This is a genomic window from Pseudomonas sp. AK106 (assembly GCF_053903055.1).
In genome coordinates this window covers 5568399-5683741 of the sequence record NZ_CP096426.1, presented here as the reverse complement: position 1 = coordinate 5683741, position 115343 = coordinate 5568399, and the positions used below count along the sequence as shown (strand labels likewise).

76 protein-coding genes and 8 pseudogenes (1 of these 84 only partly in view) are annotated in these 115343 nt (G+C 56.7%); 64 read left to right on the top strand and 20 right to left on the bottom strand.

Annotated elements, in window-relative coordinates; translation table 11 throughout:
• Positions 1-171: 171 nt before the first annotated feature.
• The 20 genes from mnmG to M1E04_RS24800 all read left to right on the top strand — a co-directional run bounded on the left by mnmG (position 172) and on the right by M1E04_RS24800 (position 22418).
• Positions 172-2070 (top strand): tRNA uridine-5-carboxymethylaminomethyl(34) synthesis enzyme MnmG, encoded by a 1899-nt coding sequence (gene mnmG / locus M1E04_RS24895; RefSeq protein ID WP_456292184.1) that lies wholly within the window; start codon positions 172-174, stop codon positions 2068-2070.
• Positions 2071-2075: 5 nt separating this feature from the next.
• Positions 2076-2711, top strand: coding sequence for a 16S rRNA (guanine(527)-N(7))-methyltransferase RsmG (rsmG, locus tag M1E04_RS24890; RefSeq protein WP_456293238.1), 636 nt, complete (start codon positions 2076-2078; stop codon positions 2709-2711).
• An 18-nt stretch (positions 2712-2729) separates the two neighbouring features.
• Positions 2730-3524, top strand: a complete 795-nt coding sequence (locus tag M1E04_RS24885; RefSeq protein ID WP_065988051.1) for a ParA family protein — start codon at positions 2730-2732, stop codon at positions 3522-3524.
• A gap of 9 nt (positions 3525-3533) precedes the next feature.
• A complete protein-coding gene (locus M1E04_RS24880; RefSeq protein ID WP_065988052.1) occupies positions 3534-4406 on the top strand; it encodes a ParB/RepB/Spo0J family partition protein in 873 nt (290 codons plus the stop codon).
• 146 nt (positions 4407-4552) lie between these two features.
• Positions 4553-4960 carry a F0F1 ATP synthase subunit I gene (locus tag M1E04_RS24875; protein ID WP_456292183.1) on the top strand — a complete coding sequence of 136 codons (408 nt, stop codon included), beginning with the start codon at positions 4553-4555 and terminating at the stop codon, positions 4958-4960.
• A gap of 16 nt (positions 4961-4976) precedes the next feature.
• Positions 4977-5846 carry a F0F1 ATP synthase subunit A gene (gene atpB, locus M1E04_RS24870; protein ID WP_065988055.1) on the top strand — a complete coding sequence of 290 codons (870 nt, stop codon included), beginning with the start codon at positions 4977-4979 and terminating at the stop codon, positions 5844-5846.
• Positions 5847-5983: 137 nt separating this feature from the next.
• Positions 5984-6241: a F0F1 ATP synthase subunit C gene (gene atpE / locus M1E04_RS24865; RefSeq protein ID WP_002555987.1), complete on the top strand. Its 258-nt coding sequence runs from the start codon at positions 5984-5986 to the stop codon at positions 6239-6241.
• A gap of 57 nt (positions 6242-6298) precedes the next feature.
• Positions 6299-6769, top strand: coding sequence for a F0F1 ATP synthase subunit B (locus M1E04_RS24860; RefSeq protein WP_065988056.1), 471 nt, complete (start codon positions 6299-6301; stop codon positions 6767-6769).
• 12 nt (positions 6770-6781) lie between these two features.
• Positions 6782-7318 carry a F0F1 ATP synthase subunit delta gene (locus tag M1E04_RS24855; RefSeq protein ID WP_037016920.1) on the top strand — a complete coding sequence of 179 codons (537 nt, stop codon included), beginning with the start codon at positions 6782-6784 and terminating at the stop codon, positions 7316-7318.
• 21 nt (positions 7319-7339) lie between these two features.
• Entirely contained in the window at positions 7340-8884 is a 1545-nt protein-coding gene (gene atpA, locus M1E04_RS24850; RefSeq protein ID WP_065988057.1) for a F0F1 ATP synthase subunit alpha, read from the top strand.
• A gap of 50 nt (positions 8885-8934) precedes the next feature.
• Positions 8935-9795 (top strand): F0F1 ATP synthase subunit gamma, encoded by an 861-nt coding sequence (gene atpG / locus M1E04_RS24845; RefSeq protein WP_037016916.1) that lies wholly within the window; start codon positions 8935-8937, stop codon positions 9793-9795.
• A gap of 28 nt (positions 9796-9823) precedes the next feature.
• A complete protein-coding gene (gene atpD, locus M1E04_RS24840) occupies positions 9824-11200 on the top strand; it encodes a F0F1 ATP synthase subunit beta (RefSeq protein WP_065988059.1) in 1377 nt (458 codons plus the stop codon).
• Positions 11201-11244: 44 nt separating this feature from the next.
• The gene (locus M1E04_RS24835; protein ID WP_037016911.1) at positions 11245-11670 is read left to right on the top strand and encodes a F0F1 ATP synthase subunit epsilon; all 426 of its coding nucleotides are present in this window, start codon (positions 11245-11247) and stop codon (positions 11668-11670) included.
• Positions 11671-11791: 121 nt separating this feature from the next.
• Positions 11792-13159, top strand: coding sequence for a bifunctional UDP-N-acetylglucosamine diphosphorylase/glucosamine-1-phosphate N-acetyltransferase GlmU (gene glmU / locus M1E04_RS24830; RefSeq protein WP_456292182.1), 1368 nt, complete (start codon positions 11792-11794; stop codon positions 13157-13159).
• 175 nt (positions 13160-13334) lie between these two features.
• Entirely contained in the window at positions 13335-14105 is a 771-nt protein-coding gene (locus tag M1E04_RS24825) for a DeoR/GlpR family DNA-binding transcription regulator (RefSeq protein ID WP_456293237.1), read from the top strand.
• Between the two features lie 9 nt (positions 14106-14114).
• Complete coding sequence (gene glmS / locus M1E04_RS24820) at positions 14115-15950, top strand: glutamine--fructose-6-phosphate transaminase (isomerizing) (RefSeq protein WP_456292181.1); 1836 nt, start codon at positions 14115-14117, stop codon at positions 15948-15950.
• Positions 15951-16229: 279 nt separating this feature from the next.
• The gene (locus M1E04_RS24815) at positions 16230-17078 is read left to right on the top strand and encodes a TnsA endonuclease N-terminal domain-containing protein (RefSeq protein ID WP_236469156.1); all 849 of its coding nucleotides are present in this window, start codon (positions 16230-16232) and stop codon (positions 17076-17078) included.
• Positions 17075-19246 (top strand): transposase, encoded by a 2172-nt coding sequence (locus tag M1E04_RS24810; protein ID WP_103359882.1) that lies wholly within the window; start codon positions 17075-17077, stop codon positions 19244-19246. The genes M1E04_RS24815 and M1E04_RS24810 overlap by 4 nt, the downstream gene beginning before the upstream one ends.
• The gene (locus M1E04_RS24805) at positions 19243-20709 is read left to right on the top strand and encodes an ATP-binding protein (RefSeq protein WP_103359881.1); all 1467 of its coding nucleotides are present in this window, start codon (positions 19243-19245) and stop codon (positions 20707-20709) included. The genes M1E04_RS24810 and M1E04_RS24805 overlap by 4 nt, the downstream gene beginning before the upstream one ends.
• A 17-nt stretch (positions 20710-20726) precedes the next feature.
• Positions 20727-22418, top strand: a complete 1692-nt coding sequence (locus M1E04_RS24800) for a TnsD family Tn7-like transposition protein (protein ID WP_103359880.1) — start codon at positions 20727-20729, stop codon at positions 22416-22418.
• A gap of 46 nt (positions 22419-22464) precedes the next feature.
• Here the strand turns inward: M1E04_RS24800 and M1E04_RS24795 are convergent, their stop codons facing one another.
• Positions 22465-24150: a TniQ family protein gene (locus tag M1E04_RS24795; RefSeq protein ID WP_103359879.1), complete on the bottom strand. Its 1686-nt coding sequence runs from the start codon at positions 24148-24150 to the stop codon at positions 22465-22467.
• A 371-nt stretch (positions 24151-24521) separates the two neighbouring features.
• On the opposite strand from M1E04_RS24795, the gene M1E04_RS24790 reads away from it, so the two are divergent.
• The 7 genes and pseudogenes from M1E04_RS24790 to M1E04_RS24760 all read left to right on the top strand — a co-directional run.
• Positions 24522-25019 (top strand): HAD domain-containing protein, encoded by a 498-nt coding sequence (locus tag M1E04_RS24790; protein WP_103359878.1) that lies wholly within the window; start codon positions 24522-24524, stop codon positions 25017-25019.
• A gap of 747 nt (positions 25020-25766) precedes the next feature.
• Positions 25767-26783 (top strand): TRAP transporter substrate-binding protein, encoded by a 1017-nt coding sequence (locus tag M1E04_RS24785; protein ID WP_103359877.1) that lies wholly within the window; start codon positions 25767-25769, stop codon positions 26781-26783.
• Positions 26784-26832: 49 nt separating this feature from the next.
• The gene (locus M1E04_RS24780) at positions 26833-28776 is read left to right on the top strand and encodes a TRAP transporter large permease (RefSeq protein ID WP_103359876.1); all 1944 of its coding nucleotides are present in this window, start codon (positions 26833-26835) and stop codon (positions 28774-28776) included.
• A gap of 6 nt (positions 28777-28782) precedes the next feature.
• Positions 28783-29835, top strand: coding sequence for a LacI family DNA-binding transcriptional regulator (locus tag M1E04_RS24775; protein ID WP_103359875.1), 1053 nt, complete (start codon positions 28783-28785; stop codon positions 29833-29835).
• Between the two features lie 2 nt (positions 29836-29837).
• On the top strand, positions 29838-30842 hold the full coding sequence (locus tag M1E04_RS24770) for an NAD(P)-dependent oxidoreductase (RefSeq protein WP_103359874.1): 1005 nt from the start codon (positions 29838-29840) through the stop codon (positions 30840-30842).
• An 18-nt stretch (positions 30843-30860) separates the two neighbouring features.
• A complete protein-coding gene (locus tag M1E04_RS24765) occupies positions 30861-31670 on the top strand; it encodes an amidohydrolase family protein (RefSeq protein ID WP_103359873.1) in 810 nt (269 codons plus the stop codon).
• Between the two features lie 90 nt (positions 31671-31760).
• Positions 31761-32243: pseudogene (locus M1E04_RS24760) on the top strand (pyruvate kinase); the annotation flags it as partial.
• Positions 32244-32450: 207 nt separating this feature from the next.
• On the opposite strand, the pseudogene M1E04_RS24755 reads toward M1E04_RS24760, so the two are convergent.
• Positions 32451-33885 (bottom strand): annotated as a pseudogene (locus M1E04_RS24755) (IS1182 family transposase).
• 559 nt (positions 33886-34444) lie between these two features.
• Between M1E04_RS24755 and M1E04_RS24750 the strand changes: the two are divergent.
• Positions 34445-34756, top strand: a complete 312-nt coding sequence (locus M1E04_RS24750; protein ID WP_103359872.1) for a hypothetical protein — start codon at positions 34445-34447, stop codon at positions 34754-34756.
• Positions 34757-35257: 501 nt separating this feature from the next.
• On the opposite strand, the gene M1E04_RS24745 is transcribed toward M1E04_RS24750, so the two are convergent.
• Together M1E04_RS24745 and M1E04_RS24740 are read right to left on the bottom strand one after the other, a co-directional pair.
• A complete protein-coding gene (locus M1E04_RS24745) occupies positions 35258-38089 on the bottom strand; it encodes a TrlF family AAA-like ATPase (RefSeq protein WP_103359871.1) in 2832 nt (943 codons plus the stop codon).
• Positions 38090-38712: 623 nt separating this feature from the next.
• Positions 38713-39093 (bottom strand): annotated as a pseudogene (locus tag M1E04_RS24740) (methyl-accepting chemotaxis protein); the annotation flags it as partial.
• 335 nt (positions 39094-39428) lie between these two features.
• Here M1E04_RS24740 and M1E04_RS24735 point away from each other — a divergent pair.
• Positions 39429-39926, top strand: a pseudogene (locus tag M1E04_RS24735) (mercury(II) reductase); the annotation flags it as partial.
• Between the two features lie 299 nt (positions 39927-40225).
• Here the strand turns inward: M1E04_RS24735 and M1E04_RS24730 are convergent.
• From M1E04_RS24730 to M1E04_RS24715, 4 genes and pseudogenes are all read right to left on the bottom strand, one after another.
• Positions 40226-42721, bottom strand: coding sequence for a heavy metal translocating P-type ATPase (locus M1E04_RS24730; protein ID WP_103359869.1), 2496 nt, complete (start codon positions 42719-42721; stop codon positions 40226-40228).
• A gap of 276 nt (positions 42722-42997) precedes the next feature.
• A pseudogene (locus tag M1E04_RS24725) lies at positions 42998-43166 on the bottom strand (cation transporter); the annotation flags it as partial.
• 82 nt (positions 43167-43248) lie between these two features.
• Positions 43249-44004 (bottom strand): TraX family protein, encoded by a 756-nt coding sequence (locus tag M1E04_RS24720; RefSeq protein ID WP_103359868.1) that lies wholly within the window; start codon positions 44002-44004, stop codon positions 43249-43251.
• Between the two features lie 243 nt (positions 44005-44247).
• Positions 44248-44643 carry a DUF305 domain-containing protein gene (locus M1E04_RS24715; protein WP_065990746.1) on the bottom strand — a complete coding sequence of 132 codons (396 nt, stop codon included), beginning with the start codon at positions 44641-44643 and terminating at the stop codon, positions 44248-44250.
• A gap of 445 nt (positions 44644-45088) precedes the next feature.
• Between M1E04_RS24715 and M1E04_RS24710 the strand changes: the two genes are divergently transcribed.
• From M1E04_RS24710 to M1E04_RS24680, 7 genes are all read left to right on the top strand, one after another.
• Positions 45089-46414 carry an OprD family porin gene (locus M1E04_RS24710; RefSeq protein ID WP_065990744.1) on the top strand — a complete coding sequence of 442 codons (1326 nt, stop codon included), beginning with the start codon at positions 45089-45091 and terminating at the stop codon, positions 46412-46414.
• Between the two features lie 739 nt (positions 46415-47153).
• Complete coding sequence (locus tag M1E04_RS24705) at positions 47154-47357, top strand: co-regulatory protein PtrA N-terminal domain-containing protein (protein WP_065990741.1); 204 nt, start codon at positions 47154-47156, stop codon at positions 47355-47357.
• A 143-nt stretch (positions 47358-47500) separates the two neighbouring features.
• The gene (locus tag M1E04_RS24700) at positions 47501-49414 is read left to right on the top strand and encodes a copper resistance system multicopper oxidase (RefSeq protein ID WP_103359867.1); all 1914 of its coding nucleotides are present in this window, start codon (positions 47501-47503) and stop codon (positions 49412-49414) included.
• 3 nt (positions 49415-49417) lie between these two features.
• Positions 49418-50512, top strand: coding sequence for a copper resistance protein B (locus M1E04_RS24695; protein ID WP_236469351.1), 1095 nt, complete (start codon positions 49418-49420; stop codon positions 50510-50512).
• 68 nt (positions 50513-50580) lie between these two features.
• Positions 50581-50964 carry a copper homeostasis periplasmic binding protein CopC gene (gene copC / locus M1E04_RS24690; RefSeq protein ID WP_074294860.1) on the top strand — a complete coding sequence of 128 codons (384 nt, stop codon included), beginning with the start codon at positions 50581-50583 and terminating at the stop codon, positions 50962-50964.
• Positions 50965-50967: 3 nt separating this feature from the next.
• Entirely contained in the window at positions 50968-51900 is a 933-nt protein-coding gene (gene copD, locus M1E04_RS24685) for a copper homeostasis membrane protein CopD (RefSeq protein WP_103359866.1), read from the top strand.
• A 175-nt stretch (positions 51901-52075) separates the two neighbouring features.
• Entirely contained in the window at positions 52076-52429 is a 354-nt protein-coding gene (locus M1E04_RS24680; protein ID WP_074294864.1) for a DUF2790 domain-containing protein, read from the top strand.
• A gap of 862 nt (positions 52430-53291) precedes the next feature.
• On the opposite strand, the gene M1E04_RS24675 is transcribed toward M1E04_RS24680, so the two are convergent.
• From M1E04_RS24675 to M1E04_RS24665, 3 genes are all read right to left on the bottom strand, one after another.
• A complete protein-coding gene (locus M1E04_RS24675) occupies positions 53292-55160 on the bottom strand; it encodes a sensor domain-containing diguanylate cyclase (RefSeq protein ID WP_236469352.1) in 1869 nt (622 codons plus the stop codon).
• 478 nt (positions 55161-55638) lie between these two features.
• The gene (locus tag M1E04_RS24670; protein ID WP_074294871.1) at positions 55639-56085 is read right to left on the bottom strand and encodes a DUF411 domain-containing protein; all 447 of its coding nucleotides are present in this window, start codon (positions 56083-56085) and stop codon (positions 55639-55641) included.
• A 48-nt stretch (positions 56086-56133) separates the two neighbouring features.
• Entirely contained in the window at positions 56134-56364 is a 231-nt protein-coding gene (locus M1E04_RS24665) for a heavy-metal-associated domain-containing protein (protein ID WP_236469355.1), read from the bottom strand.
• Between the two features lie 740 nt (positions 56365-57104).
• On the opposite strand from M1E04_RS24665, the gene M1E04_RS24660 reads away from it, so the two are divergent.
• The 4 genes from M1E04_RS24660 (at position 57105) to flgB (ending at position 63888) form a co-directional block, all read left to right on the top strand.
• The gene (locus tag M1E04_RS24660) at positions 57105-58328 is read left to right on the top strand and encodes a TolC family protein (protein WP_236469353.1); all 1224 of its coding nucleotides are present in this window, start codon (positions 57105-57107) and stop codon (positions 58326-58328) included.
• On the top strand, positions 58325-59803 hold the full coding sequence (locus M1E04_RS24655) for an efflux RND transporter periplasmic adaptor subunit (RefSeq protein WP_236469354.1): 1479 nt from the start codon (positions 58325-58327) through the stop codon (positions 59801-59803). The genes M1E04_RS24660 and M1E04_RS24655 overlap by 4 nt, the downstream gene beginning before the upstream one ends.
• On the top strand, positions 59796-62924 hold the full coding sequence (locus tag M1E04_RS24650) for an efflux RND transporter permease subunit (protein WP_103359860.1): 3129 nt from the start codon (positions 59796-59798) through the stop codon (positions 62922-62924). Before M1E04_RS24655 ends, M1E04_RS24650 begins: the two co-directional genes overlap by 8 nt.
• Before the next feature lie 550 nt (positions 62925-63474).
• Positions 63475-63888, top strand: coding sequence for a flagellar basal body rod protein FlgB (flgB, locus tag M1E04_RS24645; RefSeq protein WP_065990716.1), 414 nt, complete (start codon positions 63475-63477; stop codon positions 63886-63888).
• A gap of 208 nt (positions 63889-64096) precedes the next feature.
• Here flgB and M1E04_RS24640 read toward each other — a convergent pair whose 3' ends face one another.
• Positions 64097-66454, bottom strand: a complete 2358-nt coding sequence (locus M1E04_RS24640) for a heavy metal translocating P-type ATPase (protein ID WP_103359859.1) — start codon at positions 66452-66454, stop codon at positions 64097-64099.
• 602 nt (positions 66455-67056) lie between these two features.
• Between M1E04_RS24640 and M1E04_RS24635 the strand changes: the two genes are divergently transcribed.
• Positions 67057-67740, top strand: a complete 684-nt coding sequence (locus M1E04_RS24635; protein ID WP_065990713.1) for a heavy metal response regulator transcription factor — start codon at positions 67057-67059, stop codon at positions 67738-67740.
• Positions 67737-69113 carry a heavy metal sensor histidine kinase gene (locus tag M1E04_RS24630; RefSeq protein WP_103359858.1) on the top strand — a complete coding sequence of 459 codons (1377 nt, stop codon included), beginning with the start codon at positions 67737-67739 and terminating at the stop codon, positions 69111-69113. The genes M1E04_RS24635 and M1E04_RS24630 overlap by 4 nt, the downstream gene beginning before the upstream one ends.
• Before the next feature lie 228 nt (positions 69114-69341).
• On the opposite strand, the gene M1E04_RS24625 is transcribed toward M1E04_RS24630, so the two are convergent.
• Positions 69342-69668, bottom strand: coding sequence for a four-helix bundle copper-binding protein (locus tag M1E04_RS24625; RefSeq protein ID WP_374935943.1), 327 nt, complete (start codon positions 69666-69668; stop codon positions 69342-69344).
• Positions 69669-70424: 756 nt separating this feature from the next.
• Here M1E04_RS24625 and M1E04_RS24620 point away from each other — a divergent pair.
• The 11 genes and pseudogenes from M1E04_RS24620 (at position 70425) to M1E04_RS24570 (ending at position 91764) form a co-directional block, all read left to right on the top strand.
• The gene (locus M1E04_RS24620) at positions 70425-71060 is read left to right on the top strand and encodes an HAD family hydrolase (RefSeq protein WP_236469186.1); all 636 of its coding nucleotides are present in this window, start codon (positions 70425-70427) and stop codon (positions 71058-71060) included.
• A gap of 845 nt (positions 71061-71905) precedes the next feature.
• The gene (locus M1E04_RS24615; protein ID WP_456292180.1) at positions 71906-73627 is read left to right on the top strand and encodes a ShlB/FhaC/HecB family hemolysin secretion/activation protein; all 1722 of its coding nucleotides are present in this window, start codon (positions 71906-71908) and stop codon (positions 73625-73627) included.
• A 31-nt stretch (positions 73628-73658) separates the two neighbouring features.
• The gene (locus tag M1E04_RS24610; RefSeq protein ID WP_456292179.1) at positions 73659-82046 is read left to right on the top strand and encodes a two-partner secretion domain-containing protein; all 8388 of its coding nucleotides are present in this window, start codon (positions 73659-73661) and stop codon (positions 82044-82046) included.
• Position 82047: 1 nt separating this feature from the next.
• The gene (locus tag M1E04_RS24605; protein WP_192130598.1) at positions 82048-82644 is read left to right on the top strand and encodes an imm11 family protein; all 597 of its coding nucleotides are present in this window, start codon (positions 82048-82050) and stop codon (positions 82642-82644) included.
• 993 nt (positions 82645-83637) lie between these two features.
• A complete protein-coding gene (locus M1E04_RS24600) occupies positions 83638-84192 on the top strand; it encodes a hypothetical protein (RefSeq protein WP_244656892.1) in 555 nt (184 codons plus the stop codon).
• 137 nt (positions 84193-84329) lie between these two features.
• A pseudogene (locus M1E04_RS24595) lies at positions 84330-88496 on the top strand (hemagglutinin repeat-containing protein); the annotation flags it as partial.
• Positions 88497-88529: 33 nt separating this feature from the next.
• Positions 88530-89453 carry an HNH/ENDO VII family nuclease gene (locus tag M1E04_RS24590; RefSeq protein ID WP_456293236.1) on the top strand — a complete coding sequence of 308 codons (924 nt, stop codon included), beginning with the start codon at positions 88530-88532 and terminating at the stop codon, positions 89451-89453.
• Positions 89454-89481: 28 nt separating this feature from the next.
• Positions 89482-89901 carry an SMI1/KNR4 family protein gene (locus M1E04_RS24585; RefSeq protein ID WP_456292178.1) on the top strand — a complete coding sequence of 140 codons (420 nt, stop codon included), beginning with the start codon at positions 89482-89484 and terminating at the stop codon, positions 89899-89901.
• A 194-nt stretch (positions 89902-90095) separates the two neighbouring features.
• A pseudogene (locus M1E04_RS24580) lies at positions 90096-90821 on the top strand (PAS domain-containing protein); the annotation flags it as partial.
• Between the two features lie 96 nt (positions 90822-90917).
• Complete coding sequence (locus M1E04_RS24575; protein ID WP_410928363.1) at positions 90918-91427, top strand: methyl-accepting chemotaxis protein; 510 nt, start codon at positions 90918-90920, stop codon at positions 91425-91427.
• A 70-nt stretch (positions 91428-91497) separates the two neighbouring features.
• A complete protein-coding gene (locus M1E04_RS24570) occupies positions 91498-91764 on the top strand; it encodes a hypothetical protein (RefSeq protein WP_456292177.1) in 267 nt (88 codons plus the stop codon).
• 31 nt (positions 91765-91795) lie between these two features.
• On the opposite strand, the gene M1E04_RS24565 is transcribed toward M1E04_RS24570, so the two are convergent.
• Both M1E04_RS24565 and M1E04_RS24560 read right to left on the bottom strand, forming a co-directional pair.
• The gene (locus tag M1E04_RS24565; protein WP_167355782.1) at positions 91796-92665 is read right to left on the bottom strand and encodes a LysR substrate-binding domain-containing protein; all 870 of its coding nucleotides are present in this window, start codon (positions 92663-92665) and stop codon (positions 91796-91798) included.
• Between the two features lie 241 nt (positions 92666-92906).
• Positions 92907-93830 carry a DMT family transporter gene (locus M1E04_RS24560; RefSeq protein ID WP_065988073.1) on the bottom strand — a complete coding sequence of 308 codons (924 nt, stop codon included), beginning with the start codon at positions 93828-93830 and terminating at the stop codon, positions 92907-92909.
• Positions 93831-93986: 156 nt separating this feature from the next.
• On the opposite strand from M1E04_RS24560, the gene gcvA reads away from it, so the two are divergent.
• The 8 genes and pseudogenes from gcvA (at position 93987) to M1E04_RS24520 (ending at position 104445) form a co-directional block, all read left to right on the top strand.
• Positions 93987-94895: a transcriptional regulator GcvA gene (gene gcvA / locus M1E04_RS24555; protein WP_065988075.1), complete on the top strand. Its 909-nt coding sequence runs from the start codon at positions 93987-93989 to the stop codon at positions 94893-94895.
• 287 nt (positions 94896-95182) lie between these two features.
• Entirely contained in the window at positions 95183-95626 is a 444-nt protein-coding gene (locus tag M1E04_RS24550; protein WP_065988077.1) for a cupin domain-containing protein, read from the top strand.
• Positions 95626-97134, top strand: coding sequence for a methionine--tRNA ligase (locus M1E04_RS24545; RefSeq protein ID WP_456292176.1), 1509 nt, complete (start codon positions 95626-95628; stop codon positions 97132-97134). Before M1E04_RS24550 ends, M1E04_RS24545 begins: the two co-directional genes overlap by 1 nt.
• A gap of 20 nt (positions 97135-97154) precedes the next feature.
• Positions 97155-98279 (top strand): NAD(P)/FAD-dependent oxidoreductase, encoded by a 1125-nt coding sequence (locus M1E04_RS24540; protein WP_456292175.1) that lies wholly within the window; start codon positions 97155-97157, stop codon positions 98277-98279.
• On the top strand, positions 98276-99223 hold the full coding sequence (locus M1E04_RS24535; RefSeq protein WP_456292174.1) for an ABC transporter substrate-binding protein: 948 nt from the start codon (positions 98276-98278) through the stop codon (positions 99221-99223). The genes M1E04_RS24540 and M1E04_RS24535 overlap by 4 nt, the downstream gene beginning before the upstream one ends.
• A gap of 54 nt (positions 99224-99277) precedes the next feature.
• Positions 99278-100636, top strand: coding sequence for a SidA/IucD/PvdA family monooxygenase (locus tag M1E04_RS24530; protein ID WP_456292173.1), 1359 nt, complete (start codon positions 99278-99280; stop codon positions 100634-100636).
• A pseudogene (sbnA, locus tag M1E04_RS24525) lies at positions 100633-102652 on the top strand (2,3-diaminopropionate biosynthesis protein SbnA). Before M1E04_RS24530 ends, sbnA begins: the two are co-directional and overlap by 4 nt.
• A complete protein-coding gene (locus M1E04_RS24520) occupies positions 102643-104445 on the top strand; it encodes an FAD/NAD(P)-binding protein (RefSeq protein ID WP_456292172.1) in 1803 nt (600 codons plus the stop codon). The pseudogene sbnA and the gene M1E04_RS24520 overlap by 10 nt, the downstream one beginning before the upstream one ends.
• A 254-nt stretch (positions 104446-104699) precedes the next feature.
• On the opposite strand, the gene M1E04_RS24515 is transcribed toward M1E04_RS24520, so the two are convergent.
• The 5 genes from M1E04_RS24515 to lpdA all read right to left on the bottom strand — a co-directional run bounded on the left by M1E04_RS24515 (position 104700) and on the right by lpdA (position 111879).
• Positions 104700-105461: a substrate-binding periplasmic protein gene (locus M1E04_RS24515; protein ID WP_296305920.1), complete on the bottom strand. Its 762-nt coding sequence runs from the start codon at positions 105459-105461 to the stop codon at positions 104700-104702.
• Positions 105462-105604: 143 nt separating this feature from the next.
• Positions 105605-106888: a hypothetical protein gene (locus M1E04_RS24510; protein WP_296305918.1), complete on the bottom strand. Its 1284-nt coding sequence runs from the start codon at positions 106886-106888 to the stop codon at positions 105605-105607.
• A gap of 13 nt (positions 106889-106901) precedes the next feature.
• Complete coding sequence (locus tag M1E04_RS24505; RefSeq protein WP_296305915.1) at positions 106902-108206, bottom strand: O-antigen ligase family protein; 1305 nt, start codon at positions 108204-108206, stop codon at positions 106902-106904.
• Positions 108207-108663: 457 nt separating this feature from the next.
• Positions 108664-110283 (bottom strand): glucan biosynthesis protein D, encoded by a 1620-nt coding sequence (locus M1E04_RS24500; protein WP_065988095.1) that lies wholly within the window; start codon positions 110281-110283, stop codon positions 108664-108666.
• A 195-nt stretch (positions 110284-110478) separates the two neighbouring features.
• Positions 110479-111879: a dihydrolipoyl dehydrogenase gene (gene lpdA / locus M1E04_RS24495; RefSeq protein WP_065988096.1), complete on the bottom strand. Its 1401-nt coding sequence runs from the start codon at positions 111877-111879 to the stop codon at positions 110479-110481.
• Between the two features lie 417 nt (positions 111880-112296).
• Between lpdA and hflK the strand changes: the two genes are divergently transcribed.
• The 3 genes in view from hflK to M1E04_RS24480 are tightly spaced (at most 11 nt apart) and all read left to right on the top strand, a layout consistent with a single transcriptional unit that may run on beyond the window.
• Positions 112297-114264, top strand: coding sequence for a protease modulator HflK (gene hflK, locus M1E04_RS24490; RefSeq protein WP_456292171.1), 1968 nt, complete (start codon positions 112297-112299; stop codon positions 114262-114264).
• 11 nt (positions 114265-114275) lie between these two features.
• Positions 114276-115316: a protease modulator HflC gene (gene hflC / locus M1E04_RS24485; RefSeq protein WP_192130610.1), complete on the top strand. Its 1041-nt coding sequence runs from the start codon at positions 114276-114278 to the stop codon at positions 115314-115316.
• Positions 115313-115343, top strand: partial view of an SPFH domain-containing protein gene (locus M1E04_RS24480; RefSeq protein WP_192130611.1) — the beginning only. The gene runs 1037 nt beyond the window's last position; the window shows 31 of its 1068 coding nt (coding positions 1-31); the start codon lies at positions 115313-115315; its stop codon lies off the right edge, out of view. The genes hflC and M1E04_RS24480 overlap by 4 nt, the downstream gene beginning before the upstream one ends.

Below are 115343 nucleotides of genomic sequence, written 5' to 3'. Positions count from 1 at the left end.
TAGAAATAAACATAAAAACAAAGATCTTATAAATTTCTTTCTTTTTAATTTCTATAGCCGCTATTCATCCACAGCTGGTTAGATTTTGCGCAACGGGTTTCTTAAGGGGGGGTAAGTCCCTATACTTGCCGCCATTCCTATTCCCCCCAATCAACAGGCACGAGGTGCGTGGTGGATTTCCCTTCCCGTTTTCAAGTGATCGTCATCGGCGGCGGTCATGCCGGTACCGAGGCAGCACTGGCGTCCGCACGTATGGGTGCTACCACCCTGCTGCTTACGCACAACGTGGAAACCCTCGGCCAAATGAGTTGCAACCCGGCCATTGGTGGCATCGGTAAGAGTCATCTGGTCAAAGAGATCGATGCGCTTGGCGGAGCAATGGCAACGGCCACTGACAAAAGTGGTATCCAGTTCCGCGTGCTCAATAGCCGCAAAGGCCCAGCTGTCCGGGCAACGCGTGCCCAGGCTGACCGGGTGTTGTACAAGGCGGCAGTCAGAGAAATTATTGAAAACCAGCCCAACCTCTGGGTATTCCAGCAGGCATGCGACGACCTGATCGTTGAGCAAGACCAGGTGCGCGGCGTAGTGACTCAGATGGGCCTACGATTTATGGCCGACTCCGTGGTTCTCACCACGGGTACCTTTCTGGGCGGACTTATCCACATTGGTCTACAGAACTATTCAGGCGGTCGCGCCGGTGATCCGCCATCCATTGCGCTTGCACGCAGGCTCCGTGAGCTCCCGCTGAGAGTGGGCCGTCTGAAAACGGGCACACCTCCGCGCATCGATGGCCGATCTGTGGATTTCTCGGTGATGACAGAACAGCCGGGCGATGCGCCGATCCCCGTGATGTCGTTCATGGGCTCCAAGGCCCAGCACCCGAGCCAAGTCAGTTGCTGGATTACCCACACCAACGCCCGGACCCACGAAATCATCGCTGCGAATCTGGATCGGTCGCCGATGTATTCTGCTGCCGGGGAGGTCGAAGGGGTCGGCCCGCGCTATTGCCCGTCGATTGAGGACAAGATCCATCGTTTTGCCGACAAGGAAAGCCATCAGGTGTTTATCGAACCGGAAGGTTTGACGACCCATGAGCTTTATCCAAACGGTATATCGACCTCGCTGCCGTTCGATGTACAGCTCCAGATCGTCCGGTCTATTCGCGGGATGGAAAACGCCCACATTGTCCGGCCTGGCTATGCCATCGAGTACGACTACTTCGACCCGCGCGACCTGAAGTACAGCCTGGAAACCAAGGTTATCGGTGGTTTGTTCTTTGCAGGCCAGATCAACGGCACGACCGGTTACGAAGAAGCCGGTGCGCAAGGTTTGCTCGCCGGTGCCAACGCGGCCCTCAGGGCTCAAGGCAAGGACAGCTGGTGTCCGCGTCGCGATGAAGCTTACATCGGCGTGCTGGTGGATGACCTGATTACGCTGGGCACACAAGAGCCGTACCGGATGTTCACCTCGCGCGCCGAATACCGGCTGATTTTGCGCGAAGACAACGCGGACTTGCGTCTGACTGAACAGGGTCGAGCGCTGGGGTTGGTCGACGATGCCCGCTGGGCGGCGTTCTGTGCCAAGCGTGAAGGCATCGAGCTGGAAGAACAGCGCCTGAAATCCACCTGGATTCGTCCGGGTACCGAGCAGGGCGATGCGGTCTCGGCGCACTTCGGCACGCCATTGACCCACGAATACAATCTGCTGAATCTGCTGAGCCGCCCCGAAGTGGACTACGCCAGCCTGGTTGCGCTGACCGGCCACGGCTCGCCTGACCCGCAGGTCGCTGAACAGGTCGAAATCAAGACCAAGTACGCCGGTTACATCGACCGTCAGCAAGATGAAATCACTCGTCTGCGTGCCAGCGAAAATACACGACTCCCTGCTGACATCGACTACACCGGGATTTCCGGTCTGTCCAAAGAAATCCAGAGCAAGCTGGGGATAACTCGTCCGGAAACCCTAGGCCAAGCCTCGCGGATTCCCGGCGTTACCCCGGCGGCGATTTCTCTGTTGATGATTCATTTGAAAAAACGCGGCGCGGGCCGTCAGTTGGAGCAAAGCGCTTGAGTTCGATGGTTTCCCCGCAGCACGCAGAAGAGCTGACGCTCGGCGCTCGAGAGCTCGGCGTCGATTTGAGCGAGAGCCAACACAGCCAGTTGCTGGCGTATCTGGCCTTGCTGATCAAGTGGAACAAGGCCTACAACCTGACCGCAGTTCGTGATCCGGATGAGATGGTCTCTCGCCATCTGCTGGACAGCTTGAGCGTGGTGCGTTTCATCGAAGGTGAGCGTCAGCTGGATGTCGGCAGTGGCGGCGGGATGCCGGGTATCCCGATGGCCATCCTGTTTCCAGAGACGAAAGTCACCGTGCTGGACAGCAACGGCAAAAAGACTCGGTTTCTGACGCAGGTCAAACTCGAGCTGGCGCTGGCCAATCTTGAAGTTATCCACAGCCGTGCCGAAGCATTCCAGCCTGAGCTGCCGTTCAACGGCATCATCTCCCGCGCTTTCAGCAGCCTGGAAGACTTTACTCAGTGGACTCGGCACATGGGCGACGGTGAAACGCGCTGGTTGGCAATGAAGGGTCTGCATCCGGTGGATGAACTGGTAGCATTGCCCGCAGATTTTCATCTGGAAAGCGCGCAAGCCTTGGCCGTACCCGGTTGCCAAGGTCAACGGCATCTGCTGATACTGCGCCGCACGGCATGACAGGGAACACACGCAAGAATGGCTAAGGTATTCGCGATAGCGAACCAAAAAGGGGGGGTGGGTAAGACCACAACCTGCATCAACCTCGCGGCTTCGCTGGTGGCTACCAAGCGTCGGGTGCTGTTGATCGATCTCGATCCGCAAGGCAATGCCACCATGGGCAGCGGTGTGGATAAGCATGCGCTCGAGCATTCGGTCTACGATTTGCTGATTGGCGAATGCGACCTGAATCAGGCCATGCACTTTTCCGAACACGGGGGCTATCAGCTGCTGCCGGCAAACCGAGATTTGACGGCTGCCGAGGTGGTCCTGCTCGAAATGCAGATGAAGGAATCGCGTCTGCGTTCGGCACTGGCGCCCATCCGCGAGAATTACGATTACATCCTCATCGACTGCCCTCCATCGCTTTCGATGCTGACGCTGAATGCACTGGTTGCGGCCGATGGCGTCATTATCCCCATGCAGTGCGAGTATTTCGCGCTCGAAGGTTTGAGCGACCTTGTGGATAACATCAAGCGCATCGGTGAGTTACTCAACCCTCAACTCAAGATCGAAGGCTTGCTACGGACCATGTACGACCCGCGGCTCAGCCTGATCAACGATGTTTCGGCGCAGCTAAAAGAGCACTTTGGCGACCAGCTGTACGACACCGTTATCCCGCGCAATATTCGACTGGCTGAGGCGCCCAGCTTCGGCATGCCGGCATTGGCGTACGACAAGACATCTCGCGGCGCGCTGGCTTACCTGGCGCTTGCGGGCGAGATGGTCCGTCGCCAACGTCGCGGCAGTCGTGCCGCGGCCCAGCCCACTTAAGGAAATTCCATGGCCGTCAAGAAACGTGGACTCGGACGTGGGCTGGACGCACTGCTGAGCAGCCCCACCGTCACCGCCCTGGAAGAACAGGCGGTGAAGGCCAGTGAGCGCGAGCTTCAGCACATTCCGCTGGACCTTATTCAACGAGGCAAATATCAGCCACGTCGTGATATGGATCCCCAGGCATTGGAAGAACTGGCGAACTCGATCAAGGCGCAAGGGGTGATGCAGCCGATCGTGGTCCGTCCGATTGCTGACAACCGCTTCGAAATCATCGCAGGAGAGCGCCGCTGGCGCGCGAGCCAGCAGGCAGGGATCGAAACCATCCCTGCCATGGTGCGCGACGTGCCTGATGAAGCGGCCATCGCGATGGCGCTGATCGAGAACATTCAGCGCGAGGACTTGAATCCGATCGAGGAAGCGATTGCACTGCAGCGTCTGCAGCAGGAATTTCAGCTGACCCAACAGCAAGTGGCCGAGGCGGTGGGTAAATCGCGAGTCAGCGTCGCGAATCTGCTGCGACTGATCGCATTGCCGGAAGCGATCAAGACAATGCTTTCCCATGGTGATCTGGAGATGGGCCACGCCCGTGCGCTGCTGGGTCTACCCGAAGATCAGCAGGTTGATGGGGCGCGACACGTTGTCGCACGCGGTCTGACTGTGCGTCAGACCGAGGCACTGGTTCGCCAGTGGCTCAGCGGGAAGCAGGACGCTGCGGAGCCAGTGAAGGCCGATCCTGACATCACACGTCTGGAGCAGCGCCTCGCCGAGCGGCTGGGCTCCGCGGTGCAAATCCGCCATGGACAGAAGGGCAAAGGTCAGTTGGTTATCCGTTATAACTCTCTGGATGAGCTGCAGGGTGTGCTCGCCCACATTCGCTGAAACAAATCATGCGTAGCGCGTAGTCGGAAATCACTACCTGGCAGTTGAATAGGGGCTGAACCGCCCCTATACTCTGCGCGCATTTTGTCGGCACAATTTATGCCAAGTTATTGATTTTGGCGGCCGGCTCACGAGGAGCCCATGTGATGGAGACACGCACGCCAAACCGCTTGCCATTCCATCGCCTGGCTGTTTTCCCGATTTTGCTGGCTCAGTTGATTGTCCTTCTCGGGGCTGCGCTGGCGCTTTGGCAGTGGCACTGTGTCGTGGCCGGGTATTCAGGGCTTTGCGGAGGCCTGATAGCCTGGCTGCCGAATTTGTACTTTGCTCATAAGGCATTCCGGTACTCCGGGGCCAGGGCAGCGCAGGCCATCGTTCGGTCGTTCTACGCCGGCGAGGCAGGCAAGCTGATTTTTACGGCAGTGCTTTTTGCACTGACGTTTGCAGGAGTAAAGCCGCTGGCTCCGCTGGCGGTTTTCGGCGTATTCATACTGACCCAGCTGGTCAGCTGGTTTGCGCCCCTGCTACTGAAAACAAGACTTTCGAGACCTTAGGGCGTTTGAGGCAACCATGGCAGAGCAGACAGCTTCGGGCTATATCCAGCACCACTTGCAGAATTTGACCTTCGGTCATTTGCCTGACGGCAGTTGGGGCTTCGCGCATTCTGCGGCGGAAGCAAAAGAAATGGGCTTTTGGGCTTTCCACGTCGATACCCTCGGCTGGTCTGTCGCACTGGGTCTGATTTTCGTCCTTATCTTCCGTATGGCCGCAAAAAAGGCGACTTCCGGCCAGCCGGGCGCATTGCAAAACTTCGTTGAAGTCCTCGTCGAGTTTGTCGATGGCAGCGTTCGAGACAGCTTCCATGGCCGTAGTGCCGTGATCGCACCTCTGGCATTGACCATCTTTGCCTGGGTGTTCCTGATGAACGCCGTCGACTTGATTCCTGTCGACTGGATCCCGCAATTGGCAATCATGGTCACCGGTGATCACCACATTCCTTTCCGCGCCGTCTCGACAACCGATCCGAACGCGACGCTGGGTATGGCACTCTCCGTATTCGCGCTGATCATTTTTTACAGCATCAAGATCAAGGGTATCGGCGGCTTCATCGGCGAATTGACCCTGCACCCGTTCGGCAGCAAGAACATTTTCGTTCAGGCTCTGTTGATTCCGGTGAACTTCCTGCTTGAATTCGTGACTCTGGTGGCCAAGCCGATCTCCCTGGCACTGCGACTGTTCGGCAACATGTACGCGGGTGAGCTGGTGTTCATTCTGATCGCGGTCATGTTCGGCAGCGGCCTGCTGTGGCTCAGCGGTCTGGGCGTGGTCCTGCAATGGGCGTGGGCTGTGTTCCACATCCTGATCATCACCCTGCAAGCGTTCATCTTCATGATGCTGACCATCGTGTACCTGTCGATGGCTCACGAAGATAACCATTGAGACCCGCCTGGCGAGTCTGATGATCCCCTTGCTTCGGTAAGGGGGTGCCCGCGAGGGCTTGATGTAAGAAACGATTTTGCTTTACCGCTTTAATCTAAGAAAACCTAACCAATACGACGTAAAAGTCGGGAGGAAAGATGGAAACTGTAGTTGGTCTAACTGCTATCGCTGTTGCACTGCTGATCGGCCTGGGCGCACTGGGTACTGCAATCGGTTTCGGCCTGCTGGGCGGTAAATTCCTGGAAGGCGCTGCGCGTCAACCGGAAATGGTTCCAATGCTGCAAGTTAAAATGTTCATCGTGGCTGGTCTGCTCGACGCCGTGACCATGATCGGTGTTGGTATCGCTCTGTTCTTCACTTTTGCGAACCCCTTCGTTGGTCAACTCGCTGGCTGATCACTCGAATTTTCGAGTTGATTGGTGTGATGGACAACGAACGAGCGAGGTGTTGGCGTGAACATTAATGCAACCCTGATTGGCCAGTCCGTTGCGTTCTTCATTTTTGTGCTGTTCTGCATGAAGTTCGTGTGGCCTCCGGTCATCGCGGCTTTGCACGAACGTCAGAAGAAGATTGCGGATGGACTGGACGCTGCTACACGAGCAGCTCGCGACCTGGAGCTGGCCCAAGATAAAGTGGGTCAGCAACTGCGCGAAGCTAAGGCTCAGGCAGCTGAGATCATTGAGCAAGCCAAGAAACGCGGTACCCAGATTGTCGACGAAGCCCGTGAACAGGCTCGCGTCGAAGCTGACCGCATCAAGGCTCAGGCTCAGGCCGAGATCGAACAGGAACTGAACGGCGTCAAAGACGCGCTGCGCGCCCAACTGGGTAGCCTGGCAGTCAACGGCGCAGAGAAGATCCTGGGTGCCACAATCGATCAAAACGCGCACGCGGAGCTGGTAAACAAACTGGCTGCTGAAATTTAAGCGAGGGCGATCATGGCAGAACTGACCACGTTGGCCCGACCTTACGCTAAGGCAGCCTTCGAGCATGCACAGGCGCACCAGCAACTGGCCAATTGGTCAGCCATGCTCGGCCTGGCTGCTGCAGTGTCGCAAGACGACACGATGCAGCGCATGCTCAAGGCCCCGCGACTGACGAGCGCAGACAAGGCCGCCACTTTTATTGAAGTGTGCGGCGACAAGTTCGATGCCAAGGCACAGAATTTCATTCACGTCGTTGCTGAAAACGACCGTCTTCAGCTTCTGCCGGAGATCTCCGAACTGTTCGAGCTTTACAAGGCCGAACAGGAAAAATCGGTAGATGTGGATGTAACTAGTGCCTTCGCATTGAACCAAGAACAGCAAGACAAACTCGCCAAGGTTCTCAGTGCACGGCTCGGCCGGGAAGTGCGCCTGCACGCTGCGGAGGATGCTGCCCTGATAGGTGGTGTCATCATCCGCGCCGGCGACCTGGTTATCGATGGCTCAGTTCGCGGCAAACTCGCGCAACTAGCCGAAGCATTGAAATCTTGAGTTTGAAGGGGCAGCAGAGCAATGCAGCAACTCAATCCTTCCGAAATAAGTGAAATCATCAAGGGCCGCATCGAGAACCTCGATGTAGCCTCCCAAGCCCGAAACGAAGGCACTGTCGTCAGCGTGTCTGACGGTATCGTGCGGATTCACGGTCTCGCCGACGCTATGTACGGCGAAATGATCGAGTTCCCGGGCGGCGTTTACGGTATGGCACTGAACCTGGAGCAAGACTCCGTGGGTGCTGTCGTACTGGGCGCTTACACCTCTCTGGCTGAAGGCATGAGTGCCAAGTGCACCGGCCGCATCCTGGAAGTTCCGGTTGGTAAGGAACTCCTGGGTCGCGTGGTCGACGCACTGGGCAACCCTGTCGACGGCAAAGGTCCGCTGAACAACACCGAGACCGATGCGGTCGAGAAAGTTGCTCCAGGCGTGATCTGGCGTAAGTCGGTAGACCAGCCTGTACAGACTGGCTACAAGGCTGTCGATGCGATGATCCCCGTCGGCCGTGGCCAGCGTGAGCTGATCATCGGCGACCGTCAGATCGGTAAAACCGCTCTGGCGATCGACGCGATCATCAACCAGAAGAACAGCGGCATTTTCTGCGTCTACGTAGCAATCGGTCAGAAGCAATCGACCATCGCCAACGTTGTTCGCAAGCTGGAAGAAAACGGCGCTCTGGCCAACACGATCATCGTGGCGGCCAGTGCTTCGGAATCTCCTGCGCTGCAATTCCTGGCTCCGTATGCCGGTTGCACCATGGGCGAGTACTTCCGCGACCGCGGTGAAGACGCACTGATCGTTTATGACGATCTGTCCAAGCAGGCCGTGGCTTATCGCCAGATATCCCTGCTCCTGCGCCGTCCACCAGGCCGTGAAGCTTACCCAGGCGACGTGTTCTATCTCCACTCCCGTCTGCTGGAGCGTGCATCCCGCGTTTCGGAAGAGTACGTAGAGAAGTTCACCAATGGCGCAGTGACCGGCAAAACCGGTTCCCTGACCGCATTGCCGATCATCGAAACCCAGGCTGGCGACGTTTCCGCGTTCGTTCCGACCAACGTGATTTCCATCACTGACGGTCAGATCTTCCTGGAATCGGCCATGTTCAACTCCGGCATCCGCCCGGCAGTGAACGCCGGTGTTTCGGTATCCCGTGTGGGTGGTGCCGCTCAGACCAAGATCATCAAGAAGCTCTCCGGTGGTATCCGTACCGCTCTGGCTCAGTACCGTGAACTGGCAGCATTTGCCCAGTTCGCCTCTGATCTGGACGAAGCGACCCGTAAGCAACTTGAGCATGGTCAGCGCGTGACCGAGCTGATGAAGCAGAAGCAATATGCGCCAATGTCGATCGCTGACATGTCGCTGTCGCTGTATGCCGCTGAGCGTGGGTTCCTGACTGACGTCGAAATCGCCAAGGTTGGCAGCTTTGAACAAGCGCTGATTGCTTACTTCAACCGAGATCACGCCGATTTGATGGCGAAGATCAACGTGAAGGGTGACTTCAATGACGAAATCGATTCTGGCCTGAAAGCCGGTATCGAGAAGTTCAAGGCCACCCAAACCTGGTAAGCCGCAGCGGGAGCCGCGAGGTTCCCGCTTGCTAACCTGATAGGTGTTACATGGCAGGCGCAAAAGAGATTCGCAGCAAGATTGCGAGCATCAAAAGCACGCAAAAGATCACCAGCGCCATGGAAAAAGTGGCGGTCAGTAAAATGCGCAAGGCTCAAATGCGCATGGCTGCTAGCCGTCCTTACGCGGAGCGCATCCGCCAGGTGATTGGTCATCTCGCCAACGCTAACCCGGAATACCGTCATCCCTTCATGATCGAGCGCGAAGTAAAGCGCGTCGGTTACGTCGTGGTGAGCAGTGACCGTGGTCTGTGTGGTGGCTTGAATACCAACCTGTTCAAGGCTTTGGTCAAGGACATGGCGAAGAACCGTGAAAACGGCGTAGAGATCGATCTGTGCGTGGTCGGCAGCAAAGGTGCGGCGTTTTTCCGCAACTTCGGCGGTAACGTCGTCGCTGCGATCAGCCACTTGGGCGAAGAGCCGTCGATCAACGATTTGATCGGCAGCGTCAAGGTGATGCTGGATGCCTACCTGGAGGGCCGTATTGATCGCCTGTCCGTGGTGTCCAACAAGTTCATCAACACCATGACTCAGCAGCCAACGGTCGAGCAGTTGATTCCGTTGGTCGCGACCCAGGATCAAGAACTCAAGCACCACTGGGATTACCTGTACGAACCCGACGCCAAAGAGCTGCTGGACGGCTTGATGGTCCGTTACGTGGAGTCACAGGTCTATCAGGCGGTGGTCGAGAACAACGCGGCTGAACAGGCTGCGCGGATGATCGCGATGAAGAACGCCACTGACAACGCCGGTGATCTGATCAGCGATTTGCAGCTGATCTACAACAAGGCGCGTCAGGCAGCGATCACCCAAGAGATCTCGGAAATCGTCGGCGGCGCTGCCGCGGTTTAACGGTTCAAATATTCAGAGGATCCAGCTAATGAGTAGCGGACGTATCGTTCAAATCATCGGCGCCGTGATCGACGTGGAATTTCCACGCGACAGCGTACCGAGCATCTACAACGCGCTGAAAGTACAAGGCGCGGAAACTACTCTGGAAGTTCAGCAGCAGCTGGGCGACGGCGTAGTTCGTACCATTGCGATGGGTTCCACCGAAGGCTTGAAGCGCGGTCTGGACGTTATCGACAGCGGCGCAGCTATCTCCGTACCGGTCGGTAAAGCGACGCTGGGCCGGATCATGGACGTACTGGGCAACCCGATCGATGAAGCGGGCCCGATCGAGACCGAAGAGCGCTGGGGCATTCACCGTCCTGCGCCTTCGTTCGCTGATCAGGCTGGCGGCAACGACCTCCTGGAAACCGGCATCAAGGTCATCGACCTGGTTTGCCCGTTTGCCAAAGGCGGTAAAGTCGGTCTGTTCGGTGGTGCCGGTGTCGGCAAGACCGTAAACATGATGGAACTGATCCGTAACATCGCCATCGAGCACAGCGGTTATTCCGTGTTCGCCGGTGTGGGCGAGCGTACCCGTGAGGGTAACGACTTCTACCACGAGATGAAGGACTCCAACGTTCTGGACAAAGTAGCGCTGGTCTACGGTCAGATGAACGAGCCGCCGGGTAACCGTCTGCGCGTCGCCCTGACTGGCCTGACCATGGCTGAGAAGTTCCGTGACGAAGGTAACGACGTTCTGTTGTTCGTCGACAACATCTACCGTTACACACTGGCCGGTACTGAAGTATCCGCACTGCTGGGCCGTATGCCGTCTGCAGTAGGTTACCAGCCGACGCTGGCTGAAGAGATGGGCGTGCTTCAAGAGCGCATCACTTCGACCAAGGAAGGCTCGATCACTTCGATCCAGGCGGTATACGTACCGGCGGATGACTTGACTGACCCATCGCCAGCTACAACGTTTGCTCACTTGGACGCCACTGTCGTTCTGTCCCGTGACATCGCATCCCTGGGTATCTACCCAGCGGTCGATCCACTGGACTCGACTTCGCGCCAGCTGGACCCGAACGTCATCGGTCAGGAGCATTACGACACCGCTCGCGGCGTTCAGTATGTTCTGCAGCGTTACAAAGAGCTGAAAGACATCATCGCGATCCTGGGTATGGACGAGCTGTCGGAAACCGACAAGCAGTTGGTATCCCGCGCTCGTAAGATTCAGCGCTTCCTGTCGCAGCCGTTCTTCGTGGCTGAAGTCTTCACCGGTGCCTCGGGTAAATACGTTTCCCTGAAAGACACCATTGCTGGCTTCAAAGGCATCCTCGCCGGTGACTACGACCATCTGCCTGAACAGGCGTTTTACATGGTCGGCGGCATCGAAGAAGCGATCGAGAAAGCCAAGAAACTGTAATCCAGGCGCCCGGCAACGGGCGCTAATCAGGTTGAGGCAGGCAAATGGCTATGACAGTCCATTGCGATATCGTCAGCGCGGAAGGAGAGATTTTCTCCGGTCTGGTCGAGATGGTGATTGCACACGGTAACCTGGGTGATATCGGTATTGCTCCAGGTCACGCACCGTTGATCACCGATCTGAAGCCAGGTCCGATCCGCCTGATCAAGCAGGGTGGCGAAGCCGAGGTGTTTTACATCTCCGGTGGTTTCCTTGAGGTTCAACCGAACATGGTCAAAGTGCTTGCCGATACCGTGCAACGCGCTGCTGATCTGGACGAAGCCTCAGCTCAGGAAGCCGTCAAGGCTGCCGAGCGTGCTCTGAATGAAAAAGGCGCAGATTTCGATTATGGATCTGCTGCTGCACGTCTGGCGGAGGCCGCAGCTCAGCTGCGCACCGTTCAGCAAATTCGCAAGAAGTTCGGCGGCTAACCCCGACGTCTCGTTGCGCGATTGAGTAAAAGGGTAGCCTCGGCTACCCTTTTTCTTTTTTCGGCTTTCTCGCCCGAATCATCAGCCTGGCTAATGTGGCCTGCTCGTCTGGAATCCCTTCATGTCTCTCGATATCGTCATTCTTGCTGCGGGTCAGGGCACTCGCATGCGTTCTGCTCTGCCCAAGGTGTTGCATCCTGTGGCCGGTAAATCGATGCTCGGTCATGTTATCCACAGCGCACGGCAGCTTTCACCCCAAGGCATTCATGTTGTTATCGGGCATGGCGCCGAGCGGGTCCGCGAGCAACTGGCCAGCGATGATCTGAGTTTTGTTCTGCAGGACAAACAATTGGGAACAGGCCATGCAGTCGCGCAAGCGCTGCCGGTATTGACCGCCGAAACCGTCCTGATTCTTTACGGCGACGTCCCGCTCATAAACGTGGAGACCTTGCACCGCTTGCTTGCCCTGGTAAACGATCAGCAACTGGGCCTGCTGACAGTAACCCTGGATGACCCAACCGGCTACGGTCGGATTGTTCGTGACACGGAGCACCGCGTCACTGCCATCGTCGAGCATAAGGATGCAACGGAAGCGCAGAAGGCTATCAAGGAAGGGAACACCGGAATACTCGCAGTACCGGGCAAGCATCTGGCCGACTGGCTGGGCCGCCTTTCCAATCACAATGCTCAAGGTGAGTATTACCTGACCGATGTTATCGCGATGGCCGTCAGCGATGGCTTGGTAGTCGCCACCGCACAGCCTGAAGATGCGATGGAAGTGCAGGGCGCCAATGATCGTAAACAGCTTGCCGAGCTCGAGCGTCATTACCAGCAGCGCGAAGCCCGCCGACTCATGGCGTTGGGCGTCACCCTTCGGGACCCGGCGCGTTTCGACGTTCGTGGCGACGTCACCACGGGCCGCGACGTGATGATCGACGTGAACGTCATCCTTGAAGGCCGAGTGGTGATCGAAGACGACGTTTCGATTGGGCCAAACTGCGTGATCAAGGACAGCACCTTGCGCAAAGGCGCAATCATCAAGGCAAACAGTCACCTGGAAGGCGCAATCGTGGGCGAAGGCGCGGATGCGGGGCCTTTCGCTCGTCTGCGCCCAGGCAGTGTGCTCGACGCCCGCGCCCACGTGGGTAACTTCGTAGAATTGAAGAATGCTCATCTGGGCGAGGGTGCCAAGGCGGGTCATCTGACCTACCTGGGTGACGCGGTCATCGGCGCGCGTACCAACATCGGGGCAGGCACCATTACGTGCAACTACGATGGCGCGAACAAGCACAAGACGGTGATGGGCGAAGACGTATTCATTGGCTCGAACAATTCGCTGGTGGCCCCTGTGCATATCGCGTCGGGCGCGAGCACTGCCGCCGGCTCTGCCATCAATCAGGATGTACCCGCCGAACAGCTTGCGGTCGCCCGTGCGCGTCAACGCAACATAGAAGGCTGGAAGCGCCCGGTGAAAATCAAGAAAGACTAAGTTATCCACAGGTATGTTCGGCTGCTTGCCAGACAAGCAGCCGATACCGGGTGTTGAACGGATCCGTTCAAGCAAATCCCTGATTCCTTCTCTAGAAACGCCTCTCTCCCCTTGACGTATATCTTTCGATGAGCTTTCATTGCGATCGTTAACTTTCGAATCGAAACTTAAGATCATCATGTCGAAACGTAATACGCCCCAGCGCCGCCATAACATCCTTGCTTTGCTCAATGAGCGGGGCGAGGTAAGTGTGGATGAGTTGGCCAAGCGCTTTGAGACCTCCGAGGTGACGGTCCGGAAGGATCTGGCTGCGCTCGAAAGCAACGGGTTGCTGCTTCGTCGTTACGGCGGCGCCATCCCGATGCCCCAGGAATTGATCGGCGAACCCGGCCAGCCCGTTTCCAGGTTCAAACAAGCCATCGCACGCGCGGCGGTTGCCCGCATTCGGGAACACGCACGGATCATCATCGACAGCGGCAGTACAACGGCTGCGATGATCCCGGAGCTGGGGTTGCAGCCGGGCCTCGTGGTGATGACCAATTCACTGCATGTCGCCAACGCGCTGGGTGAACTGGAGCACGAACCGGTCCTGCTGATGACCGGCGGCACGTGGGACCCGCCTTCAGAGTCGTTTCAGGGCCAGGTGGCAGAGCAGGTGCTGCGTTCCTACGATTTTGATCAGCTGTTTATCGGTGCCGATGGCATTGATCTGACCCGCGGTACAACCACATTCAACGAACTGCTCGGCCTCAGCCGGGTGATGGCCGAAGTCGCCCGGGAAGTGATCGTGATGGCCGAGGCCGACAAGGTCGGGCGCAAGATTCCAAATCTGGAGCTGCCCTGGAGCAGCGTCCATACCCTCATTACCGATGATCGCCTGCCTCAAGAGGCCCGCGAACAAATTCAGGCTCGCGGCGTAACCTTGATTTGCGCTGCTGTTTCCTAGGAGAAGACCATGTGTGGAATTGTCGGCGCTGTTGCTGAACGGAATGTGACTGCGATCCTGCTGGAGGGCCTAAAGCGCCTGGAATACCGGGGCTACGACAGCGCTGGCGTAGCGTTATTCAACAACGCCGGCGTGCTCGAGCGTCGTCGTCGAGTCGGCAAGGTGAACGAACTGGAGCGGGCTCTTGCCGGCGAACCGGTGACAGGACGCCTCGGCATTGCCCACACCCGTTGGGCGACCCATGGCGCGCCGCTGGAGCACAATGCGCACCCGCATTTCTCCAACGAGCAACTGGCGGTGGTGCACAACGGCATCATCGAAAACCATGAGCCGCTTCGCGAGCGCTTGAAGGGTCTGGGTTACGTGTTCACGTCTGACACGGACACCGAGGTCATTGTCCACCTGCTGCACCACAAACTGCGGGACACCCCTGACCTGGCCGCTGCCTTGAAGGCTACGGTCAAAGAACTGCACGGCGCGTATGGTCTTGCGGTCATCAGCGCACAGCAACCGGATCGCCTGATTGCTGCTCGCAGTGGCAGTCCGCTGGTGGTGGGTCTGGGCCTTGGGGAAAACTTCCTCGCCTCTGATCAGCTGGCGTTGCGTCAGGTGACCGATCGCTTCATGTATTTGGAAGAGGGCGACATCGCTGAAATCCGTCGCGACAGCGTGCAGATCTGGGACGCCTCCGGCCAGCCTGTTGAGCGTGAGATCGTTCAGTACCATGAAGGCGCAGAAGCGGCGGACAAAGGCGAGTACCGCCACTTTATGCTCAAGGAAATCCACGAGCAGCCAAAAGTCGTGCAGCGCACCCTGGAAGGCCGCCTCGGTCAACAGCAGGTGCTGGTGCAGGCCTTCGGGCCGCAGGCGGCGGAGCTGTTCGCGAAAGTGCGCAACGTGCAGATCGTTGCCTGCGGCACCAGCTATCACGCTGGCATGGTCGCGCGTTACTGGCTCGAAGGCTTGGCTGGTATTCCCTGCCAGGTCGAGGTGGCCAGCGAATTCCGCTACCGCAAAGTCGTGGTCCAGCCGGACACACTGTTCGTTTCGATCTCGCAGTCTGGTGAGACCGCCGATACTCTGGCCGCTCTGCGCAACGCCAAGGAACTGGGTTTCCTTGCCAGCCTGGCAATCTGCAACGTGGGCATCAGTTCACTGGTGCGTGAGTCCGATCTGACCCTGCTCACTCAGGCCGGCCCGGAAATCGGCGTCGCGTCGACCAAGGCGTTCACCACCCAGTTGGTCGCGCTGATGTTGCTGACGTTGTCACTGGGTCAGGTCAAAGGCACGCTGGAAGCTGGCGTGGAAGCAGAACTGGTTGAAGAACTGCGCCGCCTGCCGACCCGCCTGGGTGAAGCGCTGGCGATGGACACAACGGTGGAGAAAATTGCCGAACTGTTCGCCGAGAAGAATCACACCCTGTTCCTGGGGCGTGGCGCGCAATTCCCGGTGGCGATGGAAGGGGCGTTAAAGCTCAAGGAAATCTCCTACATCCACGCCGAGGCCTATCCGGCCGGCGAACTGAAACACGGCCCGTTGGCCTTGGTGGACAGCGACATGCCTGTTGTCACCGTGGCACCAAACAACGAGCTGCTGGAGAAGCTGAAATCCAACCTGCAGGAAGTGCGGGCACGGGGCGGCGAGCTGATCGTCTTCGCGGACGAACAGGCCGGGCTGGTCAACGGAGAGGGCACCCATGTGGTTTCCATGCCCCACATCCTCGATGCACTGACGCCGATTCTCTACACCATCCCGCTGCAACTGCTTTCGTATTACGTGGCAGTGCTGAAGGGGACGGACGTGGATCAGCCGCGTAACTTGGCGAAGTCTGTAACGGTGGAATAAGTTATCCACAGGGCATTGGCCGAGTGGTTTGCGACAACATAGTTTGTCAGGGAACAACATAGTTTGTCTCGCGACAGTATAGTTTGTCACAGCGGCCAAGCCCCTGATTTTACAAAGATTCTTTTACAAGATCCGCCGTTTGTCCGGATTTGCAGTTACGTTACGTTGAGGGAGTAGGCTTGGGGATTGGGGCAACTCCTCGGGATGAGCTCAAAAGTTTCCTAAGCATATTTTTTTGGGGTGAAGGTATGCGATGCGGCGGGGGCTCAGGAGGTTCAGTTGCGCGGTCGCAGATTTGCCACAGAAGCTGACATCACTCGGCACTTTTCCAATGGCTTTGGAAGTGGTGCGGGGAACAGCTACAAGCCTTGGTTGCGTGTGCAGGACGTGCCTTCTCTTGGCCACTCTCGGAAGGTCCATGGGGCGAAAGTCGATCGCATTCATCACCTTCTCTCAAACCTGGAGCACGCTGCATTTTTGGTCTCCGAATTTTCGGAAGAGGTCGTGGACATTCGGGAGCAGTTTCCTCTTCTCCCGCGTGGAAACGCCCAGGCAATCGCCAGCACTATGGGTATACGCTACCCGCTGTATCCCAAAACCTCATTGCCGGTAGTGATGACGACAGACTTGCTGTTGACTGTGCGGGTGTCTAATGGAAGCCATAAACAAATAGCGTGGTCGGTTAAATACAAAAAAGACTTAGAAAATCTCAGGACTATTGAAAAGTTACAGATCGAAAAAGAGTTCTGGAATTCACAAGGCGTAGAATGGTCAATCATAACTCAGGAGCAGTTCACAACCGACCTGATCAATAATTTAGTAGTTCTCAGAAAATTTTCGGATATTCCTAATGCGTTACTTCAGTCTGATTTGATTGATGAGTTTTTATATTACTTAGAACAGTGTAGTGGTCACGGCTGGAGAACTGATGCAGCGCTCAGAAAAATTGCATCTAAACTCTATCTTCCTTATGGTGATGCAAAAACGCTCTACCATCATTTGATTTGGTCAAAACGAATTAAAGTTGATTTGGCCATTGCACCTATACAAACAGGGCTACCACTACCCCCATTCGAAATAGTCGATACGGTTAAGGTGCAAACCCTCAACACTGGAGAGGCAATATGAACATTCAGGTTAATGAGGTTTTCGAGCCTGTAACTGAAGATGCCATCGTCAGTGCTTCCTCTCGAGTATTGTGGATAAGCCAGAGGGAGGGCTTGATTGCCTTAATTGATATCTCATCAAATGTGGTTAAGCTTCCATCTGTCCTTGATTTGGCCGAATTTATGCGCTCCGCCCGATCCGGAGACATAAAACTGGCAAAAGTCAAAACCCCTCAATATATTCTTGTTCTAGAGGAAGCGCTCAGCTCAGAGCAGAAAGTAGGTCGAGATAAAAAATGGGAAATTATTGCACCTATAGTCTGTCATGAGATACCCGGCTACGTATTTTTCGCGGAAGAACTTGATGCTTTGGTATCTTCACGAGCTTTAGAGTTAGGCGTATACAAAAGAAAAATCTACCGACTGCTTCACAGATACTGGGTCAATGGCCAGATTAGAAATGCTCTTTTAAATGATTACACAAGGGTAGGGAAATCCTCTAGAATTTTTGTAGAGGGGAAGAGGCCGGGTCGAAAAGCAACCTACCAAGGTGAGCTGGTTACGCAATATAAGTTATTAGAGCCTGTTGATTTTAAATGCATAGAGGCGGGCTATGCACTATTCGTAGACGACGAAACTGCCTCTCGGCGTGCCGCCTACGACAAAATGCTGTCTATGTTTTATAAAGTCAAAGATCTTTCTAAACAGCCAGAGTCGGTAGGACAGCTCCTACCTACGTCTGAAATGCCATCGTATCGACAGTTTGCTCATCATGGAAGACGTTTCTTTGATGAGACCACCACAGCTAGAGGGCGGATGGGAGATCGAAAATGGCAGAAGGATGGTCGTGGCTTAGAAGGAACTGTTAGGGATAACTTGCGAGGCCCATGTCATCAGTTTGAAATCGACTCAACGGTTGCTGATATTTACTTGGTCAACAGCTACTCGCGGCATATGCTCATTGGGCGTCCGATAATTTACATTGTGATAGACAGCTACTCTGGCATGATTGTAGGTTTATACGTGGGGTTAGAAGGGCCGAGTTGGAACGGCGCTCGCCAAGCGCTTTTCAATGCCTTTACTCCGAAGCGGAAATTTTGCGCGCTGAATGGTGTCAACATCAGCGATGATGACTGGCCATGCCACCATATGCCTTATGAGATGTTTGCCGACCGCGCTGAAATGCTCGGTGAGGGCGCGGAAGGGCTCGCATCTGGTCTGGGAATTGATATAGGTATTGCCCCTCCGTTCAGACCAGACTGGAAGTCCATGGTGGAAAGTAGGTTCAACATTTTGAATAGCCTTTCCGGTATACGATGGATGCCAGGCGGGGTAGCGTCGCGTAACAAAGAACGCGGAGAACGTGATTATCGTTTGGATGCCACGCTGAACATGCGAGAATTCACCAAGATAATTATAAAGTGCGTGCTTCACTACAATAAATTTCATCGACAGCCCGCTCGGCTTTCCAAACCGATGGTCGACGATCAGGTTGAGCCAACTCCATTCGCTATTTGGAAGTGGGCCATTGAGAATGACTTCATGCGGGACAACAACCAAAGCGAAGAGCTTGTTTATTTAAATTTGCTACCAAGAGAAACCGGATCAGTCAGAAAGAACGGTATTTTGTTCCGGGGTATGCACTATGTGAGCGAGTATCTGACGCAAAATAATTGGACTGCTATCGCCAGAAACCAAGGTAGCTGGCCAATCGAGTGTTGGCATCTTCATGAGTCTGCAAACCATATCTGGATACGGGATGCCAATAAGCAATTTGTGAGATGCGATTTGCGAAAGTCGGATCAAAAATATGCTGACTATCGATCCGATGAGGTCTACGACATGCTTGAGGCATACCGCCAGGTGCCGCCTTCGCATACGAGAGCAGAGATTGAAAGCAGGGTTGCGCTGCTGGATGACTTTGAAGGGACTTTCGATACTGCTGCTTTGGAGAAAAAGCAGACCCCTTCACCTAAATCCAAGTCACGGGCCACGGGAAATATTCGCGAGCAACGATCAGAAGAACTGGCTCGTGAACGCGCCTCGGCTCAGATCCCCGACGGCGTTCTCCCAACAAAAGCTGCGATGCAAGAGCCCGCGAAAACCGATCATTCCCAGCATTTTGCCGGAGCGCGTGGTGCTGTGATCATCGATATGCTGAAGCGAATTCGGCCAGGTAACAAACCATGACGAGCACTCCTACCTTTGCCAGCTACACGAAGCAGGTCATCTCTGACTACGCAGGCAATCCTCTCATTGAGGCGCTGCCTCCTATTTTGTCATGGGAAGCGGCCGCGGGCCTGATTGCTAACCTGCCTGGAGATGCTACGCCTGAGGAGCTTGTACTTGAGCCGTGGGTTCGGATTCATTGTGTAGATCGACTACGTTCGATCGTGCAGCCTATGTCGATACACCTGGAGCTGGAGTCCGTTTTTTCGATGCTTATTCGGAGGGGCTACGTCGGCCGCAACCCTCATTCCCCCGAGACGGTCAGACACCTCCATTCGCTCTCCGGAGCTTCGCGGTTCTATGAGGGGTTCAGGTCTACCGCAGAGACGTTTAGCTTGGTTGGATTAAGCGGCATCGGTAAATCTACGGCGCTTTGGGCCATTCTCAGCCTGTACCCTCAAACCATTCGACATGAGCGCTTCGAAGGTCGCGCGTTCGTCCAGACGCAGATTACGTGGCTCAAGCTCGACTGCCCCAGAGATGGATCCCTGGCAGGCTTCTGTCAGGAGTTTTTCATTGCAGTGGGCAAAGCGTTGGGTGATGAGGGATACCACAGACGATTTCGTGCCAGAAATATCACCGACTCGCTGCAACAGATGGCGCAGGTGGCGAGTACCTTCTTCATCGGTGCCTTGCTAATCGACGAAATTCAAAACCTTCATGCAGCCAAAACAGGCGGCAAGGACAGCGTTCTCAATTTCTTCCTTCACCTGGTCAACAATATTGGTATCCCCGTTGTATTCATCGGTACCAATTCGATGGTGAGCCTGTTCTCCGGAGTTATGCGCAACGCTCGCCGCTGTTGTGGCAACGGGATTATCGAGTTTAAGAGGTTCGAGAAGGATGGCGATGAATGGCGGATGCTTGTCGAAAACCTCTGGAGCTACCAGTGGTGTCAGCAGCAAGGTGAGCTAACGGATGATATCTTTGATGCGATTTACGAGCACACCCAAGGTGTTACTGACATTCTGGTTAAGCTGTTGATCCTTACACAGCGTTATGTCATCCAAAGTGGGCTGGAGCGCGTCACGGCGGCAGCAATACGAATCGTGAGCGATTCCAAAATGCAGATTCTCAAGCCCGCACTTGATGCACTGCGCAGCGGCTCCCCTAATAGGATGGCTCAGTTTGATGACCTGCTTCCGGTAGATGAGCAGATCGCGGGTATGATGGACTTCGACTTCAGTCCAAACCCTGGCCGCCTGAAGGTTCTGCGCTCGGCCGGACGGCACGTCGCTGATGTACCCTCCGCGGGTGGGGCTGAACGGGCAAAGGTTGCGCCTTCAGTTGTGGCCGTGCCCTCGCAGCAGTCTATGGCCAAGCGGTTGGTTAATACCGAGAACCGGGTGGAGGCACTACGTGAAGCAGGATGGATAAACAACGATATTTTCGACTTTTCACCCCTTTACCGTTGTAGGGATTAGCTGACAAAGAGGTCGAGATGGAACATCGGTTTCATTTCTTTCCTGACCCTTTTCCTGACGAGACGCTGCATAGCGTTCTGTCTAGATATGTTCGTCTCTCAGGTTTTTGTGGGGCAGCCAAGGTGGTCGCATTGCCGCCATGGAAGGGGACCTTTTCGGATAATGTGCCTTTCCCTTGCCGACTCAATGAGCTCGAACAAGCACTGCCGCATGGGACTGGGCTAACAGTGGCGCGCATGGTCGAGGAGCATACGCTGCTGCCGTATTACCAGCCGTTCCTCTCTGAAATCCAGCTTCACCAAGCACGTTATCAAATGGAGTTTGGCACCGGCGCTGGTCTGAAGTTGAGCATGGGGTTGATTGCCAGCAGGCTGGAACATGCGTCATGTGCCCGGTTCTGTACCCATTGCATCGCTCATGACCGAGCCCATTTGGGAGCGGCTTATTGGCATCGAGTTCATCAGTTACCGGGCGTCTATATGTGTCCCTTTCACGAGGTGCCGCTCAGGGTTGTCGAGCATCGGGTTTTCAGCCAATTCAGAAGACGGCTGATGCTTCCCGACGATGACCCTGTCGGTTCGTGTGCCTATTCGCTCGAAATACCCTCGTTGAAACGTTCAACGTTGCTCCACCTCGCCAGATGCTCAAATAGGTTGCTTCAGGCTTTGGCCCCGCCTCTTGACCCGATCAATATTCGCAGTTCAATGCTGAGGGCTGCGGCTAACTCTGGTATTACCAGTCCGGGTCATCGGCTGCGGTTAAGTCAGTTGGCCAGGGTCATTGAGACCTATTTTGGCATGCTGCCCGACTCCGGGGAGTTCCAAATCCTTGCAGAGCATTCTCAGGGTTCTGCTCCTACTTGGGTGACTAAGCTCCTCAGAAAGCCCAGACATTCCCATCACCCGCTGAAGTACATCGTTCTCACGAACGCTCTCGGTCTTGATATCCGCGATTTACTAATCGATGGCCTAAGACCATCAGCTGGCTCAAGTCAGGCGGAGTTGATTGGCAGCCGATCACCGACGCCGGTGACCGGCGTTTGCGGTGATCTACCCTTCCATGTGCACCCTGCCGTGGGAAGACTCTCCGGATTGCGGCGGCTGGTTTGGAAGGATGCCCAGAAAGGTATGAGTGCGGGCGAAATTGCTGGTAAGCGCGGTGTTTCGCTTGCCACCATCTATCGAACGATCCGTGGGACTCCCTGTGGGCGAGAATGCTGGAAAGAGACCAAGTTTAACAGAGCGCTAGAGCTTCGTCGGAAGCGCTTTAGCCACCAATATAAGGACCGTTTCGCTCATGAGTGCGCTGACTATGCGTGGCTGTACAGAAATGACCACGACTGGCTGTCAGGACACTGCGATTCGAGCGGCTCGCGAAGATTGGGCCGCAAGCCAAGCTCTGTATTCGTTGACCTCGATCCATCCTTGGCTGCTGAGATCCACAGCTGTGCGAACAGACTCTTCTCTTCCCCCAGTAAGCCGGTGTGGGTGAACCGATCAAGGCTAGGTCGGGAGTTGGGCTCTCTGGCGAGGTTTGAAAAGCAATTGGGTAAGTTACCGATGTGCGCTGTGGCGCTGAATCAGGTTTGTGAGAGTCTTCAGCAATTTCACTGTCGTCGCCTCGCTTGGGCGAGGCAACAACTGCTGCTGGATGGTCTCCGGGTCACTAAATCTAGGCTTTACAGGCTGGCAAGCATCCGAATGGGATAGCTTTAATGCACTGACCGGCCGCTCTGAAACAGAACTGACCTGACAATCAGTTTTCGAGTACGTCCTGCAGTTTCCTCGATTTTAAGGGAACATAGGAACGCCCTCCGACTACCTTACGTGGACCTGGTGGTCCCTCCCACTGACGAGTTACCCCCGTCCTCTTGAGTAACTCGTCCGGATTGATCTGCGTTTTAATCACCTTCTCCACATCCCACTCGAAGTGACTGATTACTGCAGCCCATACAGTACTTGAGATAGACGATACTAGTACGCGACCCGTGTGGTTGGGAGGAAGCTTATATTTCGACATTTCTGATAACGCAAGTAATACTCGGCGTAACTGGAAGTGCCAATACGACTCCAGATTAACTTCTAGCTGATTCGATGCAAGAGGAAACTGCTGCTTGCGCGTTGTAGGACAAACAGGCAGCCACCCCGGTGACAATCGTCGCATGTTGGTAATGTTCACCCGTAGTTGGCCAGGGCGAATGAGAAATAAATCGACCACACCGTTAGAAATCGAGTTCGCATACTCCTCATCACGACGATGTGGTTTAAGGGAAATGACTGCCTTCGGTACCATTCCGTTGATGAGGGCGTCGTTCAACCAAACCTTATCATTTGCGACCAACCATAACGTCGCTTGATAAGCATTTGCCCACAAGTAGTCCAGAGTGACGGACGAGCGAGTCTTAAGGATTATGGTAACTTTCTGGCGATGCAGCTTGCGCTTACCAACTGATGATATATTCTTTTCCTGCTCGGACCGAGGCTTTCTCTTGGCGCTTTGAAAGATCAACGCCTCATGTGCGAGGCGCTCTTCAAAGTTATCCACCGTTTTGAACAGATGAAATGCCAAGATCAGGTGCCGAGTGATAGGCATATCCAGCATGCCGCCAATGGCGGTCATTCTGATCCATTGGTGATATTTTCCTTGACCATATGCATGATCAATTCTGGCCAACAGCTCTTCACCAAAATGACTTTTTACTCCAATCAGCAACTTCTTTTTAGATTGCAGCTTTCCAGCGGTGTATCCGAGCTCTTTGTTTTTGCGGGAATAACTGCTGGCTAATATTTCAGTTTTAATCGCTGGCAGATTCCGTTCTAGAAGGGTTTTCGAGAAAAATGCAAAGTCTTGTTCGATTTTTGAGCCTTGCAAAGATAGATTCGATAGCAGTGGATTCCATCCACATACGCACTCTGCTGCCAAGTTGGGAAGCAGTTTATTTCTCCTGTAAAAAGGATGCGAGCATTTTGGGCAAGCCTGAAGCAGTGTCTCTCCGTGACGCCAGCATACGGTGATACCAGGGATATGGTGTGCTCGGTGCCAGTAAGAGTGGCCTTGTTCTATTAAATCTGCGCGTACGCAAGCAAGGCAAAATTTTGCCATGCGATGATTGCTGACTTCTCGGCGGGGGATCCGGCAGGTCGCCGAAGCCATAACCCCGTCCCTGCTTTCGGCTAAACCCAAAAAAGGTTTGTAAACGGGCAGTATGGTGTTTGACGCCAACAGCTCTTCCATGTTGGCGTCCTTATCGCCGGGTAGTCTAGATGCGATGTCATCGATTCTCTTGGGGATGATGTTTAGGGAGAATGGCGCGGTGCCGAAAATGTCTCTGAAGGTTTCGTTCTCGGTTCTGTTTCCAGAAAGTATATGATACCTAGCTATTCGAGAAGGCAATGTCTCGTCAGGGAGAGAAGATGGAAAAAAAAGGATAGTAGAAGACATTTTTTCGCTCTAACTCGTATTTTTTTTCGTGCAGGGCCGCATACTTATCTGGCGAACGCACTCTTATGTTAATGTAACGATAACGTCGAATCGAGATGATTAAAGTCGGCATCCTAGTCCTATTTATTATAAAAAAAAAGATTTAAGACCAAAAAAAGTTAGTTTGCATCTTAAAGTGATATTATACCAAACAACTTTCGCGTTCCGCCGCAGGCTCAGATGGCTGCGATACACTGCCGCTGTACGTGATATATTACGGATCGTTCTCAGCTGCTATTCGTACCATCTAAGCTAACCTACCTCGTCGGCCAAGATTTCACCGTATAAGTGCCGAGGTGTGACGCTGGTGTCGGACTCTACAGGAGCGGAAGATGATCCTTTTTTTGGATTTTGATGGGGTTCTTCACCCTGACGCGGTTTTCTTAACTCGTAAAGGCCCGAAATTGCGCGACGAGGGTGAACTGTTCATGTGGGCAAGCCTTCTTGAGACGGTGCTCCAAGAATTTCCCAACGTTCAGATCGTGCTGAGTACCAGTTGGGTTCGGAATATCGGGTTTTCTCGCGCGATAAAGCGGTTGCCCCTTTTTATTCAGCAACGTGTCGTAGGGGCTACTTGGCACAGCTCGATGGCAACTGGATGGGCGGACGCGGATTGGTGGGACCAATCCTCTCGGTACGGCCAGATCATCCGCTACGTAGCCCGTTCAGCGGTCAGTGATTGGATTGCGATTGACGATGATTTAGAAGGATGGGCTGATGCTGATCGTCATCGATTGGTTGCCGTTGATCCCACCCTTGGGCTATCTGAGAACCGCGCTATTAATGAGCTTCGGAGCAAGCTTGGCCCCCGAGGGCGAGTGACACATTGATCTGCCCATGAGACCCATCGGTATTACCGTGACCATTTTTTGCCGCTTGGCCCATAACCCGATAGACCGCCTTACTCTGAATGAGCCCTAAGCTTAGCTGGGGCATTCTTTGCTTCCTCGAGCGGTTTGAATTGAAGTGCTTCTGTAGACGCCTTCAGGCTCTAAGCACGGCCTGCAAACTCGTGCAACTGTCCGCTTTTGGCAGAAAGCTGCCACTCCCCGGCGCGGACAAGTGGCTGCAGTTTGTAATCGTGGGGCTATGAACCACTTCTCCTAAGCCGGGATGAGGTATTGAGCGCAGCGTCTGGCGGGGAAATGCCCGTCGCGGAAACCTTCGCGTTCTCTCTGAGCCATACGGTACGGACGTCTTCACTAGCTTCAGAATCTCTGAACCGAGGCGGTGATTGGCGAGATCGGCGCAAAGCAATTGCGGCCTCCGGAGCCGCTGTATCCGATTCTCCTATTCGATGCTCCTCGCGCCTTGGGAAATCCAGCCGCCAACGATGACTGCATAGAGGGCCATGCCGCTTGAATCGGGCGTGTGTGAGGCCTCCGCTGTTCAACGCACGCCTGGTCAGGCGCTTGTGCATTCAGCAGGCTCACGCGGCTGAAGTTGCATCGTAGTGCGCGTCCAAGATCCTGCTTGCCAAATCTCCGTCGCTGGCTATATTTGTAAAACGTTTTAGTAAAACGTTTTACAAACTGTAGAATTGTTTCGACAAAAACAACAACAAGAGAAAAATCGCCATGTCACTGACCCGACGCCGTTTCGTACAGTCCGCTGCCCTCAGTGCCGCCGCGCTGACCCTGCCTTCATTTGCTCGTGCCGCTACCCCAGTATTGCGCCTGTCGTCGACCATGACTTCAGACGATAACTCAGCTCACTATTTGTTCTATCAACGCCTCGTGGAAAATCTCAAAGAGTCGGTGGGCGATCGCATTCGCATCGATTTTTTCCCCAACGGCCAGCTCGGCAAGGAGGCTGACGTTGTGCAGCAAGTGCGCCTGGGGTCGATCGACATGATGGTCACCGGCAGTTCGATTTGGGCCACGGCCTTGCCTGAATTGGCGCTGCTGGACCTGGGTTTCCTGTTCGACAGTTACGAGCATGTCGCTCGCTCTGTGGACAGCGGCGTCGGCGAGACCTACAACAAGTTGCTGCAAGAGCGCACCGGTTGCACGGTGGTAGGCTGGGGTTCGCATTTCAGTGCCCGCAGCGTGTACACCAAGCCACCGATCAAGGACCTGGAGAGCATCAAAAACGTCAAATTGCGGGTGCTGCCAACCCAGGCCTTCATCGAAACCTTCAAGCTGATGGGCGCCATTCCGACGCCGATCGCCTTCAACGAGGTCTACACCGCGGTGCAGACCGGGGTGGTCGAAGGCTTCGAGCATGACGCCGCCAGTGTGCTGGCCAACAAACTCGATGAAGTGGTGCGCAACAGCTGGCAGACCAACCATCTGTTCAGCCCATGCATTGCGGTGATAGGCAAGCGCGGGCTGGCGAAAATCCCGGCAGACCTCCAGCCGGCTTTCGTCCAGGCCGCACAGGAAGCTAGCGTCTACCAGCGCAAAGCGGCGGCGGTCAAGGGCGCAGAAGCCATCACAGCGCTAGGCAAGGGTGGCATGACTTTTTTCCCCATGGCCGATGGCGAACGCGACAACATTCGCAAAGTCATGCGTGAGAAGTTGTGGGTGCCGTTCACCCAGACCAATCCGTCGATGGCGCCGGTACTGGCGGCCATTGATGCCGCCCGCGGGTAACCCGCCGCCGTGCATTGTCCTTGACCTATAACAACAAGAGACACTCATCATGAACTCATCCACCAGCGCCCTCGCTGTCGCGGATAAGACACTGCAGAATCATCCCGAACAGGCCGCAGGCCAGCTGATCCCGGTCAAGGACTGGGGTTTTAATGCTCAGCTGGGCAGCGGTCGCTTGCTGGCAATGCTCTGCACGTTCATCGAAAGATTGTGCGCGGTGGTGCTGGCGGTGGACGTGCTGGTGGTGTTCGTTTCTGTAATTCTGCGCTACTTCGCGCATCACCCGGTGGACTGGGCCGAGGAGGTCGCACGGGGCCTGATGGTGATGCTGGTATTCCTCGGCGGCGCCACCGTGCTGGCGCGCAAACAACATGTACACGTGGACTTCTTTCGCGCGTTGTTGCCTGCAGCCTGGCAACAGGCGGCACATCAGATCGGTGGTTGGCTGGTGGCGGGCACCGCAGCGGGACTGGCGTTTTCTTCCTGGTTGCTCCTCGAAGATTCGGTCAACGTCGCCACGCCCATGGGCTTGCCGCAATGGCTCAACGTGCTGCCGGTGTTCCTCGGCGCGTTGCTGATGACGGTAGTGGGCATCGCCAATGCGCTGAATGGCGCGACGCGCATGACCTGGCTGACGCTGATCGGCTGCCTGGTCGCCGGCGGGGGAATTTATGCCTGGAATAGCCAGTTCGAAGCCTATGCGCTGCAACCCTGGAGTCTGCTGCTGGGCGGGTTCATCTGCGGGTTGTTGGTGGGCGTGCCCATCGCCTTCGTCCTGGCGCTGTGCGCGCTGTTGTACTTCATGGGCGATTCGACGTTGCCGATGGTCATCTACTCGCAACAGGTCATGGCCGGGATGGACCATTTCGTGTTGCTGGCGATTCCGTTCTTTGTTTTGGCGGGCCTGGTGATGGAGGTCAACGGGATGTCCACGCGCCTGATCGAATTGCTGGTGCGGGTGTTCGGTCGGGTCAGAGGCTCGATGAATCTGATCGCGATCCTGGCCACGGCGTTTTTCTCCGGTGTCTCGGGCTCCAAACTGGCAGACATCGCCGCCGTCGGCGGGATTGTCGTGCCGGCGGTCAGGCGCACCAAACAAGACCCGGCCGAGACAGCAGCGGTGCTGGCGGCCTCAGGCGTGATGGCCGAAACCATTCCTCCCTGCATCAATATGATCATCATGGGTTTCGTCGCCAATATCTCGATTGGCGGGCTGTTCCTCGCCGGGATTGTACCGGCGGTGGTACTGGCCATGGGGCTGGCGACAATGGCGGTGATCTTCGGGCGCAAGGTCGACCCAGATCTGGCCTTCCCCAAACGCACGCCGTTGCTGCGCCTGTTGGGCGGGGCGCTGGTGGCGTTGACCATGGTGGCGATGATCGGCAAGGGCGTGACCTCAGGGGTGGCCACCTCCACCGAAGTGTCGGCGTTTGCCGTGGTCTACGCCTTGCTGGTCGGCGGCATCACCTTTCGCGAACTGACGCCCAGGGGCGTCGCCAAGCTCTTCGTGCGCTCGGCCTCCATGGCCGCAGGGATTCTGTTCATCATCGCTGCGGCGTCCAGTGTGGCGTTTACCCTGACAATCCTGCAGATTCCGTCGATCATTTCCGATTTCATGCTGGCTTTGGCGCACAACTATGGCCCAGTGGCGTTTTTGATCACCTCGGTGCTGATCATGATTGTGTTCGGCGCGGTCCTGGAAGGCGCTCCGGCACTGATTATCTTCGGGCCACTGCTTGTGCCCATTGCCGTGCAGGTGGGGGTTAATCCTCTGCACTTTGGCACGGTGGCCGTCATCGCCATGGGTTTGGGGTTGTTTTCGCCGCCGTTCGGTCTGGGGCTGTTCGCCACCTGCGCGATGACTGGCACGCGGGTCGAAGACGTCTCGCGCCGGATGCTCAAGTACCTCTGTTTGCTGGTGGTCATGCTGATTCTGATTGTTTTGGTGCCATCGATTTCTCTGTGGCTGCCACGTACTTTTAATATGGGTTAACGCAACATGGCAACGATTCATGATGTAGCTGCTTTGGCGGGTGTTTCGGTCAGCTCGGTGTCCAACGTGCTCAATCAACGCGCAGACAAGCTCGGCGCCGACACGTTCGCCCGTGTCGAGGCGGCGATTCTCAAGCTCAATTACCGGCCCAATCGCGTGGCCCGCCAGCTCAAGACCGGCCACACGCCGATGCTCGGGCTGCTGGTGCCCTCTACCGCCAACCCGATGTACGGGCAGATCGCGCTGAAGATCGAGGCGGCCGCCCAAGCACAGTTTTCTTATAGGTTGCTGCTCGGCAACACCCATCGGGACAAACAGCAGGAAGCCGGCATGTTCGACGATCTGCTGTCGTTCGGCGTGCGCTCGGTGATTGTGGTTTCTTCGCGCGATGACGAGCGCCACCTGGAGGCGGCGGTCCAAAGCGGCCTCACCGTGGTTAGCTACGACCGTCAGACCACCGTGGGGGCTGATTCGCAAGTCGATCACATTTCACCGGACAACTTTCAGGCGGGTTACGTCGCTGCCGCTCATTTGATCGAACACGGCCATCGACGCCTGGCGTTTCTGGTGCCCAGCGGCAAGACGGTCAGCCGTAGCGCCAAGATCCAAGGCTTTTTCGAGCGAGCCCAGCAGGCCGGCCCGCAGGTCAGTGCCGAGGTGATCGAGGGCATTGTCGCCTACACCTTCGGTGACTCCGAACTGGCAGATCTGGGGTTTGCAATGGCTGGCAAGCTGGCCGACATGAAGCCCCGGCCGACCGGGGTCGTGACAGTTAACGACATGCTCGCCATGGGCCTGATGTCCGGTCTGCATCAGGCCGGACTGCGGGTCCCCGAGGATATTTCGCTGGTCGGCATGGACGGTTTGTCCATCGCCGCCTTCACCAACCCCGGCCTGACATCGGTTGCCATGCCGCTGACCGAGATGGCCGAGGTGATGGTCCGCCGCGCGGTGGAGCGCTCCCGGGACCGGCAACAGCCGGCCCTCAATCTGGTGTTTCAACCAACGCTGATTTCCCGCCATTCCGTGGCCCCACCTGGCGCTGACAAGAGAGCGTGAGCATGACCGATATTTTCCTGACTCACGCGCCTGAGGTGCGTGATAACTATTACCCCGAGCGCCCGCTCAAGCAGTTGCAGGCGCTGGGCAATGTGCGTCTGAACGATGCCCCTGGTCTGCTCTCGCTTGATCAATTGGTGGCGCGCGCCGAAGGCTGCCAGATTATCGTTGCCAGCCGTGAGGCCGCCGCCCCGGCGGAGCTGTTCGAGCGCCTGCCGCAGTTGGCAGCGATCTGTCGGGTGGCGGTGGACATACGCAACATCGATGTCGAGGCGGCTAACCGTCACGGCGTGCTGGTGACCCGCGCCACGCCGGGTTTCGACACCTCGGTCAGCGAGTGGGTGATCGGCGTGATGATCGATCTGGCTCGCGGTATCAGCCGTGCTGCCGCCGACTATTGGCAGGGCAAGACGCCACGCATCCTCATGGGCCGCGAGCTGCGCGGTGCGACGCTGGGGATTATCGGCTATGGGTTCATTGGCCAGCGTCTGGCCGACATCGCCCGGCTGCTGCAGATGCGCGTGCTGGTCAACGATCCGCTAGTGGAAATCAACGAGCCAGCCATCGAACAGGTGTCGTTCGAGGAGGTGGTCAGTGCCTCCGATTACGTGGTGTGTCTGGCGCCGGCCTTGGAGCAAACCCACAACCTGTTCGGCCACAGGGCTTTTGCTGGGATGCGCCGGGACACGTTTTTCATCAATGCCTCCCGTGGCGAACTGGTGGATGAGCAGGCGTTGCTGCAGGCCCTGGACCAGGGACTGATCGCCGGTTGCGCGCTAGACGTCGGCCGGGCCGCGGACCAGATGCCCAGCCCGGCGCTGGCGGCGCACCCGAAGGTCATCGCCAGCCCGCACATCGGCGGGCTGACGCCCCAGGCCAGTGAGCATCAGGCGCTGGACACCGTATGCCAGGTTCAGGCACTGCTCGAAGGACGGGTGCCCCAAGGCGCTGTGAACCTGAGCCAGGCCGCGCGCGCCCGAGACGTCTTCGGCCTTCAACAACAATAAACCGGAGTATCCCCGACGATGACCCAGCCTACAAATGCCACCGACTGCCATGTGCATGTCTATGAGCCTTTGCGTTTTCCTCTGGCGCAGCAGATAGCACCTGCCAGCTGGAGCGACTATCAGCAGGTCCAGCAAGACCTTGGTTTACAGCGAGCAGTGCTGGTGCAGGCCAATGGTTACGGCTTCGATAACGCGTGTCTCCTAGAAGCCCTGGCGCAAGCCGGCAAGGCGGCTCGGGGCATCGCCGTGGTCCACCCGGACGCGCCCTGGAGTGAAATACTGCGTTTGCATGAGCAGGGCGTGCGCGGCGTGCGTTTCATGCTGGTCCCCGGTGGTGGCGGAGCGTTGGGCTGGGATTCACTGGAGACAGTTTCCTCGCGCATTGCCGACTTGGGGTGGGTCATCAATCTGCAGCTCGATGGTCGAGAAATGGCGGAGTACGAAGCGCGTTTAAAGGCAATGCCAAGCAAGTTGAGCATCGACCACACCGGCAAGTTTCTCGAGCCGGTGCCAGTCAATCACGCTGGGTTCAAGACACTGCTGCGGTTGCTCGATGGCGGCAATACCTGGGTCAAGGTTTCGGCGCCTTATGAAACCTCGAAGGTCGGCGCGCCGCACTATGACGACGTCAGCGTGCTGGCCAGGACGCTTGTCGAGGCGAACCCGCAGCGCTGCCTGTGGGCAAGTAACTGGCCGCATCCGGGGCGCAACCCGCAACCGGAGAATGGCGCGATGCTAGAGCTGCTTTCCTACTGGGCCCCGGAGACTGAGGTACGCCGACAGATTCTGGTGGACAACCCGGCCGAACTCTATGGCTTTGGGGACTGACAGCGAGGATGCGATGGCCGATCTTTCGCTCTGCTGGCTATCGGGGCTGTGACGTGTGGGGGCATAAGCTGCCGCCCCTGTCTATGTCCACCAACCCGTGCTGAAGTGTCGGATATGGCCAGCGCTGTGCTCGACAACTCCGACGCGGTGATGCTCTCCGCTGGAAGTGCCGCAGGCGCATACCCTATCGAAGCCGTTTGAGCCATGGTGCGAGCCTGCCTGGGTGCGGAAAAGTACCCGACCAATCAAAATTCTAAGCCGCCGCCTGTACACCCGCTTCGAGCGTTGCGACGAAGCATTGCCTTGGCGGCTAGGTATACGGCAAACCATTTCTAAAGCGTCAGGGCGATCATCGCGCTCACCGAAAGTGGCTACACCCCGCTAATCACGTCGCGTCTGCGTTCGCATGTACCGATCTCCGCGCTGACTCTGCACCGCGCTACCCAGGTCCGTACCTCAATGTTCCGCAACGTCTACCCGATCGCTTTCGACCCGGACTCACTGCCCGCCGACAAGATCAGCCAAGCGGCATTCAAGGAGCTACTGCAGCGCGGTCTAGTGCAACAGGCCGATTGCTACATGTCATTAAGGGCTGCAAACGACCCAGGCTGTGCGAAAACGCGCTAAATAACTCGAAAAGTGAGAGTGGCGAGGGTTGACTATGGAGTCAGCAGTCGGAAGCGCGAATTACCTAAGTCAGCTCCGTAGACGTTCGTAATGCCGTTTAGGCCGCGTCAGCGGCCCAAAAAGGCTTCTAACTGGTGGGCCAGGCGGCTGGGTTCAAGCCCTGATCGCCTCAAGCAGTCCTGCGATGCCGAAGATGCTCATCATTCGTTTGAGGTTGTAGGCGAGCACATGAAGGCTCATCTCAGTGCTCACCCTCGGCAGGGTTTTGGTCAGGAAATGGGTACTTCCCATCCAGAACTTGAGCGTTCCAAAAGGATGTTCAATGGTCTGTCGACGAACCCTCATCATTTCTGGATTGGTTTCTAGCCTAACTTGCATCGCATCGACTACAGCCTCATGTTCCAGCGTTTCACACGGCGCTTCTTACCCGTCGTACATTGCTTTTGCATTGAGCAAGACTGGCAACCCGAGTACCAGTAACAGTGCAGTAGCATTCCGTCTTCCACCGTTGAGTGGCGCCTTGTCAGTAACTGTCCCGCAGGGCACCTATACTCGTCTGACGCAGCGATGTAGATGAAGTCCTGCTTGCCAAATCGGCCTTCCGCTTTGCTGCCAGATGTCAGGGGTTTCGGTACGAAGGTAGTGATGCTTGCTCGCTCGCAAGCAAGGATTTCCAGACCTTTGTAATAGCCTCGGTCGACCACCACCGTAAGCGATTCAGCCTCGATTTCTCCACGCGCTTGGTTCGCCATATTGCTCAGTTGCGCCCGGTCATTGCCAACGTTGGTCACCTCATGGGCAATGATCAGATGGTGCTTTTCGTCGACGGCTGTTTGTACGTTATAGCCAACCGTTCCGGTGCCTCGGCCGCTCGGGCCATCGAGCGGGCGTCAGGATCGGTGAGGGAGATTTGTTTGTCTGGGCTTGCGTGAAGCTGCGCCTCGATTTCCTTGAGTTTTTGCATCTGTTTTTTCAGCATTTCTATCTTTTCTTTCAGCCGCTCTGCTTTGGCCTCGGCCACTTCGGGCGTTGCCCGATCCGCCGAATCCATCGCCGCTAGATATCGATCAATACTCTGTTCGATCTGCTGCATGTGTGCCTTCACTTTGCCCTGGGTGAAGTTGCGGTCGCGACTATTGACGGCTTTGAATTTGCTGCCGTCGATGGCGATGATCGATTGGGAAAAGAGATTGAGGTTGCGACAAAGAACTACGAATTGTCGGCAGACGCTGCGAATGGCTTTGCCGTTGTCTTTGCGAAAGTCGGCAATGGTTTTGAAGTCCGGAGCCAAACGCCCGGTTAGCCACATTAACTCGACGTTGCGCTCGGACTCACGCTCAAGCCGGCGGCTGGACTGAATCCGATTGAGGTAGCCAGAGATATAGATCTTCAGCAACACCGCTGGATGGTAGGCCGGACGACCAGTTGCGGCAGGCTCCGCACCCTCAAAACCAAGTGCGACCAGGTCGAGTTCATCGACGAAAACGTCGACCACTTGGACTGAATTTTCTTCGGTTACGTAGTCGTCCAGGCTCTCCGGCAGCAGCGTCACCTGCGTCCGAGTCTCGCCCTCAATGAATCGCTTCATGATCGCCCCGATACGATCTAGACGATCAGAAGGTTAGACAATCATTGGCGTTTTCACACAGCCTGGACCCGAAGCTGCCGTTCATCGCGAGCTGCAACCGGGTGGAAGGTACTTGTTGCGCAGGGCTGCAATCTACTGAGCATTGCAGCCATCCACGGTCGAAACAAGGTATGGGCGTTAGCCCTTCTTAAACACGTATCATTGCGGTCGCCGGTCTAGGTGCAGCTCTAGAGAGCCCTGCCAAACTTGCTATCCGTCACTATCTGTCGCTATACATCGCTATACATCGCTATACATCGCTATACATCGCTAGCGGGTCGTTATCTCTCTGGCCATTTCGGCCGCAAGCCTAAAGCCCCCCGACCGTTGATGGCCGACTGCCGACTGCCCCTGACGCGAAGGACTGCTATGCGGCGAGAGCCACCGGTCGTGATAGACGACACGAGCAACGCAGAGGCCGCTATTAAAGCTGGCTGGCAAGGCCACACACAGCGATTCGGGCGTGTTACGGATAGACTGTGCATTCTAGACGTTCGGTGAGCGCCATTAGGAGGTCGTGATGAAGATTACCGGTAGAGTCGAGATTGAAGCCGTGACAGATGTTGTATGCGACGTCTGCCAACTCACCACAAGGGTGCAGAAAGGCGGTCTTCAGTTCGCCACTCTCCAAGCGCTCTGGGGGTACGGAACGAAGCACGATGGCGAGCGCTACGAGGTACACCTTTGTGAGGGCTGCTTCTTTCAGGCGATTGCCAACCTAAAGCAAGAGCGGCGGACCCAGAGCCTATTTGACGACAATGGTGGGCTTGTGGAAAAAGATTTTGGTTTAGTGGCAAAGGATGATTTCTTCGGCGACGCCGTCCGAAGCTAAGAGTTTTGCAGGGCATGACTGGATAATCAGCGCACGGCCTGAAGGTTCGGAGCCCGTGCTCGCTCCCGCGTCTTGTGGCCGACTATTGCCAGACGCGTAGGGCCGCAAAGGATCGACAGGCGCCTACGGCGACCGACGCCAGTCGACCTAGAACAGTAGTAACGGGCAGATACTGCTGCACAGGCGTATTGCGTGACTACCACGCCTCCAAGGTGATCAGTCTTCGCGCGGTCCGAGATAGCCGCCTGTTAACTGCACACGATCACAGCTGAACATGTGCGCGTAAGGGCTTTCACTGCAACGACCCACCAAAGGCACCTTTTGCTCGGGTTTGCCTGGCAATAGCAGAACTCTACCGCTACATAATGGGCAGTCTCCACTAAAGTGTACAAAGCGCGATAGCCGGCTATGATTGCTGATGATGTATTTTTTAAGCTGGTAAGAGGCGACCGATGCCTGATCCGGCGTAGCTATTGCGCGACTCTATGTTTATCCCTGATCTTAGACCTCACCCCCCAAGCGTTGATAGCGTCGCTCAAAGGCTTCGGCACCCCCTTCCATTACCTGGCAAACCTCCTGTCGCATATCTTGCTCCTGTAGCGAACCGGTTTGCTTCACATGGCACTGGTTGTTGAAGTCCAGCACATGGATCAGCTCAGCGTCGCCATTGACTACGATGTTAGGGTTGTGAGTTACGATTATTAGCTGCCGGCGCTGTTTGTTAGATCGGATCTGCTGAACAACCAGTCCATAGATCAGGTGGTTGTCTAGGTCATCCTCTGGCTGGTCGAGCACCAAGGGCTCACCCCCATGTGCTAGCAAAAATGCCAGCATGGCGGCTGCGCGCTGCCCCGCAGAGGCCTGACTGATGGATTGGAAATCACGGCCATTACCTTTGCGACTGTATTCCACCTTTAGACCGTCCTCAGGGAACCAGCACAGCAGGTGGTCCATGTATTCGGGTCGTTTCTCGGCTTCAGCTTTCAGAAACTTGTTGAACCAGCCGCCAAACTCAGGCTTGCCACGGCACGCTTGGGTTAGTCGGGACTTCAAAGCTTTCATCGATTCTTCGAAACTGGACGTATCCCCGAGTAGCTCGACTGCAACCACTAGGTCCGCAATGAGTCCTTTTGCAGAAGAGCCCGGCTGTTCCTGATACAGGTCATCCGCATATTTGCCGTCTGGCACGCCCAAGGCTTCACGCAACGATCGTTCAATCGCATGTGTATCTTGGCTGTAGGGAATGAGCTCGATCCTCACGTACGGATTGTCGTGGAGAATGGCCTGCAGGAATTCCCTGCGTCGGTCGCTGACTGTCCGGCGTACTACCTGTACTTGCTCTAGCTGTGACATCGCGGTGCTGCGCAATTCAGCATGTTGCGATTTCACTGCGGTCAAGTTTCTCAGCTCAGTATCCAGCCGCTGTGCCTCTTGAACCAAGCGGCCGTACTCGCTTGGGTCATTGACTCCCTGCTGCAGAAGGCTCTCTTTCAGCTGATGGTAGGCTTCTGTAGCAGTAGTGATTCGAGTAAACCAGGCCGATGAATCGAGTTCATCCTTAAGCGTTTTTCCAAGCGTTGCCAATTTGGCAGCGGATGCTTCGACCTCCTGCCTTGCCTGATCGATACCGGCATTCAACGCATCAAAGAAAGCCAGCGCCGGAGCGTCATCATTGGCCTCAAATAGCCCTAACTGCAGGTCCTCCGGCTGTAAAGTGGCAGCAACGTTTTCCATATTAATGGCGAGCTCGGCCGCCGTGTTAAGTTGACGTTCAAGCTCACGATGTTGCTGGCTCGTGCGCTGGTAGTTTTTTAATACGACCGTATGGTCCGCACCTTCGAAGCGCTCAAGTTTTCTCTTAATGTCCTGCAGTGCGAGCGTCAAGGAATCGAGCCCTGATAATCTTCCTTCCATCTCGCGCATGCGAGCTCGGGACGCCAGAAAAGCGCTTACTGCTTCCTCATGTGCAGACCGCTGTAAACGCGTGTCAGCGGCATCATCGATTACCTTGAGTAACGCCTGCTGACTGTCGCCGGCCAAGGCGGCAATCTGGCCCTGACTAAAAAGCCTTACCGGAAAGCGCTGATCATTGATGACCTGACTGTCCGAGAGCATGAAGTCGGTAGAGAAGATGTCCCATTCTTCCACAGCGTTTTCAGTGTCATCCTTTCGCCAGTTAAGTCGATATGGCCAACCATCTCGAAGAACTTTTACACGAACTGCTGTGTCGTCGAGTAGGCCGCCATTGTCATTCTTGGTCTTCGCGACAGCGTTAAACTTGCTAAAAGTTTGTCCAGCCTCGGATAATTGCGACAGTTCCTTCTCTCTCCGATATGCCAAACGAAGGGCGTGCACGATGGTGGATTTTCCTGTTCCTCGACCACCTATCACTGCATTGAAGTATGGGTTGAGAGGTAGAGAGACCCCTGCTTTACCTCGGCCCATGTAACGTGCATTTCGGATTTCAATGGACTCAATGAAGTGCTCGGGGGTCTTGAATGGTGCAAACCCACTGCACTGATCACTTCGGCGGACGGAAACGTCCTGTCCATCCAGCAGCGCCAATCTGAGTCCTTCCATGGTGGGTTTAGCCATTTTCACCCAGGTGAAGCGCGAGCCCGGGACCGCTGAACCTTTGAAACTGTGGCAATCGCTTCCGACTACGCTGGCAAAGCGTAGTTTCAGCTCATCGAGCATTTTGGGAGGCGTGCTGCTTCCTGAAGTCCACTCAATCGCTAAGATGCCTGGCTCTTGAAGAACTTGCTTGACGGTGTTCGTATCCAGTAAACATTTGCGGGTACCCGTTTCAACCTGCAGCAGGCCCTTTTCGCCTTCCGCATGAGCAGGAATCGCTAGACCACCTTCGGCGATGACATGCTCAATCACCCTCGCAGCGCCCTCACGTGTCACACCGTCACTGTCGCCACGCGTACCTGCATAATGCACTTTAGCTAGCAAATCACTGATGGTTTGGCTGGAAGCGGATGGGTCAAAAATGGCCAGTAGATGGAAGCCGCCCTGAACAGATATCTCCACACCAGGGAATAAATGTAATTCGCGGAAGCCCTCGGGCGGGCTACCGGCATCTGCCAGACTCTTCATGTCTGTGTAAGAGATTTTGAGGCTGTCTACCCACTCACCGCTGTTGTGATCAGTGACCGCCACACAGTCAATTTCGGCGGCCATGTATTTAAGCAGCCATTTTTCTGGGGTCAGCTCATTAGGGGTGCCAATCGCAGCTTGCCAGGCAGTCGTATCCTTGGATGCCGGGGTATGCGTATGAAAATCGAATTTCCACCAGCGGGCGCCGGCGTATGGCCAAAGCTGACTCATGTTCTCTCCTTGTTGGCCATCCTTAACGGCTTACTACCGGTAGTGCTCGTGTCCAGTTACAGATAGCACTTTGCCGCAATCGTATCGCTCAATCGTCCGATCCGGCTACATGATTCAGCTCGTTGTCGAGAATACGATCTGACAATTGAGCAGCTAAGGGACATTGCGTGGTTGCTGGGAAAGAACTGGATGTGTAGGCAGGGTATTCCCCTTCACCGCCCGGTCTACCGATAGGCCAAGGAGAACACGAAGAAGCTCTTTGGATCGGTACGCCTGAGCTACCCGCAAACAAGGGTATGCTTTCGAGCGTTTCAATTCGGTTCTCCCAGCAGTAACTTCAGCTCTGCGAGATGCGCGCTGAGGAATCTAATTTTGGACGTCGAACGAAGTGTTGAGGAATGGAACGGTCGATGGTTGATCGTTACTGGACGTGTTGTATGCACTGGCTGCATGGAAAGCCAAGCACTGGAAGACTGCCAAGCCCCCTTCCTACACGCCGATACCTGTCCAGCCAGCGACGTGGAAGGCCATCATCCTTGGGTAGCGTTGCACCACATTTCTCGACAATGCGCGGGGGTAAGCTGCCGCTTACCCCTCGATCCCTTCTGTTAGTATTTCACCATTTAGGTGGGTGAGTCCGCTGGGCTGTTCTCTCGCCGATCATGGATTTTGGTGGTGCTGATGTTGGCATGACCCAGCCAAGCCTCGACCTTGGCGATATCGGCCCCATGCTCCCAAGCATTGGAGGCTGCGGTTGCTCTGGGTCCGAGGACGCCTGTGCCGTCGACCTCAATCCCGGCCTTCTTCGCATAGGTTTGGGCTGTGCCCTGCTGGATTCTGCTAATCATGCTTTCGATTTCGCGGGTGCTCTTACCAGAGCGCTGAGCTAGAGCCCGAACTTCTTCGGCAACCGCTGCAAAGTCTCGACCTGTGTCGCCTGCGCGCGCAGACGCGATGGCAGCGTTGAGAGCCAGCAGGTTGGTCTGCTCGGCGCCCGAGCGGATATCCATGGGACTCTCACGCACGTATCGTCAGCTCTTCATCTAGGCAGCAGGAAGAGCACGGAATATGGAGAACGAAGTCGCGATTGAGAACTGGAACGTTCGATGCATGATCGTTGCTGGAAGGGTCCTGTGTACTGACTGCATGGAAAGCCAAGCACTGGAGCACTGCGAAAGGCCGTTTCCGCATGCCGACACCTGGTGCCGGAGAACATGGAGTTCGAGATCCCGCAGATCATCGGCCCAGAAGTCTGGCAGACCCTGGATCGCTCCAGCCGGGTGACCTTTGGTAAGCAGGTCAAATAACTGCGAATGGCGGAGCCATCCGGCTCACATAACTGCGGGCGAGCTTGCATAACATTTACGCTGCTGGCGACTCCACCGACTAGCCACAATTTGGATACGTTGCGGCGCAGCTGGGATCCGGGCGGCAATCATATGACGGGCGGTAAAGCGGCGCTCGACCTTAACGCTATGCCAGCAGTGGTCTTTACTGACCGGCAGGTCGCGGCATTCGGCTAGAGCGAGGGGCAAGCGCACCAAGCTGGTATCGAGACGGACAGTCACATCCTCAGCCTGGGGATGTGCCGCGCGCGCTCGTGAACTTCGACACACACGGCTTTATTAAACTCGTGGTTGACGCCACCACCGGGCAACTGATCGCCGTACAAGCTGCGGCTCCGGAAGCTGACAAGTTAATTCAAACGGCCGGGCTGGCAATTCGCCGCCGTATGACTGTGCGAGAATTAACTAACCAGTTGTTCCCTAGCCTGACGATGGTAGAGGGCTTCTGCGCATCAAGCGATCAGCTGTTGCAACGTCTTCGCCATCTGGCGCGGATTTCTGATCCGCTATTTCAGGTCAGCAATCTGCGCTTGCGCAAGGCGTTTGACATAGGAACTTGCCGCTACCGGTCATTCCACAGGCTGAGCAGTTCACCGATTTCCATTATCGAGAAGCCGAGGTCCCGTGCACGCCGGATGAAGCGCAGACGGATGTACGTCGCTCAAGGCGTATGCCCGATAGCCAGACTCTCTGCGCGCCGCACACGAAATCAACTCGTAGTAGCGAATCATTTTGCCGAGACACCAGACTCTTGCAATGCTTCACCAATATTCATGTCAACTCCTCCATCTCATTCGTCTTTCAATGCTGGTTGAAAGCCGCGCAGTCGCAACGCGTTGGCAAGCACGAAAACGCTGGACAATGCCATCGCGCCGGCGGCGAATACCGGCGACAGCAACACGCCATACGCGGGATACAGCATGCCTGCCGCCACCGGGATCAGGGCCGTGTTATAGGCAAAGGCCCAGAACAGATTTTGGCGGATGTTGCCGATGGTCGCTTTCGACAGGGCGATAGCATTGGGGACGCCCTGAAGACTGCCCGACATGAGCACCACGTCCGCTGCTTCCACCGCGACATCGGTACCCGTGCCGATCGCTAGGCCGACGTCAGCCTCGGCCAGCGCAGGTGCGTCGTTGATGCCGTCGCCTACAAACGCGACGCAACCGTGTTCGGCCCTGAGCCGCTGGATCGCCTCCACTTTACCCGCGGGTAGGACTTCAGCAACAACCTCGTCAATTCCGAGACGTGACGCGATCGCCTTGGCGGTACGTTCGTTATCGCCGGTAATCATCGCGACTTTCAAACCCAGGCGGTGCAAGGCAGCGATGGCAGCGGGCGTGTGCACCTTGATAGGGTCGGCCACGGCAATAACGGCGGCTAGGCGCCCATCGATTGCAGCATACAGCGGAGATTTTCCTTCCTCGCCAAGCTTCTGCGCCGTCTGCGCGAAGCCTGCTACATTCAGGCCAAGCGAGCGCATGTACCGATCAGCCCCCACTTCCACGCGCACGTCGTTCACCAAGGCGCGCACGCCCATTCCGGTAACGGATTCGAACTCAGTAAACGCCGGGAGGATTAGGCCCTCTTTCTCAGCAGCCTCGACGATTGCACGCGCGATCGGATGTTCGGAGCGCGACTCTACCGCTGCAATGCTTGCCAGTACCTGAGCACGCTCGAAAGTGGGGTCAACTTCCAAGTCAGTCAGGGCCGGCCGTCCTTCAGTCAGCGTGCCGGTTTTATCCAGCGCCACCACTTTCGCGTCCTTCAGGAGTTGCAATGCTTCGCCCTTACGAAAAAGCACGCCTAGCTCCGCCCCGCGTCCAGTACCGACCATGATCGAGGTTGGCGTCGCCAGCCCCATCGCGCACGGGCAGGCGATAATGAGTACCGCCACGGCGTTCACCAGGGCGAAGCTCAGCGCCGGTGACGGACCGAAAGCGAGCCAGATCAGGAAGGTGGCCAGGGCCGCCCCCATGACTGCCGGCACGAACCACATCGTTACCTTGTCGACCACCGCCTGGATCGGCAACTTGGAGCCCTGTGCCTGTTCCACCAGGCGAATGATTTGTGCGAGCACCGTTTGCCCACCCACGGCTGTGGCCCGCAGGGTAAAGGCGCCCTTCTGGTTGACGGTGCCACCTACCACGGCACTTCCATTTGATTTTTTTACCGGGACAGGTTCGCCGGTAATCATGGATTCGTCGACGTAACTGTCGCCCTCCATCACCTCGCCGTCGACCGGAATAAGCTCGCCCGGACGTACCTCAACCACATCGCCGGCGACGACGTCGCCAATCGGAATGTCGGTTGCACGGCCGCCGCGTTCCACGTGGGCCATTTTTGCCTGCAGGCCGACCAGTCGTTGGATTGCCTGCGATGTGCGCCCCTTTGCCTGGGCCTCCAGAAACCGTCCCAGCAGGATCAGTGCCACGATCACGGCCGCCGCTTCGTAATAGACGTTCACGGTGCCGGCCGGCAGCAGGCCGGGCATGAAGGTGGCGACCACCGAATACGCATACGCGGCCAACGTACCGACAGCCACGAGCGAATTCATGTCCGGCGCAAGCCGCAGCAGTGCGGGAAACCCTTTAGTATAGAAACGGCGTCCTGGGACGAGCAACACCAAGGTTGTCAGCACGAACTGCAGATACCAGCTCGGCCCTTGACCGATGTTCTCCATGACCCAATGGTGCATGGGAGGAATCAGGTGCGAGCCCATCTCGAGAATGAAGACCGGCAGCGCGAGCGCTGTGGCGAGCAGCAGGTCGCGCTTGAGCGCCGATCGTTCCGCATCCTTCCTTGCTTCGGCCTCGTCATCGCCGGAGCGAACATTAGCGTCAAGGCTGCGGGCTTCATAGCCGGCCTTCTCGATTGCTGCCAGCAGCGCATCAAGCGCCGCCACGCCGCGTACCGTCGCACGCTCGGTCGCCAGGTTCACCGTAGCCTGGCTCACGCCCGGCACGGCCTGAAGCGCACGCTCGACTCGCCCGACGCACGATGCGCATGTCATGCCTTCGACAGACAGTTCGATTGTCTGCGCAGGAACAACGTATCCTGCTTTCTCGATTGCCTGGACCAAGGCAGCACGGTCGACCGGGCCGCTTCCGCTCGCCCGTACTTCCGCCCGTTCCGTCGCGAGGTTAACCACGACGCTGCCGACACCTTGGACTTTTCCAAGCGCCGCCTCTACGCGTCCGACACAGGAAACACAGGTCATTCCTTCGATCGGCAGACTGATGGGTGCTGCGCTGGTACCAGACATTGCTTTGTTTGAAATGCTCATGTTTGGTCCTTTACATTGCCTTCAACATACTGGCACCGTAAACCTTTTCATCGTGGGAAAGTCAAGGACTTAGGTCAAACTCGCGACGCAGTCTTACGGACGCACGCAGAGGTGGAGGCTGAGCCGTATGGGTGCAAACTGACAATGTGTCCGAGGTTGTCAAGGACAGTGCAAAAACCGGGTTTTAAATTACGTACGGGTGAGGCTGATCTGACTTTCCTGGCAAGCGCGTCTTGCGCTTCACAATCCCTTCGATAGCGGGGCCGCTATTTTTTAACGAGCGCGGGTGGCATGACGCTTTGCAAAGGCGTAGGCAGTCGCTGCAATCCCCAATGCACCAGCGTACGTTGCCATATGGAACCCATCAGCCAATAGGGCCATCGATCCGGTAACGTAGCCAGCGCCTATCAGCGACCATCATCAAGACAGTAGGAGTGACAACCCATGGGCGCCCTTGGCCTGCAAGTACTCAACTGGTTTTCTGAATTAATGTATGGCCGGCGGCTGCCATAATCGCTGCAAAAGCCTCAGGCGTTTGGATAGAGGTGGCCTAGCCCTTGAAGCGCTACAATGTGCAGCGGATAAAACCAATAACTCCAAGCCGTAACCGGCCATAATTTGGTGGTTGTTTTCCGACGGAGAAGCCAAAGCCCGATCAGCGGCGCAGCTAAAGCTACGAGTAAAGCCATGATTGAAGAAACTTCCATATTCATGGCGCGAGTCCAAGCAGTCCCCCGCGTATTGACGACCACGCATAAAACGGCCGGTAAGAGCCAAAACAAGCCGGCCTTCTTCTGAATCGCGATTAGTGTAGCTGCAGGGATAAGGCATCCCCAGAATCCATACATCAAGGGCGTATGTAGCAGAATGGCTGCAGCCAAGCCTACGATAGCCAAGAAACCGCTGGATAGGCATCGGTGATGAACCCCCCAAGCTATTACCAATCCCAACGTGAGGGTAGGCATTACGTTGAAAGTCTGAGCGATTTCGAAATAGCGGTAGGGCACCTCCGAGATAGCGGAAAAGGCCAGCATGAGTCCTAAATAACGCCCATTAGCCTTTGTCGCGAATTCGCCCTTCGTAGAGCGGGCGACGTTTGCACCAATAACGAGACAGAAGAGCGGAAACGAAAGGCGCCCAGGGATGAAAAGGTCGGTGAGATTTGGCAGGACCATACGTAAGTGATCGATCACCATGGTAACCAATGCAAGCCATTTGACCAAATCAAGGCCGCCTTCGCGCTGGCTTGTGGGAAGCTTTTTGCTAAAGTGCTGCTCCGCCATATAGTTCCTTCCACGGACCAATGAGCGCCTCTCGTGCCATGTCCAGCGGCATGCGCTATATCCGGAACGGGCCGCGTACTCTCATCCCCTTGAGGTCTGTAGCCGCACTTCGCTTATCGTGACTGCCGGACAATGAATTAGGAAGTTTCTAAGTCGAGACCCACAGCTAAGCAACGTATTTTGAGGAGCGGCGCCGTCTGGCGCCGCTATAGCGTACCAGTATGTTGACCTTGCCGGCCAAGACTAGTGTTTGCTGAGCCAGGCTTTCAGTTTCGCGACGTCTGCGGTTTGGTCTTTGATGGTTTTCTCTGCCATCTGTTTGATCGTTGGATCGTCTGTATTCTTTAACACGATTTGGGACATATCGATAGCGCCTTGATGATGCTCGACCATCATCCTGGCCCAGCTTTCCGATGGGTCAGAAGTCATGCCTTTCATCATCCCTTGGTTCATCTTTTGCATTGCCTTTTCATATTCGTCCGATGCTGCTCCGCTCATGGCGGACGAAGCGGCCTTGTTCTGGCTATTTTTCTCAGTGTAAGCCGAGTGAGCGTCGTTGTTAGCTGCGAACGACAACGGCACAAGGCCCGCAAAAAGAACGGTTCCAAGCGAAGTGCAAGCGAGAAATTTCTTGATCATTGGTCTACCTCAGAGCTTTTTGGCTGTCAGTACAGGACCGTGACTAAAGACCTGTTCACTTACCTTAGTCAAAGAAAATCAGAGCAGGTGCCATTCGAGGCGGGTTTTTTTAACGTGGCCGCCCAATGCTTGCGCACCAAGCACTGCGTAAGTCGGCTCACATCACGAGTAACTACCCATTGTGCAGCTTCGGTATCACAGGTCGGAAGCGATGGCTTTATAATCTCGAAAGACTTGGTCGCCGGCACCAGCGGTCAAATGTCTCCAACGCTGTGGCGTTAATGCGTTCCAAGGAGCCTGTTGAAGCTTTCATAAATGTAATTTTGGCGTCATCTGTTCGTAAGCTTCCAGTCATCAACATCTGCGCTTGCCGGTGGCTCTTAAACAATAATAAAACAGGTCGATATGTCTTTTAAAGCAATCTGCCGATTCGTACGGAGCGCATATGACTCACCTCAAAAAAATATCTCTCGCCATCCTTTCGACCCTCGCTGGTGTTGCGCCTATTGTTGGCTCCGCGGAGGAGCAGAAGGAGGGGTTCGTCGAGGGCAGCACTCTAAATGTGTTGAGCCGAACTTTCTATATGAATCGAGACAGCCGCAAAGGGCAGTCTAGCCCTACTGGGAACGGTTACTCCGAGGCTTCTGCGCAGGGGTTCATTGGCAAATTTGAATCAGGCTTCACCCAGGGTACATTCGGTGTCGGGGTCGACGCGTTTGCCCTTATGGGTTTGAAGCTCGACACCGGGAGAGGAAGAAACGGTTTGCAGAGTTCCTTCAACGTTCTGCCTGTGTACAACGACGGTAAGGCAGACGACGAGTACACCAAGGTGGGTGGCTCACTTAAAGCACGAGCATTTGATACCGTTGTTAACGTTGGTGACGTATTCCCTGTTACGCCTGTGGTTTCGTATGGTGACTCCCGCGTGCTGCCCGAGAGCTTCCGCGGCGTGACTGCCATCAACAAAAGCATTTCCGGCTTGACCCTTCAGGGCGGTAGGCTCCACTCCATGAGCCAGCCCCAGTCCACGTCCATGCGCGATAATTTCGAGACCTTCTATGCTGGTCCAGTCAATTCGCCCTGGGTTGCATATTTTGGCGGCGACTACGATGCAACTGACCGTTTAACGCTCAGCCTTTACGGAAGCAAGTTGAAAGATGCCTGGGACCAGAAATACGCCTCTGCTTTATACGTGTACCCACTTTCTGACCAGATGGCCTTAACGGGCAGTGTGAACTATTACAACGCAACGGATGATGGGAAGAAACTTCTTGGCAAGTTCGATAATGATATCTGGAGCATTAAGGTGGGCCTGAAATACGGTTCTCATACCTTGTCAATTTCGCATCAGAGAAACCAAGGGGATGACGATTTTGACTACCTCAGACAATCCGACTCGATTTACGTTGCCAACTCCATTCAATACAGCGATTTCAATTCGCCTAAAGAGCGTTCATGGATGGCGACATACAGCTTGGACATGAGCAACTTCGGCGTGCCAGGCCTTTCGTTCATGACTCGCTATGGCAAGGGAACGGACGCTGATTACTCTAGTGCCAACAGCACCTACATGCGTCGAGATTCCGATGGAAATCCGCTAAAAGATCAGAAACGCTGGGAGCGAGACATCGAAGCCAAATACGTCGTTCAAGCCGGTAGCTTGAAGGACATGTCATTCCGGGTTCGGCAGGCTACAACTAGAGCCACAGCATTTGAGTCCGACCTGGACGAAATCAGACTGATTGTAGAGTACCCTCTCAGTGTGCTTTGACAAACAGAGGCTACCTCTACGTTTAGCAGCTGAAATGGCAAAATCGCGCCAGTTGTTAGGCTCACACGGTTAGGATTGTGCATTATTTAATGATGCAGATAAATAGCCTTGGATAGGCCTGCATGGTTTAACAGGTTGTGCATATCATGTACTTAGGCCGAAAGGTATATCCTGTCGGTACGACATTCACCTTTAGAAGCTCCCATGCTCCTTTGGTCAAGGTGAATCTTTAAGCGCCTGTTAAGGCGCTTTTTTTTGTCTGCCAGATTCGGCGTAAACGACAAAAACCTAGGTTTGCAGTTTTCCGCCCGCCGCACCGCTTGCAGGCCTCAACTAACTTAAAAAATAGTTCAGGCTAACCGTAGGCAATTCCACTCGCGTCAATGGTGAGCACTTCTCATGGGGCTGATGAATGCGCTGAGATTAGAAGCGCCACCAGTGGCCAGGAACCGTTGCTGTCCCGACCGGATGTTTGCCGACTAGTCGCCGTTTCCGTCTTGCTTAGCGTAGGTCTTACAGCAAATCGTTGACAGAGCGAAGACGGACGTTTGCCTGGGGTAATTTCCAGATCCCTTTATCCCCCCGCATATCACCAAAATGCAGGATGAGCCAGACGGCTTAGCTTTCAGATTTGTAATTTTCGGCTAAGGCTGCTGAAAGCCTGACTCACTTAATATTCTCATCAAGCACAACGCTTCACCTCCTGCCAATCAGGCAGAGGTATCACAAGGAAAAAAGCATGAAGATCTCCAAAATTCTCGTTCTGACCTGCAGCTTGGCAATCTCTTCTTTCGCGCTTGCAGAAAGCGGCGGCGACCGCACGTTTGACCGGATGATGAAAGCGCGTGAGGTCGCGGTCCAGGCTTATAACGAGTCGGCGGCAGCGGCTCCAAACCGCGATGTGGCGCAGCAAGAGTCTAAGGCCTCGAAGCCGCACGGCTGATATCCCAACCTTACCGAATTGTAATCATGCTGTTGGCTGGCTTGTGGCATCTTTCATCCAACACGCTCGTGGCTGCTAATCTGAATCTTGATATGCGCATCTCACGTGCTAGCTATACATCCGACTGATGGGAACAAATCGGTATGCAATCCAAGACTTCTCGGCGCACCTTCGTAAAAGGTCTCGCAGCTGGCGGTATCCTCGGCGGCCTCGGGCTATGGCGCACCCCTGTATGGGCGGTTACCAGCCCAGGCCAGCCCAGCGCTCTGTCGGGTACTGAGTTCGATCTATTTATAGGCGAAACCCCGGTGAACATCACAGGTAAAGCCCGTACGGCTATGGCTATCAATGGTGGGATTCCTGGGCCGCTGTTGCGCTGGCGGGAAGGCGACACAGTCACGTTGCGTGTTAAGAACCGGTTAAAGGAAACGACGTCCATTCACTGGCACGGAATAATTCTTCCAGCAAACATGGATGGCGTGCCGGGGCTCAGCTTCCACGGCATCGAAGCTGACGGGATGTACGTCTACAAGTTCAAGGTCAAGCAGAACGGCACCTACTGGTATCACAGCCACTCCGGGTTTCAAGAGCAGGTCGGCGTATATGGGCCGTTGGTTATCGATGCCAAGGAGCCGGAGCCTTTCAAGTACGACCGCGACTATGTGGTGATGCTGACCGACTGGACCGACGAAGACCCTGGCGCTTTGATGAGCAAGCTCAAGAAGCAGTCCGATTACTACAATTATCACAAACGGACGGTTGCAGATTTCATTCACGACGTCAGCGAAAAAGGGTGGTCGTCGACCGTCGCTGATCGAAAGATGTGGGCCGAAATGAAGATGAACCCCACTGACATCGCAGATGTGAGTGGAGCGACCTACACGTACTTGATGAATGGCCAAGCGCCAAACATGAACTGGACGGGCATCTTCCGGCCAGGCGAGAAGATCCGCCTTCGCTTCATCAACGGTTCGGCGATGACGTACTTTGACGTCCGCATCCCAGGGTTGAAGATGACGGTAGTGGCGTCTGATGGACAATACGTCAAGCCTGTCAGCGTGGATGAATTCAGGATCGCAACAGCCGAAACCTATGATGTGATTGTCGAGCCCACCCAAGAGGCGTACACGCTTTTCGCCCAGTCAATGGACCGAACAGGGTATGCATGTGGAACGCTGGCTGCCCGTGCCGGTTTGACCGCCCCAGTACCGCCGTTAGATCCGCGTCCCCTAGTGACCATGGCCGACATGGGCATGGCGGGGATGGATCATGGTGGGATGGCAGGTATGGGAGACATGGGCGGCATGGACCAGGGCGGTATGAAAGGCATGTCTGGTATGGATGGTGGTGACATGAAGGGCATGGACAGCATGGCTGGCATGGACCACAGCAAGATGCAGGGCATGGACCAAGGCGGCATGCAAGGCATGTCTGGTATGGACGGTGGGGACATGAAAGGCATGGACATGGCTGGCATGGACCATAGTCAGATGTCCATGGGCGGCATGTCTGGGATGGCGGGGATGGGCGCTATGCAGTCCCATCCAGAAACCGAAAAAGACAATCCGCTGGTCGATATGCAGGCGATGTCGACCTCGCCGAAGCTTGACGACCCCGGCATGGGCCTTCGCGACAACGGGCGCAAGGTTTTAACTTACTCGGATCTAAGAAGTACCTTTGAAGATCCCGACGGCCGCGATCCCGGTCGCACGATTGAGCTCCATCTGACAGGTCATATGGATAAGTTCGCTTGGTCGTTCAATGGCGTGAAGTTTTCCGACGCAGAGCCGATACGTTTGAAATACGGCGAAAGGGTCCGTGTTGTATTGGTCAACGATACGATGATGACTCACCCGATTCACCTGCATGGTATGTGGAGCGACCTTGAGGACGAGAACGGCAATTTCATGGTCCGTAAGCACACGATCGACATGCCCCCAGGCTCCAAGCGTAGCTATCGAGTGACCGCCGATGCGCTTGGGCGTTGGGCTTACCACTGCCATCTACTTTTCCACATGGAAATGGGGATGTTCCGTGAAGTACGTGTGGAGGAGTAAGAAATGACCATGAGAACCAATTTGCGCATCACCTACGTACACGTAGCGGTCGTAGCTGCCGGGTTAACCTTGGGCCCAAGTCAATGGGTAGCGGCAGCCGACAGCGCCAAAGCCTCGGACCACGGGCAGATGCAGGGTATGGATCAGAGCCAAATGCAGAGCATGGACCATAACCAGATGCAAGGCATGGACCACAGCCAGATGCAAGGCATGGACCACAGCCAGATGCAAGGCATGGACCACAACCAGATGCAAGGCATGGATCACAGCCAGATGCAGGGCATGGACCATAACCAGATGCAAGGCATGGACCACAGCCAGATGCAGGGCATGGACCACAGCCAAATGACCGGGATGGCCCCCAATACCCAGCAGGCGCCGACTCAGAGCCGCACGCCAATTCCTGTTCTGACGGATGCTGATAGAGCCGCTGTCTACAACGCTCCCGGCGGCCATGAAGTACATGACAGTGGCTACAACTCGTTCATGCTCATTGACCAGCTGGAATGGCAGAACGCAGATGAAGGCAGCGTCCTTAACTGGGACGCCAAAGGTTGGATCGGCGGCGATGTGGACCGTCTGTGGTTGCGCACAGAGGGTGAACGGACCAATGGCAAAACCGAACAGGCAGAGGCGCAAGCATTATGGGGTCACGCTATCAGCCCCTGGTGGGACCTGGTAGGTGGGGTGCGTCAGGATTTCAAACCTGGTGATCCGCAAACGTGGGCTGCGTTTGGCCTTCAGGGCTTGGCGCTCTATAACTTCGAAACAGAAGCCACGGTTTTCCTTGGCGAGGGCGGCCAAACCGCAGCGAGATTAGAAGGTGATTACGACATTCTGCTGACGAATAAGCTCATTCTTCAGCCCACCGCCGAGATCAATTTTTACGGAAAAAATGATCCTCAGCGCGGTATTGGATCTGGCCTATCCGAAACCGAATTAGGCCTTAGATTACGTTATGAAATACGGCGAGAATTCGCACCCTACATCGGGGTGACATGGAACCGATCATATGGCAACTCTGCCGATTACGCCCGAGAGGAAGGCGAGGACCGCAGCGAAGCACGCCTAGTTCTTGGTGTCCGTATGTGGTTCTAAACGCATCTTAAAAGTGACACAACAAACCAAACCTCAAACCTACAGCTTTGCGCTGTGAGGAGCCTTGCATGTCTATTTTCAAAACTACTGCTGTTGCTGTTGCGCTGTCTGGCGGCCTGCTGATGAGCGCCTTGGCCCAAGCTCACCCTAAGCTCGTGTCGTCCACGCCCGCCGAAGGTGAAGCGGGTGCGGCTCCAGGTAAGATCGAACTGCATTTCTCCGAGAACCTCGTGACTCAGTTCTCTGGCGCCAAGCTGATCATGACTGACATGCCTGGCATGCCAAACTCCCCCATGGCTGTAAAGGCCAATGTCGCTGGCGGTAGCGACCCTAAAACCATGGTCGTCACACCAGCTTCACCTTTGACCGCAGGCTCATACAAGGTGGAGTGGCGCGCTGTGTCATCTGACACGCATCCAATAACCGGAAATGTTACGTTCAAAGTGAAGTAAGCCATGAGCGACTCTGTCAACGTTGTACTGCGTTTTGCCCTTTATACGGACCTGATGTTGCTGTTTGGCTTGGCGGTATTTGGGCTCTACAGCCTACGCGGACGAGAGCGGATATCGGGGGCAGTGTTGAATTTTGAGTCGCTGCTGGTTGCGACCGCTGCAATGGGAATGGTGCTTTCCGTCGTCGGGATGATTGTTCTTGCGCAAAACATGAGCGGCGCTGCTGACTGGGCGGAGCTCCAACCTCACATTGGGATGATGCTGACTGAAACCGAAGTTGGTTTTACCTGGATCATCCGAATGTTCGCTCTAGCTCTGGCGCTGCTTGCGGCGACCCTGAACAAGCGCTGGCCGTCGTCAAGCCTCTGGATTGCTGCAACAGGTGCGGGGCTTGCGCTTGCTTCGCTTGCCTGGAATGGCCATGGGGCAATGGACGAGGGAACCCGCAGGTTCTGGCACTTTGCCGCTGACATCCTGCACCTGCTAGCGGCGGGAGGCTGGATCGGGGCCCTGGCTGCGTTCGGACTGTTGTTGAGGCTTAAAAAACTTGAGGCGAAGCACCTGGTCGAGGTCCTTTCACGTGCGTTAACGGGTTTTGAGTCGGTAGGCGCTCTTATCGTTGGGGTCATTGTCGCAACGGGCGTGGTTAATTACCTGTTCATTGTAGGGCCCAGCCTGGATGGCGTTACCGACAGTACCTACGGTATTTTGCTTTTCGCAAAACTCGCGCTGTTCGGTGGAATGGTGGTACTCGCAGCACTCAACCGGTTCCACCTAAGCCCATTGCTGGAGCAATCATTACAGGCGGGCGACTACACATCAGCGGTAAATGCTCTGAGGCGCAGCATGGTCCTGGAGTTCTCCGCTTCGGTGGCAATTCTGTTGCTGGTAGCTTGGTTAGGTACATTAAGTCCAGCAATGGACATGGCTGCCTGATAGCTACCGGCCCTGGTCATCCTCAAGGCCCTTTTCTTCCCGAAAAGGGCCTTCCGCATTTTAGGCATAGTTCGCTGTCATCAGACTTACTGAAATGTAACTTTGAGCTCACATTAACGACAGCTTTCTGTCGTTATAGTCTCCATACAAACATATGCACATGGAGATTTGTAAAATGAACAACCTTGCCTCCCTTTCACTTGCGTTGTGCTTTGCCTTCGTGACTTCTTTTGCATCCGCTGATGGTCGAAACGACCCAGTCTATGGCGAAATGATCAGAGCCAACGAAAAGTCTATGGAAAAATACGCCCAATCTAAAGGAAAGGGTCAACCTGAGGTGATTCATTATCAATATGGCTTCAAGGCAGATATTGCTAAAGTATTAGGTACGACTTCAGCCAAGGGAAGCCGTCTCGCTTTTGGCAACTGCGGCGTGATGCCGGCACAAATGAATTACGAGGATAGTAATGGCAATATCAAAATTCTTGAATACGTTATGCTGCCCAACAACTGCACTAATGCACACTGATGTTTAGCCGTCGGGTTCGGTAGTTGAGCTTAACGTTCTATTAATTGCGCTGCTAACGATGTTGGAAACCAAACTCGCACTGATACGGTTACATCCCTTAGAACTCTTTCAGAATTTTAAAGGTAACGGCATAACAAGCGGTGCGTGAACTTGACAAGCGCTCAGTGAATCGCCCCGGTAAGCGTCACGTCGGCTAGAACGTTATAGATCAGATCCGCCATCTACTCCGGCCCGTTGGGCAACCGGGGCAGCTGAATCAGGAGTTGATCCAAGGATGCTGGGCAAAATTGCCATGATTCTTGCCGCCCTTATGTGCGCGAACGGCTCCGGCCGTCGCTTGTACACTGGGCGTTGCCGCAGAGCACGCAACCCACGCGATCGTCTTGGGGAATCGCCCAGCGCGCTGGCCCAGCCTTTCCTGGACAAGGTGGCCTTCGCCACGGAAGGGATGATGACCTCGTCATCTTCGCGCGGCCGGTTCTCGTATGCAAAAAAATTACCTTACGCTTAACCGGCTGCCACTATAGTGATAGTTGGTTGCCAACTCCGCTAAGAAACCCCGCGCCCTTATCAAGTCCGATATAGCATCAGTTACCTGAAGCCTGCTCAGCTGCCTTTGAATGACGTCCGACCGCTCAACGCCAGCTTGGCCTCGACCGTGAGTCTTCAAGCTGCGCACGATTGATCAGGCTGCAGTTGTACAGCGAGACGATAAAGCTTGAGCGGGAGCGTGTTTGGTTCGGCCGCAGCCTCGGTGCCGCTCGTTCTGATCAGCGCGAACATCAGACGGGCACGGCCGATGGCATTGTCACTGGACATGGTCACCAGCCGGGGTCCTCACAGTGCACTTCTGTTGACGCTTTTAAGCATGACCCCTCCTGCTCCATACCGCTGGGGCGAAGCGATAACAGTTGCGTCCCGCGCGCTTGGCCACGTACATGGCCGCGTCAGCACTTGCTAACAATTGCTCCGGTGTGGTCAACGCGTAGGCCGGGCAGACCGTGACCCCCACGCTCGTGCCGATCTTTACCGTATGCCCACGCAGGTGAAAAGGCTGCGCGAGGGTTGCGCACATAGCAGCAGCGATTCGTTCGCAAGTGTCCTGAGCCTTGGCGCCTGACGCAATCACGACAAACTCATCGCCCGCCAAGCGGCACACAGTATCGTGCTGACGCACTTTTTGACGAAGCCGTTCGGATACCTGGCATAAGAGTTCATCGCCAAGGTCGTGACCATACTCATCGTTGACCCTTTTGAAGCCATCGAGATCGAGGAAAAAAACCGAAAAATCAGCCAGGCCTCGCTCTGCTGAGTCGACGGCCTCGCTGAGTTTTTCCCTCAGGGCCGCGCGGTTAGGCAAACCGGTCAAGTGATCGAGCAAGGCCCTGTCTGGGAGCGATTTCTCTTTCCGCTTTTGTTCAGTGACGTCCAGAGACATGACGAAGAATCCAACGATGGCTCCGTCACGCACGTCGGGTATGTAGGTGGCGCGCCAAATCCGGCCGTCAAGATCGTCGTAGCGAATGTCGTCCCGAGTGCTGCGATCGCCCGCTAGGGCACGGTCGAAATACGGCAAAAGTTCCTCGTAAACCGCAGGCTTCAGGACAGTCTGGACAGACTTTCCTCGCAGCGACAACGGATCGACATTGAAAATCTCCTTGTATCTGGCGTTATTAAAAACATAGCGCAACTCCGAATCCACCTGCGCGATCAACATAGGCACGTTGTCAGCGATGGATCGAAGGGTTTCCTGACTTCTCACAAGGTCAACGGTTCGCTCAACTACGCGCTGCTCTAGTTCGTGCTGATGATTCAGTATCAACTCCTCGCTGTGCTTACGCGTGGTGATATCCAGGATCACCGCGATAAGATGCAGGGGCGCACCCGCGGCCTCTCGCAGGATCGCGACGCTCAAGTCGACCCAAACAAGTGATCCATCCTTGCGCACATAACGCTTTTCCAACGAGTAGTTCTTGCGACAGCCGTTGATGAGATCCGCAACCAAGGCCAGATCCTGCTGGATATCGTCCGCGTGAGTGATTTCCTGAAACGTCTTGCTCAGAAGCTCGTCTGACGAATAACCCGTTATCTCGCAAAATTTAGGATTAACGACTGAAAATCGCCCGTCCAGATCGACGATGGCCTTCCCTGTCGGAGTTTCTTGAAAAACTGTAGCGAACCTTGTTTCACTCAATGACCGAGCGCGACGCTCATCATCATAGATTGTCCGGGCCTGGCCGGACATGCTGCGATGAAACAATTCTCGCTCGACCGCCCGGGCCAGATCTTTCATAGCTGTGAGGGTGCTTTGAGTAATCAACCTTGGGCGATGGTCAATCGCGCACAGGGTGCCTACTACATAGCCTTCGCTGGAGCGAAGAGGGATGCCGGCGTAAAATCGAATAAAGGGCGCTCCGACAACAAGAGGGTTGTCGTGAAACCTGACATCTGTGGCCGCGTCCTCGACGACCAGAGAGCCCTCTGCATGCAGGGCATGGGCACAGAACGCAATATCCCGCGAGGTTTCGCAAGTATCCAGTCCCACCTTGGACTTGAACCATTGCTTGTCGGCCTCAACCAGCGATATCAACGCGGTGGGCACCTGCAACAACTCGGCCAGGACTCGGGTGAACCGGTCGAATGTCTCCTCGGTAGCTGTATCCAGAACATCCAGGCTGCGGAGAAACTCCAGCCGCGCCTCCTCGTTAACCGGGTAAGGGGCAATCAGCATTGCGATATGATCCTTTTGGTGACCCCGTCCGGACGCGCGTTCCAAGACTTTCGGTCGCTTGCCTGAGAATTTGTAGTCCCGACTCTCCGGCGAGCGCTGCACCGTTGACCGACCCAAGCTTCGGTTTTTAGTTTGCAAGTGAACGCTGAATGACTCGAGCATGGGAGATGCTGCACCAGCCGTATAGGTCTGCTGCACCACTTTGCAACAGGCTGCTTTCGGCCCGTCAAGGGTACGATGCGTCTGGTCAAGTCAGCGCAAATGCCATACCAAGCCGAATTGAAGAAGTGGTCAAGTCCGCCCGAGCACAGTGCCATATCATCTCAGGGCCCATGCACCCCCAAAATGTGCGGGCATTCTCGCCTTCATTGCTCGAAGCGAACAATGTCTGGTCGTGGTCTACTGGCTCATTGATTGGCGGTCCGAATACAGCCCGACTGGCCCCATGCAGTTGGAGATACATCAATTCGACTGCTGCTCACTTGTTCGCTGGATAGCTCGCCACGACCACCTGTGCTCCTGCCTTGCTCAGACCGACAACGTCGTAAGCCTGTGACGTTTGGCCATTTTCCATTCCTGGCGAGCCCATAGGCATTCCGGGGACTGCAATGCCCACCAGGTCCTGACGACCGCGCAGGTCCTTGATCTGTGCGGCAGGCACATGGCCTTCGATGAACTTTCCATCAATCACCGCGGTGTGGCAGGAGGCCAGTCCTTGCGGCACACCGAGGCTCTGCTTAACGGCACTCATGTTGCTTTCAACATGATCGTTGATCTTGAAGCCATTGGCTTCAAGATGTTTGATCCAAGCCTTGCAGCAGCTGCAATTGGCGTCGCGGTGCACGTCGAGTGTCAACGTATCCGCGGCATTTGCCGCGCCTGCAAAAAAAAGTGCTGCAACAAGCGTTAGCCGTAGGTTGGCCATGACATTCCTTATATGGAGCCGGCGTTTGCCGCTCAGTTTTCGATAATTTTAACGACAGCAGCAGCCGCGGCCTGTCTGAGCGCTGGGAGTGGAATCACGGACCGCGACAGCCAACTCAGCGGGGTATCCAGCTTCATTCAGGGCATTTACCAGGCTTTGTTCGTCAGGAGATCCGCTGACCGATACCTGCCCGGTTTTCAGCTCGACTGTTACATCTACGACTCCTGCCACAGTCACCAGCGCAGCTTTGACATGCTTAACGCATGCGCCGCAGCTCATGCCTTGTACCGTTAATTCGGTTGTACCCATGACGAAACCCTCAGTCGTGGTCAGAACTCTCCTGACCAGTAACCCATCTTTGACCTTGACAGCGTGTCAAGGTCAAGCCCCGTCAGCAAGCAGTAGCTTAAGCGTTATGCCTGGTCGCTCTCGATTACAATTTTGTAAGCTTGTGCGATCGAAACTGGGATATTGCGTCACGTTGTGTTTCGATAGTGCTCGTTGACACCGATGCTGTAACTCACCGAGATCCGATTGACCTACATGTCCCGCTTCGCACTGGCTGTGTTCATGATTTTTACCCTCATTCTTCCGGCATTCGCAAGCGTGGGCGCAGTCATGCCTGCCGAACCGTGCCCGATGCAGACAATGATGGATGGTGCACAGCACGCCCTGGCGGACGAGCCCTGCGCAGACATGGGTGACTCGGCGTCCATTGATCATAAGTCCGTTTGCAAACCCGGACAGGACTGTAAAAGCAGCGCTATGGTGCAGATCAATCCTGCCCAAAATCTTGCACCGATACGCCCCCTTCCGCAGTTGACCTACTTCGCTCTCACGGTACAGCGGGTCCTCGCTGATTTCTGGCGCCCGCCCCGTTTAGCCTGATGCCTATGTCCGAATCGTATCCTCTGGAGGGTACGTAATCGTTGCCGCTATCTTTTCAGCGGCGGCGCTGACCTTTGCATTGGAGGCTGTTCATGCCTGCTCTTCTACCTGCACATCGACGGCACGCAAGCATGTTGGCGATGCTTCTGCTTTGCCTATATTCGCTGCGGACCCCTGCCGCGGACCTGACGTTTGAACGCGCGCAACAGCTGGCTGAGTTGACCGCTCCAGAAAACCTCGCGGGGCTGGCTCAGGTGCAGTCAGCACAAGAATCAGTCGTGCCCGCTGGAGCGTTACCTGACCCCAAGCTAATTCTGGGCGTCGATAATCTGCCTATCGAGGGCCAGGACCGATACTCACTTGACCGTGACTCCATGACGATGCGCCGTGTTGGGCTGATGCAGGAATTTCCCAACAGCGACAAGCGCGATGCCCGACGCCGCTTCGCCCAGGCAGCCGTAGGCCGTACACAAGCGGAGCAGCGTGCGACGGTGCTTGAGACCAAGCGCCAGGCGGCCTTGGGCTGGCTTGATGTTTTCTATGCCCAACAGACGGTTGATCTGTTTGATGAGATGCAGAAGCAGATTGGCGTTCAGCTTTCAACCCTGCCCGCTCAGGTGGCGGGGGGTAGCTCAAGGGCAGCGGACCTCATACAAGTTCGCCAAGAAATGCTTGCGCTGGAGGACCGCCGGGACGAACTGGCCCGTGATGTTGCCATAGCTCGCGCCAAGCTACGGCGGTATATAGGTCCCGACGCTGATCTTCAACTCTCAGGAACTGCGCCGGCTTTTGATCTGAATACTCATCCCGCTCACCGCAGCCTGTCGGCTCATCCAGATCTGCAAGCTGCTAGCGCTCGGGTCACTGAAGCGAACGCTGAGCTCGACGAGGCCATTGCTGCAAAGAAGCCAGACTGGGGAGTCGAGTTTGTCTATGGCAATCGCGATAACCGCTTCGGCGACATGGTAAGCCTGCAGTTCACCTTCGACCTTCCAATCTTCGTTGGGTCTCGACAAGGGCCTCGTATCCACGCCAAGCAGCAAAATGTTGCTCAGATGGAGGCACAACAGGAAGTAATCCTGCGCAACCATGAGGCCGAGCTTGAAAGCGGATTAGCCGAGGTCAGCCAGGTCCGTAAAGCGCTGGAGCGAAACGAAGCAACCTACATACCTCTGGCCAGTAAGCGGGTTGCGCTGGAGACGGCCAGCTATAAAGCCGGCACCGGTCAGCTGAGTGCGGTTATCGAAGCTCGCAGGGCATTGATTGAGGCACGGCTGCGGCGGGTCGAGCAGCAAAGGAAGCTGCATGAGCTGAGTTCCAACCTCTACTTTGCGTACGTGGAGGCTTTGAAATGAGGCCTTCCAGCATCGTGTTACCCATGGTCGGAGCTGGGCTGCTGATGGCGGGAGTCACCGCCGGCTATCTGATGGGCAAGCCCAGCGATCCGGCGCCAGGCAGCACGCCTTCAGTGTCAATGCCAGACACTGCGAAGGTCATCTACTGGTATGACCCAATGAAACCTGACCAGCATTTTGATAAGCCTGGGCGTTCGCCTTTCATGGATATGGAGCTTGTCCCGAAATATGCCGGCGGTGCTGAAGATAGCCGAACACTCGCGGTCCCTTCGCAAGTCGTACAGAACCTAGGTATTCGCACAGCGAAGGTAACGCTTGGGATCATTGATTCAGCCACGGACGCGGTAGCATCCGTTGCTTATAACCAGCGGGAGATAGCGACACTCCAGGCTCGCTCGAGTGGCTACGTGGAAAAGGTTTACGGCCGCGCCGCCGGGGATGTTCTTCCAGCAGGCGCTCCTTTGGCTGACCTCCTCATTCCGGAATGGTCCGCCGCCCAGCTTGAATTCATTGCGGTGAAACAGACCGGCGATCATGAGTTGATTCAAGCCTCTCGCGAGCGCTTACGTCTTTTGGGCATGCCTCAATCAGTGATCAATCAGGTGCAACGCTCAGAAAAACCTGTTGCGGTGCATACAATCGTCACCCCAATGGCTGGCGAGCTTCAGTCATTGGGGTTGCAGGTCGGCATGTCTGTTTCCAAAGGGCAGGACCTTGCGAAGATTAACGGGCTCTCCACCGTTTGGCTCGACGCTGCGATCCCCGAGGCGGCCCTCGGTAATGTTCAGCTGGGGTCCAAGGTGATTGCGACGCTCGCAGCGTTTCCAGGGCAGACCTTAGCGGGCAAAGTCATTGGCATTCTGCCCTCCGCAGACAACATCACCAGGACCGTGACCGTACGCAGTGAGCTGGCCAATGCCGATGGCCGACTTCGACCCGGGATGTTCGCCTCCGTCCGATTGGGGGCGTCTGGTCAGGAACAAACTTTGTTGATTCCATCCGAGTCCGTCATCCGCACCGGCAAACGGACGCTGGTCATGCTCGCGGAATCAGAGGGGCGTTATAGACCACAAGAGATTGGCATCGGCCTGGAGGCCGACGGTAAGACGCAAGTACTGTCAGGCTTGTCCGAAGGGCAGGCGGTTGTAAGCTCTGGCCAGTTCTTGCTGGATTCCGAGGCCAGCTTGCAGGGGCTACTGACTCGCGCCGAACCAAGCGAATCCGAGCCGCGTGAACGACGCGAACTACATATGTCCGTAGGAGAAATCATCGATCTCGATAAGGACAGCGTGACCCTGAAGCACGGGCCATTTCCTACCTTGGGGATGCCGGGCATGACGATGTCCTTTCCTTTAGCCAAGCCGGAGCTACTGGACGGTTTGCGGGTTGGCGACCACGTCGATATCGCTGTCTCGAAAACCGACGCGGGACTGTTGGTTGAACGGTTGACCCGCAAGGAGCACGGAAATGATTGAGCGCCTCATTCGCTGGTCCATCGGCAACCGCGTTCTGGTGCTATTGGTCACCTTGTTCCTTGGGGTCGGGGGAATTTGGTCCCTGCGCAGTACGCCGATGGATGCCTTGCCGGACCTTTCAGATACCCAAGTCATCATCCGTACCAGTTATCCAGGGCAAGCTCCCCAGATTATTGAAAGTCAGGTCACTTATCCTTTAACGACGACCATGCTTTCGGTTCCGGGCGCCAAGACCGTTCGGGGCTACTCGTTCTTTGGAGACTCCTTCGTCTATGTGCTCTTCGAAGACGGCACTGACCCCTACTGGGCGCGATCACGCGTGCTGGAATACCTTAATCAAGCCCAGGACCGTATGCCCAAAGGCGTCGTAAGCACGCTAGGCCCAGATGCAACAGGCGTAGGGTGGATCTATCAATACGCATTGGTTGACCGTACCGGCACGCATGATCTTTCCCAACTGCGCTCCATTCAGGACTGGTTTTTAAAGTACGAGCTCAAGACGCTACCCAATGTGGCCGAAGTCGCAACGCTGGGCGGCATGGTCAAGCAATACCAGGTTGTGATGGACCCTCAGAAGCTGGTCGCTTACCGCGTCACTCAACAAGACGTCGAGCAGGCCCTTCGCAGGGCCAACCAGGAGACCGGCGGTGCAGTGCTTGAAATGGGCGAGCGCGAGTACATGGTTAGAGCGTCGGGTTATCTTCAAAGCCTCAATGACTTCAAAAGCGTACCTCTGCGAACGTCGGCCGCAGGTGTTCCGGTTTTACTTGGGCAAGTGGCAACCGTTCAGCTAGGTCCTGAAATGCGCCGCGGCGTCGCTGAGCTGGACGGTGAAGGGGAAGTTGTCGGAGGTGTAGTTATCCTGCGCTCCGGCAAAAATGCGCGCGAAGCTCTGCAAGCGGTGAAGAATAAGCTCGAAACCCTCAAGGCGAGCCTGCCGCCTGGCGTGGAGTTGGTCACGACCTATGACCGCTCGCAGCTGATCGATCGCGCTATTAACAACCTGAGCTACAAACTGCTGGAAGAATTTGGCGTTGTCGCACTGGTCTGCTTGCTCTTCCTCTGGCACCTGCGCTCCTCTCTGGTCGCCATCATCACGTTACCGATGGGCATCCTGGTTGCGTTTATTGTGATGCGGTATCAGGGCATCAACGCGAACATCATGTCCTTGGGTGGGATTGCCATTGCGATCGGGGCAATGGTTGACGCGGCAGTGGTCATGATCGAGAACGCGCACAAGCATATCGAGCTCTGGAGGCACAACCACCCTGACGAGAAACTTCAAGGAGAGGCGCATTGGGCTGTCATTGCCGGCGCTGCGGCTGAAATCGGGCCCGCCTTGTTCTTCAGCCTGTTGATCATCACCTTGTCGTTTTTGCCGGTCTTCACGTTACAGGCTCAGGAAGGACGTCTTTTTGGCCCGCTTGCGTTTACCAAGACCTATGCGATGGCTGCTGCGGCAGGGCTCTCGATAACTCTGGTTCCGGTGCTGATGGGCTATTGGATCCGCGGTCGGATTCCCACAGAACAGCAAAACCCCTTGAATAGATGGCTGATAGCGGCGTACCGCCCTGTCCTCAACGCTGTATTGGCCTGGCCTAGACTGACGTTGTCGCTCGCGCTGCTCGTCTTTCTGTCCAGCCTCTGGCCTCTAAGCCAATTGGGCGGTGAGTTCTTGCCCCAAATGGATGAAGGCGATGTCTTGTACATGCCGTCCGCGTTGCCCGGCCTTTCGGCAAGCAAAGCTACGCAACTTCTTCAGCAGACCGACCGCCTGATACGCACGGTTCCGGAAGTCTCACGCGTTTTTGGCAAGGCGGGGCGGGCCGAAACGGCCACCGACCCTGCGCCGTTAGAGATGTTCGAGACGACGGTGCAGTTCAAACCGAAGGATCAATGGCGGCCAGGCATGACAATGGACAAGCTGATCGAAGAATTGGACAGCGCCGTCAAAGTCCCTGGACTTTCGAATATCTGGGTTCCACCCATTCGCAATCGGATCGACATGCTGGCGACCGGAATCAAAAGCCCGATTGGTGTGAAAGTCGCCGGCACGTCGCTGGCCGAAATCGATCGCGTGGCTCGGCAAATCGAAGGCGTCGCCAAAGAGGTACCTGGCGTCAGCTCTGCATTGGCAGAGCGGCTTACCGGCGGACGCTACGTGGATATCAAGATAAATCGGCTGGCCGCTGCCCGCTATGGCATGAACATAGAGGACGTTCAGGACGTTGTGTCAGGGGCCATCGGTGGCAGCAACATCGGCGAGACCGTGGAGGGTCTAGCACGTTATCCCATCAATTTGCGGTATGGCCGGGAATGGCGTGACACACCGAACGCCTTGCGTGAATTACCCATCCTGACTTCGGCGGGGCAGCAGATCACATTGGGCATGGTCGCGGATATCAGCCTGAGCGACGGGCCTCCGATGTTGCGCAGTGAAAATGGTCGATTGTCCGGTTGGGTGTATGTCGACGTACGAGGCAGGGATTTGGCTTCCACGGTCAGAGAGCTTCAGCAGCGCGTTAGCGAGGCCGTGAAGCCAAGCGAGGGGATGACCATTTCTTATTCGGGGCAGTTCGAATTTCTGGAGCGAGCCAACGAACGACTGACGTGGGTTGTTCCGGCAACATTGCTGATTATCTTCGTCCTGCTGTATCTCACGTTCAACCGGGTGAGCGAGGCGCTACTGATCATGGCGACTCTACCTTTCGCCCTCTCGGGAGGGGTCTGGTTGTTGTATTGGTTCGGCTTTAACCTATCCGTCGCGACAGGGGTAGGCTTCATCGCCTTGGCGGGGGTCTCGGCCGAGTTTGGCGTGATCATGATGATCTACTTGAAAAATGCCTGGCAGGTTCGACTCCATGCGGGTCGTGATGACAGCACCGCCTTGCTCGAATCCATTCGCGAGGGTGCTGTGTTGCGGGTAAGACCCAAGGCAATGACCGTTGCGGTGATCATCGCGGGCTTATTACCCATTCTCTGGGCGAGCGGGACCGGCTCGGAGGTGATGAAGCGCATTGCGACGCCGATGGTCGGCGGCATGATAACGGCGCCACTGCTATCGATGCTGGTTTTACCCGCAGCCTACTGGCTGATGAAGCGAAACCCGTCACGTCGTTAGTCCAGATTGCGCCGAGGTCAGCTTGGCGCTCCGAGATGCTTCCTAACTGATGAAGCCCAGCAAGCTGCCACCCAGGCAGTACCCAATGATCCCAACAATGGAGCTCTTCTGGTACCAGTGCCGAAGCGAACGACCAAAACCGACGCCTTTGCGAAGTCCAAGCTGACGGCTGAGCGAAACGCCCAGCCGTTTGGACATACGCTTGTCAAGCTTTAGGCAACGGAGGTTCTGCTTGGTCAGCCTTATAGTGAGAACCGCCAGAACCGACGCGCAGGTTTCGCTGGGCTAACGCGGCCCGCTTTCAGACAGAATCAAGGCGAGCCTACTCGAGGGAAGCTGGCCACGAAAACAAGAACAGGACTCATCCTCAGCAGCAAGCGCCGTTCAACATTACCATTATGTAAGGTTGCGATATTTCTCTTGGAAGCCGATGCAATGGTGCGTATCGTCTAGGCAGTGCAGTGGCACATGATCGAATTAATTTTCTGAGCTCTGGGGTTTTCCCTAGGGCTTGTTGCGTTAAATCGTAGCGTAACTGAAGGATATTAAAATGAGTATTAGTTTTGAAAAGTCGTTGGGCTCTGCGGAGAGAGCTTTAACTTATCGCAGTCGAAGAGCTGAAGTGCTAAGTAATAATATCGTTAATGCCGATACCCCAAACTTCAAGGCCAGAGACTTGGACTTTTCTGCTGTGCTCGCCAGCCAGACCAAACAAGGTCTTGGCAATCCGCTGTCTTTGCGCACGACCAGTCAAAAGCATATCTCAACAAACACATCGACGAGTGAATCGTACGGTGATGACTTATTGTACAGCACCCCAACCCAACCTTCCCTTGATCAAAATACAGTTGACCAACAGATTGAGATTGCAAAATACACGGAAAACCAGATTCATTTCGATGCCGCCTTCACGAGGCTGAATGGAGCGTTCAAAGGTCTACTCAAAGTGCTGCGAGGGGACTAACTCCTTACGCGGCCTCTGTAGCGGAGACTGCTTCGGCAGCAGCTCTGCAGTTACGTCATCTTGACAGGCGCGAGCCATTAAAGCCTAACATCCCTTTCAGTGTTTGATCGCTATAATCTGCCCTAGGCAACGGCCGCCCAAAACAATGAGAGACATATCTAAGGCGCGGCTTATCGCTGCTATAGCCCCGGCAGCCCCGGCATTGACGCTAGCTAACCCGGACACTTCTGAGCCTTAACGCATTAAAAACTACAGATGCAGAGCTGACGCTCATTGCTAGCGCAGCGATTATCGGCGACAGAAGGTGCCCTGTCAGCGGATAGAGCAGACCTGCAGCGAGGGGAATACCCATTGAATTGTAAAGCAGAGCGAAGCCAAGATTCTGCCGCATGTTTCTTACCGTCGCGACCGAAAGAGCCCGAGCCCGTACAATCCCCATCAGGTCACCTTTCACCAGCGTTAGCTGTGCGCTATTCATTGCGATGTCAGTCCCTGTTCCCATCGCGATTCCCACATTCGCTCGAGCGAGAGCCGGTGCGTCGTTAATTCCGTCGCCAGCCATGGCAACCTTTCGGCCATCTTTTTGAAGTTCGGCAACCAGGCGCTCTTTGTCCTGAGGTTTTACTTCACCATGAACCTCTTCGATACCGAGCTCCTTCGCAACCGCTCGCGCGGTGGTAAGTCCGTCTCCAGTAGCCATTATGATCTTTACGTTATCGGCGGTGAGCTTGATGACCGCTTCTTTGGACGTAGATTTAAGAGGGTCTGATACGGCTAACAGTCCTGCTAATAGCTCATTAACCGCGAGATACATGATGCTGATGCCTTGAGTGCGCAATGACTCCGAATGCTCTTGGAACACCTTGATGTCAATGCCAGCTGATTTCATCAATGCACTGTTACCCAATTGGATTCTCTTGCCATTTACAAAGCCACTCACTCCAACGCCAGAGCCCGAGTCGAAAGATTCAGGCTTGGTGAGCGGAATGGCTTCAGCTCGGGCGTGATCGACAATGGCACGAGCCAAAGGATGCTCACTGCCTTGATCAAGGCTAGCTGCCCATTGAAGAACATCGTGGGGGGCGAAGTCAGGTGTGGCCTCGACACTGTGAAAGACTGGGCGCCCCTCCGTTAGCGTTCCCGTTTTATCAACGATCAGCGTATCGATCTTACAAAGGTTCTCGATGGCGCTGGCATCCCTGAATAACACCCCTAGGCTGGCGGCCTTTCCAGTCGAAACCATGATGGACATTGGTGTTGCAAGTCCCAGCGCACAGGGACACGCGATAATCAGTACAGCCACAGCGTTGATCAGACCAAAAACCCAGCTAGGCTCTGGGCCGAAGATACCCCAGCCTATGAACGTCATGACGGCGATAGAGATAACGCCCATTACAAAGTAACCGGCAATGGAATCAGCCATCCGCTGCATCGGTGCTTTAGAGCGCTGTGCCCGAGCGACCATTTGCACGATCTGAGACAACATGGTTTCGGCCCCGACCTTTTGGGCCTGCATGACCATACTTCCATGTGTGTTTAGCGTGGCGCCTATCAAGCTATCTCCAGCACGTTTCATTACGGGGACTGGTTCGCCTGTAAGCATGGACTCGTCTACTGCACTTTCTCCTTCTAATACGGAGCCATCGACCGGCACCTTCTCACCTGGCCTGACCCTCAAACGGTCTCCTAAATGAACGTGGGCAAGCGGAACATCTTCCTCTAGCCCACCAGCATTGATCCTGCGAGCGGTCTTGGGGGATAGACCAAGCAAGGATTTGATGGCGGCGGACGTTTGCGACCGCGCCTTAAGCTCAAGAACCTGCCCAAGCAAGGTGAGGGATATGATCACGGCTGCTGCTTCGAAGTAGACGCCGATTCGTCCATCTTGCATAAAATTGCTGGGAAAAACTTGCGGGAACAGCGTTGCCGCGACGCTATAGAGGTAGGCTGCGGCGGTGCCTAACCCGATCAGAGTCCACATGTTCGGACTGCGATTTGAAACAGACGTCATGGCTCTGATAAAAAAAGGCCAACCGGCCCATAAGGTTACGGGCGTCGCAAGGCCTAACTCGACCCAGTTTTGGACTGAGCCATGAAAGAGCTGTAACGAGTGCGCTGTCATCGTGAGCAGCGTGACTATGAGGGTCAAGGGAAGCGACCACCAAAAGCGGCGATTAAAATCCCGGAACTCAAGATTTTCGTCCTCACCGAGCGTAGGCATCACCGGCTCTAGTGTCATGCCACATTTAGGACAATTGCCGGGTCCTGATTGCCTTACCTCTGGATGCATGGGACAGGTGAAGTCACTTCCCGCCTTTACGGGAGGCCCTGAAGGACTCGTGGGCTCTGCGCCCCGATGATCGCGGGCGTATCGTTCAGGGTCTGCCTGGAACTTTACCCGGCAGTTGTCACTGCAAAAAAAATAGCGATGACCGTGGTAATGCTCGACGAATGCACTCGAGGGCGTAACCGACATACCGCAGACTGGATCACGTCGGCCGGCCTCAGGGAGCGGAGCTGCATGGTCGTGCTCAGGCTCAGGGTTGTGGTGGGAAGCAGTGTCCATTAGCTATCCTTGTTTCGCAGCGCTCGTACAGGAGACATGCACTTGGTGCTTTGTAGTAGCGCCTGCAGATTTTCCTGGATTCTATAGCCACCGGAGCCGGCTAACAGCAGCAGTCCTTGATAGAACTGACCTGTCGGTGCAGTCAGCGTTCCGATGCTAGCTCGCTATTCCGGATATGCAATCACAAGCAGACAACACGGATCAGAACGGGGATGCCGTATCGCTAGCTCGGGCCTTCGCTTTTTTGCCCCGTTGCCTGAAAAGCTGGCCAGGCGCACAGATGAACTCACCGTTCCAGATATTGGCTGGTGGCCTATGCGAGAGACCGCGAGGGAAACAGGTCGTATCTAGGGAGCGCATTAAAGAACGGCGCCATAACGGCGCCGACAGACCAAGGAGCAAGGGCCCTAGAGTGGAGGTCACGATTAGCACTAGCCGACTCCCTTTACGCCAAACGATCCGGGCGAAGGCTAAAGCTGTGAAGACTATAGACGCATCTTCCTTTCTGAAGCCTGTTCGCTGCATTACATTTCTGTAAGCTTGCGCCATCTCTGGGTCTTTTGGATCACACTGAAGCTGTAGACCTACAAGGAGGACCTAGCATGAGAATTTTGGTAGCGGAAGATGAACCAAAAACTGGAACCTACCTCCAGCAAGGACTCGTGGAAGCAGGCTTCAGCGTCGACCGCGTAGTCACGGGTACAGATGCCCTGCACCAAGCTTTCGGTGACAACTACGATTTGCTGATTCTAGACGTCATGATGCCGGGCTTAGACGGCTGGGAAGTCATCAGGATGGTCAGGGCCGCGGGCAAGGCAGTTCCTGTCCTTTTTCTAACAGCCCGTGATGGTGTTGACGATCGGGTGAAGGGACTAGAGCTGGGGGCTGACGATTACCTAGTGAAACCCTTTGCATTTTCGGAACTATTGGCCAGGGTCAGAAGCTTGCTTCGTCGTGGAAACAGCTCTCCTCAACAAAACACCATAAAGATCAGTGACCTTGAGATTGATCTTCTCAAACGTCGGGCGACACGCTCAGGTAAACGCATCGATTTAACCGCGAAAGAGTTTTCTCTTCTGGAGCTTCTGATGCGGCGGCAGGGTGAGGTATTGCCTAAATCATTGATCGCGTCCCAAGTTTGGGACATGAATTTTGACAGCGATACCAACGTGATTGAAGTGGCCATTCGCAGACTACGAGCAAAAGTCGATGATGGTTTCGACCCAAAGCTTATTCATACCTCTCGCGGCATGGGCTACATGCTTGATGCTCCGGATACAGAATGAAGCGCGCCTCGCTAACGCTGCGCCTTAGTCTGATGTTTGTGTGCGCCGTGGTCGCGGTTCTGATCGTCGCTGGGGTTAGCGTCAACGAGCTCACTCGGCATCATTTCAAGGAGCTGGATCGCCAAACGCTAATGGAAAAGCTTGAAGCAACGACACAAATCCTTGACGGCAAGTCAGGATCAATAGATGGAGCTGACGTTGAGCTTCAGCTACGCGCGCTACTTGGTGCACATCCGGAGCTGTCCGCCATTATCATGGGCAAGGATGGTGTGGTGTTGTTCTCGGCTCCTAATGCAATTAGGCCACCGGGGATAGAGCCTGACTCCGAGCACAACATCTCGGAATGGTCGGAAGCTGGCCGCATGTATCGTGGCATGAAAGCTACGGTTCGAACCGTACATCAGGCTCAAGCGGTGACCGTCTGGCTGATCCTTGATGTCACCAGCCATATGCATTTTTTCGAAACCCTGCAGTGGTGGTTTGTACTCGGTTTGGTAGTCAGCACTATCGTAAGCGCAGCGTTGGGATGGCTGGTAGCGCGCAATGGGCTACGCCCGGTTGAACAAGTAACACGCGCGGCTGCCGCAATGTCGGCTCGGTCGCTGAAGGAGCGCATCCCCCTTGAGCCAGTGCCCAAAGAGCTGTTACAGCTGGTCTCCTCGTTCAATGCCATGCTGGCCCGGTTGGACGAGTCCTTCGTCCGGCTCTCTAATTTCTCTGCCGACATTGCGCACGAACTGCGAACCCCAATCAGCAATCTGCGGACCCATACGGAAGTCATCCTTACCAAAAAGCGGGCGCCAGAGGCCTATGAGGAAAACCTGTATTCAAATCTTGAGGACCTCAACCGGCTCTCCAACATCATCGACGGCATGCTTTTTTTGGCCAAGTCGGACAACGGGTTGCTTCTGCCCGCTCAGCAGAAAGTCGACCTAAGAGACGTGGTTGAGAAGCTTTTTGAGTACTACCAGTTGCTTGCCGATGAAAAGCAGATACAGCTCCAGGTATCAGGAAGCGGCTTGATTTCAGGCGATCCAGTGATGTTGGACAGGATCATCTCTAACCTCTTATCAAATGCGCTGCGCTATACACCTATCGGTAGCACTATCGTTGTTCAGATTAAACCTGACGGCAGCTTTATTGCTCTAGAGGTGACAAACCCAGGCGAAGAGATACCGGAGCAGCATCGGAGCCGTATCTTTGACCGATTTTACCGTGTGGACCCGGCCCGACGAGAAGGTGGTGCCAACAATGCAGGCCTTGGCTTGGCAATTGTCCGCTCTCTGGTTGAGGCTCACGGCGGAAATATTAAATGCGTGTCGGACCAGGGAGAGACGACGTTTCGGATTGAGCTGCCGGCCCTGCGTGCGTAACCGTTACCCAGCCTCCTAGGAATTTGGAACGCACGGTGGCAGGACAACCCTGTCGGGTGGTGGTGGCTCTGGCCTTAATTGGAGCGGCTTCGAAGTCAGGAAGGTCCACGCTTTCGTTGAAAACCAAAGCTCCCCCCACGGCGGAGCGCATCGGCGGCTCTGGTCCGCCGAACGCTCTTTTTCGTTTCGGGCCGAGCTAATATGGGAAGAAGATTGGTTCGCTTCACGTTAAGCGGCCATTCCTTCGCACTCATGAGCACACTGATTGCAAGCGCTGGCACACGCTTGGCAGTGGTCGTGAGAATGTCTGGAACATTCAGCAGCGCAATCTCGGCACGCTTGGGCACATAGCTTACAAAGCTCAGCTGCGAACGGACTATTTCGTGCCATGAAAACAGCTGCCAGGCGACAAAGGTCTGCACAATCAAGGTCAAGCTTGATGCATTGCGCCATCATTTTAACGTTATCTTCGCCCAAGCAGGCGGAAGCGCAGGTATCGCAAGCAGCGGCGCAGGATAGACAAGCTGCGATGCAGCTATCGAAGGACTGATTCATCAGGCATCTCCTAGTGGACAGGTCGATTGAGACTTGACGGAGGAAAAATCCCGTCAAATCATCTCGACCTGCTCATCCAAGAGGCGGTTTCTTTATTTTTATGACATTTCTGTAAGGTTGCGTTCTAGCGCGCAAACACCCCGTACAGGTGAACGAGCGTTCCAGCTCCATCAGGCCAGCATCGTGGTCGATACCGCTGGCAGGTGATGAGCATGTTTCTTATGTCGCCATCCCACCGTGGATGGGTGATAAGAAGGGTGAATCTAACGCAAGTTGGAGTTGATACGAAACGAGGCTATCAGGTTCTTTTAAAAAATAACCTATTTTATCACCAGCCATTGGAGCTTCCGATGTTCCCTAAAGGTGTGTGACCGACCTCCCCAGAGTAGGTGCTTGGTTGATGGCAAAGCATCTGAAGCGCTGCTTTCAAACCATGCCTCTGGAAAAAAGCATTATGGGATTACCCAAAGTCGACGGTATGTGATCGGGAGTACTTACCCTGCTGTGATGAAGGGATGGTAGGTTTAAGAAATAGGAATTATCGACAGATAACAAAGAAGTGAAGTGTGGAACGTCCAATGGAATGTCATAGATGGCGTACATCGATCTACGGGCTGCAATGCATGGCATCTTAGACTATACACGAGCATAACCCTTGACTGACTACCCCTGCGATGAAGGGGCTTCGCTTGGCTTACATTTGCCCCGCCCCCCGCAGACGAGGAGGATGGAAGCCGTAGATAAATATGGCGGATCATGTTCACTGAGGTTTCCTTTATGCCTATTACGACTGCTATTTTTGACGCCTTCGGCACATTGCTACAGATTACGGCAGGCACCCGCCCTTACCGCAAAATATTACAGCTTGGCATTGAGCAAGGCCGGCGACCTGGAGCCAATGACGCGGAGGTCCTGATGTCCGCACCAATGGACCTTAGGGAAGCTGCCGATTTTTTCGGCATCCGGGTCGAGCCCATCTTAATGGACCAGCTGGAGGCCGGTCTTCATGACGAGTTGGCTAGGATTGAGGCCTACCCTGATGGCCTAGCTGCGGTAGCAGCTCTACAGGCCGCAGGGATAAAGGTAGTTGTATGTTCAAATCTTGCGAAACCTTATGCGGCTGCGATCAAGAGGCTTTATCCGACGCTTGATGGTTACGCTTACAGCTTTGCGATCGGGGCTATCAAGCCTTCAAAGGAAATCTATAAACGCGCTACGCAGCTCGTGCGCGCATCACCTCACGAAGCGTGGATGGTGGGAGACTCGAAGCGATGTGATTGTGATGGTCCTACCGCATTCGGTATTCGTGGCTTCTACCTAGATAGGCAAGGAAGCGGGGGATATAGGACGCTACGCACTTTCGCGGACGAACTCTTGCGGAGCCGTGAGTAACTTTCGCCAAGCCACAATAGATGGCATCCGTCCCACAACGCCCCAGTTCATTACAGCCCGGGCACGGCACGGATCGGAATTTCCGGGATGACTCCACCATTGCCTCCGCGATCCGGTCGAGCGTGCCTACCAGAGAAGGGTTCAATTCGCTCGCGCCAGCGTTGATTTACGGGAATCAGGTCCTAGGTGAACGTTCGCCAAGTCCATTGGCGTGACAAACTATGTTGTTCCATCTAGCACGACTATTCGTAAAGGGGGCTCGCCGGTGACAAACTATGTTGAATACGGAGCACACTAGCTTTGGCGTTTCGGCCAACGATTACAGGAGCGATCGGACAAACTATGTTGTTGGAGAACACCGAGGTCGCCACCGTCCCAGCGAATTAGGGAATCGAAGCCCTCGACGCGTTAAGCGTAAAGCTCACTCCGGTGAGCTTTATGCCGTTTAAAGCGCAGTTTAGTGCGCGTTAACCTGCCGGTGAGATAAGCACAGACCTCAGCGCGTGGATCTACCCTCTGAGTTGGCGCGGCAGTTTGATAATTGGGATCCAGTTCACAAACCTCGTGCGAACTTTCCTGCATTCCTCGGTACTAAGGTGTCTCGGCAGTAGCTTGATGGCTAATTAATAGCATCTCGGTAAACTTCGCCGCTCTGTTACTAAACGGCTGCCGCTTGTCGGAACAACCACGCCGGTAACAGGCTGTAACTCTTTTTTGTACTTTATTCCTATACCAATCAAAGACTTGCAGAATTATTTGTCAAGAACGCCCATCTGATCCATCGCCTTGGATCAACGGGGGTTCGATGTTAATTTGCCGCCCCCTGATTTCTCGACGGATCGAACATGCCCTTGTCATTGCCACGGATTCGGTTATTGCTGTGCACTCTTCTGCTTACGTGTGTGAGCCTGAACAGCGCCACCGCCGCCCCCACACCCGGCGATCAGGATCTGATCCGCGACCGGCAGAACCGCCTTCTCGAGGAGCAAAGCCGCCGCCTGCAAGAGCTTCAGGACTTGCCCGGCAAACAGGCCAAGCCCGAGGCCCCGGCCACGCCGGCCGACAGCCGTTGTTTCCTTATCCAGGACATCGAACTCAAGGGTGCCGACAGCCTGTCCGCCACCGACCGCACGCGCCTGCTCAAACCTTACATCGGCCAATGCCTGGGCGTGACGCAGCTCAATGAACTGCTCAAGGTCATCACCGACTACTACATCGACAAGGGTCGCGTCACCAGCCGTGCCTACTTGCCGCAACAGGACCTCTCCAGCGGTCACCTGCAGGTGCTGGTGGTCGAAGGCAAACTCGAAGCGTTGAAAGCCGCCGAGGGCAGCACCGTGACGGACCGCGAACTGGCTATGGCCTTTCCAGGCAAAGTCGGCGAGGCGCTCGACCTGCGCGAGATCGAGCAACTGGTGGACCAACTCAACCGCTTGCCCTCCAGGCAGGCGCAAATGCAATTGACCCCGGGCCAGCAAATCGGCGGCAGTGACGTAGTGGTCAGGAACATCCCGCAGAAGCCCTGGCGCGCCAGCCTGTCGCGTAACAACGACGGCCAGGAAAGCACCGGTGAACAGCAATGGGACGCGGGCCTGGAATGGGACAGTCCGCTGGGCCTGGGCGACCAATTGATACTGCGCAGCGGCCACGACGCTGTCAGTGACCACCAGGAAACCTCGAAAAACAACATGCTGTATTACAACGTGCCGTGGGGCTGGTGGAACTTCAGCTACACGTACAGCGAAAGCGACTATCGCACCTACGGCCAGACCGACAGCAGCGAATTCAAGCTCAATGGCGATAACGAGAACCACCAGCTGCGCGCCGAGCGGGTGATCCATCGCGATGACGTGAGCAAGACCTCGGTGAACGTCGGCCTGGCCCATCTGCGTACCAACAACTACGTGCTCGACGTGCGCACCGAGCCGAGCAGTAACCGCCTCAGCGAACTCCAACTCGGCCTCAACCACGGTCGGCGCATCGGCAATGCGTTCGTCAACCTTGACCTCGGCATGCAGAACGGCATCGGCCTGCTCGATGCCCAGTCTGAAGAAGAACGCGATGAGTTCGGCAACCGGCAGGCCAATTCGCGCTACCGCAAATACACCGGCACCGTCAGCTACCTGCAGCCGTTCACGCTGTGGGGCGAGTCGTTCAGTTTTTCCAGCCTGGCCACCGGTCAGCGTAGCGAAGACATCCTCTTCAGCCCGCAACGCATGAGCCTGGGTGGCTCGGCCTCGGTACGCGGCCTCAAGGACCAGCAGCTTACCGGCGACAGCGGCGGTTACTGGCGCAACGAAGTGCGCTGGGCACGCCCGGTAACGCTGGATTGGATGCGCCCGGCCTTTGCCGAGTACGGCACCAGCGTCGGCTACGACCAGGGCGTGATCAGCAACGACCGCTACAACGGCGACGTGCATGGTCGAGTGTCCAGCAATTCCCTGGAGCTGTTCGCTCGGGGCAAGTACGTCAGCACCAGCGTGACCTTTGCCCATTCTTTAGAAAGACCGGGAGCAGTCACCGAGCGCGAAGCGCCGATCTACTTCCGTATGGATTTCTTCCTGTAATTCAACGCCCCGTTACATCGAGAATCTGACAATGGACGTTCGCCAGTTTGCCTTCCTCGCTCGCCAACCTTCTTCTGCGCTGAAGCCGCGGGACTCGTTCTTCGGCCTGCCCAAGCGCGGCCTGGTGCTGATCCTGATCAATGCGCTGTTCTGGCAGCCACTGCTGGCTCAGGCCGAAGGCATCGTGGTCAGTGCCCCGGGCACCACCGTAGGCCAGGCGGGCAACGGCGTGCCCGTGGTGAACATCGCCACGCCGAACGGCAGCGGCCTGTCCCATAACAAGTTCCAGGACTACAACGTCGGCCCCAACGGCGTGATCCTCAACAACGCCACCGGCATTGTGGCCAACACCCAGTTGGGCGGCTATATCGTCGGCAACCCCAACCTCAAGGGCGGCGCGGCCAACGTTATCCTCAACGAAGTCACCGGCAGCAACCCCAGCCAATTGCGCGGCTACACCGAAGTGGCGGGGCAGTCGGCCAAAGTCATCGTTGCCAACCCGTACGGTGTTACCTGCAGCGGCTGCGGCTTCATCAACACACCGAACGTCACCCTCACCACCGGCAAGCCGGTGCTCGACGCGAACGGCCAACTGAAAAGCTACCAGGTCGACGGCGGCGCCGTGACCATCGACGGGGAAGGCTTGAACGCCAGCAACGTCGACCGCTTCGACATCATCACCCGCTCGGCCAAGATCAACGCGCAGATCAATGCGCGCGAACTGAATGTGATCGCCGGTCGCAACGATGTGGACGCCCAAAGCCTGACAGCCACACCCCGCGCAGACGATGGCAGCACCAAGCCCGAGCTGGCGATTGACTCGTCGGCCCTGGGCGGGATGTACGCCGGCGCGATCAAACTGGTGGGCACCGAGGCCGGTGTGGGCGTGAAGCTCGACGGCACGCTGGCGGCCAGTGGCGGGGATATTCAACTGGATGCCAATGGGCGCCTGAGCATGGCTCAGGCGGCGGCCACCGGTAACGTAAGGGTTACGGCGCAGAGCGTTAACCTGACTGACAAGGTTTACGCCACCGGCAACGTAAACATCACCAGCGCTCAAGCCCTGGTCAACCAGAAGAGCGTGGCCGCCGGCCAACGCATTGAACTGAACGCGGCCAGCGTGACCAACGCCGGCATCATAGAAGCGGGCGTGGCAGCGGACAACAGCCGCAACGCCACCGGCGACCTGGTGGTGAACGCGCAAACCGTCAACACCAGTGGCGACCTGCTGGCCAGCCGCGCCTTGGCGATCACCGCCGCGCAGGCGCTGACCAACCAGGGCAGCATCGTCCAGGCCAAAACCGTCAGCGTCAATACGAGCAACCTGACCAATCAGGGCGCCACCGCACGCATCTTCGGCGAGCAAAACCTGGCAATCAGCGCACCTGCCATTGCCAACCTGGGCGGCTTGATTCGCTTCGGTGAAGGCCAGGCCACGACGCTCGACACGGCCTCCCTGGATAACCGCCAGGGCCGCATTGAAATGGCCGGCGGCAGCCTGGTGCTCAGCAGTGCCGCCCTGAACAACAGTGGCGGGCAAATCGTCGCCAACGACCTGACGGTCAACGCAGCCAGCCTCAACAACCAGAACGGCGTGCTGGTCGCCGGTGCGCTGACGGTGAACGCCGGCGACCTCGACAACAGCCAAAAGGGCCTGATCCAGGCCGACAACGGCGCGCTGAACCTCTCCGTCGCCAATGCCTTGAATAACAGCCAGGGTTTTGCCCAGGCCGGCACCGACCTGAATCTCAACGCAGGCAGCGTTAGCAGCAACGCCAATGGCGTACTTAGCGCCAATACCGGCAAGTTGACCGTGGTAACCGCCCAGCAGCTCAATAACGCTCAGGGCCGCTTGCAATCCGGGCAGGGCAACGTGGAGCTTCACGCTGCGAAACTCAATAACCAGAGCGGCGTGATCGTCGGCAAGCAGCTGCTGCTCGACGCCAGTGGCGGTGACATCGACAACCGCGCCGGGCGTGTGCTGGGTGATCAACTCGACGTACGCGCGTCCAGCCTGGACAACCGTGACGCTGGCCTGCTGGCCGGTGGTGCGCAAGGGGTGAGCCTGCTGCTCAAAGGACCGGGCCAATTGCTCAACGCCCAAGGCCGCATTCAAAGCGAAGGCCTGTTGCAGCTGGACGGCGAGCGCCTCGACAACAGCGCGGGCATCCTGCTCGGCCAGTCGGTCGAAGTGACTGCGCCGACCTTCACCAACAGCAATAAAGGTGCCCTGGTCAGCGACGGCGGCGACATCACCTTCAACGTCAGCGACCTGCTGACCAACGCTGGCGGCACCCTTGATGCGGGTGAGCGCAGCATTCTGGTCAAGGCCCTCACTACCCTCGATAACATCGGCGGCACTTTACGCGGCAAGCGCGTGGACATCACCGCCCAACACCTGAACAACGACGGCGGCGGCCAACTGCTGGCTGGCGATCAAGGCCTGAGCTATAGCGGCAGCGATGTGTCCAATCGTAAAGGCCTGATCCTCAGCGCAGGCGCGCACACCCAGCTGGATACCGGCAGCCTGAACAACAGCGGTGGCACCGTGCAGGGCGATACCCTGACCGTCACCGCCAACGCGGCGGACAACGGCGACGGCGGCCTGATGGCAAGCTTGCTCGGCAACTTGCAGCTGACCGTCGAAGCCCTGGCCAATCGCGGCGGCAAACTGTTCGCCAAAGAACAGGCCACCGTCAGCGGCGCCAGCCTCGACAACAGCGCAGATGGCCAGATCAGCGGCAACCTGATCAACCTGACTTCACGCGACACGCTCACCAACAACGGCGGCCTGATCGAGGCCAACCAGGGTCTGACCTTCACGGGCGGCAACCTCGACAATAGCGCCGGCGGCCAGCTGCGTGCACTGGCCGGTGCCAGTAGTAGCCTCAACCTCAGCGGCGCACTCAACAACCAGAACGGCACCCTCGAATTCGGGAGCACGGCTTTTAGCCTCGATGCCGCCAGCCTGAACAACCAATCCGGGCAATTGCAGCACGCAGGTTCTGGCCTGTTCCGCCTCAACACCGCCAGCCTCTCCGGTAGCCAGGGCACTATCAACGGTATGGGCAGCGCCGACTGGGCATTCGGCAACGTCGATGGCCTGGGGCGCGTGCAACTGAACGAAGTCCTGACCTATAAAAGTACCCAAGGCCTGACCCTGAAGGCGGGCGATCGCATGGCCAGCGGCAAGGGTTTGATCCTCGACGTAGCCAGCCTGGACAACGGCGGCGAACTGCTCAGCGACGGTGACCTAAGCATCACCACCACCGGCGACATGACCAACAGCGGCCGGGTGTCAGCCCTGCAAACACTGAGTGTGGCGGCGAATAACCTCAGCCAGAACGGCGGCCGTCTCGCAGGCCTCAATACCCAGGTCAAGCTGGGCGGGACTCTGGACAACCTCGGTTTCCTCACCGCGCGTCAGCAGCTGGACATCGCAGCGACGCAGATCAATAACCGGGGCACCCTTGGTGCTCAAGGCGCGGTGAACCTGACGGCCGTCAACGGCATCAACAATGCGGCGGACACGCTGTTGTTCAGCGGCGGCGACATGACGTTGCGCGGCAATGGTTTCAGCAACCTGTATGGCGACGTTTACAGCAAGGGCGACTTGAGTTTTGCAGCGGCGGATGGCGGCAAGGCGGCGCTGTTCAGCAACCGCTCCGGCACCGTGGAAAGCGAAGGCTCCATCGGCATCAATGCAGGCTTTATCGAAAACGCCAAAGACGAGTTCGAACTCGGGCAGACGTTGACCACCGGCAGCCTGAGTTGGATCTGTTACCAGCACTGCGGCGAGAAAGACAGCTGGGAACGTGGCGAGATCACCATCTACGAGACGTACCTTGAGGCGGCGACCAAGGATTCGGTAGCTGCGCGCCTGGTGGCTGGCAAAAACATGCTGGTGCAAGGCGACAATGTGCAGAACCGCTACAGCCTGATGGCTGCCAATGGCGACCTGAGTATCACCGCCGGTGACCTGCTGAATCAGGGCGCCGCGACACGCACAGGGGAGCGCAAGATTGTCGTCAGCACGCCAGGTCACGTTTCCGACGATTTGTTTGAACGCATGCAATATGTCGACGTTCCAGCGTTCAATGCGGCCACGGCGGCTGGGAATTTCGACAAGGCGCGCTTCGAGGAACTGAAAAACCGCTCACCCGACAGCCAGCCTTTCGCCCACTCAAGCGACGTTACCACCTGGACCGACAACGGCGGCCCAGGCTACGCCGCCACGATGCAGGCCGGCGGCACCGTCAACCTCAACGTCGCGCGCACCCTGCAAAACGGCACGCTGCGTAACAACACCCTGGCGCAGTTGACCGGCACCCTGGGCGATGACCAGACCGGCATCCCCGTCGGCGGCATCAACATCAACCTGAGCAAACACGCCAACGACCCGAGCGCCCAAGCCGCCGGTAGCGTGTTGACGGTCGCCAGCGTCGCCCCCGGCGGCGGCTTCGTACCCGTGGACTACACCGGCACGCCGTTCGCGCCGGTCGACCCCACCACCGCGCCGAACTTCCAGACGCCCAAGGGCGAGTACGGCCTGTTCGTCAAAAACCCCGACCCGACCAGCCATTACCTGATCGAGACCAACCCGGAATTTGCCACCACCACGGGCTTTTTCAGCTCCGATTACATGCTCGGCAAACTCGGGTTAACCGATGACAACGCCTGGCGCCGCCTGGGCGATGGCCAATACGAGAGCCGTCTGATCCGCGACGCCGTCCTCGCGCAAACCGGCCAACGCTTCCTCGCCGGCGGCCTCTACAGCGACGCCGACCAATTCCGCTACCTGATGGACAACGCCCTCGCCAGCAAAGACGCCCTGCGCCTGAGCCTCGGCGTGACGCTCACCAGCCAGCAAGTCGGCGCCCTGACCCACGACATCGTGTGGATGGAAAACCGCGTGGTCGACGGCCAGACCGTCCTCGTGCCGGTGCTCTACCTGGCCCAGGCCGAATCACGCAACGTACGCGGCAACAGCCTGATCCAGGGCCGCGATCTCAACTTGGTCACCGGCGGCGACCTGATCAACGTCGGCACCCTGCGCGCCAGCAACAACCTCTCCGCCGTCAGCAGCGGCAGCATTTACACCGGCGGCCTGATGGAAGCCGGCAACAACCTGAGCCTGCTGGCCCAGGACAGCATCCGCAACGCCATGGCCGGCGAAATTCGCGGCAACCAAGTCAGCCTCGCCGCCCTCAAGGGCGACATCACCAACGACAACACCGCGATCCAGGTACGTGACGGCGCCGGCATGCGCACCCTCACCGACACCAGCGCGAGCACCATCGTCGCCCGCGAAAACCTCGCCATCGACGCCGGGCGCGACCTCACCAACCGAGGCGCACTCACCGCCGGCAAAGACGCCAACCTGACCGCCGGCCGCGACCTCAACCTGATCGCCGCCAGCGACACCCGCGTCAAGCACGAGACCCGCGACGGCGGCGAAAAATCCAGCATCACCACCGACGTCAAAAACCTCGCCGCCAGCGTCGCGGCAGGCGGCAACCTCAATATGAAAGCCGGGCAGGACGTCAACATCATCGGCAGCACGGCCACAGCCGGCAAAGACCTGAATATTCAGGCCGGGCGCGACTTCAACGTGGCGTCGGTCAGCGAGATGCACAACGTCGAGGGCAAGGAAAAACACGGCAAGGAACGCATCAAGACCTCGGATGACCAGACTACCCAAGTGGCTAGCGTGTTGACGGCAGGCGGGGACTTTGTGAGCCAGGCCGGGCGCGATACGACGATTGTGGCGAGCAAGATCAGCGCGGGGAATGAGGCTTATCTGTACAGCGGGGATAAGTTGAGTTTGTTGGCGGCTGAGAACAGCACGCACACCCTCTACGACATGAAGAAAAACAGCGGCTGGGGCTCCAAAAAGACCCAGCGCGATGAGGTAACCCGCGTTACCAATGTCGGCACTGAGATCAAGACGGGGAGCGACTTATCGCTTGTCAGTGGCGGCGACCAGTTGTATCAGCGCGCCAAGCTCGACAGCGCTAATGACCTGACGATTGCCAGCGACGGCGCGGTGACGTTCGAAGCGGTTAAAGACTTGCATCAAGAGAGCCACGAGAAAAGCAAGGGTGACCTAGCCTGGACGAGCGCCAAGGGTAAGGGTAATACCGACGAGACGTTGCGTCAGAGTGAGTTGAAGGCGCAGGGCGAGTTGGCGATCAAGGCCGTGGACGGCTTAAGGATTGATGTAAGGCAGGTTAACCAGAACACCGTAAGCCAGACCATTGACGCGATGGTCCAAGCGGACCCAAGCCTCGCCTGGATCAAGCAAATGGAGCAGCGCGGCGATGTTGACTGGCGTGAGGTCAAAGAGCTGCACGACAGCTTCAAATACAGCAACTCAGGCCTGGGTGCCGGCGCGCAAATTGTCATAGCGATCATTGTTACCTACTTCACGATGGGGGCTGCCACGGGTGCAATCGCCGCTGCTGGAACGGGCACGTCGATGGCTGGTGCGACGGCTGCTGCCACCGCCACGTCTGCGGCAGGCTGGGCCAATGCTGCGGGCAGCGTCGTTCTTGGCGGCATGGCCAGTAATGGTGCGATCAGTACGATCAATAACCGTGGCAATTTAGGCGCAGTGTTTAAGGACGTAACCTCCAGCGATGCGATGCGAGGCTATGTTGCATCCGGTGTTACTGCAGGGCTAACCGCAGGATTGTATGACGACTGGACCAGCACGCAGACGGGCACTACTACCGCGCTGCCTAACTCAGGCGCAGTAGCCTCTGCTAGCCCACTGAGTACTTGGCAAGGTGTTGGTCAATTCACTGCGAATCAGGTTCTGCAAAATGGCACATCGGCCATCCTGACTAAGGCGCTGGGAGGGGAGGGCAGCCTTGGGGACGCATTGCAAAGCAGCCTTGCCAATGCATTTGCTGCTTATGGCTTCAACATGATTGGTGACGTCTCCAAGAATCGATTTGCCGACGGCGGCATCACCAAGATTGGACTGCACGCGTTGATGGGCGGGCTGGCAGCTGAAGCGGCTGGCGGCGATTTCCGCACCGGCGCATTGGCAGCCGGTGTGAATGAGGCTTTGGTGGATAGCCTCTCCAAACAGTACGCCAGCATGCCTGAGGATAAGAGAAAAAGTTTGCTGGTGATGAGTTCGCAGTTGATTGGCGTGTTGGCGGCCTCGGTTGACAGCGATGCTGACGGTGAGAGTTTGCAAACCGGAGCATGGGTTGCGGGAAATTCGACACAGTACAACTATCTAAATCATGAAGAAAATCAAGAGCGCTGGGCTGCCAAGAAAAAATGCCAGGGCGGAGATAGCGCTGCGTGCGGGCGTGCTGACGCTCTGGATGCTCTAGATAAAAATCGAGATTTGGCGCTAACCACGGCCTGTACTGCGAATGGTGCTGGTACTACCTGTCGTTTTTTACGGCAAGAAGCATCCGCGGCTGCTAGAAGCCTGGTGGTTGCGAGATTCGGTCCTGAGGCTAAAGAGCAGGCTAAGCAAATTGATCAAAATAAGGAGCTTGCGGCGTATTCCATTGAGGCGGAGCTTCGAAGCATTAGGCAAGTAGATAGCCCGATTGCCCTTGCTCAGACAGAGCGACTGGCTAAGCAGCTCGCTGAATTTGGATCAGACTTCATTCCGGTTTACGGCGATGCGAAGGGCTTTTATGAGGCTGAGGATCCGTTTGACTATGCAGTGGCGAGTGTTGGGCTGATCCCGGGCGCCGGCGATGCAGCCCAGAAAATCTTAGGGAAAGCTAAAAAACTTTATCTGGAAGGTAAGGTCGCCGAGTCTGCAGATTTGGTAGAGGGGCTTTCGAAAGAACTGTCAACGGGCAACTTGAAAGCAGTTGGAGAGGTACCATCAGGCAAGCCTTTAGCCCTAGCTTCACCTGAGTTCAACGTACCAGTAGACTATCATCTGAGTCGGAATGCAGACGGCACGGCCACGGTCACAGGACCTAGAGGTGGAGTGTATAACTCAACTGGGCGTTATACTGCAGAAGGAAAGCCAGTGTACCGAGATAACAGTGGCGGCTATGTTACATTGGATGGCGGTCGGGCTAGTGTTCCTGCACCCGTAAATTATGAATCTATACCCATACACCATATTTGCACTAATAAATGTACCTCTGGAGCGAATGGGCAGATTGCGTGGACAAAGGAATACCAGCAATTCTTTGATGGAGCTAATCTTAATATTAACAGCGCCACGGAAAATTTGGTTGCGGTGCCAGGACACAGAGGGCCTCATCCTATCGAGTACCATCAGTATGTATTTGGTAGCTTGGAGCAGGCTACTCGAGGATTAGAGCCAGGGACCCAAGCTTATCAATCAGCTGTGACGAGAACATTAGAGGGGATTAAGAAGGAGGCAGTAATCGTGGGTAGTGAAGTTAATAAGTGGCTTACGAGGGACTGAGATGAAATATTATTTAATGCGGCAAGACGTAACTGTCTGCGATAAGTGGGTGCTTGGCGACGTAAAGCATGTAAATAACTGGCATTTTAGTGATCCTCCAGTTAATTTCATGGAGCCAGGTACGTATACGCTTGATGTCAAGTTCGACGGTAGAGAGGTTGATTATTCCCTCGCTGGATACGCAGGTGTTCCAGTCTTAAGCGAAAAAGCACGGAATTCGCTAGTCGGCTTGCGAGAAGTTGATGAGCCTTATCGAGATGTCATTTTTGCGCCAGTTGAAATAAGTAATAAAGAAGTTTGCCAGAACTATTTCCTGATGATCATTGAGACGCAAATTGATTGTGTAGATGAAAAATGCTCGCGCTTCAAAAAGTTTGAAGTTGATGATCCTGTCAGGCCTGATATGGCTGGCAATTACCGTGCTTTCTACAATTTAGTAATCGATCTGGATAAGGTAGGTGCAAGTCATATTTTTAGACTAAAAAAGTATTTGGGCGCTATTATAGTTAGTGAGGAAGTGAGGCAGCGGTTGATCGCGGCTGGCATCGTCGGCGTCCTGTTTGACTCAGTCATTGGTGATCAAGAAACTGTTACTTAGTTGCTTGATTAGTGGTGAGGTGGTTCGGCCAATTTTTGCTAGGATTGGGTCGATAGCTTTACGATATATATACGTTTTGTGGAAACTCAGCGCATAGAGGGTGGCGTTGATATTTGGCTTGTAAGCCAAGATTTAAATTCGGATGTAAGTTGCTGGGTTATTGAGCGAGCCCAAGGTGCGCGCAATGAAATTAAAAAAAATACCTAGCAATGAAAATATTCTTCATATTTTTATTTTGCCCTTTTTTCGCAGGTCTGCTCATAGAACCAATTTCTCTAATAGTCATGCTTGTAGGACTGTTTTAGCAACGCTGGTTAGCCAGGGAAAGTGAGGGGGGGACGCGTTTTCAATTCTGTTGACTGCTCCATTTATTGCGGAGCTAGTTTTTTGCCTTCCCTTGCATTTGCATGCTGTATAAACATTGTTAAGCCGACTGGAACTTTAAAAGTTTGCAGGAGTGTTTCGATTTTCGGGGCTGTAGTTGCTTCTTTATATATGTTTTTGGCGGATTCTCATTTACGTCGTAATAGTTTCAGTTTGAGCGTTGTGAACAGCATGTTTCCTGCTTCGATTGCTTTCTTTGGAGGGGCGCTAATGACGGGGCTGCTATCGTATTGGCCCTTCCCGAAATATTTTATTGAGTGCAGGCGGTAAATTACAAGGTCTTGGAAGATAACAGTGGTCTGACCCCTATTTTCGCCGTAAACGAAGATTTTGCCCATTGGGTTCCAGCGGGGTGGGTTGGCGGACGCGAGCAAGGTAATAGAGTACGGAAAGCAACATAATATTAGCGTGATCACTAAACGATTTTGTGGCTAATCATATGGTTGAAATTGAAGTTGTTTTTAACGAGAGGTTACGTGATTGCACTTCAGATGTGTGGGGAAGCCTGATCCAGCCGCTCAGAAAAATTAATGAAAGTGCCGTCACTGATGGATTCTCGGGCAAGAGATTATTGTTGACGGACGTCTCGGATTACTTGATAAAAAATAAGTGTCGAAGTTTTTTATTGAACTGGCAAACGGTTCTGTTGAGTTTTCGTATGTGGCAGATAAAGCGATTTATCGGCTTGATATGAAGCACTTGGCTAACTCGATTGAGGTGGCCCAATCCTTGATGGAAGGGTTGATCGATGAGTCCGGATTTGTTCAGGCGCGAATTTACGACGCTGAGTATGAGCGTTGGCAGAATGCCGAGAGTCTTACGCTCTTTGAAGTTGAGTGCGCTGAGCATGCTCATCTGCCCAAGAGAAGTAACGGGCTTCCTTTTCCGTTGACCCAAGAGATCGTAGATATATCAAAAAATCTTGGGCGCTGGGTTTTAAAAAGCGGCTATATTGAGGCAGTTGGCGCTGTCATGTGGGTAAATAAATCCTTGCTTCAGGTAGAGGGTGTGGACGAAAAGACGTTAATGGATGTCGACTGCTTTGAAGTAGAAGATTTGGGTGGAGTTTTGAAAATCGCTGCCTATGATCAGTGCTTCACTTCAGCCGTAGGGGCTCAGGCTGAGAGGCAGGCCTTGCTGAGGAAAGTTTTGTTTAATACGTAAAGTTTCAGCGAGAAGCTGGCGGATTTAGTTGAGTGTTAAGCCCTTTACAACTCGAATGAGTCTGCCTCCTTTATCTTCATCTTGGCTGCTTGCCTACCGGCACCACTGAAAAGGAAAGCGTCTCGCTGCGCCGTGTCACCAATATTGCTACGGGCGACCAACGTTACGCCGGCATCATCCAGGCCGGCGGCGCGGCCACTGTCATCACCCAGAACAACATCGATAACACCGTGGTGCGCCCGGGCTATACCTACGTGGGCGCGGGCGCCAAAACCGGTACCGATGCTACAGGCGCCAGCGGCGCTACCGGTTACTCGACCCGCATCACCCTTAACCAGCAATTACCTCCTGACCTGGCCCAGCAGCAGATCAACCCGCTGAGCTTGCCCGGCTTTACCTTGCCCAGCGGGCAGGGCGGCCTTTTCCGCCTCAGCGGTGAAAGCGCCAGCGCGCCTGCCAGCACCGGCCCTCAGGGCTGGACCCTGAGTGGCGTCACCGTTGACCGTGCGCCGGCCAGTGGCCCGATCGTACCTGGCAGCGGCACCTCGGCTGACGGTGTAGTCATCAATCGCGTGCAAGGCCTGCCGGACAGCCAGTTCGTCTCCAACCCGCAGAAATACCTGATCGAAACCAACCCTGCACTGACCAACCTCGGTCAGTTCCTCAGTTCCGATTACCTGCTGTCCAAACTGGGCTATGACCCGGACCAGGCGCAGAAACGCCTGGGTGATGGTTTCTATGAACAACGCCTGATCCAACAGGCGATCATCGCCCGCACCGGTCAGCGCTTCATCGACGGTATTACCAGCGATACGGCGATGTTCCAGTACCTGATGGACAACGCGATCGGCAGCAAGCAGGCGCTTAATCTGTCGGTGGGCGTGAGCCTCACCGCCGAACAGGTCGCCGCCCTGACCCACGACATTGTGTGGATGGAAAACGCCACCGTTGCCGGCCAGCAAGTTTTGGTGCCGGTGCTCTACCTGGCCCAGGCCAACAACCGCCTGGCGCCAAACGGCGCATTGATCACCGGCAGCGATCTCAATCTGGTGTCCGGCACCGACCTCAACAACGTCGGCACCCTGCGCGCGACCAACAACCTTGCCGCCAGCGCCGGGCGCAACATGGTCAACAGCGGCCTCACCGAAGCCGGCAACCGACTCGACCTGCTCGCCGGCAACAGCCTGACCAACCGCGCTGGCGGCATCATCGCCGGGCGCGACGTCAGCGTGGGTGCCATCAACGGTGACGTGCTCAACGAACGCAGCGTAACCAGCCACCAGAGCAGCAGCGGCTACCGCACCGAACGCACCGACTTTGTCGACAACGCCGGGCGCATCGAAGCCGCCAACACCCTGACTCTCCAAGCCGGGCGTGACGTCAACAGCGCCGGCGGCGCGCTGAAAAGCGGCGCCGACACCCGCATACAAGCCGGGCGCGACGTAAATCTGGCTACCGCCGAACATCGCACTGCCAATAGCGTCGGCACTCGCTCACGCAGTAGCAGCGTGGCCCAGTACGGCACCGTTGTGGAGGCGGGGCGAGACTTCCAGGTTGTGGCTGCGCGGGACATCAGTGCGATTGGCAGCCAGTTGAATGCAACGCGTGATCTGGCGATGGTGGCCAATGGGAATTTGAACCTGGCGTCGGCGGCGAATGAACAGCATTCGGCCTCTAATTCCAAGAAGATCACCCAACAGGAAGACCATGTTCAGCAAGTGGGCACATAGCTTGTGGCCGGTGACAACCTTTCCCTGAGTGCAGGCAATGACCTCGCCCTCAGCGCCAGCCGCGCGAGTGCGGGCAAGGAAGCCTACCTTTACGCAGGTAATGATCTGGCGCTGAACGCCGCGCAGAACAGCGACTACAGCTATTACCGCAAAACCAAAACCAGCAGCGGGTTGTTGTCCAGCAGCTCGAAAACGCGTATCGACAGCAGTAACCAGATCAGCCAGCAGGGCTCTTCAGTCAGTGCCGACACCGTCATCGTAGGTGCCGGTCGAGACATCGGCACTGCGGCCAGTGACGTGGTTTCCACCAACGCCACAAGCCTGATTGCCGGGCGCAATGTGGTGATCGACGGCGCGACGGAAATCTTTGAACAAAGCCATTCGTCCTCAACCAAAAAATCAGGCCTGCTGAGTACTGGCGGCATCGGCGTCACGTTGGGCTCAAGCAGCAACAAGAACACGTTCACCAGCAGCACCGAAACCACCCGGGCCAGCAACATCGGCAGTGTGCTGGGCAGCGTGGATGTACAGGCGGGCAAAGACCTGACCATTCGCGGCTCTGACGTGGTTGCCGGCAAAGACATCAGCCTGATTGGGCAAAATGTCAGCGTCTTGGCTTCTGAGAACAACAACCGCAGCGAGCAGACGGCTAAAAGCAAATCCAGCGGTCTGACTCTGGCGTTATCCGGCACCGTGGGTGGCGCAGTGGACGCCGCTTACCAGACCGCCAAGCAAGCCAAGAACGAGGACGACAGCCGCCTCTCGGCGCTGCAAGGTGTTAAAGCAGGGTTGACCGGCGTACAGGCCTGGCAAGCAGCGCAGCAAGACGGCGGAATGACCGGGGACAACGCTGCGCAGTTCGTAGGTATCAGCCTCTCCGTGGGCTCGCAAAAGTCCGAATCCAAACAGACCCAAGAGCAAACCCTTAGCCAGGGCAGCAGCCTGACGGCAGGCAATAATCTCACCATCGTGGCGGACGGTAATGGTACGCCTGGCGACGCGGGTGATATTCATGTTCAAGGCAGCAAGCTTCAGGCTAGCAATGAAATGCAGCTGGCTGCCGCGCGCGATATTCGCCTGGAAGCTGCGGCTAACAATCAAAAGCTAGATGGGAAAAACAACAGCAGCGGGGGAGCGCTTGGCATCAGCCTTGGCGTTGGCTCCGAAGGCGGTGGCCTGAGCGTTTTCGCCAATGCAAACAAGGGCACCGGAAACGAAAAGGGTACTGGCACGACCTGGACAGAAACGACGCTAGATGCGGGCAAGCAGATCAGCTTGGTCAGTGGGCGAGATACCGTCCTCAAAGGTGCTCAGGTCAGTGCAGACCAGATTAAAGCCACCGTAGGTCGCGACCTCACGCTGCAAAGTCTGCAAGACACCGATGACTACAAGTCCAAACAGACGGATGTCAGCGGGGGCATCAGCTTCGCCATTATCGGCAGCGGTGGTAGCGCAAACCTGAGCGTCAGCAAAAGCAAAATCGATTCCAACTATAAAAGTGTGCAGGAGCAAACCGGCCTGTTCGGCGGCAAGGGTGGTTACCAGATCGATGTGGGCAACCATACCCAACTCGATGGCAGCGTGATTGCGAGCACTGCGTCGCCGGACAAGAACCGCCTGAGCACGGGCACGCTCGGGTGGAGCGTCCTAAAGAACAAGGCTGACTACACCAGCCAGTTGCAGAGCGCGAGCGTCAGCAGCGGCAGCGATGGCACCAATGCTTTCATCAGCAATATGCCCACCGGCACCTTGATCGCCTTCAACCATGGCGACAGTGCCAGCGGCACGACATCATCGGCCATTTCCAACGGCACTCTCGACATTCGCGACCCTGCCAAACAGCAGCAGGACGTCGCAACGCTGAGCCACGATGTTGAACACGCCAACGACAGCATCAGCCCCATCTTCGATAAGGAGAAAGAGCAGAAGCGTCTGCGGCAGGTGCAGTTGATTGCGGATATTGGCACTCAGACAGTAGACATCGTGCGGACCCAAGGTCAGATCGATGCCGATAAAGAGGCGCGTGCTGAACTTGATAAGCGTGGGGTCAAGGAGCCTGGAAAAGATGCCAAAGAAGAGGGGGTCGAAGCCTACCAAAAACAACTGATTGCCACTGATGCTTATCAACGGATCATGGCTGACTACGGGGTCGGCGGCAATTACCCACGTGTCGCACAGGCGGTGACAGCGGCATTGCAAGGGCTGGTGGGGGGCGATATCGGCTCAGCCATTGCGGGCGCATCGGCGCCTTACCTGGCACAGGTCATCAAGAAATCGACTGGCGATAACACCGCGCTCAATATCATGGCCCATGCCGTATTGGGCGCGGTGGTGGCGCAGGCACAAGGCAATTCTGCGGGAGCGGGGGCTGCGGGAGCTGCGACAGGCGAGCTCATCGCGCGCCAACTCTATCCGGGCACGGCAACGGCGGATCTGACGCAGCAGCAAAAAGAAACGGTCTCAGCGCTGTCGGGCTTGGCGGCAGGGCTGGCTGGGGGGATTGCTGGTGGTGATCTGAGCGGTGCGGTGACGGGGGCGCAGGCGGGGACAAATGCTGTTCAGAACAACTACCTGAGCAAAGCGCAGAAAGCCCAGCGAGATAAGGAGATGGAAGGGTGTCCGAGTGTGGTGTGCAGGACAGGCACTGCTACCAAATGGACAGCGATTGATATCGCCCAGGATGCCGTTTTTACAGCAGGCATAGCCAAAGGTGCTGTTCTGGAGCTAAACGACACCGTTGATGGCATCGTGCGCACGGCGGGTAATCTCACGGAGACTTATACGGCGCTGAAAGCGGTAGTTGAGAGCGGTGGTGTTTGGGACTCGGTCAAGCAGTCGTACGTCGACCGTATCGATCACTTGCAAGCGCAGTATGAGGAGGCCGGGGCCAGTGGTGCATTTGAGGCTGGAGCCGAAACTGGAAGACTGATCAGTGATATGGCTGCGGTTCTTTCAGTCGGTGGTGGCGCGTTGAAGGGGGGGGCCTTGCTGGCGGAAAAAGTTACGGCTAAGGTTGCTGCCAAGGCAGAGCTGGCGGGTGCGAAAGCAACCCCTTCAGGTTTGGTTTCTGGAGAAACTGGCTTTGTAGATACCGGTAAAGCTGCTGCTAACGATGCGGATTTCTGGGGTGCAAAAGCAACTGGAGCTGCGTTAGAGAGCGAGGCGACGGGCTTCTTTGGTCAGCAAAGAAAGTATTGGTCTCAAGAGCCAATACAGTTCAATGGTAATAAAGTTTATCAGAGGAACGATTTGGTTGATCCAAGTAGGGTGGATAGCCAAACTGGTCTTACAAATTTGGATCTCATGAAAAATGGCTTGGCTCCATATGGACCTGATGGCAAGAAGGTCAATCTGCATCATATGTTGCAAACCCAAGACGGTCCAATTGCTGAGGTTACGCAAAGCTTTCACCAAAAAAACAGTGGTGCTATTCATATAAATTCGGGTTCTGATATTCCTTCGGGAATCAATAGGTCACAGTTTGAGAAGTGGAAAAAAGACTATTGGAGAAGCCGGGCAAACAATTTTTGAATTATGAATTTTAGTGTTGGAGATTGTTATGGATATCGACATAAGAGATGCTGTCGCAGAGCTGAAAAGCGTTCGTATGTCTCTTCCAAATGCACAGCGACTTCCTGATGATGCCTTAATTGTTGCTTATGAGCGTGAACTCGGTATTTCATTTTCGGATGAGTATAAGATTTTTGCCAAGGAGGCAAGTGATAGTATTTTTAATGGCAAGGATGCGCTTCGATTAACCGTGGACAGAAATAGCCCGAGAGAGCTTCTGAACGTTGTTGCAGAGGCTCGAGAGCAGGGTGTTCCAAAATCGTGGCTCCCCATTTGCGAGGATAATGGAAACTACTATTGTCTTCTTGAGGATGGCTCTGTCAGTTACTGGGCGCATGATGGACGCTCCAATGAAAATTGGCCCAGTCTTGCTAGTTGGATAAAACATGCATGGATAGATGGTGAATAGCCTTTATAGGAATATTACTAACACCGGCCTTGCGCCGGTGTTTTTGCACCCTATCTGCACCCTTTTTGCCGCCTTCTTGCATCCTATTTGCATCCTATTTGCAGTCAAGTTGCATCCCTTTTGCACCCCCCCTGACGACCTACGCTCTGTGAGGCTCAAGGTTTCCCTCGCCGCGTCGATAGCTTCTCAAGTCAATGCGAGCGCCCCTCATGTTCAATACCCGGTTGAAAAATAGAATCCAGCAATTGGAAAAACAGCTGGGAGCCCTGGAGCAGGTAAAGGCAACTCTGGATCTCGAAACCGTGTCCGTCACTCTGGATGCAGGAGGCGTCATCCTGGAGGTGAATGCTCAGTTCGAGAAAGAGTTGGGATTCACCCAGGCTGAATTGTCCGGGCGTACCCTGCGTGAGTTCAGTCCCTCTGAACTGCAGGGCGACGTCCATCAGCGGCGCGCATTGGATGCAATCGCCGAAGGCAAGCATTACAGCGGTACCTTGCGCCTGTGCAGCCACGACGGTCGACACGTCTGGCTACGAGCAATGGTTATACCTTTCGCGGGTGAGAGTGGGCGTGTCGAACGGATCGTTATGTATTCCAGCGTGCTCACAAGAACCATTGAAGCCTCAAGGGAGAACGAAGCGCTGGTGGGAGCGTTGATGCGCTCCACTGCCGTTATCGAGTTCTCCCTGGACGGAGTCGTGCTGACAGCCAATCAGAATTTTCTGAGCGCTATGGGCTATACGCTTCCCCAAATCCTGGGCAAGCACCACCGAATCTTTTGCGTGCCATCCGACGCTCAGTCAGAGGAATACGATCGGTTTTGGCAGACCCTTAGACAGGCATCCTATGTCGCCGGCAGGTTCTGCCGAGTGGATAAATTCGGCAACGAGGTATGGCTGGAGGCTTCCTACAACCCAATCGTGGATGCCAATGGCAAGCTGTACAAAATTGCCAAGTTAGCCACCGTTATTACCGACCAGGTGATCCGCGAGCGCGCTGTCTCCGAGGCAGCCGGCATGGCCCACGGCACCTCGGTTCGAACCAATACCAGCGCACAGCAAGGTCGCGAAGTCATTCAGAACACCGTCACGACCCTCAATACGCTTTCTGCCTTGATGGAGGATGCGGCCCATGGCATCGAAGCACTGGATGCCCAGAGCCAGGAAATCGGCACCATTGTCAAAACCATCGGCAGCATCGCGGACCAGACCAATCTGTTGGCCTTGAACGCGGCGATCGAAGCGGCACGTGCCGGGGAGCAAGGCAGGGGATTCGCTGTGGTCGCCGACGAGGTCAGGAACCTGGCCCTTCGAACCACTAAAGCGACGGCGGAAATCTTCGAGGTCGTGAAAAACAACCAGGTTCTGGCGTCGAGTGCGGTGACTTTGATTGGCAAAAGCAAGCAGCAGGCCGGGGCGGCGCTGGATCTGGCCAGTGAGGCGGACGAGGTGATCAAGGACATTCAGCAAGGTGCCAACAGTGTCGTGGTTGCCGTTGAGCAGTTCTCGGGTCAAGCCGGACAGTAATGACTGTTGCAATGGGTCATGTCTGCACGTCTCAATGACCCCCAGTTAATGCGCGATCCAGGTGATCCTTGTGCTCGATGCTCTCAAGCAATCCATAAACGATCTGCATAAGGTCGACCGGCCCAGACTGGAAGATGAGTGTGACGCGCTGCTCTCTCGGATCGAGCAGGGACGAACAGAAGGGAGTCTGACTGGCGAGCAGGCCACGCAGCTGTTCTATGATGTCCGTAACGAACGTTCAAGGTGCTTTCGCAGCGGAAGTCAGCGTCGCATGGGCAATCCCTCGGCCAATGTGCCATCGCGCGACTCAGTGGGCATGAGCCGCATGCTTATTTGAAAGATGTTTTCAAAGGGTTGCTCGAACCGAATCAAGCCACCTGGCCCGCGCTTTCAATCTCCCGCGCATGCCCCTTCGCGGTCTTGCCCGCCTGCTGCACGGCCCACTTCATGAATTCCGCAATCGCCCACTCTTCGCGCCGTTCTTTCGCGCAGTACACGAAATAGTCGAACTTGAGCTCCGCCGTCGCGTTGGTGACTTGCACCAGGCGTTTACTTTGCAGGGCTTCGGAGGCAAAGACGCTGTTGACCAGTGCAATGCCTTGACCCGCACAGGCCGCACTTATCAACAGGGACTCATCGCCATAACTGGAGCCCTGAATCATCTTGCGATTGCTCATGCCGAACGCGTTCATCCAGACCTTCCAGTAGTTGCGCTCGGTGTCCTGCAGCAGCGGGAAGGTCAGGCAATCCTGCGGGCTCTCGATGTTGCGCTGGGTGCTGAGCAGGCGTGGGCTGCACACGGGTATCAGGTAGGACGACCACAAATGCGTGGCGTGGTTTTCGCAACTGGCTGCCGTTTCACGCTGAATGCAGATGTCCACGTGGCCGTGCTTGAGCTCGGAAAGACCATTACAGATCTGAATCGAGATTTCGACGTTGGGGCAGCGCTCCTTGAAGCCGCTCAGTGCCGGGATCAGCCACGAACTTGCGATGGTGGACGTTGTGCTGATGACCAGACGCGTCTGACGTGGCGCCTTGAGTGCAGCGCGCGACCAGGCTTTTTCGATCACGTCGAAAGTGCCGGCGAGTTCGTCAAACAGACTGCGTCCGCAAGGGGTGAGCTGGATGCCCTTGGCGTCTCGCTCGAACAGGCGCCTGCCAATCTGGTCTTCCAGCCCTTTGATCTGCTGACTGATGGCCGCCGGTGACACGCACAGCTGATCCGCTGCACGTTTCATGCTTCCGGCCTTGCACACCTCAACGAACGTGCGGAGGGCTATCAACGGGATCGCTCTGCTCATCCTGCATACCTCGTCGTGAGAATGCTGCCCGTGCGCCAGGTGACGGAAAAGCGTCTTGAAGTTGCCATCGGATGAATCCCAAAAGGGTGTTTATCACCCGGCATTGGATATTGTCAGGCGCAGCCGGGCCCGGGCGGGTGCATACCCGGCGTGGAAGTCAGTTGTGGATAACGTGTTTTCAGGTGGTTGCGGCACTGTCCCGAGCGACCGGTACCGGCTTCGGCTTGCTTTGACTCAGCACGAACCAGACCGCCAGGCAGATGAGGCCGCCGCCGTAAAGGTGTCCCGCAGAAACCTTTTCACCGAGGAACATCACTCCCCACAGGACGCCGAACGGCGGAATGAGGAAGGTGACGGTCAGCGAACGCACCGGGCCGATATCAGCGATCAGACGGAAGTACAGAATGTAAGCGCACGCCGTGCACACGAAACCAACGGCTGCCAGGGACAGCCAAACGGTCGAGTCGCCCCACGTGGCCGGCGGGTTGACCGTCGCGGAGACGGCGAAGAAGGGCAGCAGGAACAGCGTCGCGCCGATCTGGCTGCCGAAGGCTACGAGCTTGGCGTCCAGTCCTCCCCGGTCGCCGATCCACCGACGGGTCATGAATCCTGCGGCGCCATAGCAACTGGTCGCGACCAGGCAAGCGAGTGCGCCCATGACCACCGACGTGGTGAAAGTCACCGGGCCTGTCGTGGTCAGTAACGTTATCCCCAGCAAACCGAGAAACACGCCGATGGCTTTTTTGGGCGTCAACGAATCATTGAAAAACACAGCGCCAATTAACACGCCCATCAATGGCGTGGTCGCGTTCAGGATGGCGGAATAACCCGCGGGTAATAACAGGGCCGCCATGCTGTACATCAAAAAGGGAATGCCGGAATTGATAATGCCGAGGATCAAGGTGGATTTGAACTTGCCGTTGAACTCATGGCGGGTTCTGAAGATGGTCAGAATAACCATTAACCCGATGGCGCCAAGCAACACCCGAAAGAAGGCGGTCGGCAACGCACCCAGTACCGGGGCGGCAACGCGCATGAAGAGAAAACTGGCGCCCCAGATGGCGGCCAGAACAATCAGTCGAACACAGTCGGACACTTTCATCGTGTTTCCTTTCTTGATCTCTATCACTGATGCGCCGACCGAAACGTTGTCGATTGACGCTCGTCGAGTCAGGGTGTGATGATTTGAGCAGTGTCTGAAGTGGTGCTCAAGCGAGCTTTTCTTAAGCACATTAGATTTTCTTAACCGAGGTCAGGCATGAAATTCCCGCCCCTGCACGCGCTGTTGTGTTTTGAAGCGACGGGGCGCCACGCCAGCATGAAAGGCGCGGCCGGTGAGCTGTTTGTGACCCCTGCGGCCATTAGCCAACAGATCGCCAAGCTCGAGAAAGCCGTTGGCGTCACGCTGTTCATCCGCAACACCAAACGCCTGGAGCTGACTGCCGAGGGCAAGATCTACCTGCGGGCCATTCGCCCCGCACTTGGGCAGATATCCGACGCCACCCAGCGTCTGATGAGCGACAACGGCCCCAATACAATCACTGTCAGCTGCACCAGCGGCTTTGCGATGCAATGGCTGCTGCCCCGCCTGCCTGATTTCCAGGCCATCTGCCCCGGCATCGAGGTGCTGATCAGCACCACAAACAGGCTGGTTGATTTGCTCGGCGACGGCGTTGACTTCGCCGTGCGCCATGGCCTCGGCCGTTATCCCGGTCTGGAAGTGGAGATGCTGATCAACGACCGACTGCAGCCTGTCTGCAGCCCTTCTTTGCTGCCGGACTCCCGGTACCTGTCGTCCCCCATTGACCTGAAAAGCTACACCCTGTTGCACGACGAACACCGCGAAGACTGGGCGTTATGGCTCCGTGCGGTGGGTATCGAAGACGGCGAGGCCGCCGTTCACAAAGGTTCGGTGTTCGTGGATTCCAACGGCGTCATAGAGGCTGCCCTGGCGGGAATGGGCATTGCGCTGGTGCGCCGTTCGCTGATTCGAGAAGAGCTGGCGTCCGGCCGATTGGTTGTGCCGTTTCGCGCGACGATCGACACGCCGATTGCCTATTACCTGGTTTACGACGAGACAGCCATTCTCCCCAAGTCCAGCAAGCAGTTTCGTGACTGGCTAGTGTCCCAGGCCACCGTCAGTCAGCGTGAATTCACCACGCGATAGTTTGCGTTCACGTTCCCCGACACAGTGTTGATTAGTTATCAGGGCAGTTAAGTCCTGCTTCAGTGTCCGTGGGTGATACACCCATACGGGTAAAACTGATCAACGTGTTGATTATAAAAACAATTAAGCCGAGACCCGTTAAGTCAGACTTAACCGCTGATTGCGGATTTCTAGTTTGCCCCGCCACTCACTTTTCTTCAGTTTATTCTTTAGCTAATACGCGCCCGTCAGCTCAGCCTGGCGCCGATAAAACAGCGAGCAGGATGCTCCGGCTGAAGGAAAACCCCATGACTGATTTCGATATTTTTCGTCCCATGGCGTGGGACAAACTGGTTCATGAATATGACCTGGATGGCGCAAGGCTGCTGCCGTGGAATGGATATCCGACGCCCATCGGCGGCGGCTGGTGTGTCGTGCGGCCCCACACCAAATCCTTGTCCCACACGCAGATAGACCAGGAATTCTTTATCGGCATCAAAGGGACCGCACAGTTGATCGTCGGGGATCGAACATACCCGTTCACCATGGGCGACATTGCTGCCATTCCCAAACACACCGATCACTATGTATTTAACGACACTGACGAAGACTTCCACTTCTACGTCGTATGGTGGGATCGCGAATCCGCCAATCGCTTCCTCGATGAAGACGCCCGGCAGGCCGTGGCCGCCAATGAGTTCGCCCTGCACAAAGCGACGGTTCATGACGTGTCCGATCAGAGGGCGTCGTGATGGGCAAGTTGCTGGTTACGATCACGCCGCCGACCCCCAATGGTGACTTACACATTGGTCATATGGCGGGGCCTTTTCTGGCAGCGGACATCTATACCCGAGCCCAACGCCAACGCGGCCACGACTGCACCCTCGTCTCATACTCCGATGACTATCAATCCTACATGCTGCGGCGAGGAATCGAGCTGGACCAGGCGCCTCAAACACTGGCGCTGGAGAACACTGACAAGATCAACGACACGCTTGAGAAGATGGGCATCCAGGTGGATTTCTGGATGCGCCCGTTCGGCAACAGTTACTTCAAGAACGCCGTGGAGGAGATGTACGAGTACGCGGTGAAGGCGGGGGCCATTTACAAAAAAGTCAGCCCGGAACCGTATTGCGAGCACTGTGATAAGTGGGGCTACGAAGCCTTCGGGCGGGGCAATTGTGATCACTGTGGCTCAGACTCGGATGCCAGCCAGTGCGAAGAATGCGCCCATACCCCCAATGCCTCGAAGATGAGTAACTTCCGCTGCAAATTATGCGCGGCGCCTATGCTCTGGCGGCCGATAGAGCGTGAGTTTCTGGCGCTGTCGAACTTCCGTAACCACCTCAAAAGCACATTCGAACATGCGCCGCTGCGGCCTTACATTCGCCGCTTTCTGGAGGAAGAGTTCGACATCGGCCCGGCGGACTGGGGCATAACCCGTCCCTACGACGGCGGACTGGATCTCAAGCCCGATGGCAGCCGGCGCATACACACCTGGGTCATGGGCCTGTCCGGTTACCTGGCTGCCTTCCGCGAATACCTCAATGAACACAAGCTTGCGCCGTGGGAGTACGACGAATACTGCCGCTCCGGCAAAGGCCGGCTGGTGCACTTTCTCGGTTACGACTGCGCCTTTAGCCACATGATGGTTTACCCCTCGCTGCTGCAGACCATGCACAGCTATCGCCTGCGCCAGACCTTCTACACCAACCAGTTTCTGACCTTGAACGGCAAGAACCTTTCCACCAGCCGCAACTATGCGATCTGGGCGCGGGACCTGGTGGCAGACGCCTGCACCGATAGCGCACGCTTCTATCTGGCGCTGATCGCGCCGGAGCAGGACACGGATGATTTCGATGTCGAGAAGTTCTCCGCCTGGCGTGAGCAAACCTTCAACGAGGTGCTGGTCAAGCTGGCCGCCCAGGCCGAGCGCGAACGGGTGGACGGCGACAGCCTGAAAGTCAGTGCGGCGGACGCGGCGGCCCTCAAGATTCTGGTTGCGCGCTGGTTCGAAGTGACGTCGGTGGATCACTTCAGCATGAAGGGCCTCGCGGTGCTGCTGTCGGACATCATCAACGCCGCCCGTGATCGGCAGACCCTCGGCAAGCGGATTCTGCCGTACATGGCCCTGATCGGTGCCATCGGCGCACCCGTGTTCCCGGACTTGGCGAAACAGATCCTGCGCTATTGCCGTTTTACTGAAAACGAAGTCCTGCAGCAGCTGGTGTATGTCAGTGCGGTCGAGTACGAAATCTGACCGAGAGGCGGGCGACGACGATGAAAACTTCATTTGATGTGATCGTGATCGGAGCCGGCATCATGGGCGCTTCGATCGCAGCGGCACTGGTTGAAAGCGGCCTCGATGTGGCGCTGATGGAGAAAGGCATCGCTGGCGCCCAGGGCGCAACGCGGGACACGGGCGGCATCGTTCGCGGTCTGGAGCTGGACGCCACGATGCGTCCTTTGACTCGCCGCGGATCACGTTACGGCAATCCAGGCATCGTCCACGCCCTCTATGAGAGCGCACTGAATCGCAGTGGCGTCGCTTACATCGCCAGCGCCGAAGTGTGTGGGCAATACCTGGAAGCGGTGGACAGCGATGGCTGCGAAAGCATTGAGCTGCACGCGTCTGTCGATGCACTGGATAACGGCCGTTTCTCGCCGTTTTGTGTCGGCGAATGCCTGCTTATCGAACGCAATGGCGGCACGGTCGATGCCCGCGTCACGGTGTCGAATCTATGCCGCTACGTCAGTGAAAAAGCGACGTACCTCGATCACCTGGCCGTCGACCGCTGCGTCGAACTGGACGGCTATGTTCAGGTTCATGCCGGCAAGCTGTGCCTGGAAGCGACATGGGTCGTCGATGCCTGCGGTGCCAGTGGCCCGATGCCCCGGCCGCACAACGCCGTGCACGCGCGGACGATTCCGTTCACGCGCTTCGGCTGCGACCAGGCCCCGAGCATGCCGATCATTGCTCACCACCTGAATACCTACCTGCTCCCGCTGGGACGCAATCTCGTGCAAGTGGGCGGCCAGCGGCGCCAGCGCGCAGAACATGCGGATCAGCTGAACATGGCGCCGCTGGATAACGAGCAAGACGTCATGGACCGAGTGTCTCGTCTCGGCTACGACAGGCACCACAGTCTGCCGGTGGTCACGCAGGTGGGCTGGGACGCGTACACCGAAGACGGCCGCCCCGTGATCGGCCGTTCCAGCGCCAAGAGCCACCTGATTCTCGCCACCGGGTTTTGCGGCATCGGCTTCAAAATGGCACCGAATGTTGCCGAGCTGCTGGCGCTCGAGCTGGGTGGCTTGATGTCCGGTGTTTCGATGGACGAGGCTTACCGATCGGTCATGGAAGCGTTCCGCCCTTCGCGGTTCGCCGAGGTGGCGTTGTCATGATGCGCCTGGGTATCTGCGCGGCACTCGACGTTGGCACCACGCTGCACGCGCGCGGTTTCTTGCGTAGCGTGTACCTGTCCAGCCACCTGTTCCCCCATGTGCGACGCGCGCGACATTTTTACTTTGATGACGGCGCGAGCGCGGAGGGCGGCCGTGCGGCGGCAAGGCATTTCATCGACGCGAAGGTGGATGCTGTGATTGGTCACTTCGCCTCGGACTCTGCCGCCGCTGCGGCAGAAAGTTATGCACAGGCCGGCATTCCGCTGATCTTGCCAGCATCCACCTGTGCAGCGTTGACCGGCGTTGGGAAAACCACGTTTCGCCTTTGTGCCTCTGATCGACTCTTGGCAACGCGCCTGATCGAATTCGCCGAATCTGAAGGGCTGCGCCGCCTCGCTGTGTTCACTGATCCGAGCCTGCACGGGCGCCAGCAGATGCATGAACTTCACGCAGCGGCGACGTTATCCACAGCCGATCTGGTGGGCGATGTGAATAACGCCGACGCGCTGGTTTTCTGCGGGCGATTGAAAGCAAGCCGGCAGTTCCTTGTGGATAACCGTGCTGCTGGCTGTGGATTGCCGATCTTCTTCACCGACGATGCCGCGTCTCCTGCGCTGGTGGATGGAATGGCGAAAACCGGCACGGTGTACGTCATCAGCTTTCCGATCGCGGGCGACTTGGCCGAGGCGCAGTCATTCGATGCGACTTATCAACAGATCTACTTCGAACAGGCGCCGGTATACGCCGTCGAGACGCTTGCAGCGTTTGCCCTGGTGGACCGAGCCGCCTCTGAACAGCGCGGACTGCTGGACGCACTGCGCCTTGATTACTTTGCCACTCCTGCCGGCCCGGTCAGTTTCAGCGACGGGGAGAACGATTACGCCCGGGTGTCGCTGTGGGTCTACACCGACGAGCACGTCCATGAGCGGCGGCTGCTGTGTTGAAGCGTCCTGCCCAAAAGCTCGCCACATCTTTTGCAACTTTCAGGAAGAATGACCATGACTCAGTATGAAATCGAAGGTGTGCGTGAAACGCTGGACGTCGTCTCGATCGGCTTCGGCCCGGCCGGTATCGCACTGGCCTGTGCGCTGGAGGATGAGGCGGAAGATTGCGGCCGAAAGCCTTTCCAGCACGTGCGCTTCTTCGAAAAAGGGCGTGATTCAACCTGGCATGGCGCGTTTCTGCTGGCGGGCACCGACATCAACCACCATGTCTTTCGAGACCTGGTGACGCCGCGCAATCCGCGCAGCCGCTTTTCCTTCGCCATGTACCTGAAGGAAAAGGGTCGTCTGCATAAATTCGGCTTGCTCGGGCGTCCGGCCAGCCGGGTGGAATGGTCTGACTACATCGCCTGGGTCGCCGCACAACTCAAGGACTACGTTGCCTACGACGAAGGCGTGCTCGACGTGTTGCCGGTGGCGGAAAATGGCATCTTGAAGGGCGTTGATGTCGTCACTGCAAAAGGCACCTATCGCACCAAGCGGCTGGTGCTTTCCCACGGCAGCCTGCCCCGGATACCGGAGCCGTTCAGCGCGCATCTCGGCGGTCGTGTCTTTCACACGTCCCGGTACCTGAAAAACATCCACCTCGGCGGCGGTCCCATCGCGCAGCGGTGGCTGGTGCTGGGCTCGGGTCAAAGCGCGGGGGAGGCGGTCACCCACCTGCTCGGCGCCGCGCCCACCACGCAGGTGCATTCGGTGCACCGCGGCGTGGGTTTCAAGGTGGGACAGCTCGGGCAGTTTCCCAACATGGCCTTCCTGCCAGAGCACATCGACTATTTCCACGACCTTGAGCCCGGCAGACGCAGCCGGGTATTCGAAGAGATCCGGTCGACCAATTACGCAGGCATCGATGTCGACGAGAGTCAGGCGCTTTACTCCTTCCTGTACGAAGGCGAGGTGACGGGACACCGACGTCTGAATCTGCATGCGTGGTCCGAAGTGACTTCGGTGGAAAAAGTGGGCGATGCCTATTCGGTGGTGCTGCGTGACAGCAATACTGGTGTTGAAACTGTGCTGTATGTCGACGGCATTGTCCTGGGTACCGGCTACGAGCAGCTCGCCGTGCCACCGCTGCTGACCCTGCTGCAACCCTGGCTGGTCCGCGATGAGGACGGCACGCTGGCGGTCGACCGTTATTACCGGGTTGCCCTGCAGCACAGCGAGGGCGTGCAGATTTTGGCGAACGGCACATCGGAAAAAACCCACGGCATCAGCGACGCCCAGTCGTTTTCCATGGTTGCCTTACGGGCGCAGCACCTGACCGATGCGCTGCTGGCGACCCAACCCCGGCAGCACGCGCCGCGGGTGACCATGCCGGGCTACACCCGGCCCGCACCCGTCGAGGCGCGGCCATGAATTTCATCTCCCACATCGTCGGCGATTCGAACTTCGTCAGGGTAAAAGGCCTGGGTTTTGAAAACCTGCATCTGAAGCTCGAGTCCTGCAACCCTGCCGGCTCGATCAAGATGAAGACAGCCATCGGCCTGATCGACTCCTTTACCGAGCGCCGACTTATCCACAAGGACACGGTGCTGATCGAATCTTCGTCCGGAAATCTCGGCGTGGCGCTGGCAATGATCTGCGCCGAGCGCGGCTACACCTTCTGCTGTGTCGTTGACCCCAACACCAACCTGCACAACATCAAGATGATGGAAGCCTTTGGTGCGCAGATCGTTATCGTCACCGAGCGCGATGACAACGACGGCTATCTGGGCACGCGCATTCGTTACATTCGCGATGCCGTAGCCCGCGATCCCCGGCATCTGTGGCTTAACCAGTACAGCAATCCGGCCAACGCCAAGACCCATGAACACACCACGGCGCGGTCGATTCATATCGCCTTTCCGGCATTGGATTACTTGGTGGTCGGCGCCGGAACGACCGGCACCTTGATGGGCTGTGTGCAGTATTTCCGCAAGCATTCGCCGCGCACCAAGATCATCGCGGTAGACAGCGTTGGTTCGGTGACTTTCGGTCAGGCGACCGGCCCGCGCTTCATTCCAGGACTCGGCTCCAGCCAGACGCCGCCGATCTTCCGCGCCCACCACCTGCACAAGCAGCAAGTGGTGGATGAGCGCGCCACCGTCGCCATGTGTCGCTGGCTGGCGAAATCCAATGGCGTGCTGGCGGGCGGTTCTACCGGGACCGTGGTGGCCGGGCTGGCAGCACCCTCGCTGGGAATTCCCAAAGACGCCGTTGTCGTGGCGATATCACCGGACGCCGGCGAGCGCTATCTGGAGACCATCTACAACGATGAGTGGGTCATGCAGAAGTTCGGGCGCGCAGAGTTGACCGCGCTGGGTTCGCAGCCGATCACTCGGTATCTGAAGCAGTACGTTCACACCTTCGAGGGAGAAGCGCTGAATGTCTGACTTCCATGTGATCCCCGGCGCTGTCATCAAAGACATCCTCGACAGCCACGCCCACGACATGGTGCGGCGCATCGAGCAGGTGTATCTGCAGCACCATGACGGCCAGACGCTCAACCCGGACAGCTACTTTCTGCGTTTCCCTCAACAACCTGCCAACCGGATCATCGCGCTGCCAGCGGCGCTGGAGGGAGAGGACGCCGTGGCCGGGATCAAGTGGATCTCCAGCTTCCCCGGCAACGTCGCGCAGCAGAAACCGAGGGCATCAGCCGTGGTCATCCTCAACGACCCTAACACCGGCTATCCCTATGCGTGCCTGGAAGGGGCACAAATCAGCGCGGTGCGCACGGCAGCGTCGGCGGTGTCAGGCGCTTACTGGCTCAACGGTCAGTCACGCAAGGCCGCGTCCGTAGGATTTATCGGTGCCGGAGTGATTGCCCGCAACATCGCCCGAATGCTCTGCGTCGAAAGGTGGGACATCGGCCACGCCGTTGTGCATGATTTCGACCTAGCGTCTGCGGATGCTCTGACTGGCTTCATCGAAAATACCGACTTATGCACAGCCCGCACCGGGTCATTGGAGGAAGCGCTCGCGGCAAATCTGGTGATCTTCGCCACGACGGCTGGCGAGCCCTACGTCAAACCGCCAATGGCGTTTCGCGCCGGGCAGGTCGTGCTGAACATTTCGTTGCGGGACATCGCGCCGCAGTTGCTGCTGGAGGCGAACAACCTCTGTGACGACATCGAGCACTGTATGAAGGCCAATACGTCGCCGCACCTGGCTGAGCAACTCACCGGCGGACGCGCTTTCATGAACGGCACGCTGGCTGGCCTCATCCGCGGCGAGGTCGAGCTTGATCCCGCAAAGCCCTCGATTTTCTCGCCGTTCGGCTTGGGCGTACTCGACCTGACGCTGAGCAAATTCATCGTTGACACCGCGCAGGCTGACTCCCGTGGCGTGGCTATTGAATCGTTCTTCGGAGAAACCCTGAGATGGAACTGAGCGCAGCGCTGGCGGCCGAAAAGTTATCCCCAGGTGCGGAAAAGCCTGGTATCAGCATCGGTATCGTCGGGTGTGGCTCACGCGGCCTTACGGTGCTGGAGCGTATCTGTGCGCTGGCGGTCAATACGGGCCGGCGCATCGAAGTAAACGTATTTGACCCCCAGGCACCGGGGCCGGGCTTACATGCCGTCGATCAACCTGAATACCTGATGCTCAACACCGTTGCCTCGCAGATCTCGATGTTTCCGGACACGGCCGCACTGGACGGAAAAGTGGGACGCCAAGGACCCGACTTCTACGAATGGTGCCTGCGTTTTAAATCTGCAGCACGCAGCGTACAGCCCAATGAGTTCCTGCCACGGAGCTGGCTGGGGGAATATCTGGCGTGGACTTACAAGGAAGTCATTCGCAGTCTGCCGACAAACGTGCGCGTCGTTCACCATCCTCACGCTGTGGATAACATTGAACATACAGATATGGGCCGGTTTGTTCTGTCCACAGCCGAGGCAGAGCGCTCTGTGGATTGGTTGGCGATCACAGTAGGGCATGCGCGTGAGTTGCGGGATGACCATAAGGAGCTGCCCGGATGGCTAGCCATCAACCGACACTCTGATTCGCGCGGTGTTGAGTTATCCACAGAAGCGGTTGGCATCGAAGGAGTAGGCTTGACCGCCATGGACGTTGTGGCCGGTTTGACGGTCGGACGCGGAGGCCAATTCAGCAAACGGGCGGAAGGCTTGCACTACGAGCCCAGTGGACAAGAGCCGCGTATCTATTTGTTCTCGCGCAGCGGTCTGCCGTACCGCACACGACCGGACATCGTGCCCCATCGGACTTCGAATGCGGCGCTGATTTTTACACTGTCGGCTGTCGCTGATCTGCGAACGGAAAACCCCGCCGGCCTGGATTTTGAGCAGCAGGTCCTGCCGTTGATCAAAGCCGAAATGCTCGCGGAATACTTCGGGATGATCGCCTCTCAAGAGGGTGAATCGCCAGTGAGAATCAAAGCGGACGTTGCGCGCGCCTATTACTCAGGCCGGCTCGAAACCGTGTCGTCAGAAATGACAGCACGTTTCAACTCGCCGCCACTGGACGAGGCTGTGTATAACCCGCATGTGCCAAGCATTGACGCATTGGATTATCCCCAGGTCATGCGCGCATTTATTGAAAGCGACATTGCGCAGAGCTGTTTAGGGCTTGATGCAAGCCCTATCAAAGCCGCGATTGAAGTGTGGAGGAGTTGTCGTGAGCAGCTGCGTCGGGTTGTGGATAACCGCGGGCTGACCAGCATTTCACGCAGTGTCTTCTTCGAAAAGTATGCGCCCCATGTCAATAGAATGGTGGCCGGGCCGCAGAAGGAACGTCATCAGGAGCTGCTAGCCTTGGCCGACGCGGGGGTTGTCCACTGGGTGCGACATTCTCAAGTTATCCACAGTGATGACGGAGCACGGACCGCAGTGCTTCTCGCTGGCAATCTGACTGTTCCCTTAAACAGAATTATCAAGGCCCACGTCAGTACCCCCTGTGACGTATCGTCGCTGCCAACGATCCTTCGCTCGTTAAAACGCAACGGAATTATCCACAGCCTGAGCGAGAACGGTGAGGGCGTGCTGGTCGACAGCGAAGGCAAAGCACAGCCCAATCTGTGGATAACCGGCCCTCTTGTCGAAGGCTCTACTTATTACAACCACTACGTCCCGTCCTCGGGTAACTACTCCCGGGCCTTCGTCGACGCCGACCGAACCGCCCGCGAGATGTTGGGGTTGAATGTGGAAGTCAGGGCAATAGTTTGAGCGCCGTCTTCGCAGTAACAGCGACTAACCGTGAAAAGAGGCCTTGATTCAATAAACCCATGTCCATATAGTTTTTTCACTAGCCACGGGATACGCGGGTGCATGCACCTCCCCCCGAGGACAGACGAAGTAACAAGAACCCCACCTCACGGTGGGGTTTTTTTTGAGGTCGGCATTGTACTTTCGAGCTCTGGGATGCGCGCTGCCTACTGTTCCACGGTTACAAAATTGCTGGCTCATTGATCGGGCTGCTTTCACTTCGCCGCCTTCGCCCCAGGCAAATACTTGCGTCGAATCCGCTCCAGCTCGCCCGATTTGTTCAGACTGTCGATCGCGCTGTTGATCTGCGGCAACCACGAGGCGTATTGCGGCTGGAGCTTGAACACCAGCGGCGCTTCGCTGAGTCGTGCGCCCTGGACGAACTGGCCGGGATCCAGGTCATGGGCCGAAGTTACTTCATCAAAGATGTCGTCGACCATGGCGATGGCATCCACGCGCCTGCTCTGGAGCAACTTGATCAGCGCTTCATCTTGCGATGTTTCCAGCCGGCTCAAACGGCGCTCCTCGATCGCCGGGTCCAGTGCCCGATAGTTGTAGCCCCGAACCATGCCGATCGTGAGGTGCTCCAGTTGAGCGATGGTCTGGCCGCGGGCAGGGTGATTGGCCAGAAAGTACAGGTGCTCTTTGACCGTGGAATAGGGCTTGGAGAACACGTATCGACGTTGCTCCTCGGGGCTGTTCCAGATCAGCGCGTCGGCAAAGTTGATATCGATCTCGCCCTTGCGCAGCATCGCCTGCAGGCGGTTGACCGGGTAGATCACGAAGGTAACGTCAATGTTTGCCAGTTTCATCACGCGCCGCGCGATGTCGATGGAGATCCCTTCCAGGTGACCGTCCTTGTCTTCATAGGCATACGGCTTCGACTGAGCTCCGCCCGCGACGTACGGTTCAGCCACTGCTGGCAGCATGAGCAGCCCAAGCAACCCGCCAACGATGAATCTTCCTCGAAGCCCCATACGTTCCTCCGGCAGTGTGTCTGCCCAAGGTCGTAAAATAGCAGTAAGACATGTCCAGTAAATGTCGTATTGCCACTATCTGGTTCTGCAGCACATAAAAAAACCGCGCTGACAGGTCAGGCGGGTTTGCACAGGTGCGGTCGTCAGGCGTCTGGACTTAGGCGAATGACTTTTGGAAACTCCGTCAGCGTCAGTCGGGCCGAGCAACGCTGGGCATCGCACACCCACTGCTGCGCGGAGTCGGTCATGCCTTTATCCGGCGTTTGCGTATCGAGGATGCGCACCGGTTTATTTTTCATGGCCGCGGCGCTGATGCTGACTTCGTGTTCGCGACCGCTGACCCACGCCACCATAATCCGCTCGCGGCCATTGCTGAATGCCAGTTGGAAGACGCCGTCGGACTGGAGGCTGTTTGCCGGCTCGTAGTTGAAATCAGGCAGATAAGGGCTGATGGCCTTGAGCACCGAATAAGCCGGTTTAGCGCGAAGATCGGCATCAAGCAGGCCGAAGTTGTGCTCCTGCTCGGTGCGGTTGGTGCCATCGTTGATCAGGTCATACCACCACATGCCTTTGACGTTCGGCAGCGTGCGAATGAGGAAGTACGCACGCGCCAGGTACGCAGACTGGCGCTCGGCGCTGACGCCGCAATTGCCATTGTGGCTCGGCCAGCTCATCTCGGTCAGATACAGCGGCACCGGCCTGCCGACCTTGGCGCTGATTCGACGGTCCAGATCTCGCATCCAGCCGACCCAGCTCTCCGGCGTGTTGCGGTAGCTGCCTTCGCAGTGCACATACGGGTGCAGCGAGAGGCCATCGGCGTACTTCATCACCCCTGCAGCCAGGATGCGGTCAACGAAGCCACTCTTGATGCCCATGCTCGTTACGGCACCGGCGAGTACGAGCGCCTGGGGGTTATTCTTGCGAATGATCGGTGCCGCGTCCCGGACCAGCGTCACGTAGTCATTGCTCAAGCGCGGATCGGCCGGGCCGTCCAGGTCCCACTCGTTCCAGACCTCATAGAACCTGACCGGATTGCCCAACTGGCGAGTGAGGTAGTCCACGTATTTCAGGTACGGAATCTTGACCTCAGGCTTGCGGGGCTTGGCGCCGCCCTGATACGAGCTGCCGTAGCCGAGAATGACCATCGGGGCAAGATTCAGCCCCTTGGCAGTGCTCAGCCATGCGCGCCACGGCGCAATGATCTGCATCTGACCCCGTACAGGTTCGGCCGTAGACCAGAAGGCGTCATCGCGAATGGACGTGACGCCAGCCGCTTTCGCCATCTGAAGACTGCGCAGCGGTTGCCCGGCGTTATTCATCGAATGGGTGGCAACGCCTACGATAAAAGGCTCGGCCATGGCGACATTGGCAGCGCACAGGGCGGCCATCAGTGCCAGGCCGCTCAGGCCGATGCTGCGAAAGCTCATAGGAGTGCCTCAGTCAACTCAGGCCCGGCAGGCCATTCCACGTGGGCAACTCATGGGACTTTGGGGCCGGTTGTCTAACCCGCGATTTCATGGCCAGCGCATGGCCGATTGCCATGCCCAGGAACATGTTGGCGAGGGTAACTTCCAGCGTATCGGTCGTCCAGCTGACAATGCAGATGCAAAAACCCGTCACCAGCAACGCCTGGCCGTAACGGCTGACGCTGTCGGCCAGGATGAAAAACAACGGGAGGTGCAGGGCGTAGAGAAACAGCCCGACCAGCCCAAACGTCGCCCACAGGTAAACCACGGTGCTGTCGGTAACCATGAAGATGTCGGCGCCGGGAACCGGGAAGGCGGCCACGGCACTGCCAACCAGCCCGAAGCCAACACCGGTGAGCGTTCGATCATCGTCCATCAGCGTCCGAATCACGTTGGGCCAAGTGTTGATCAACCGGTCATAGATAGATGCCAGCGAACTGGTGGCCGAAATTGTGTTGGCATCGAAGTCAGTCATCATCGCCACGAAGGGCAGCGACATGCCGAGTACGACCGCGACAACGATGGTCGCCCGTGCTGTCCAGCGAAACCGCAACATCAGCAGCAGGCCGGTACCGCCAATGAATGCCAACGCTGGCGCCTTGCTGGTGGTCAATATCACGCCGGCGAGGCCGATCACGCAGACTGCCAACCCGAGCAACTTCGAGCGCAGGGTCGCCATCAGGTACAGGCTGAGAACCGAGATGATGATGGCCAGTGAACTGGAGATTCGCGCAAATCCGGCCGGGCGGTCCATGTCTTCGGAGGTCCATGCGGTGTTGGCGCTCAGCTCGGTGCCGCCGACGGTGTAGCTGTAGCCCTTCCACGGCAGACTGACGTACCGGTCGAGGGCAATCCCGCCCAGCGAAGCCAGCAGGCACAAGGCAATCGCCCACATGAACAGGCGCTTGTGGCGAATGATCTGGTCACCGCAGGCGATCCCGAACAGCAGCGGGCTGATCCCGTACAGCGCAAATGCGAAGTTCCCGGCCTGGGCGCCATTCAGCGCTGCCCATGCCGCCGACAGCAACAGCACCAGCAGGCTCAGCCAGACCCCCGGCCCGGCTTTGAAGCTGCGCAGCTCCAGTGCGAAGAACAGCAGACACGCGACCTTCGGGGCATAGAGCAATACGGAAATGCCTGCCTGATCCAGATAGAAACGCAGAGCCCCGTTGAAGGTCTCGACCAGCATCAGGCTGATCGCAACCAGCACGACTGCCGTGGATTTATCGAATGACAGCAAAGAAGGTTTTTCAACGTAAGCGGGGGAAGTCGACATCATGTGCAGCCCCTCGGGAGCATTTGTACGTGTGATAAGCGTCAGCGTGCGAGCAGGCCGCCGGGCGGAAAAGCTACTGCCCGGATGAGCGGCAATGGCCGTCGATGGCATGCAATCGCGATGATTTTTGAGAGTCGCAGCGGGGGAGGAGAAGGGCGTTTCGGTCCCCTCGCAAACGGCACGACAGGGATATATCAGCCGCAGATCGCGGGGCTGTCAATCAATTAGTCAAATTTACGGACATATTTAGTGGTGGCTAAATATCATAAATCTTAAGTCATTGATTGTTATAGCGGATAGAAAATTGACGCTGTTAAAAAGAGAAGAAATCCGGGTATGGCGATAGCTTTCTATGACTCATTTTCGTTACAAGTGCGACGCATTCACCGCTGAATATTCAGCGGCGAATACGCCGTCTTGCGAGCAAGCTGAATGCCGCTACGCCATTAGCTGATCACACTCAGGTGTAGCGGCGCTTGTCCGGTGCGGGAGGAAAATACTGATACAGCCAGGTTTCACTCAGCGTGCGGTCACCGGTTTTGATGAACATGCGCATCTCCACCGGCTCCACGGAGTCGCTGGTCGGGTACCAGTCGAACGTCACGCGGAAACCCTTGATGTCGGGCAGTACCAGCACATTGAAATCCTGGATTTTGCCGTGGGACACGGTGACCACCGGCTCGATGCCCGAACCTTCCGGCAGTCGGTCCAGCCCGCCGCCGTTGAAGTCCACGGCAAAGCGCCGCGCCCAGACTTCCGGGTAGTGTTCGCCCGGCGCCCAGCCTTCGATGAACCCGCCCATGCCTGAACGCGTCGCGTGCACTTGAGCCAGTGGTGTGCTGACCGGAGGCAGCGGGCTCCAGTAAAGCTTGTAGCCATAATTCATCGACATGCCGGCCTTGACCGGCACTTTCGGGTTCCAGAACGCGACGATGTTATCCAGGGTTTCACCCGTGGTCGGCAGTTCCAGCAAATCGATTGAGCCCTCGCCCCAGGCCGTCGTCGGTTCGACCCACAGGCTCGGCCTGCGGTGGTACCAGTCCACGGTGTCCTGGTAGGTCTTGAAGTCATGGTCGGTCTGCACCAGGCCAAAGCCTTTCGGGTCTTTATCGGCGAAGGCGTTGAACTGGATCTTGGCCGGATTATTGAGCGGGCGGCAGATCCATTCGCCATTGCCGCGCCACATCGCCAGCCGGTCGGAGTCGTGGATCTCCGGGTGAAGGGTGTCGCACATGCGGCGCTCGTGTGTGCCGCAGCTGAACATGCTGGTCATGGTCGCAATGCCCAACTGCTCGATGTCGGCTCGGGCATTGATGTGCGCATCGATGTCCATCACCACGCGGTCGGCCTGGCAATCGATGTCGAAGCGGTACGCGCCCGTCGCGCTGGGAGAGTCCAGCAGCGCGTAGACCACAAAGCGCGTGGCGTCTTTGGTCGGTTTCTCGAACCAGAATTGCGTGAAGTCAGGGAATTCTTCGGGGCGATGGGCGTAGGTGTCGATCGCCAGACCCCGCGCGGAAAGACCGTATTGCTTGTTGCTGTCGATGGCGCGGAAGTAACTGGCGCCCAGGAATGACAGAACGTCGTTGATGGCGATCTCGGGGGCTTTGAACAGCTTGAACCCGGCAAAGCCCAAGTCGCCCTTGAGCTGACTCTGGTCGATGCGACTGGCTTCGTAGTTGAACAGCTCAGGGCGGAAATGCACTTCACGCGCCTGCTGGGTCGCCGGGTCGACGCTGTACATGCGCACCGGCGTCTTGAACCCTGCGCCGACGTGGAAGAAATGCACGTCCAGTTGGCCTTTCACGTCGTTCCACAGTGAGTGACCGGCGTCGTACTTGATCGCATTGAACTGCTGAGGCGTCATGTTCGCCAGGGTAGGCGGCAGGTTCTGCTTGGTGCTGACGTAAGGCTTGCCGGCCATCTGTTTGGCGTTGTCCTGCAAGGTCTTGAAGTCAAAGTGTTCGATGTCGCCATCGGCCGCCGCAGCCAGCGCGCGTGCCGCATAAAGACCTGAGGCGGGCAGCGCGCTATAGGCTGCCAGCGCCATGGACGCTTTCAAGAGATTCCTGCGATTCATATGGTGAAGCCTCTGAAGATGCTGTGCCTTCCTGCACAAAAAAGTGCGCTTTCCCAATCCTTGCTGAACGCAAATTACCAACAAACAGATAACAATCTCGGCATCTTGTTCGCGCAACGGGGAAAAAAATCGTTTCAGGGCACAACCTGTTTTGCTTCAGCGTCTTGCTCGCGCGGCCGATTTTGGCCGCGTACTTCAAGCCTGCGTGGTATGTCCCCCTACGGCCATTGCCGCTTGGCGCAGCGCCTCGGACCTTGTCGGATGGGGGTGGCAGGTCAGGGCGATGTCTTCAGCAGAGGCCGCGAACTCCATCGCCACGCAGTACTCGGCGATCATCTCGCTGACGCTTGGGCCGACGAGGTGTACGCCAAGAATCTCGTCAGTGCGCTCATCCGCCAGCACTTTCGCGAAGCCGTCCGTTTCGTGATTGACCCTGGCGCGGCTGTTGGCGCTGAACGGGAATTTGCCGACTTTGTAAGCGCGACCTTCCTCCTTCAGTTGCTCTTCCGTCTTGCCGACGCTGGCCAGTTCGGGCTGGGTGTAGATGACATTGGGGATCAGGTTGTAATTCAGCTCACCCTTCTTGCCAACAATGCGCTCGACACACACGCCGGCTTCGTCCTCCGCCTTGTGCGCAAGCATCGCGCCGGACGTGACGTCGCCAATCACCCAGATGCCCTCCACCGCCGTGCGATGCCCCGTGTTGGGCAGGACGCCGCGCTTGTCTACTTCCAGCCCGACGGTTTCCAGGCTCAGTCCTTTCGTCACCGGGCGACGGCCGATGGACACCAGCACGTAGTCCGCTTCGATCTGTTCGGCTTCGCCTCCGGCGGCGGGTTCCACGGTCAGGGTGACGCCGGTTTCCGCGGCGACGGCAGAGGTGACCTTCGAGCCGAGTTTGAACGCCATCCCCTGACGCGACAGTGAGCGATGCAGCGTCTTGCCCGCCTCAAGGTCGGTGCCGTGGGCGACATGGTCGAGAAATTCGACCACCGTCACCTTCGCCCCCAACCGCCGCCAGACCGAGCCCAGCTCGAGACCGATGACCCCCGCGCCAATCACCACCAGATGCCTGGGCACTTCGCTCAACGACAGCGCGCCGGTGGAATCGAGAATACGTTTGTTGTCGATGGTCACGCCTGGCAGGGGCGTCGGCTCGGAGCCGGTGGCAATGATGATGTCCTTGGCGGTCAGCTCGGTTTCGACACCTGCAGCATCGGTGACGATGACCTTGCCGGGCCCGGCGAGGCGGCCCCAACCCTTGATCCACTCAGCCTTGTACTTGCGAAACAGAAACTCGATGCCCTTGGTCAGGCCTGTCACGCTTTCAGCCTTTTGCGCCATCATCCGGGTCAGGTTCAGTGTCGGCGTGACCTCGATGCCGAGCTTCTTGAATTCCTCGCCCGTCGCCGCCTCATACAGCTCCGAGGCGTGGAGCAACGATTTGGAAGGAATGCATCCTACGTTCAGGCATGTGCCGCCCAGCGTTTCACGGCCTTCGATGCACGCCACTTTCAGGCCTTTCTGGCCCGCATGGATCGCCGCGTTGTAGCCGCCGGGGCCGCCGCCGATGATGACAACGTCGTAGTGACTCATGAACGTACTCCTCGAGGAATCCAGCAATGGAGGGAAGCGTAGCCGTGTCTGGACAAATGTCGTGCGTCACTTGGAAGGCTTAAATGATGGCTGTAATATTTCTCCCCGGGCACTTCAAAGTCAAGTGCGTGGCCCCGGCGCTATTCCTCGCGCATCTCGCAGGACCGGCTTAGCGGGGAAGGCGCCTTCGGTTTGGTCGGGGATGTGAGCCAATGCGACTGCAGTGAATGTTCACCTGTCTGCTGGCTGTCTGACCCCGCATTCAGGGCTGCGCAAATGAATAATCAGACGAAAATTTCACGACTTCTGTTATATCGTAACGCCATGTGTCAGCGTGGCTGTAAGCAGTGCCACGCAACGCCTGCGAGCGGGCGGGAGGGGTGATGATTACAGCGTTAAACGGGCTTTGGAGTTTCAATGCGGGTTGATCTGGATGATGAGGGCGCTGCACCGTCAAGCCTGCCACGGTTTCAGCGAGCGGCTGTGCAATCGCGGCGTCTTTCACGGCTGACGTATCTGACAGGAGCGGTGGGCGTCATCGGCCTGGTGGTGTCGCTTTTTGTTGACCTCTTTTCTCCCAACTCGCTGTGGACGGCAGTGCTGACCAACAGTGCCGCGAGCCTGCTCGTGCTGGCGGCGGCATTGCAGTCGGCGCACGTGGTCAGCCAGTGGCGCGCCGACGTCATCGCACCCCCTTCCGCAGCGGCTTCTGACGATGAAGCGCTGCTTCACACCGAAGAGCAGGGCTGGTACGACCGCGTGCTCGGCCGCATCAGCGGCGCCGGCACCTCAATGGTCGGCCAGGTTGGATTGCCGGTGTTCTGGCTGGCGGGCTGGGCGTTGCTGTCGCTGATCAGTATTGGCCTGATCTGGAACCTTGCTTTGGCAGGCAGCAATGTCGGCCTTGTCGGCAACGTGGTCGGCGGCCTGCTGCTGTTGATCGGGTTTGCGCTGCTGGTGCTGGAGCGGCAATTCAGCAATGAGTCCGAGGCAGGTTGGCCAGAAGCCGAGCAGTTGGCGCAGATCACCAAGGTCGCCATCGGTACGCTGCTGATCACGGCGTTCTGCCTGTTTTTCTCCTCCGTCGATCGCGTATGGCCCGCCCGGCTTGCGGTGTTGATTGGCCTGTTGCCTGGGCTGGTCGCCATCGAGTTACTCATCCGCGCGTTCTTGTCCGTCTTCAGCCCGCGCAATGAGCGTCTAGAGCCGCGCTTGATCGCCAGCAGCTTCGTCGCCGGTCTGTTGCGCTGGCCACCACGCCCGCTGCTCGCGCTGCAAAACGAATTGCACAACCGCTTCGGCATCGACCTGCGGCAGATCTGGGCGTTTACCTACATGCGCCGCGCCTTTCTGCCGGTGATGGCGGTCATCGTCGGTTTGGGCTGGTTGCTGAGCGGCGTTCACGAAATTCCCATGCAGGGCCGTGGCATTTACGAGCGGTTTGGCAAACCGGTTGAAGTCCTGGAGCCCGGTCTGCATGCCGGTTTGCCCTGGCCGTTCGGAACAGTACTGGCGGTGGAAAACGGTGTGGTCCACGAGCTGGCGACCAGTGTCGCAGAGGGGGCGGGCGCCGAGCAGACCCTTGACCCTGCCGAAGGCCCGCCGCCTGCCATTGCCAACCGGTTATGGGACGCCACGCATATCAATGACAAGTCGCAAGTGATCGCCAGCGGCTCCGGTGCCAAGCAGAGCTTCCAGATCGTCAACATGGACGTACGCTTTGTGTATCGCATCGGTTTGACGGACGAGGCTGCACTGGCCGCAACGTACAACAGCGCCGACATCCCCAGTCTGATTCGCAGCACCGCCAGCCGTGTGCTGGTGCACGATTTCGCCTCGCGCACCCTCGATGAATTGCTCGGTGAGCAGCGCAATGATCTGGCGGCTGACATCGGCGATGCCGTACAGCGGGACCTGAAAAAACTCGACAGCGGCGTGGAAATTCTCGCGACCGTGGTCGAGTCGATTCATCCACCAGCCGGCGCAGCCAATGCCTATCACGCGGTCCAGGCCGCACAGATCAGCGCCCAGGCACTCATTGCCCGGGAGCGTGGCGCGGCGGCCGATCAGGCCAATGTGGCGCAATTGCACGCCAGCATGGCCCTTGACCAGGCGGCCGCGAGTTCGCGGGAAGTCATGGCAACGGCGCAAGGTGCTGACTTGCGTTTCAGCGCCGAACGACAGGGCTACGCCAAAGCGGGCCAGGCGTTTCTTCTGGAGCAGTACTTCACTCAGCTGACCCAGGGGCTGACCCACGCCAAATTGCTGGTGCTGGATCATCGGCTCGGTGGCACCAGCGCACCGACCATCGATCTGCGTTCCTTTATCCTCCCGGTCGACCCCGCAGCGTCGACCCCGTCAGCTGAACAGCCCTCGGCTGAATAAGGAGTCGTCTCTTGAGTCTGTTTCATTCCCACGATCATCACGACCATTCCGGTCACGACCACGCAGGCCATGGTCATGGCGGCCACCATCACGGTCATCACCATGGCCAAGCCTCCGGCCCTGCTGTCTTTCCGTGGCGTCGTGCTGCGTTGGCAGCGGTGCTGATTGCCTTCGCGGTCGCGGCGGCGAGTCTGGTGCAGGTGCGCTCCGGCGAGGCGACGGTCATCACGCGCTTCGGCAATCCGGCGCGGGTGCTGCTCGATCCCGGCCTGAGCTGGCGCTGGCCGGCGCCATTCGAAGCAGCGATCCCCGTCGACCTGCGTTTGCGCACCACCTCAAGTGGCTTGCAAGACGTCGGTACCCGTGACGGCCTGCGCATCATCGTTCAGGCGTACGTGGCCTGGCAGGTGCAGGGCGATCCGGACAACGTGAAGCGCTTCATGCGCGCCGTGCAAAACCAGCCGGACGAAGCGGCCCGGCAGATCCGCACCTTCGTCGGCTCGGCGCTGGAAACCACCGCCGCGAGTTTTGATCTGTCGAGCCTGATCAACACTGACGCCAATCAGGTGCGCATCGCCGATTTCGAAAACCAGCTGCGTCAGCAGATCGATAAGCAACTGCTGACCACCTACGGGGTTCGCGTCCTGCAAGTGGGTGTTGAACGTCTTACGTTGCCGTCGGTAACCCTCAACGCGACGGTCGACCGCATGCGCGCCGAGCGCGAGACCATCGCCACCGAGCGCACCGCCATCGGCAAACGCGAGGCGGCGCAGATCCGCTCTGCCGCCGAACGCGACGCGCGGATTGTCGAGGCCGACGCAACCGTGAAAGCCGCCGACATCGAAGCGCAATCCCGCGTTGAAGCGGCGCAGATTTACGGTCGCGCCTACGCCGGTTCACCGCAGCTGTATAACTTGCTGCGCTCGCTGGACACCCTCGGCACCGTGGTGGGGCCGAGCACCAAACTGATTCTGCGCACCGATGCCGCGCCGTTCCGTGTCCTCGTGGACGGCCCGCCGACCCTGGATGGCAAGGCTGGAACGCAGCCATGACCGAGCAAGACGCGGCGCATATCGAGC

What these genes read in the sequence shown, in the direction of transcription:
- rsmG (WP_456293238.1), top strand. Translation starts at nt 2,076, where the DNA reads ATGGTTTCCCCGCAGCACGCAGAAGAGCTGACGCTCGGCGCTCGAGAG.
- M1E04_RS24885 (WP_065988051.1), top strand. Translation starts at nt 2,730, where the DNA reads ATGGCTAAGGTATTCGCGATAGCGAACCAAAAAGGGGGGGTGGGTAAG.
- M1E04_RS24880 (WP_065988052.1), top strand. Translation starts at nt 3,534, where the DNA reads ATGGCCGTCAAGAAACGTGGACTCGGACGTGGGCTGGACGCACTGCTG.
- M1E04_RS24875 (WP_456292183.1), top strand. Translation starts at nt 4,553, where the DNA reads ATGGAGACACGCACGCCAAACCGCTTGCCATTCCATCGCCTGGCTGTT.
- atpB (WP_065988055.1), top strand. Translation starts at nt 4,977, where the DNA reads ATGGCAGAGCAGACAGCTTCGGGCTATATCCAGCACCACTTGCAGAAT.
- atpE (WP_002555987.1), top strand. Translation starts at nt 5,984, where the DNA reads ATGGAAACTGTAGTTGGTCTAACTGCTATCGCTGTTGCACTGCTGATC.
- M1E04_RS24855 (WP_037016920.1), top strand. Translation starts at nt 6,782, where the DNA reads ATGGCAGAACTGACCACGTTGGCCCGACCTTACGCTAAGGCAGCCTTC.
- atpA (WP_065988057.1), top strand. Translation starts at nt 7,340, where the DNA reads ATGCAGCAACTCAATCCTTCCGAAATAAGTGAAATCATCAAGGGCCGC.
- atpG (WP_037016916.1), top strand. Translation starts at nt 8,935, where the DNA reads ATGGCAGGCGCAAAAGAGATTCGCAGCAAGATTGCGAGCATCAAAAGC.
- atpD (WP_065988059.1), top strand. Translation starts at nt 9,824, where the DNA reads ATGAGTAGCGGACGTATCGTTCAAATCATCGGCGCCGTGATCGACGTG.
- M1E04_RS24835 (WP_037016911.1), top strand. Translation starts at nt 11,245, where the DNA reads ATGGCTATGACAGTCCATTGCGATATCGTCAGCGCGGAAGGAGAGATT.
- glmU (WP_456292182.1), top strand. Translation starts at nt 11,792, where the DNA reads ATGTCTCTCGATATCGTCATTCTTGCTGCGGGTCAGGGCACTCGCATG.
- glmS (WP_456292181.1), top strand. Translation starts at nt 14,115, where the DNA reads ATGTGTGGAATTGTCGGCGCTGTTGCTGAACGGAATGTGACTGCGATC.
- M1E04_RS24810 (WP_103359882.1), top strand. Translation starts at nt 17,075, where the DNA reads ATGAACATTCAGGTTAATGAGGTTTTCGAGCCTGTAACTGAAGATGCC.
- M1E04_RS24805 (WP_103359881.1), top strand. Translation starts at nt 19,243, where the DNA reads ATGACGAGCACTCCTACCTTTGCCAGCTACACGAAGCAGGTCATCTCT.
- M1E04_RS24800 (WP_103359880.1), top strand. Translation starts at nt 20,727, where the DNA reads ATGGAACATCGGTTTCATTTCTTTCCTGACCCTTTTCCTGACGAGACG.
- M1E04_RS24795 (WP_103359879.1), bottom strand. Translation starts at nt 24,150, where the DNA reads ATGTCTTCTACTATCCTTTTTTTTCCATCTTCTCTCCCTGACGAGACA.
- M1E04_RS24790 (WP_103359878.1), top strand. Translation starts at nt 24,522, where the DNA reads ATGATCCTTTTTTTGGATTTTGATGGGGTTCTTCACCCTGACGCGGTT.
- M1E04_RS24785 (WP_103359877.1), top strand. Translation starts at nt 25,767, where the DNA reads ATGTCACTGACCCGACGCCGTTTCGTACAGTCCGCTGCCCTCAGTGCC.
- M1E04_RS24780 (WP_103359876.1), top strand. Translation starts at nt 26,833, where the DNA reads ATGAACTCATCCACCAGCGCCCTCGCTGTCGCGGATAAGACACTGCAG.
- M1E04_RS24775 (WP_103359875.1), top strand. Translation starts at nt 28,783, where the DNA reads ATGGCAACGATTCATGATGTAGCTGCTTTGGCGGGTGTTTCGGTCAGC.
- M1E04_RS24770 (WP_103359874.1), top strand. Translation starts at nt 29,838, where the DNA reads ATGACCGATATTTTCCTGACTCACGCGCCTGAGGTGCGTGATAACTAT.
- M1E04_RS24765 (WP_103359873.1), top strand. Translation starts at nt 30,861, where the DNA reads ATGACCCAGCCTACAAATGCCACCGACTGCCATGTGCATGTCTATGAG.
- M1E04_RS24750 (WP_103359872.1), top strand. Translation starts at nt 34,445, where the DNA reads ATGAAGATTACCGGTAGAGTCGAGATTGAAGCCGTGACAGATGTTGTA.
- M1E04_RS24745 (WP_103359871.1), bottom strand. Translation starts at nt 38,089, where the DNA reads ATGAGTCAGCTTTGGCCATACGCCGGCGCCCGCTGGTGGAAATTCGAT.
- M1E04_RS24730 (WP_103359869.1), bottom strand. Translation starts at nt 42,721, where the DNA reads ATGAGCATTTCAAACAAAGCAATGTCTGGTACCAGCGCAGCACCCATC.
- M1E04_RS24720 (WP_103359868.1), bottom strand. Translation starts at nt 44,004, where the DNA reads ATGGCGGAGCAGCACTTTAGCAAAAAGCTTCCCACAAGCCAGCGCGAA.
- M1E04_RS24715 (WP_065990746.1), bottom strand. Translation starts at nt 44,643, where the DNA reads ATGATCAAGAAATTTCTCGCTTGCACTTCGCTTGGAACCGTTCTTTTT.
- M1E04_RS24710 (WP_065990744.1), top strand. Translation starts at nt 45,089, where the DNA reads ATGACTCACCTCAAAAAAATATCTCTCGCCATCCTTTCGACCCTCGCT.
- M1E04_RS24705 (WP_065990741.1), top strand. Translation starts at nt 47,154, where the DNA reads ATGAAGATCTCCAAAATTCTCGTTCTGACCTGCAGCTTGGCAATCTCT.
- M1E04_RS24700 (WP_103359867.1), top strand. Translation starts at nt 47,501, where the DNA reads ATGCAATCCAAGACTTCTCGGCGCACCTTCGTAAAAGGTCTCGCAGCT.
- M1E04_RS24695 (WP_236469351.1), top strand. Translation starts at nt 49,418, where the DNA reads ATGACCATGAGAACCAATTTGCGCATCACCTACGTACACGTAGCGGTC.
- copC (WP_074294860.1), top strand. Translation starts at nt 50,581, where the DNA reads ATGTCTATTTTCAAAACTACTGCTGTTGCTGTTGCGCTGTCTGGCGGC.
- copD (WP_103359866.1), top strand. Translation starts at nt 50,968, where the DNA reads ATGAGCGACTCTGTCAACGTTGTACTGCGTTTTGCCCTTTATACGGAC.
- M1E04_RS24680 (WP_074294864.1), top strand. Translation starts at nt 52,076, where the DNA reads ATGAACAACCTTGCCTCCCTTTCACTTGCGTTGTGCTTTGCCTTCGTG.
- M1E04_RS24675 (WP_236469352.1), bottom strand. Translation starts at nt 55,160, where the DNA reads ATGCTGATTGCCCCTTACCCGGTTAACGAGGAGGCGCGGCTGGAGTTT.
- M1E04_RS24670 (WP_074294871.1), bottom strand. Translation starts at nt 56,085, where the DNA reads ATGGCCAACCTACGGCTAACGCTTGTTGCAGCACTTTTTTTTGCAGGC.
- M1E04_RS24665 (WP_236469355.1), bottom strand. Translation starts at nt 56,364, where the DNA reads ATGAGCTGCGGCGCATGCGTTAAGCATGTCAAAGCTGCGCTGGTGACT.
- M1E04_RS24660 (WP_236469353.1), top strand. Translation starts at nt 57,105, where the DNA reads ATGTTGGCGATGCTTCTGCTTTGCCTATATTCGCTGCGGACCCCTGCC.
- M1E04_RS24655 (WP_236469354.1), top strand. Translation starts at nt 58,325, where the DNA reads ATGAGGCCTTCCAGCATCGTGTTACCCATGGTCGGAGCTGGGCTGCTG.
- M1E04_RS24650 (WP_103359860.1), top strand. Translation starts at nt 59,796, where the DNA reads ATGATTGAGCGCCTCATTCGCTGGTCCATCGGCAACCGCGTTCTGGTG.
- flgB (WP_065990716.1), top strand. Translation starts at nt 63,475, where the DNA reads ATGAGTATTAGTTTTGAAAAGTCGTTGGGCTCTGCGGAGAGAGCTTTA.
- M1E04_RS24640 (WP_103359859.1), bottom strand. Translation starts at nt 66,454, where the DNA reads ATGGACACTGCTTCCCACCACAACCCTGAGCCTGAGCACGACCATGCA.
- M1E04_RS24635 (WP_065990713.1), top strand. Translation starts at nt 67,057, where the DNA reads ATGAGAATTTTGGTAGCGGAAGATGAACCAAAAACTGGAACCTACCTC.
- M1E04_RS24630 (WP_103359858.1), top strand. Translation starts at nt 67,737, where the DNA reads ATGAAGCGCGCCTCGCTAACGCTGCGCCTTAGTCTGATGTTTGTGTGC.
- M1E04_RS24625 (WP_374935943.1), bottom strand. Translation starts at nt 69,668, where the DNA reads ATGAATCAGTCCTTCGATAGCTGCATCGCAGCTTGTCTATCCTGCGCC.
- M1E04_RS24620 (WP_236469186.1), top strand. Translation starts at nt 70,425, where the DNA reads ATGTTCACTGAGGTTTCCTTTATGCCTATTACGACTGCTATTTTTGAC.
- M1E04_RS24615 (WP_456292180.1), top strand. Translation starts at nt 71,906, where the DNA reads ATGCCCTTGTCATTGCCACGGATTCGGTTATTGCTGTGCACTCTTCTG.
- M1E04_RS24610 (WP_456292179.1), top strand. Translation starts at nt 73,659, where the DNA reads ATGGACGTTCGCCAGTTTGCCTTCCTCGCTCGCCAACCTTCTTCTGCG.
- M1E04_RS24605 (WP_192130598.1), top strand. Translation starts at nt 82,048, where the DNA reads ATGAAATATTATTTAATGCGGCAAGACGTAACTGTCTGCGATAAGTGG.
- M1E04_RS24590 (WP_456293236.1), top strand. Translation starts at nt 88,530, where the DNA reads ATGGAAGGGTGTCCGAGTGTGGTGTGCAGGACAGGCACTGCTACCAAA.
- M1E04_RS24585 (WP_456292178.1), top strand. Translation starts at nt 89,482, where the DNA reads ATGGATATCGACATAAGAGATGCTGTCGCAGAGCTGAAAAGCGTTCGT.
- M1E04_RS24575 (WP_410928363.1), top strand. Translation starts at nt 90,918, where the DNA reads ATGGCCCACGGCACCTCGGTTCGAACCAATACCAGCGCACAGCAAGGT.
- M1E04_RS24565 (WP_167355782.1), bottom strand. Translation starts at nt 92,665, where the DNA reads ATGAAACGTGCAGCGGATCAGCTGTGCGTGTCACCGGCGGCCATCAGT.
- M1E04_RS24560 (WP_065988073.1), bottom strand. Translation starts at nt 93,830, where the DNA reads ATGAAAGTGTCCGACTGTGTTCGACTGATTGTTCTGGCCGCCATCTGG.
- gcvA (WP_065988075.1), top strand. Translation starts at nt 93,987, where the DNA reads ATGAAATTCCCGCCCCTGCACGCGCTGTTGTGTTTTGAAGCGACGGGG.
- M1E04_RS24550 (WP_065988077.1), top strand. Translation starts at nt 95,183, where the DNA reads ATGACTGATTTCGATATTTTTCGTCCCATGGCGTGGGACAAACTGGTT.
- M1E04_RS24545 (WP_456292176.1), top strand. Translation starts at nt 95,626, where the DNA reads ATGGGCAAGTTGCTGGTTACGATCACGCCGCCGACCCCCAATGGTGAC.
- M1E04_RS24540 (WP_456292175.1), top strand. Translation starts at nt 97,155, where the DNA reads ATGAAAACTTCATTTGATGTGATCGTGATCGGAGCCGGCATCATGGGC.
- M1E04_RS24535 (WP_456292174.1), top strand. Translation starts at nt 98,276, where the DNA reads ATGATGCGCCTGGGTATCTGCGCGGCACTCGACGTTGGCACCACGCTG.
- M1E04_RS24530 (WP_456292173.1), top strand. Translation starts at nt 99,278, where the DNA reads ATGACTCAGTATGAAATCGAAGGTGTGCGTGAAACGCTGGACGTCGTC.
- M1E04_RS24520 (WP_456292172.1), top strand. Translation starts at nt 102,643, where the DNA reads ATGGAACTGAGCGCAGCGCTGGCGGCCGAAAAGTTATCCCCAGGTGCG.
- M1E04_RS24515 (WP_296305920.1), bottom strand. Translation starts at nt 105,461, where the DNA reads ATGGGGCTTCGAGGAAGATTCATCGTTGGCGGGTTGCTTGGGCTGCTC.
- M1E04_RS24510 (WP_296305918.1), bottom strand. Translation starts at nt 106,888, where the DNA reads ATGAGCTTTCGCAGCATCGGCCTGAGCGGCCTGGCACTGATGGCCGCC.
- M1E04_RS24505 (WP_296305915.1), bottom strand. Translation starts at nt 108,206, where the DNA reads ATGATGTCGACTTCCCCCGCTTACGTTGAAAAACCTTCTTTGCTGTCA.
- M1E04_RS24500 (WP_065988095.1), bottom strand. Translation starts at nt 110,283, where the DNA reads ATGAATCGCAGGAATCTCTTGAAAGCGTCCATGGCGCTGGCAGCCTAT.
- lpdA (WP_065988096.1), bottom strand. Translation starts at nt 111,879, where the DNA reads ATGAGTCACTACGACGTTGTCATCATCGGCGGCGGCCCCGGCGGCTAC.
- hflK (WP_456292171.1), top strand. Translation starts at nt 112,297, where the DNA reads ATGCGGGTTGATCTGGATGATGAGGGCGCTGCACCGTCAAGCCTGCCA.